This is a genomic window from Nitrosomonas marina (assembly GCF_900110145.1).
GTDB lineage: Bacteria > Pseudomonadota > Gammaproteobacteria > Burkholderiales > Nitrosomonadaceae > Nitrosomonas > Nitrosomonas marina.
On record NZ_FOCP01000003.1, the window covers coordinates 57,672 to 173,014 of the forward strand.

Annotated in this window: 108 protein-coding genes, 3 tRNA genes and 1 riboswitch (2 of these 112 cut by a window edge); of the genes, 40 read left to right on the forward strand and 71 right to left on the reverse strand. The window is 45.9% G+C overall.

The features are described 5' to 3' along the window. From gmk to BMX44_RS02895, 3 genes are all read left to right on the forward strand, one after another. On the forward strand, window positions 1-328 hold the 3' portion of the coding sequence (gene gmk, locus BMX44_RS02885; RefSeq protein ID WP_090627788.1) for a guanylate kinase. Its footprint begins 296 nt before the window's first position; the window shows 328 of its 624 coding nt (coding positions 297-624); its start codon lies beyond the left edge, outside the window; its stop codon occupies window positions 326-328. 53 nt (window positions 329-381) lie between these two features. Continuing rightward, window positions 382-588 carry a DNA-directed RNA polymerase subunit omega gene (gene rpoZ, locus BMX44_RS02890; RefSeq protein WP_090627790.1) on the forward strand — a complete coding sequence of 69 codons (207 nt, stop codon included), beginning with the start codon at window positions 382-384 and terminating at the stop codon, window positions 586-588. A 98-nt stretch (window positions 589-686) separates the two neighbouring features. Next, on the forward strand, window positions 687-2,789 hold the full coding sequence (locus BMX44_RS02895; protein WP_090627793.1) for a RelA/SpoT family protein: 2,103 nt from the start codon (window positions 687-689) through the stop codon (window positions 2,787-2,789). A 34-nt stretch (window positions 2,790-2,823) separates the two neighbouring features. On the opposite strand, the gene BMX44_RS02900 is transcribed toward BMX44_RS02895, so the two are convergent. Further along, window positions 2,824-3,594: a M90 family metallopeptidase gene (locus BMX44_RS02900; protein ID WP_090627795.1), complete on the reverse strand. Its 771-nt coding sequence runs from the start codon at window positions 3,592-3,594 to the stop codon at window positions 2,824-2,826. A gap of 312 nt (window positions 3,595-3,906) precedes the next feature. Between BMX44_RS02900 and epsC the strand changes: the two genes are divergently transcribed. Then, window positions 3,907-4,854 (forward strand): serine O-acetyltransferase EpsC, encoded by a 948-nt coding sequence (gene epsC, locus BMX44_RS02905; protein ID WP_090627797.1) that lies wholly within the window; start codon window positions 3,907-3,909, stop codon window positions 4,852-4,854. A 70-nt stretch (window positions 4,855-4,924) separates the two neighbouring features. Here epsC and BMX44_RS02910 read toward each other — a convergent pair whose 3' ends face one another. Together BMX44_RS02910 and BMX44_RS02915 are read right to left on the reverse strand one after the other, a co-directional pair. Further along, window positions 4,925-5,977, reverse strand: coding sequence for an ABC transporter ATP-binding protein (locus BMX44_RS02910; protein WP_090627800.1), 1,053 nt, complete (start codon window positions 5,975-5,977; stop codon window positions 4,925-4,927). Between the two features lie 90 nt (window positions 5,978-6,067). Beyond that, window positions 6,068-7,534 carry a catalase gene (locus BMX44_RS02915; protein ID WP_090627803.1) on the reverse strand — a complete coding sequence of 489 codons (1,467 nt, stop codon included), beginning with the start codon at window positions 7,532-7,534 and terminating at the stop codon, window positions 6,068-6,070. A gap of 326 nt (window positions 7,535-7,860) precedes the next feature. Between BMX44_RS02915 and BMX44_RS02920 the strand changes: the two genes are divergently transcribed. From BMX44_RS02920 to BMX44_RS02930, 3 genes are all read left to right on the forward strand, one after another. Further along, window positions 7,861-8,532, forward strand: a complete 672-nt coding sequence (locus BMX44_RS02920; RefSeq protein WP_090627805.1) for a spondin domain-containing protein — start codon at window positions 7,861-7,863, stop codon at window positions 8,530-8,532. A gap of 318 nt (window positions 8,533-8,850) precedes the next feature. Beyond that, window positions 8,851-9,138, forward strand: a complete 288-nt coding sequence (locus tag BMX44_RS02925; protein WP_090627807.1) for a sll1863 family stress response protein — start codon at window positions 8,851-8,853, stop codon at window positions 9,136-9,138. A 308-nt stretch (window positions 9,139-9,446) separates the two neighbouring features. Next, window positions 9,447-9,614, forward strand: a complete 168-nt coding sequence (locus tag BMX44_RS02930; protein ID WP_090627810.1) for a DUF1328 domain-containing protein — start codon at window positions 9,447-9,449, stop codon at window positions 9,612-9,614. Between the two features lie 50 nt (window positions 9,615-9,664). Here BMX44_RS02930 and BMX44_RS02935 read toward each other — a convergent pair whose 3' ends face one another. Continuing rightward, entirely contained in the window at window positions 9,665-9,913 is a 249-nt protein-coding gene (locus BMX44_RS02935; RefSeq protein ID WP_090627813.1) for a hypothetical protein, read from the reverse strand. Between BMX44_RS02935 and BMX44_RS17380 the strand changes: the two genes are divergently transcribed. After that, window positions 9,908-10,042 (forward strand): hypothetical protein, encoded by a 135-nt coding sequence (locus tag BMX44_RS17380; RefSeq protein ID WP_281246233.1) that lies wholly within the window; start codon window positions 9,908-9,910, stop codon window positions 10,040-10,042. The genes BMX44_RS02935 and BMX44_RS17380 overlap by 6 nt on opposite strands. Before the next feature lie 127 nt (window positions 10,043-10,169). Here BMX44_RS17380 and BMX44_RS02940 read toward each other — a convergent pair whose 3' ends face one another. From BMX44_RS02940 to gcvT, 10 genes are all read right to left on the reverse strand, one after another. Further along, a complete protein-coding gene (locus tag BMX44_RS02940; protein WP_090627814.1) occupies window positions 10,170-10,493 on the reverse strand; it encodes a mechanosensitive ion channel domain-containing protein in 324 nt (107 codons plus the stop codon). After that, a complete protein-coding gene (locus tag BMX44_RS02945; RefSeq protein WP_090627816.1) occupies window positions 10,490-11,869 on the reverse strand; it encodes a DUF2254 domain-containing protein in 1,380 nt (459 codons plus the stop codon). Before BMX44_RS02945 ends, BMX44_RS02940 begins: the two co-directional genes overlap by 4 nt. Window positions 11,870-11,981: 112 nt before the next feature. Then, on the reverse strand, window positions 11,982-12,386 hold the full coding sequence (locus BMX44_RS02950) for a hypothetical protein (protein ID WP_090627819.1): 405 nt from the start codon (window positions 12,384-12,386) through the stop codon (window positions 11,982-11,984). A gap of 271 nt (window positions 12,387-12,657) precedes the next feature. Beyond that, window positions 12,658-13,506, reverse strand: coding sequence for an endonuclease/exonuclease/phosphatase family protein (locus BMX44_RS02955; RefSeq protein WP_090627821.1), 849 nt, complete (start codon window positions 13,504-13,506; stop codon window positions 12,658-12,660). 107 nt (window positions 13,507-13,613) lie between these two features. Continuing rightward, on the reverse strand, window positions 13,614-14,549 hold the full coding sequence (locus BMX44_RS02960) for a carbohydrate kinase family protein (RefSeq protein ID WP_090627824.1): 936 nt from the start codon (window positions 14,547-14,549) through the stop codon (window positions 13,614-13,616). A 205-nt stretch (window positions 14,550-14,754) separates the two neighbouring features. Next, window positions 14,755-16,206, reverse strand: coding sequence for an aminomethyl-transferring glycine dehydrogenase subunit GcvPB (gene gcvPB / locus BMX44_RS02965; protein ID WP_090627826.1), 1,452 nt, complete (start codon window positions 16,204-16,206; stop codon window positions 14,755-14,757). Window positions 16,207-16,227: 21 nt separating this feature from the next. Beyond that, window positions 16,228-16,722, reverse strand: coding sequence for a thiol peroxidase (gene tpx / locus BMX44_RS02970; RefSeq protein ID WP_218143911.1), 495 nt, complete (start codon window positions 16,720-16,722; stop codon window positions 16,228-16,230). A gap of 85 nt (window positions 16,723-16,807) precedes the next feature. Then, window positions 16,808-18,160, reverse strand: coding sequence for an aminomethyl-transferring glycine dehydrogenase subunit GcvPA (gcvPA, locus tag BMX44_RS02975; RefSeq protein WP_090627829.1), 1,353 nt, complete (start codon window positions 18,158-18,160; stop codon window positions 16,808-16,810). A 75-nt stretch (window positions 18,161-18,235) separates the two neighbouring features. Further along, window positions 18,236-18,625, reverse strand: a complete 390-nt coding sequence (gcvH, locus tag BMX44_RS02980) for a glycine cleavage system protein GcvH (RefSeq protein ID WP_090627832.1) — start codon at window positions 18,623-18,625, stop codon at window positions 18,236-18,238. A gap of 39 nt (window positions 18,626-18,664) precedes the next feature. After that, window positions 18,665-19,756 carry a glycine cleavage system aminomethyltransferase GcvT gene (gcvT, locus tag BMX44_RS02985; RefSeq protein WP_090627834.1) on the reverse strand — a complete coding sequence of 364 codons (1,092 nt, stop codon included), beginning with the start codon at window positions 19,754-19,756 and terminating at the stop codon, window positions 18,665-18,667. Between the two features lie 54 nt (window positions 19,757-19,810). Next, a riboswitch (glycine riboswitch) is annotated at window positions 19,811-19,912 on the reverse strand. Between the two features lie 408 nt (window positions 19,913-20,320). On the opposite strand from gcvT, the gene BMX44_RS02990 reads away from it, so the two are divergent. Both BMX44_RS02990 and BMX44_RS02995 read left to right on the forward strand, forming a co-directional pair. Continuing rightward, entirely contained in the window at window positions 20,321-21,019 is a 699-nt protein-coding gene (locus BMX44_RS02990) for an SDR family oxidoreductase (protein WP_090627836.1), read from the forward strand. 67 nt (window positions 21,020-21,086) lie between these two features. After that, window positions 21,087-21,878, forward strand: a complete 792-nt coding sequence (locus BMX44_RS02995; RefSeq protein ID WP_090627838.1) for an aldolase — start codon at window positions 21,087-21,089, stop codon at window positions 21,876-21,878. 192 nt (window positions 21,879-22,070) lie between these two features. Here the strand turns inward: BMX44_RS02995 and BMX44_RS03000 are convergent, their stop codons facing one another. From BMX44_RS03000 to BMX44_RS03030, 7 genes are all read right to left on the reverse strand, one after another. Then, window positions 22,071-23,447 (reverse strand): phenylacetate--CoA ligase family protein, encoded by a 1,377-nt coding sequence (locus BMX44_RS03000; protein WP_090628157.1) that lies wholly within the window; start codon window positions 23,445-23,447, stop codon window positions 22,071-22,073. A gap of 10 nt (window positions 23,448-23,457) precedes the next feature. Then, window positions 23,458-24,558 carry a glycosyltransferase family 4 protein gene (locus BMX44_RS03005; RefSeq protein WP_245738805.1) on the reverse strand — a complete coding sequence of 367 codons (1,101 nt, stop codon included), beginning with the start codon at window positions 24,556-24,558 and terminating at the stop codon, window positions 23,458-23,460. A 232-nt stretch (window positions 24,559-24,790) separates the two neighbouring features. Next, window positions 24,791-25,645: a DUF3025 domain-containing protein gene (locus tag BMX44_RS03010; protein ID WP_245738806.1), complete on the reverse strand. Its 855-nt coding sequence runs from the start codon at window positions 25,643-25,645 to the stop codon at window positions 24,791-24,793. After that, window positions 25,642-26,955, reverse strand: coding sequence for an MFS transporter (locus tag BMX44_RS03015; RefSeq protein WP_090627842.1), 1,314 nt, complete (start codon window positions 26,953-26,955; stop codon window positions 25,642-25,644). The genes BMX44_RS03010 and BMX44_RS03015 overlap by 4 nt, the downstream gene beginning before the upstream one ends. A gap of 653 nt (window positions 26,956-27,608) precedes the next feature. Beyond that, complete coding sequence (locus BMX44_RS03020) at window positions 27,609-28,067, reverse strand: zinc ribbon domain-containing protein (RefSeq protein WP_090627844.1); 459 nt, start codon at window positions 28,065-28,067, stop codon at window positions 27,609-27,611. A 161-nt stretch (window positions 28,068-28,228) separates the two neighbouring features. Further along, window positions 28,229-29,635 (reverse strand): hypothetical protein, encoded by a 1,407-nt coding sequence (locus BMX44_RS03025; RefSeq protein WP_090627846.1) that lies wholly within the window; start codon window positions 29,633-29,635, stop codon window positions 28,229-28,231. Next, window positions 29,632-30,255: a hypothetical protein gene (locus BMX44_RS03030; RefSeq protein ID WP_143056874.1), complete on the reverse strand. Its 624-nt coding sequence runs from the start codon at window positions 30,253-30,255 to the stop codon at window positions 29,632-29,634. Before BMX44_RS03030 ends, BMX44_RS03025 begins: the two co-directional genes overlap by 4 nt. Before the next feature lie 256 nt (window positions 30,256-30,511). Between BMX44_RS03030 and BMX44_RS03035 the strand changes: the two genes are divergently transcribed. After that, on the forward strand, window positions 30,512-31,078 hold the full coding sequence (locus BMX44_RS03035; RefSeq protein WP_090627850.1) for a hemerythrin domain-containing protein: 567 nt from the start codon (window positions 30,512-30,514) through the stop codon (window positions 31,076-31,078). A gap of 265 nt (window positions 31,079-31,343) precedes the next feature. Here the strand turns inward: BMX44_RS03035 and BMX44_RS03040 are convergent, their stop codons facing one another. The 3 genes from BMX44_RS03040 to BMX44_RS03050 all read right to left on the reverse strand — a co-directional run bounded on the left by BMX44_RS03040 (window position 31,344) and on the right by BMX44_RS03050 (window position 33,308). Further along, window positions 31,344-31,736: a hypothetical protein gene (locus BMX44_RS03040; RefSeq protein WP_090627852.1), complete on the reverse strand. Its 393-nt coding sequence runs from the start codon at window positions 31,734-31,736 to the stop codon at window positions 31,344-31,346. Between the two features lie 471 nt (window positions 31,737-32,207). Further along, the gene (locus BMX44_RS03045) at window positions 32,208-33,011 is read right to left on the reverse strand and encodes a carbonic anhydrase (RefSeq protein ID WP_245738807.1); all 804 of its coding nucleotides are present in this window, start codon (window positions 33,009-33,011) and stop codon (window positions 32,208-32,210) included. A gap of 36 nt (window positions 33,012-33,047) precedes the next feature. Next, window positions 33,048-33,308, reverse strand: coding sequence for a hypothetical protein (locus BMX44_RS03050; protein WP_090627854.1), 261 nt, complete (start codon window positions 33,306-33,308; stop codon window positions 33,048-33,050). A gap of 335 nt (window positions 33,309-33,643) precedes the next feature. Here BMX44_RS03050 and BMX44_RS03055 point away from each other — a divergent pair, with 335 nt between their 5' ends. Beyond that, window positions 33,644-34,396: an EI24 domain-containing protein gene (locus BMX44_RS03055; RefSeq protein ID WP_090627856.1), complete on the forward strand. Its 753-nt coding sequence runs from the start codon at window positions 33,644-33,646 to the stop codon at window positions 34,394-34,396. On the opposite strand, the gene BMX44_RS03060 is transcribed toward BMX44_RS03055, so the two are convergent. After that, window positions 34,397-34,915, reverse strand: a complete 519-nt coding sequence (locus BMX44_RS03060) for a GlcG/HbpS family heme-binding protein (protein ID WP_245738808.1) — start codon at window positions 34,913-34,915, stop codon at window positions 34,397-34,399. A gap of 174 nt (window positions 34,916-35,089) precedes the next feature. Between BMX44_RS03060 and zapD the strand changes: the two genes are divergently transcribed. Continuing rightward, window positions 35,090-35,845, forward strand: a complete 756-nt coding sequence (gene zapD, locus BMX44_RS03065; protein WP_090627858.1) for a cell division protein ZapD — start codon at window positions 35,090-35,092, stop codon at window positions 35,843-35,845. An 804-nt stretch (window positions 35,846-36,649) separates the two neighbouring features. On the opposite strand, the gene BMX44_RS03075 is transcribed toward zapD, so the two are convergent. The 9 genes from BMX44_RS03075 to BMX44_RS03115 all read right to left on the reverse strand — a co-directional run bounded on the left by BMX44_RS03075 (window position 36,650) and on the right by BMX44_RS03115 (window position 45,157). After that, a complete protein-coding gene (locus tag BMX44_RS03075; RefSeq protein ID WP_090627863.1) occupies window positions 36,650-38,212 on the reverse strand; it encodes a GTPase family protein in 1,563 nt (520 codons plus the stop codon). Continuing rightward, on the reverse strand, window positions 38,213-39,439 hold the full coding sequence (locus BMX44_RS03080) for a YcjF family protein (RefSeq protein WP_090627866.1): 1,227 nt from the start codon (window positions 39,437-39,439) through the stop codon (window positions 38,213-38,215). 9 nt (window positions 39,440-39,448) lie between these two features. Then, on the reverse strand, window positions 39,449-39,991 hold the full coding sequence (locus BMX44_RS03085) for a DNA-deoxyinosine glycosylase (protein ID WP_090627868.1): 543 nt from the start codon (window positions 39,989-39,991) through the stop codon (window positions 39,449-39,451). A 33-nt stretch (window positions 39,992-40,024) separates the two neighbouring features. Next, window positions 40,025-40,762: a 2,3-bisphosphoglycerate-dependent phosphoglycerate mutase gene (locus tag BMX44_RS03090; protein WP_090627871.1), complete on the reverse strand. Its 738-nt coding sequence runs from the start codon at window positions 40,760-40,762 to the stop codon at window positions 40,025-40,027. Then, window positions 40,759-41,892: a fatty acid desaturase family protein gene (locus tag BMX44_RS03095; protein WP_090627874.1), complete on the reverse strand. Its 1,134-nt coding sequence runs from the start codon at window positions 41,890-41,892 to the stop codon at window positions 40,759-40,761. The genes BMX44_RS03090 and BMX44_RS03095 overlap by 4 nt, the downstream gene beginning before the upstream one ends. After that, on the reverse strand, window positions 41,889-42,326 hold the full coding sequence (locus BMX44_RS03100; RefSeq protein ID WP_342708015.1) for an HIT family protein: 438 nt from the start codon (window positions 42,324-42,326) through the stop codon (window positions 41,889-41,891). Before BMX44_RS03100 ends, BMX44_RS03095 begins: the two co-directional genes overlap by 4 nt. Before the next feature lie 21 nt (window positions 42,327-42,347). Then, on the reverse strand, window positions 42,348-43,082 hold the full coding sequence (locus BMX44_RS03105) for a phosphocholine cytidylyltransferase family protein (protein WP_218143912.1): 735 nt from the start codon (window positions 43,080-43,082) through the stop codon (window positions 42,348-42,350). A gap of 107 nt (window positions 43,083-43,189) precedes the next feature. Beyond that, the gene (locus BMX44_RS03110) at window positions 43,190-44,347 is read right to left on the reverse strand and encodes a cysteine desulfurase family protein (RefSeq protein WP_090627879.1); all 1,158 of its coding nucleotides are present in this window, start codon (window positions 44,345-44,347) and stop codon (window positions 43,190-43,192) included. A 195-nt stretch (window positions 44,348-44,542) separates the two neighbouring features. Continuing rightward, window positions 44,543-45,157 (reverse strand): DNA-3-methyladenine glycosylase family protein, encoded by a 615-nt coding sequence (locus BMX44_RS03115; protein WP_245738809.1) that lies wholly within the window; start codon window positions 45,155-45,157, stop codon window positions 44,543-44,545. Window positions 45,158-45,524: 367 nt separating this feature from the next. Here BMX44_RS03115 and trxA point away from each other — a divergent pair, with 367 nt between their 5' ends. From trxA to BMX44_RS03145, 6 genes are all read left to right on the forward strand, one after another. After that, on the forward strand, window positions 45,525-45,851 hold the full coding sequence (gene trxA, locus BMX44_RS03120; protein WP_090627887.1) for a thioredoxin TrxA: 327 nt from the start codon (window positions 45,525-45,527) through the stop codon (window positions 45,849-45,851). Window positions 45,852-46,019: 168 nt separating this feature from the next. After that, entirely contained in the window at window positions 46,020-47,279 is a 1,260-nt protein-coding gene (rho, locus tag BMX44_RS03125; protein ID WP_090627889.1) for a transcription termination factor Rho, read from the forward strand. A gap of 88 nt (window positions 47,280-47,367) precedes the next feature. After that, window positions 47,368-47,444: transfer RNA gene (locus BMX44_RS03130), tRNA-Pro, on the forward strand. A 38-nt stretch (window positions 47,445-47,482) separates the two neighbouring features. Continuing rightward, window positions 47,483-47,559: transfer RNA gene (locus BMX44_RS03135), tRNA-Arg, on the forward strand. Window positions 47,560-47,646: 87 nt separating this feature from the next. Then, a tRNA-His gene (locus tag BMX44_RS03140) sits at window positions 47,647-47,722 on the forward strand. Window positions 47,723-48,148: 426 nt separating this feature from the next. Then, on the forward strand, window positions 48,149-51,004 hold the full coding sequence (locus tag BMX44_RS03145; RefSeq protein ID WP_090627891.1) for an aconitate hydratase: 2,856 nt from the start codon (window positions 48,149-48,151) through the stop codon (window positions 51,002-51,004). Between the two features lie 156 nt (window positions 51,005-51,160). Here the strand turns inward: BMX44_RS03145 and BMX44_RS03150 are convergent, their stop codons facing one another. Beyond that, window positions 51,161-51,922 (reverse strand): DUF4114 domain-containing protein, encoded by a 762-nt coding sequence (locus tag BMX44_RS03150; protein WP_090628167.1) that lies wholly within the window; start codon window positions 51,920-51,922, stop codon window positions 51,161-51,163. Window positions 51,923-52,316: 394 nt separating this feature from the next. Between BMX44_RS03150 and BMX44_RS03155 the strand changes: the two genes are divergently transcribed. The 4 genes from BMX44_RS03155 (at window position 52,317) to crcB (ending at window position 53,895) form a co-directional block, all read left to right on the forward strand. After that, window positions 52,317-52,802, forward strand: a complete 486-nt coding sequence (locus BMX44_RS03155) for a CDP-archaeol synthase (RefSeq protein ID WP_090627893.1) — start codon at window positions 52,317-52,319, stop codon at window positions 52,800-52,802. 251 nt (window positions 52,803-53,053) lie between these two features. Beyond that, window positions 53,054-53,251 (forward strand): winged helix-turn-helix transcriptional regulator, encoded by a 198-nt coding sequence (locus tag BMX44_RS03160; RefSeq protein ID WP_281246236.1) that lies wholly within the window; start codon window positions 53,054-53,056, stop codon window positions 53,249-53,251. Beyond that, the gene (locus tag BMX44_RS17385; protein ID WP_281246237.1) at window positions 53,196-53,312 is read left to right on the forward strand and encodes a winged helix-turn-helix transcriptional regulator; all 117 of its coding nucleotides are present in this window, start codon (window positions 53,196-53,198) and stop codon (window positions 53,310-53,312) included. Before BMX44_RS03160 ends, BMX44_RS17385 begins: the two co-directional genes overlap by 56 nt. A 202-nt stretch (window positions 53,313-53,514) precedes the next feature. Next, the gene (crcB, locus tag BMX44_RS03165) at window positions 53,515-53,895 is read left to right on the forward strand and encodes a fluoride efflux transporter CrcB (RefSeq protein WP_090627896.1); all 381 of its coding nucleotides are present in this window, start codon (window positions 53,515-53,517) and stop codon (window positions 53,893-53,895) included. 65 nt (window positions 53,896-53,960) lie between these two features. Here crcB and BMX44_RS03170 read toward each other — a convergent pair whose 3' ends face one another. From BMX44_RS03170 to BMX44_RS03205, 8 genes are all read right to left on the reverse strand, one after another. Further along, window positions 53,961-56,087, reverse strand: a complete 2,127-nt coding sequence (locus BMX44_RS03170) for a M3 family metallopeptidase (protein WP_090627899.1) — start codon at window positions 56,085-56,087, stop codon at window positions 53,961-53,963. Window positions 56,088-56,126: 39 nt separating this feature from the next. Further along, on the reverse strand, window positions 56,127-57,401 hold the full coding sequence (locus BMX44_RS03175; protein WP_090627901.1) for a dihydroorotase: 1,275 nt from the start codon (window positions 57,399-57,401) through the stop codon (window positions 56,127-56,129). 32 nt (window positions 57,402-57,433) lie between these two features. Continuing rightward, window positions 57,434-58,393 carry an aspartate carbamoyltransferase catalytic subunit gene (locus tag BMX44_RS03180; protein ID WP_090627904.1) on the reverse strand — a complete coding sequence of 320 codons (960 nt, stop codon included), beginning with the start codon at window positions 58,391-58,393 and terminating at the stop codon, window positions 57,434-57,436. Next, window positions 58,390-58,947: a bifunctional pyr operon transcriptional regulator/uracil phosphoribosyltransferase PyrR gene (gene pyrR, locus BMX44_RS03185; protein ID WP_245738810.1), complete on the reverse strand. Its 558-nt coding sequence runs from the start codon at window positions 58,945-58,947 to the stop codon at window positions 58,390-58,392. The genes BMX44_RS03180 and pyrR overlap by 4 nt, the downstream gene beginning before the upstream one ends. Next, window positions 58,916-59,419, reverse strand: coding sequence for a Holliday junction resolvase RuvX (gene ruvX / locus BMX44_RS03190; RefSeq protein ID WP_090627910.1), 504 nt, complete (start codon window positions 59,417-59,419; stop codon window positions 58,916-58,918). The genes pyrR and ruvX overlap by 32 nt, the downstream gene beginning before the upstream one ends. 34 nt (window positions 59,420-59,453) lie before the next feature. Further along, complete coding sequence (locus tag BMX44_RS03195; protein WP_090627913.1) at window positions 59,454-60,014, reverse strand: YqgE/AlgH family protein; 561 nt, start codon at window positions 60,012-60,014, stop codon at window positions 59,454-59,456. Window positions 60,015-60,080: 66 nt separating this feature from the next. Beyond that, complete coding sequence (gene coq7, locus BMX44_RS03200) at window positions 60,081-60,707, reverse strand: 2-polyprenyl-3-methyl-6-methoxy-1,4-benzoquinone monooxygenase (protein WP_090627916.1); 627 nt, start codon at window positions 60,705-60,707, stop codon at window positions 60,081-60,083. A gap of 60 nt (window positions 60,708-60,767) precedes the next feature. Then, on the reverse strand, window positions 60,768-62,162 hold the full coding sequence (locus BMX44_RS03205) for a (Fe-S)-binding protein (RefSeq protein ID WP_090627919.1): 1,395 nt from the start codon (window positions 62,160-62,162) through the stop codon (window positions 60,768-60,770). 271 nt (window positions 62,163-62,433) lie between these two features. Here BMX44_RS03205 and BMX44_RS03210 point away from each other — a divergent pair, with 271 nt between their 5' ends. Continuing rightward, window positions 62,434-62,904, forward strand: a complete 471-nt coding sequence (locus BMX44_RS03210; protein WP_090627922.1) for a potassium channel family protein — start codon at window positions 62,434-62,436, stop codon at window positions 62,902-62,904. Between the two features lie 39 nt (window positions 62,905-62,943). Here the strand turns inward: BMX44_RS03210 and BMX44_RS03215 are convergent, their stop codons facing one another. From BMX44_RS03215 to mraZ, 18 genes are all read right to left on the reverse strand, one after another. Continuing rightward, a complete protein-coding gene (locus BMX44_RS03215) occupies window positions 62,944-63,288 on the reverse strand; it encodes a hypothetical protein (protein ID WP_143056875.1) in 345 nt (114 codons plus the stop codon). 61 nt (window positions 63,289-63,349) lie between these two features. Then, complete coding sequence (locus BMX44_RS03220; protein WP_090627928.1) at window positions 63,350-66,292, reverse strand: beta strand repeat-containing protein; 2,943 nt, start codon at window positions 66,290-66,292, stop codon at window positions 63,350-63,352. A 643-nt stretch (window positions 66,293-66,935) separates the two neighbouring features. Next, window positions 66,936-68,084, reverse strand: coding sequence for a cell division protein FtsZ (gene ftsZ, locus BMX44_RS03225; protein ID WP_090627930.1), 1,149 nt, complete (start codon window positions 68,082-68,084; stop codon window positions 66,936-66,938). A 67-nt stretch (window positions 68,085-68,151) separates the two neighbouring features. Next, on the reverse strand, window positions 68,152-69,390 hold the full coding sequence (gene ftsA, locus BMX44_RS03230; protein ID WP_090627933.1) for a cell division protein FtsA: 1,239 nt from the start codon (window positions 69,388-69,390) through the stop codon (window positions 68,152-68,154). 20 nt (window positions 69,391-69,410) lie between these two features. Next, the gene (locus tag BMX44_RS03235; protein ID WP_090627936.1) at window positions 69,411-70,178 is read right to left on the reverse strand and encodes a cell division protein FtsQ/DivIB; all 768 of its coding nucleotides are present in this window, start codon (window positions 70,176-70,178) and stop codon (window positions 69,411-69,413) included. Then, window positions 70,168-71,085: a D-alanine--D-alanine ligase gene (locus BMX44_RS03240; protein ID WP_090627937.1), complete on the reverse strand. Its 918-nt coding sequence runs from the start codon at window positions 71,083-71,085 to the stop codon at window positions 70,168-70,170. Before BMX44_RS03240 ends, BMX44_RS03235 begins: the two co-directional genes overlap by 11 nt. Next, entirely contained in the window at window positions 71,085-72,068 is a 984-nt protein-coding gene (gene murB / locus BMX44_RS03245) for a UDP-N-acetylmuramate dehydrogenase (protein ID WP_281246234.1), read from the reverse strand. Before murB ends, BMX44_RS03240 begins: the two co-directional genes overlap by 1 nt. A gap of 34 nt (window positions 72,069-72,102) precedes the next feature. Then, window positions 72,103-73,521: a UDP-N-acetylmuramate--L-alanine ligase gene (gene murC / locus BMX44_RS03250; protein WP_090627938.1), complete on the reverse strand. Its 1,419-nt coding sequence runs from the start codon at window positions 73,519-73,521 to the stop codon at window positions 72,103-72,105. Continuing rightward, complete coding sequence (gene murG / locus BMX44_RS03255) at window positions 73,518-74,600, reverse strand: undecaprenyldiphospho-muramoylpentapeptide beta-N-acetylglucosaminyltransferase (RefSeq protein WP_218143913.1); 1,083 nt, start codon at window positions 74,598-74,600, stop codon at window positions 73,518-73,520. Before murG ends, murC begins: the two co-directional genes overlap by 4 nt. Window positions 74,601-74,615: 15 nt before the next feature. Next, entirely contained in the window at window positions 74,616-75,797 is a 1,182-nt protein-coding gene (ftsW, locus tag BMX44_RS03260; RefSeq protein WP_090627944.1) for a putative lipid II flippase FtsW, read from the reverse strand. Window positions 75,798-75,799: 2 nt separating this feature from the next. Beyond that, the gene (murD, locus tag BMX44_RS03265; RefSeq protein ID WP_090627946.1) at window positions 75,800-77,215 is read right to left on the reverse strand and encodes a UDP-N-acetylmuramoyl-L-alanine--D-glutamate ligase; all 1,416 of its coding nucleotides are present in this window, start codon (window positions 77,213-77,215) and stop codon (window positions 75,800-75,802) included. Beyond that, window positions 77,212-78,297, reverse strand: a complete 1,086-nt coding sequence (gene mraY, locus BMX44_RS03270) for a phospho-N-acetylmuramoyl-pentapeptide-transferase (protein ID WP_090627948.1) — start codon at window positions 78,295-78,297, stop codon at window positions 77,212-77,214. The genes murD and mraY overlap by 4 nt, the downstream gene beginning before the upstream one ends. A gap of 101 nt (window positions 78,298-78,398) precedes the next feature. Beyond that, on the reverse strand, window positions 78,399-79,811 hold the full coding sequence (locus tag BMX44_RS03275; protein ID WP_090627950.1) for a UDP-N-acetylmuramoyl-tripeptide--D-alanyl-D-alanine ligase: 1,413 nt from the start codon (window positions 79,809-79,811) through the stop codon (window positions 78,399-78,401). Then, on the reverse strand, window positions 79,808-81,337 hold the full coding sequence (locus BMX44_RS03280) for a UDP-N-acetylmuramoyl-L-alanyl-D-glutamate--2,6-diaminopimelate ligase (RefSeq protein WP_245738812.1): 1,530 nt from the start codon (window positions 81,335-81,337) through the stop codon (window positions 79,808-79,810). The genes BMX44_RS03275 and BMX44_RS03280 overlap by 4 nt, the downstream gene beginning before the upstream one ends. Before the next feature lie 20 nt (window positions 81,338-81,357). Further along, entirely contained in the window at window positions 81,358-83,097 is a 1,740-nt protein-coding gene (locus BMX44_RS03285; RefSeq protein ID WP_425433706.1) for a peptidoglycan D,D-transpeptidase FtsI family protein, read from the reverse strand. Beyond that, window positions 83,078-83,389, reverse strand: coding sequence for a cell division protein FtsL (gene ftsL, locus BMX44_RS03290; RefSeq protein WP_090627955.1), 312 nt, complete (start codon window positions 83,387-83,389; stop codon window positions 83,078-83,080). Before ftsL ends, BMX44_RS03285 begins: the two co-directional genes overlap by 20 nt. A gap of 3 nt (window positions 83,390-83,392) precedes the next feature. Further along, window positions 83,393-84,367: a 16S rRNA (cytosine(1402)-N(4))-methyltransferase RsmH gene (gene rsmH, locus BMX44_RS03295; RefSeq protein ID WP_090627958.1), complete on the reverse strand. Its 975-nt coding sequence runs from the start codon at window positions 84,365-84,367 to the stop codon at window positions 83,393-83,395. Between the two features lie 15 nt (window positions 84,368-84,382). Beyond that, complete coding sequence (mraZ, locus tag BMX44_RS03300; protein ID WP_090627961.1) at window positions 84,383-84,829, reverse strand: division/cell wall cluster transcriptional repressor MraZ; 447 nt, start codon at window positions 84,827-84,829, stop codon at window positions 84,383-84,385. Window positions 84,830-85,756: 927 nt separating this feature from the next. Here mraZ and BMX44_RS03305 point away from each other — a divergent pair. From BMX44_RS03305 to BMX44_RS03335, 7 genes are all read left to right on the forward strand, one after another. After that, window positions 85,757-87,121 (forward strand): TolC family protein, encoded by a 1,365-nt coding sequence (locus BMX44_RS03305; RefSeq protein ID WP_090627964.1) that lies wholly within the window; start codon window positions 85,757-85,759, stop codon window positions 87,119-87,121. Window positions 87,122-87,158: 37 nt separating this feature from the next. Next, the gene (locus BMX44_RS03310; protein ID WP_090627966.1) at window positions 87,159-88,664 is read left to right on the forward strand and encodes an efflux RND transporter periplasmic adaptor subunit; all 1,506 of its coding nucleotides are present in this window, start codon (window positions 87,159-87,161) and stop codon (window positions 88,662-88,664) included. A gap of 67 nt (window positions 88,665-88,731) precedes the next feature. Beyond that, the gene (locus BMX44_RS03315) at window positions 88,732-91,914 is read left to right on the forward strand and encodes an efflux RND transporter permease subunit (protein ID WP_090627969.1); all 3,183 of its coding nucleotides are present in this window, start codon (window positions 88,732-88,734) and stop codon (window positions 91,912-91,914) included. A gap of 186 nt (window positions 91,915-92,100) precedes the next feature. Further along, window positions 92,101-92,580, forward strand: coding sequence for a hypothetical protein (locus BMX44_RS03320; protein WP_090627972.1), 480 nt, complete (start codon window positions 92,101-92,103; stop codon window positions 92,578-92,580). Between the two features lie 298 nt (window positions 92,581-92,878). After that, complete coding sequence (locus BMX44_RS03325) at window positions 92,879-93,160, forward strand: HPr-rel-A system PqqD family peptide chaperone (RefSeq protein ID WP_177167650.1); 282 nt, start codon at window positions 92,879-92,881, stop codon at window positions 93,158-93,160. Beyond that, a complete protein-coding gene (locus tag BMX44_RS03330) occupies window positions 93,135-94,043 on the forward strand; it encodes an HprK-related kinase A (protein ID WP_090627977.1) in 909 nt (302 codons plus the stop codon). The genes BMX44_RS03325 and BMX44_RS03330 overlap by 26 nt, the downstream gene beginning before the upstream one ends. Further along, window positions 94,033-95,139 carry a nucleotidyltransferase domain-containing protein gene (locus BMX44_RS03335; RefSeq protein ID WP_090627979.1) on the forward strand — a complete coding sequence of 369 codons (1,107 nt, stop codon included), beginning with the start codon at window positions 94,033-94,035 and terminating at the stop codon, window positions 95,137-95,139. The genes BMX44_RS03330 and BMX44_RS03335 overlap by 11 nt, the downstream gene beginning before the upstream one ends. A gap of 123 nt (window positions 95,140-95,262) precedes the next feature. On the opposite strand, the gene BMX44_RS03340 is transcribed toward BMX44_RS03335, so the two are convergent. The 10 genes from BMX44_RS03340 to BMX44_RS03385 all read right to left on the reverse strand — a co-directional run bounded on the left by BMX44_RS03340 (window position 95,263) and on the right by BMX44_RS03385 (window position 105,147). After that, window positions 95,263-97,863 (reverse strand): glycosyltransferase family 39 protein, encoded by a 2,601-nt coding sequence (locus tag BMX44_RS03340; protein WP_090627981.1) that lies wholly within the window; start codon window positions 97,861-97,863, stop codon window positions 95,263-95,265. 43 nt (window positions 97,864-97,906) lie between these two features. Continuing rightward, a complete protein-coding gene (gene mltG, locus BMX44_RS03345) occupies window positions 97,907-98,914 on the reverse strand; it encodes an endolytic transglycosylase MltG (RefSeq protein ID WP_090627984.1) in 1,008 nt (335 codons plus the stop codon). A gap of 17 nt (window positions 98,915-98,931) precedes the next feature. After that, window positions 98,932-100,173 carry a beta-ketoacyl-ACP synthase II gene (gene fabF / locus BMX44_RS03350; RefSeq protein ID WP_090627987.1) on the reverse strand — a complete coding sequence of 414 codons (1,242 nt, stop codon included), beginning with the start codon at window positions 100,171-100,173 and terminating at the stop codon, window positions 98,932-98,934. A gap of 28 nt (window positions 100,174-100,201) precedes the next feature. Next, window positions 100,202-100,441: an acyl carrier protein gene (gene acpP / locus BMX44_RS03355; RefSeq protein WP_090627989.1), complete on the reverse strand. Its 240-nt coding sequence runs from the start codon at window positions 100,439-100,441 to the stop codon at window positions 100,202-100,204. Between the two features lie 160 nt (window positions 100,442-100,601). Further along, the gene (gene fabG / locus BMX44_RS03360; protein ID WP_177167651.1) at window positions 100,602-101,339 is read right to left on the reverse strand and encodes a 3-oxoacyl-ACP reductase FabG; all 738 of its coding nucleotides are present in this window, start codon (window positions 101,337-101,339) and stop codon (window positions 100,602-100,604) included. A gap of 60 nt (window positions 101,340-101,399) precedes the next feature. After that, window positions 101,400-102,338, reverse strand: a complete 939-nt coding sequence (fabD, locus tag BMX44_RS03365) for an ACP S-malonyltransferase (RefSeq protein WP_090627991.1) — start codon at window positions 102,336-102,338, stop codon at window positions 101,400-101,402. A 5-nt stretch (window positions 102,339-102,343) separates the two neighbouring features. After that, window positions 102,344-103,300: a beta-ketoacyl-ACP synthase III gene (locus tag BMX44_RS03370; RefSeq protein ID WP_090627994.1), complete on the reverse strand. Its 957-nt coding sequence runs from the start codon at window positions 103,298-103,300 to the stop codon at window positions 102,344-102,346. 40 nt (window positions 103,301-103,340) lie between these two features. Next, window positions 103,341-104,351, reverse strand: a complete 1,011-nt coding sequence (gene plsX / locus BMX44_RS03375) for a phosphate acyltransferase PlsX (RefSeq protein ID WP_090627996.1) — start codon at window positions 104,349-104,351, stop codon at window positions 103,341-103,343. A 69-nt stretch (window positions 104,352-104,420) separates the two neighbouring features. Then, window positions 104,421-104,603: a 50S ribosomal protein L32 gene (gene rpmF, locus BMX44_RS03380; RefSeq protein ID WP_090627999.1), complete on the reverse strand. Its 183-nt coding sequence runs from the start codon at window positions 104,601-104,603 to the stop codon at window positions 104,421-104,423. A gap of 34 nt (window positions 104,604-104,637) precedes the next feature. Continuing rightward, on the reverse strand, window positions 104,638-105,147 hold the full coding sequence (locus tag BMX44_RS03385; protein WP_090628001.1) for a YceD family protein: 510 nt from the start codon (window positions 105,145-105,147) through the stop codon (window positions 104,638-104,640). A 47-nt stretch (window positions 105,148-105,194) separates the two neighbouring features. Here BMX44_RS03385 and BMX44_RS03390 point away from each other — a divergent pair, with 47 nt between their 5' ends. From BMX44_RS03390 to BMX44_RS03430, 9 genes are all read left to right on the forward strand, one after another. Then, a complete protein-coding gene (locus tag BMX44_RS03390) occupies window positions 105,195-105,803 on the forward strand; it encodes a Maf family nucleotide pyrophosphatase (protein WP_090628003.1) in 609 nt (202 codons plus the stop codon). A 511-nt stretch (window positions 105,804-106,314) separates the two neighbouring features. Beyond that, complete coding sequence (locus BMX44_RS03395; RefSeq protein ID WP_090628006.1) at window positions 106,315-107,601, forward strand: putative O-glycosylation ligase, exosortase A system-associated; 1,287 nt, start codon at window positions 106,315-106,317, stop codon at window positions 107,599-107,601. A 149-nt stretch (window positions 107,602-107,750) separates the two neighbouring features. Then, on the forward strand, window positions 107,751-109,682 hold the full coding sequence (gene asnB / locus BMX44_RS03400) for an asparagine synthase (glutamine-hydrolyzing) (RefSeq protein ID WP_090628009.1): 1,932 nt from the start codon (window positions 107,751-107,753) through the stop codon (window positions 109,680-109,682). Further along, window positions 109,679-110,869: a TIGR03087 family PEP-CTERM/XrtA system glycosyltransferase gene (locus BMX44_RS03405; protein ID WP_090628012.1), complete on the forward strand. Its 1,191-nt coding sequence runs from the start codon at window positions 109,679-109,681 to the stop codon at window positions 110,867-110,869. The genes asnB and BMX44_RS03405 overlap by 4 nt, the downstream gene beginning before the upstream one ends. A 91-nt stretch (window positions 110,870-110,960) precedes the next feature. Then, window positions 110,961-112,280: a nucleotide sugar dehydrogenase gene (locus BMX44_RS03410; RefSeq protein WP_090628015.1), complete on the forward strand. Its 1,320-nt coding sequence runs from the start codon at window positions 110,961-110,963 to the stop codon at window positions 112,278-112,280. Then, window positions 112,277-113,269 (forward strand): transglutaminase domain-containing protein, encoded by a 993-nt coding sequence (locus BMX44_RS03415; protein WP_143056876.1) that lies wholly within the window; start codon window positions 112,277-112,279, stop codon window positions 113,267-113,269. The genes BMX44_RS03410 and BMX44_RS03415 overlap by 4 nt, the downstream gene beginning before the upstream one ends. After that, window positions 113,262-114,482 carry a TIGR04063 family PEP-CTERM/XrtA system glycosyltransferase gene (locus BMX44_RS03420; RefSeq protein WP_245738813.1) on the forward strand — a complete coding sequence of 407 codons (1,221 nt, stop codon included), beginning with the start codon at window positions 113,262-113,264 and terminating at the stop codon, window positions 114,480-114,482. Before BMX44_RS03415 ends, BMX44_RS03420 begins: the two co-directional genes overlap by 8 nt. A gap of 27 nt (window positions 114,483-114,509) precedes the next feature. Further along, window positions 114,510-115,271, forward strand: coding sequence for a class I SAM-dependent methyltransferase (locus tag BMX44_RS03425; RefSeq protein WP_177167652.1), 762 nt, complete (start codon window positions 114,510-114,512; stop codon window positions 115,269-115,271). Then, a protein-coding gene (locus tag BMX44_RS03430) for a polysaccharide deacetylase family protein (protein WP_245738814.1) crosses the window boundary here: on the forward strand, window positions 115,264-115,343 show its 5' end (the start). 913 nt of this gene lie beyond the right edge of the window; only the first 80 of its 993 coding nucleotides appear in the window; its start codon is at window positions 115,264-115,266; the stop codon falls past the right edge of the window. The genes BMX44_RS03425 and BMX44_RS03430 overlap by 8 nt, the downstream gene beginning before the upstream one ends.

Consider the following 115,343-nt stretch of genomic DNA (forward strand, 5'->3'; position numbering starts at 1 on the left):
GGATATTGTACTTGAAATCGATTGCCAGGGAGCTGCACAGGTTCGTCGTTTTTTTTCAAATGCCATTGGTATTTTTATTTTACCGCCTTCTTGCACTACGCTTGAAAAGCGATTGGTTTCGCGTGATCAGGATGAAGCAGATGTGATAAAAAAACGGCTTGAAGCTGTCCGTGAAGAAGTCAGTCACGTGAATGAATTCGACTATGTTATTATTAACGACGAATTGGAAAAAGCAGCGAATAATCTGGTTTGTATCGTCAATGCAGAGCGTCTGAGAAGGGAACGTCAGATTAAAAAGCACCAGACACTGATTACACAATTAACATAAAAATTTATTTTTAACGATAACACTATTCTTATCAATTCTTTGAAATTAATATTATGGCACGCATAACCGTAGATGATTGTTTGACAAAAATACCGAATCGTTTTGACATGACACTGGCTGCAACGGCCCGCGCAAGACAACTGGCAATTGGCGCTTCGCCCATGATTGAATCAGCTCGCGACAAACCTACTGTGATAGCGTTGCGCGAACTTGCCCAGGGTAAATTCGATATGGATATATTAAATCCGAAAAATCTATAGCGTTACAAGCGAATAGCCCACCTTCACATTGCTATTCGTTTTTTTCGAACTGTCGACCGTTTCACAACTTCACTCATTTAATCAAGTCGTTCACACCAATGCTTGAAGCCGAGTTATTGTTTTCCGAAGCTGCTCTGTATCTGAGACCGGAAGATGTTTCTCAGCTGAAAAACGCGTATACCTTTGGCCATGGAGCACACTCTGGTCAATACAGAAAATCGGGCGAGCCCTATATCTCTCATCCACTAGCAGTTGCCCGAATTTTAGGCGAGCTGCATATGGACGCACCTACACTAACTGCGGCACTGCTCCATGATGTCGTGGAAGACACGGATATTTCCAAAGAAGAAATCAGCGAACGATTTGGCGAGTCCGTTGCGGAACTGGTTGATGGCGTTTCCAAACTGGATAAAATCCAATTCCAGACTCAAGCCGAAGCGCAGGCTGAGAATTTTCGCAAAATGTTTCTGGCCATGGCGCAAGATGTGCGGGTCATTTTGATTAAGCTGGCCGACAGATTGCATAACATGCAGACACTGGATGTTATGCGAACTGAGAAACAACGAAGCATTGCCCGTGAAACACTGGAAATTTATGCGCCTATCGCCCATCGCCTGGGATTAAACAAGATTTACCAGGAATTACAGGAACTGGGGTTTCGTTATTCACATCCATTACGCTATCGCGTGCTGGTCAAAGCAACCCGAGCGGCTCGCGGTAATCGCCGGGAGGTAGTCGGAAAAATTCAGAATGCCATTATAAACAAGTTAAAAGATGCTGGGCTTGAGGCACATGTTCACGGGCGTGAAAAACACATTTACAGCATTTACAAAAAAATGGCGGAAAAGCAGCTGTCATTTTCTGAGGTGCTTGATATTTACGGATTCCGCGTGATTGTCAAGGATGCTCCCTCCTGCTATGTCGCACTGGGCGCATTACATGGTTTATACAGACCGATTCCTGGAAAATTCAAGGATTATATCGCAATCCCAAAAGCGAACGGATATCAATCGCTGCACAGTACCCTGCTCGGCCCTTTTGGCATTCCAATTGAAATACAAATCCGTACGTCGGAAATGCACCGAATCTCAGAAAACGGTGTCGCGTCCCACTGGCTATACAAGAGTACCGATACAAATCTCAACGATTTGCATATGAAAACGCATCAATGGCTGCAAAGCCTGCTGGAAATTTTAAGCGACTCGGCCGATTCGATGGAGTTCATGGAACATCTGAAAATAGATTTATTCCCGGGCGACGTCTATGTCTTCACGCCACAGGGCAAGATTCTGACACTACCGAGACGTTCGACAGCTGTGGATTTTGCATACGCGATTCACTCCGATATCGGTAATTGCTGTGTTGCCGCAAAAATCAACGGCGAGAACGCTCCGCTGCGCAGTGAACTGAAAAACGGTGATCGTGTAGAAATCATAACTGCACCTTACGCAAAACCCAACCCATCATGGCTGAGCTATGTTGTTACAGGTAGAGCACGCTCTCAGATCAGACATTTTCTTAAAACCATACAGTTCGACGAGTCTGTTGAATTGGGTGAGCGCATGTTAAACCAAGCGTTGCTTGCTTTAAATGTAGAGCCCGACCTGATCAGTGAAGCACAATGGGAAAAACTGGTTCGCGACAGCGGCTTCAAATCAAAAAAAGCGCTGTTGGCTGATCTGGCGCTGGGTAAGCAATTACCTGTGGTAATCGCCAAACGACTGATTTCTCCGCTTGAATCGGTTAAAAATGAGCAGTTACCCAGCGATCCGATTACAATCCTTGGTACAGAGGGTCTGACAGTTCAGTTTGCCAAGTGCTGTCATCCGATACCCGGCGACGTTATTGTCGGATTGATTAAAAAAGATCACGGACTTGTCATTCATGCCCATCATTGCTCGATTATCGCACATGCGCAGAAAAATCCGGAAAATTATCTGGATGTCACTTGGGGTAAACAGATCACCCGAACATTCGAAGTCAAGATCAAGATTGTTGCTGCAAACAAACACGGCGTTCTGGCTCGAATTGCAGCGGCGATTGCAAAAACCGAAACCAATATAGATGATATTGCCATGGAGAGCGAAAAAGACTACACCGCCATGGGATTTATCCTGCAGGTAAAAAGTCGGTATCATTTGGCTCAGGTAATGCGTAGTTTGCGTCGTATCAAGGAAGTCGCAAAAATCATACGCACATGAGCATACCCTGCTGCCGTAACCGTATGACCGTGAATCACTCGACCAACATACGCCTTGCCGGGTCCTGGCGATAAAACAATGCCAACTGCTCGTAGACGGCAGCAAAGTACTGCTTGAGAATCAAAGGCGACTCAAAAAAAACTTCGCTCATTACAGCAAAAAACTCTGCAGGACTCTCGGCCGCATAAGCATCAATAACCGTATCACAGTCTCGTTCAACCTGGCTGCAGAACGCTGCATAAGCCTGACTGAATACATCATGCCAGGTTTGCATGCTCATATCAGCATGTAATGGCGGACAACCGTTTGCGCCTTCATGCCGCATATCCAGTTTATGCGCAAACTCGTGAATAATGACATTATGAGCGGACCCGGTATGCATGCTTGTATTCTCCGGCCAGGTTAAAATAACCGGGCCCGACAGCCAGGCCTCACCTGAAGCAATATTCCTCGCATGATGCACAACCCCGATCTCATCAACGTATTCATAATCAAGAATAAACTCTCCCGGATAAACAATTATTTCAATCCAGTCGTCGTAATAACCCAGATCCAGATTCAGAATCGGAATACATGCCTGCAGTGCAATTGCGACGCGCATTTCATCTGTAATCTCAAGATCATGCGCACCATTGATCACTTTCGCGTGCAAAAAAAACAAGACCAGCGCTTGCAGTCGACGCAGATCATCCACATTCATCCCTCTCAGGCAACGCAGATGAGTTACTTTTTGCCAAATATGACGCGGAATTTCTTCTCGTTCAAGAATTCGATTACGCCACCATTGATTCAAATGCCAAACCATGATATTTCATCAAAAAGCTTTTGGAATGATAATCTCTATTTACATTATAATAGCGAATTGGGTGACCGGTAATAGTCGTTGAAATGTTGATAAACAGTGAAACAACGGTTTTTTCTATTTTAACGACACCATCATTACTCGATAAATTCAGTATTCACATACCGTTGGAGAATGTTTCCTTGGCAGGCATCACGAAACGGACGAAAAACAAATGGTTAAAATAAGTCAAAAACAGACGCTTTATAACAGCCCCTGTTATAAAGCCTGCCAGATCACTTCATGAATATGACGTATTGGAAGGGATGACGTAACGTGAACAGTACCAAAAAAACGCGAGATATCCAGGTCAGAAGTACCAATTTAAATATTGACGATATTGTTACAGAGTTAAGAGAAATACGTATCGCGTCACTGGAAAGCCGTAAAAGGCATGACAGACCACCGAAACTGCCATCGCGAAAAATTCTGGCAAGTGTAGCAGAAGGGCTGGGGGCTGCTTTATTCCCCAATCGCCTGGGTTCATCAGAATTGTCGAACGAAGGCATCGATCATTATGTGGGACATACCCTCAATGTTACTTTGCGCGATTTGATGGTGCAGATACAGCACGAACTGCATTACAACTCCGGCTTGGAAGCGCTCAGTCCCGAAGACAGGGAAAAATCCATTGTGATTACGCAGGCATTTACCAAACGTTTGCCTCAAATACGCATACTGCTTGACAGCGATATTATTGCCGCATACGAAGGTGACCCAGCCGCACGCAACGTAGACGAGGTTCTGGTTTGCTATCCGGGTATCATGGCAATAACGCATTATCGGCTTGCACACGAACTTCACAACCTCGGCGTACCGTTGATTGCGCGAATGATTTCAGAAATCGCCCACTCTACAACGGGAATAGAAATTCATCCCGGCGCACGGATCGGCGGCAGTTTTTTTATTGACCATGGAACAGGCGTTGTTATAGGTGAAACAGCCATCATAGGCCAGAATGTACGCTTGTATCAAGCTGTAACCCTGGGTGCAAAACGCTTCCCAGTCGATGAAAATGGGACGCTGGTCAAAGGTAATCTACGTCATCCGATCGTGGAGGATGATGTGGTGATCTATGCTGGCGCAACTATTCTGGGACGGATTACGATCGGACGCGGATCGACCATTGGTGGTAATGTATGGCTGACGCATAGTGTACCGGCGGGCAGTAATATATCGCAACCGCAGACCAAACAAAGATCAGACATAAAGTCGCGTGACTAACGCTTTAAAAACTTGAACCCTGGCAATACAGCCTACCACAACAGTACTCGATGCCTGGACAAAACATTATTTAATCCACAGGTTCAAATGCAACGATATGTTCTGTTGCAAGTCTGACACCGATTTTCTCGCCAACAATATGATTATGGTGACTCGGAACCAGCGACAGCACCCTACTGCCGCTTGCAAGCTGAAGTGTATATAATATTTCGGCACCCCGAAAGGCCTTATTAATCACAACAGCACGTTGTTGACTGTCTTCCAGGTACACAATATCATCAGGCCTTATCAAAACATCGACCCTGCTGCCCGGCAGACAGTTCTGAGGAACATCTCCTTTGAGCAAACCCAGCTCAATTTCAATCTGCTGCTTATCAACCACATTACCCGGGAGAAACACGCCCTGCCCGATAAAATCGGCAACCAGCCTGTTGACCGGACGGTGATACAAATTATATGCGTTATCCCACTGTTGAATATCCCCGCCAAACATCACTCCGATTTTATCCGCAATCGCGAAGGCCTCAGACTGGTCATGTGTTACCAAAATCGCGGTAATATTCTGGTTTTTCAAAATATCCCGCACCTCCAGGCTCAAATGTTCGCGCAAGGTAACGTCCAGATTTGAAAAAGGTTCATCGAGCAGCAGCAGTTCAGGACCTGGAGCAAGCGCCCTGGCCAGGGCGACACGCTGCTGCTGCCCGCCCGAAAGCTCATGAGGATACTTACTTGCTGCATTTTCAAGCTGCACGATCTGCAACCAGTGTTCAACCTGCTGCCTGCGTTCTGTACGGGACAACCGGTGCAGACCGAAACCGATATTTGCTGATACGTCTAAATGCGGGAACAACGCATAATCCTGAAACACCATGCCAATCTGCCTTTTTTCCGGTGGTACGCATGTGTGTACACTACTGACGCATTCGCCGTTGATGAGAATCTCTCCGTCAGTAACAGGCTCAAACCCGGCTATGCAACGCAGTGCGGTAGTCTTTCCGCACCCACTGGGACCCAAAAGACAACCGATTTCTCCTTTATACAAACGGAGTGACAAACGGTCGAGCACTTGATGGCCCGCATAATGCTGCTGGATATGATTAAGTTGCAGTAATGCGGTGTTCATGCTTTGAACCCGATAAAATTTCTAAATTCACGACAAAAAAATATTTAATTATTTACAGATTACAGTTCTTGCTACTTTACGAATGCTCATTCATTCGAAATCGCTGTCACTGACAGACATATTCAGGGCCTTTGCAACTCCTTTTCCATAAGCCGGATCAGCCTTCATACAATGACGGATATGACGCATTCGAACGACATCGTCAACATTCGCTAATTCAGCTGCGGTATTTTCAAACAGAATCTGCTGTTTCTCCGGTGTCAACAAACGGAACAGCATACCCGGCTGCGTATAGTAATCTTCGTCGTCCTGTCGATGGTTCCAGTGACCTGCATCTCCAGAAAGCGATAATAGCGGCTCTTTAATATCGGGTGATTCGCTCCATACACCCTGACTGTTCGGTTCATATCCTTTCATACTGCCGAAGTTGCCATCGACACGCATCAATCCGTCGCGATGGTAACTGGCAGCAGGACAGCGAGGTCGATTGACCGGAATCTGAGCGTGATTCACACCCAGACGATAGCGTTGCGCGTCGCCATAGGAAAACAGTCGCCCTTGCAGCATTTTATCAGGCGAGAAGCCGATACCGGGAACAATATTTGCCGGATTAAACGCAGCCTGTTCAACATCGGAAAAATAGTTTTCCGGGTTGCGATTAAGTTCCAGCACACCTACGTCAATCAATGGATAGTCTGACTGCAGCCATACTTTTGTAAGATCGAAAGGATGAAACCTGTAGTTTGCTGCATCTTCTTCCGGCATAATCTGGACCTTTAAATCCCAGCGCGGAAAATCGCCGCGCCTGATAGCTTCATATAAGTCACGCTGATGACTTTCCCGGTCCTTTCCGATGAGCGCAGCAGCGTCTGCGTTGCTTAAATTATCAATACCCTGCTGACTTTTAAGATGGAATTTTACCCAGAACCGTTCGTTTTCAGCGTTCAGGAAGCTAAATGTATGACTGCCAAAACCATGCATGTGCCTATAAGTACGCGGGATGCCTCGATCACTCATAACGATAGTGATTTGGTGCAAAGCCTCGGGAAGCAACGTCCAGAAATCCCAGTTACTTTGCGCACTGCGCAGATTCGTTCGCGGATCGCGTTTTACGGCATGATTGAGATCAGGAAACTTGAGCGGATCACGCATAAAGAAAACGGGTGTATTATTTCCCACTAAATCCCAATTACCTTCTTCCGTGTAAAACTTGACCGCAAACCCTCGTATGTCACGTTCAGCATCAGCCGCACCACGTTCGCCGGCTACTGTCGAAAAGCGAATAAAGACCTCTGTTTTCTTGCCGATCTCAGAAAAAATGCTTGCCTTTGAAAAACGGGTTATATCGTGCGTAACAGTAAATGTTCCATACGCACCTGAACCTTTTGCGTGCATACGTCGTTCAGGTATGACTTCCCGATCGAAATGCGCAAGCTTTTCCAAAAACCAAACATCCTGCAATAAAATGGGACCGCGCGGACCTGCTGTTTGCACGTTCTGATTATCTGCAACGGGGCAACCACTGACGGTAGTCAGTCTGTTTTTTTCATCTTTCATGAGAATCTCTCCCTAATGAGTTTCGTGACGTTCTGGACTCGCTGCGAATCGAATCGAAACACCATGCCTGTCTGTTTTATTAGAAACTCTTAACAATTCAAAATTAAAATTCAGACGAAACAGGCAAACTAACGATACGTTAACCGGCAAAACAAAAATGCGTACTTTAGCTACAGTGTAATACTTCCGCCAGTAAACGTCATTACGCTCACTCAAATACCGTACAAACGGATGAAATATTCAAACAGGTGCACGATTAAACGGATATATCATTGCTCGCGCAAATTGTTCACGCCTTCTCTTAAGCACACAACTGAAGGCAAACGGTGGCGTCTTTTCAAAAAATCATTGTTTTTTTGTCATTTGCAGCATCGTATCAACTTGCCGTAGCAGCAGATTATCGAGTCGAAATCACAAGCCTGACATATAAAACCACTTTCAAACCACGGATTGTTATTGCTCATGTACCGGTGTCTCTTTGTGAACCGTGTGACAATCTCAACGATACAGCGACTGGCTTGCTGAATGGACAGATGAATCATGCACTGTCAGAAATTACAGAAGCAGACAGTCTTGGTCCCATAATGGCCATTCTCGATCAGGAATCCGTACGGAAATTCGTTTCATATGTTGCTGGCAGCGGCTTGTTGGTAGGGTGCAAAAACCAGACTGTCGAATTTTTTGACGTCGATGATGCACAGAATCGTTTATCATTGTTTGCAATGCTGCTGCCAACAAACGATGGTTTCATCGCGTTGAACAACATGGCTCTGCCACAGACCGGTAGCGTGCAATCCACTTTCAATGCCTATGATGCCGGCACCGAGACAAATACAGAATCCTGTGAAGATATACCCGGTCCGTTATGCGGTGGAACAGCGCAGTCTCCTGACGATACAGGCGAAGGTTTCGTTCACATTCACAGAGGAATAGGGGGTCTGGATCCCGATGAAATTGATCCGGCAGAATATGACTGGAAAATCCGGTTGCTGCCGTAACGATTACCAGAATGCAGTGATGCAGATCCAGTGCACATTTTTCGTATGACAGCCTCTCATGCAACCTGTTTTTTCGCGAATGAATTTGTGTCGAGTTTGCCGCGCAGGGATTAATTCGAACGACTTCTTTTAAAATTAAATATTAATTCATTCAGCTGCTGACCCAAGGCTCATCACCGGCACATAGCAGTAATCAAAGGCAACAGCCAGAATTTTTGAAAACTTTATCAATTATTCATGCTCAAACTACCACAATAACAAGATAATGTTCTTATTTGATTGGTAGTGAAAATTTTTCAATTCATCAAGGAGAGAGCAATGAACGACAAGGAAGCTTATTTGCAGAAACTGCAGGCTAAACTCGACGAATGGGAAGCGGATATTGCTGCACTGAAGGCAAAAGCATCTGAAGCCGATGCCGATGCGCAAATCGAACTGAATCAACAAATCCGCGAACTGGAATCTGAAAAAAGCGATATGAAGCAAAAATATGAAGAATTGAAAGCGGCCAGCGATGATGCGTGGAAAGACATACGCAGGGGCATGGAATCCGCTTGGGATCACGTATCGGCTTCTTTTAAAAATGCAGCAGACCGATTTAAGTGAACTTTAGTCTGAATGATTGAACCAGAGGTACCGGCTCAGATTAAAATCTGTTACCAGCTGGTTCAAGTTCCATTTTTAATTCAATTTATGAAGTTGAAATTCGAAATTTGTTGTTCGTCTTGTTACGAGCCTGCTTCACCCTCATAGTTGACAAATATGATGAAATAAAAACACCATGGATAACGGTTGATTTTTAAACTGAAATCCTATGTGCTCGGTTATTCAAAGCAAGTGAGACTGCACGTGGATTCTGCTTCATATTCTGAACAGAAGCGAGGGTGAAGCACGCATTCTTAAAGGAGTTTTACATGTTAAATCTTGCAGTGACATTCCTGATTATAGCCATTATTGCCGGTGTTTTGGGTTTCGGTGGAATTGCCGGTGCTGCCGTGGAAATGGCAAAAATTGCGTTTTTTGTTGGATTAGTACTTGCTCTTGTGTTCTGGCTATTAGGCAGAAGGGGCCCCCGGCCTTAAACATGATTCCGAGAACCGGAGAGCTGAGAGCTATTCGCCCGCAGTTAGGGTTAAACAACGATTGTTTTATCGCATGGTTCTCCGGTTGCGGCACTGCTGACATTCTGATTCAGCGCTTTTATTTTCGCCCATGCTTCGCCATTGCAATCTACACGCAGACCGCCTTCTTGTTCGTCGGTTCGATCATGTTCCCAAACGAGTTCGATAAATCGTGCAAAATAGTCCGGCCCGAAGCTGCGCGGCCTATCCAGCCGCTTAATTGTAAAAAGCCGGAATGACTGTAAATATCTGAAATGCATGCAGCATCAATTAAGAACTGCCGGATTATCCCTGAGCAGCGTTTTATCGAGCAAGTTATCGGTATCGCCGCCTTCATTCTCGTCCTCCACTATTTTCTCGATGGTGTCGTCATTACTGATATCGATTGAGACATCCGCAATTACCCCAGGTTGACGACTGGTCGTGTATGCTGTTTGCTGTTCACCGGTTTCTTTCTGAGCAACATCAGCATAAGCTTCAATCCGACCATTTTGATTTGATAAATCGGCTCCGGCATCACAATGTTTTCCTGATCAAATCCTGCTTTATCTGCCGAATGGCTTCGCTGCGCACATTCGGAAAACTGTATATTTCCTGATTGGTCCAGCCATATATTCGCAAAACAATGCTGGAATCACCCAGTTTTTCAATGGTCACCATCGGCTGGGGATCGTTCAGTACGCCTTCGATGGAGTGCAATGTCTTCAAGATTACCCTTTGGCTGGCAGCATCCTGTTCCGATTCGGCTTTATCCGCGATTATGTCGGCTAACTGATCGGCATATAATGGGCTTGCGACACACATCAGGCTAAGAATCGATGCCGCGAATGTTGTATTCATACTTTGAATCTGGCCGATGATTCAAATACTGGTTTCCTGTCAGCCTGTAATTTGGCCCTGGCATGCTCATAGATGATTTGGCATTTCTCAAATCGTTTGATAATCTCCTGCGTGTCCGAGGGACTGCAAAAGCTTTCTTTCGATGATTCCATAATCAATTTGGCATGGTTGTATAGTGCTTCTGAATACTGAGGTTTTCTGGAAACCTGCAGGATTCTCGAGATCGTTTCAAGTAGATGAATCATGACCATTTCATTGTTTGTGACATTCTGCCTCAATGGATGAAACATGGTATCAACCGCATCGGCAAAACGTAATTCGCGTTTCTTGATGCGCACCACACCGTTGGAATCTTCAAGATATTCCAGTGGAAATTCCCTGTTTGCCATTCGACCCAGTGATGAACTGAGCCAGTCTATACAGGCAATCGCTGTCAAGGAATCGTTGACACCTGGTGACAAGGCGCGCAACGCAATTTGCAGTAGTTGCATTATTGCAAACTCTATATCACTAAATGGCGTTCTTTTCCTGCCAAGGGATATACACAACCTTAACCTGTCATAACAGTCTTCGTTGATTCCGCCTTCTTGAAATACTCGCAGGATTGGCAGATTTTCGATAACAAAATCGCCAGGCCGCAGAAACAATTCAATATGCTGATTCTCATTTTCAGCGATTTTCTTGAGCTGTTCGATATCAACAAATTCCACGTAACCACTCACTGACGCCGCCATCGTAACCGACGGCATTGCATGCACGGTGATATCCCACCGTTGCTTAACAGAATCTGTAGTGGCCTGCTCATCCAAATCGAGTAACGATTCATCAATTGCCTGACTCAGTTCCTCGCCTATTAATGAGATAATTTGATCTGCCTGAATCGTGGTTGAAATGTAGTGAATGAAATATATCAGGCCGATGATTGACAGCACTGTCAACAGCAGATTAATGGCAACAGAAATAATAGGCATCTGCTGGGAGGTTGTTTCATGCGTATCAATAAATGACAGCAGCGCTAGGCCGTATAGAAAACTTCCAATAAGTAATCCCAGCACCATTTTCGCTTTGTTATCACGCAAAAAGTTATGCAGGATTTTTGATCCAAACTGGTTTGCAGCCAGCGTCAATGCAACTACGGAAATTGAAAAAACAACACCCGTCAACGAAATGATTGCACTAGTCGTAACCGCAAGCACCTGCCGAACACCCGTGGTGCCAATTTGTAGCGTATTTACCCAGGGCCAGTTACGAATATCAACATGCTGGTCTATATTCAGAAACCCGATAGATGACATAACAAGACCTGTAGCTATGACAGTAGGCACAAACCAGATCGTTGTAAGCAGTTTTTCCCAAAATAATTTAAGCATCATCATTAGTATCTACCTGATTCTGGTGATGCATATCCTGTCGACAAAATCGGGTCGACAGCCACATAAACTCAGCAAATGTGTCTAGTCATGCTGAAAACCTGTCGATAATGCAGTACTAAAATATTTTGGTTAGGTTTAGAGCTGTACCTGCAGGAATATCACAATTTTCGCTGTCATTTGACGAATCGTCATCGTCATCACTGCAAGCTATGATAACCGCCGTTCCTGTTGCGTTATCCCCGTTGAAGGTTACGTCGATCACTAGATTGACTGTGCCAAAAATGGAATTCAATCGGACAATGTTACCATTACGCGTTCCGATAATTGCCTCCCAGGTTGAATCAGACGGTGAGGGCTCCAGGACAACCGCAATAATCACACCATTATTTTCATGAATGGACGCATAACCGGCTAAAAAACCACTGAAATTCAGCGCATAGATCCCGTCATACGGCCCCGCTGCGTTGACCGTATTCGTTGTACAAAGTATTAAAGCGAATGCTGTCAATATCCTTCTCATTTTAACCCCTCCCTATTCAACAAATGCTTTACCAGTATCCTAGCGTACTTAATCAATCACAAAACCGCATCGACAAATCTGCACGATACCACAGAACACTATTTTTTTACGGATTATCGATAGGTTCAGGATACAATATTACAGAAATAAAATTTACAGCTAGAAGCAATAAATATTTGCGTAGCCTGGCAGTGTTCGTATAAAGAGGGAATGTCTTTCAGTAGTCTGCTTCTTCATCTTATCGTTTATTCAAGTAACGACAGAAGCAACCTTAGCTCAACTCGATCCAGACAGGTTGATGGTCTGACGCCTGAGTTTCAGAGTCAGTTTGATAGGATTTTAAATGACTTCTCAACCCTTCGGTTATAAAAATATAATCAAAACATTCTGGTTGATCAACAAAATCAACAGGATGTATGCCAACAGTCGGTGTATGTGGCACATCAGGGTATAATAAACTGCGGGTATCGTAAAAAGCCGGCACATCGTTTTCAAATGGTGCCAGTAATTGCAAACGCTCGTCTGACGATGCAGGGAAATTCATATCTCCACATAAAATCGCTTCAGGAGGCCTTTGATGGGCTTTAAAGGGTCCATCCTTTTCGGCAGAATCGAATACACGGCCGGCCATGCTATTCGCCTCAACATGCAGGCGGCGAATTGTCTCAATCTGAATTTCACGCTGACGTCTTGAGTAGTATTCAAGATGTGTAGTAAGGACACGAACCGGACCCGAAGCTGTAAAAATAACAACTTCTATCAGGGTCCGTTGCATACTGGGGGTTTTCGGTTCAGCATTCCAGGGAAGCAAATGTCGCCAGATTTGACCTACCGGCAGACGGGAGAGAATCATATTACCAAACAGACTTCGGTTACCAACCCCGTCGGGAATATCCGTTGCCGGACTATAAATTGCCGTGTAATCCTGCAAAAGCGATGACAATATCTCGAGCTGATTTTCTCCCTGACTGCCTGGCAAATCCGGAAAGTTGACAGCTATTTCCTGAAGACAAATGATATCAAAGTGGTCCAGTCGACCAATGGTTTCCACGATACGCTGCAGGTCAACTCTGCCATCAAGACCGCGCCCCCACTGAATATTCCAGCTCAATAGCTTCATATCCGTCTTTTTAATGCGATATGTTCATGTTGCAAACAACACTTTGCCATTTGTTCGATTCAGTATACCGAATCGGCAAAAATCACACGCCATCGCAATCGCGACTTCTAAAAAAGTCGGCTCGAAAAATTTTCATAATAATATTGATCAATTTCGTCACGCGTGAATTGATGATTCTGCCCGCCACGCTGCGCAATTTTAAGCGCTCCCATCAGTGATCCTAGCTGGCCTGCCGTTTGCCAATCCATATTGTTGATAATACCGTATAACAATCCTGCACGGTATGCGTCACCACAACCGGTCGGATCGACAATTTCAACAGGCTTGACGCATGGTATTCGAATTTGCCTGCCATCAGCATAAATGATCGAACCTTCGGCCCCAAGTGTCACGATCAACGCTTTGACTCTTTCCGCCATTTCCGTCAATGTGATTCCGGTTCGCTCCTGCAATAGCTGGCCTTCGTAGTCATTGACAGCAATATAATCGGCTTTATTAATAAAATCTGTCAATTCATCGCCATTATACATAGGCAATCCTTGACCCGGATCAAAGATAAACGGAATACCCGCTGTATGAAGCTCCTGTGCATGCAGCAGCATGCCGTCGCGACCATCGGGCGCAATAATGCCGAGTTTGATCTGTGATGCATCATTGACTGAGTTTAAATGAGAATAATTCATTGCGCCGGGATGAAATGCAGTAATCTGGTTATCATCCAGATCAGTAGTTATGAATGCTTGTGCAGTAAAGGTATCTTTGACATGCAGAATACACGACTGATCAAGTCCCAGTGTTTCAAACCGCTCCATATAAGGTTGTATATCGTCGCCCACTGTCGCCATCATGATAGGTTCCCCGCCGAGCATTTTCAGATTATAGGCAATATTGCCAGCACATCCACCGAACTCTCGGCGCATTTCCGGAACCAAAAAGGCAACGTTCAAAACATGTATTTTTTCAGGCAGGATATGGTTTTTGAAGTGATCGGGGAAAACCATAATATTATCGTAAGCGATAGAACCGCATATCAGTATTCGCATAACTTTGAATTAAAAGGATTATTTAAAGGATACCTGATTGTACGCCAAGGCAAATCAGTCTAACAGTTATCGGTTTTGTTGTGATGGTTGATGATACTCTATTGCTGTTTTAATTAACAAAAGAGGATCATCAACTAGCTGCTTGTTTATTTTTAAAAAATAGAAATATCAATCAATCCAAAAAAATTGGATAGATGATACCGACCTAAGCGTCCGGTTTCCAGCATAGATCAAGCTCACGCGCTGCTTTGACATCGTCGAGTTTGCGGAGCGGCATGGTATGCGGCGCATTCTTGACCAGATCCGGTTGCTCTTTTATTTCGGCAAGAATCTCTTTCATAGCGGTAACAAACGCATCCAGCGTCTGTTTGGATTCGGTTTCTGCTGGTTCGATCAGCAGGCACTCTGGAACCAGAATCGGAAAATACGTTGTTGGCGCATGAAATCCTTTATCTAATAAACGTTTGGCGAGATTCATCGCCGTAACGCCCGTATTGTCCTTGATATCTTTTAGAGTAACAATAAACTCATGGCTGGCACGTCGCGTCGGAAACGCAATCTCGAATCCGGCTTTTTTAAGCTCCGCCATCAAATAATTCGCATTCAGTGTGGCAAATTCGGCCACACGATTCATGCCATCTCTACCCAGCAGACGCACATAGATGTACGCCCGCAGCAAAACGCCTGCATTCCCCATATGTGCGGAAAGGCGACCGATGGACTGCGGTCTTTCTTTCTCGGTAACCCAGCTGTATGTTCCGTTCTCGGATGACACAAAAGGTACCGGAAGAAAAGGCAGCAATCGTTTGGCCACACCGACAGGCGCCGATCCAGGTCCGCCACCGCCATGTGGCGTTGAAAAAGTCTTATGCAGGTTTATATGAATAACATCAAACCCCATATCGCCAGGCTTGACCTTGCCCAGTACAGCATTCAGGTTGGCGCCGTCATAATACAACAGTCCACCGGCTTCATGCACGATGCGACTCATTTCGGTGACATTTTCTTCAAAAACACCCAGCGTTGAAGGATTTGTCAGCATCAAACCCGCCGTTTTCGGACCAACTGCCGCTTTCAAGGCATTGAGATCGACATTACCCTCTTTGTCAGTCGCAATTTCAACAACTTTAAATCCACACATGACGGCTGTTGCAGGATTGGTACCGTGCGCCGCGTCGGGTACGATTATTTCCGTTCGTTCATAATCGTCACGCGACTCATGATAGGCACGAATCATCATGACGCCAATTAATTCACCCTGCGCACCAGCCATCGGTGCCAGGCTGATACCGGCCATACCGGTTACGTCTTTTAAAATTTCCTGCAAATCATACATACAGGCAAGAAATCCCTGACCAGTATCTTCCGGTGCAAGCGGATGCCTGCTTAAGAATTGCGGCAGCATGGCCAGTGCATTGCACGCGCGCGGATTGTATTTCATGGTGCACGAACCGAGTGGATAGAACTCGGTATCAATTGAAAAGTTTTTTTGTGACAACCGCGTATAATGACGAACTGTATCCATTTCGGATACTTCTGGTAACAACGGCTGTTTCTTGCGAAGAAATTGGTCCGGAATACCTTCTGTACTTGCGGTTGTTGTTGGCGCTTGTGAATAATTTCGACGCCCTGGGCGTGCATGTTCAAATATCAGCATCTTGGTAACAGCGTATAAAAGTTATTTCAATGCAGCTAACGCAGCATCATAATTGGGTTCATCTGCAATCTCCGGAACAAGTTCGGCATGAACGACTGTATTTGTTTCGTCCAGAACGATAACAGCTCTAGCAGTAATTCCTGCAAACGGTCCTTCTGCGATAGCCACGCCATAGTCTTTCATGAAGTTGGCGCCACGCATGGTTGATAGCGTAATCACTTTGTCCAGGTGCTCGGTATCGCAAAAACGGCTCATAGCAAAAGGTAAATCTGCGGCAATAATAAGCACAACCGTATTGTCCATATTACTGGCTTTTTCATTGAATTTGCGCGTAGAAAGCGCACAAACTGGCGTATCCAGACTTGGAACAATATTCAGTACTTTCTTCTTGCCAACGAAACGATCAAGCGTAACGTCTTCCAGATCCCGATTAACCAGGGAAAAATCCGGCGCTTTCTGACCGACTGCCGGGAAAGTGCCTTCAATACGAATTGGATTACCTAAGTGTGTGACCATAATCATTCCTTCTTTATTAAGGTTTCAATGGATTTGTGTGTGTCAGGTGCCGGGAAAACGCGCAATATGCACGGTCGCCCATTGATTATTTAAGCGCCTGTTCAAATTGTGTAACGTAATTCTGGATATCCGCAGCAGTTTTTGTTTCAGTTGCGCACACCAGTAATGTATCGCTCATCTCTGGATAAAACGTCTGAAGATCAAAGCCGGCCAGTATACCTTTCTCTTTCATCCTGGCCAGAACAACATCGACCGGTTTCGGCAATTTCAGAGCTGTTTCGTGAAAAAATGGGCTATTGAAAACTTTTTTTACACCGGATATTTTCTCCAGCTGCTGCACCAGATCCATAGTATTGGCATGTGAGTGTTCTGCCACGCGACGCAGGCCATCCGGACCGAGCAAGGACATATAAATTGTCGCGGCAGTAACCATTAAACCCTGATTGGTACAAATATTTGAAGTTGCTTTGGATCTTCGAATATGCTGCTCACGGGCTTGGAGCGTCAGGACAAAACCCTGTTTGCCATCAAGATCGTTAGTGCGGCCGATAATCCTGCCGGGAATCTGACGAATCAGATTATTCTTGCATGCCATAAAACCAAAATACGGGCCGCCGCTGGAAAGCGGTATGCCTAAAGGCTGCCCTTCGCCAACCGCAATATCAGCACCGTCACTTCCCCATTCTCCGGGTGGGGTTAACAAGGCCAGAGAAACTGGATTAACAACGCCGATCGCCAACGTTTTTTTACTGTGCGCCCAGTCAGTAAGCTCGTTAACCTGCTCCAGCACGCCAAAAAAATTCGGCTGAGGTATAACAATTGCGGCAAATTCCTCATCGTCAAATTTTTCCAGCGATTCCGGCAAAATCCGCCCGGATTCTTCACAGAAAGGTGCCTCAACAATATCAATCTTCTGATTGCCAACAATGGCTCGCACAACTTTCTTGTATACCGGGTGTACAGTTTGCGGCATCAGAATGCGACGGGAGGATCTATGTGATCGAACTGCCATCAACACAGCTTCAGCCAACGCAGTTGCTCCATCATACAGACTTGCATTGGAAGCATCCATACCCGTCAGCGAAGCCATCATCGTCTGATACTCATACAGTAACTGCAGGGTCCCCTGACTGGCCTCAGCCTGGTAAGGCGTATACGAGGAATAAAATTCACCGCGGGTTGTGATTTGCCAGACAGCGGCGGGTATATGATGATCATAAGCGCCAGCACCGATAAAGTTCTGGTAAAAACCATCCCGAGTGGCGCGTTCCATCATTAACCGGGAGATCTCCATTTCGCTCAGCCCGGGCGGAACAATGTTTAACCGACCGCTTCTCAAATCATCGGGAATTTCATCAAAAAGCGTTTCAATAGAGTCTGAACCAATGCTTGCCAGCATTTCAGCAATATCATCTTGTGTGTGTGGAATAAACGGCATGGTGGATTATGAAAAACCTCTTAATAGAATGTGATGGTGTAAATGGATGATTAGCTGGGTATTATCAATTCCCTGCTAGTGCTCTTCACTGTCCAGCAATGCCTGATACCCGTCTGCGTCAAGTAATTCATCAATTTCTGATGGATTGCCGGGCTTTAATTTGAAAAGCCAGGAACCAAAGGCGTCTTGATTAATATTCTCGGGGTTGTCGACCAGTGCTGAATTAACCTCGATTACTTCACCTGAAACCGGTGAATAGACATCCGCCGCTGCCTTAACGGACTCTGCTACAGCACATTCCTGTTTTTGTGCAAATGTATCACCGACCTGCGGCAACTCAACAAAAACCATGTCTCCCAGCAACTCCTGGGCATGATCTGTAATGCCGACGCTGACATTCCCGTCTGCTTCAGGCTTCACCCATTCATGTGACTTGGTATATTTCAGATCTGTTGGAATACTCATATATTTACTCCGGATTTGATATTGATTGATGATCCCAAATTAAACCAGAACTTTTCCGTTCCGTACAAATGGGTATTTTACCACTTTGGCGCGCAATTTCTTATCTCTGACCAACACATTCACTTCTTCATCCGGAGCAACTTCAACAGCAATACGAGCCAGAGCGATAGACTGATTGATGGTCGGTGAAAACCCGCCGCTGGTGATTTCTCCTTCGTATTCGTTGTCGTCACGTTGCGCAACCACTTTCTGATGACTTCTGAGCACACCGCGATCAAGCAATACCAGCCCCACCAGATGTTGAGTAACTTCTGAATCGAGCAGCGCCTGTTTACCGATAAAATCACGATCACTCTTTAGATCGACCGTCCAGCCGAGCCCTGACTCCATTGGAGATATTGTTTCATCCATATCCTGTCCATAGAGATTCATACCGGCCTCAAGACGCAGTGTATCGCGTGCGCCAAGCCCGGCAGGCGCCACTCCAACACCATGCAGTGCTTTCCAGAATGCCGGCGACTCCTCTCCGGGCAGCATAATTTCAAAACCGTCTTCACCGGTATAGCCGGTGCGTGCGATGAAGAAATGATTCAGCGTAACGGATTGAAACAGTTTCAATTCTTCCGTTGCAGCTTTTGCTTCCGGAAGCACCTGCCATACTTTTGCGCGTGCATTGGGTCCCTGCACCGCGATCATGGCCAGATCACGTCGCGGTAAAACTTCAAGATCGGGAGCAATTATATTCCGCTGCTTAAGTATCCAGTCTACATCCTTGTCGGCAGTGCCAGCGTTGACAACAATACGAAACCAGGTTTCAGATAAAAAGTAGATAATAAGGTCATCAATGACCCCACCTTGCGGTGTCAGCATGCAGGTGTATAACGCTTTTCCGGGAATGGTCAGTTTGTCAACATTATTGGCAACCAGTTTCCGCAGAAAATCTCGTGTATTCTCGCCTTTAATGTCAACCGGCAGCATATGAGAGACATCAAACATGCCTGCATCCTGACGAACTTTGTGATGTTCGTCCAATTGAGATCCGTAGTGTAACGGCATGTCCCAGCCGCCAAAATCAACCATTTTGGCGTTCATTTCACGATGCGTCTGATTCAGGGGTGTTTTTTTCAGCACGGATTATTCTCCCGGTATAAAAATTAAGTCATCATACACACATGATGTCCTCTAACACACCCCTCTGTCCTTTTACCTGAGAGATTTACGGGTATTAAACCGCGTGCCCCTTCGGTGGCCAGGCTCGATTGCCTGGCACTCTCCAGATTGCCTGTTTCAAGCGGTTCCCAGGGAGAAACAATGTCTAACCATGCCTGAGCGATTCCGGGGAGTTACGCCTTCGGCGGCGCTCTGAATATTTGGTTCCTGAGCGCGCTCTCCTGCTTGAACATATGTTTGGCTGAGCCCGAACTATACCCTAGCAACGACAGGTTAGACAAGACTTGAAAAAATTTTTACATACGCACAGGTTTTTATCTGATGATATGTTTTATGTTTAATCCATTGATTGATAAAATTAAATTTTCAAAAACCTGTAGTGAGCGCATATTTTTGATATGCTTTACTATAAACTGGCTTGGCTGGTGAGGCATCTTTTGAATTCAATAACCAAAAAAAAAGAAAACTAAAATTAAATATCTACTACGAGTTATTTCAAAATTATAGATAGGAACCACAAATCGCATGAAAACAGTTTTGATTACCGGAACAAACCGGGGTATCGGTCTGGAATTTGTACGCCAGTATGCGCATGACGGCTGGCTCGTTCACGCCTGTACACGGAATCCTTCGACTTCAGATGAGTTGAACCGGCTGGCATCACAGAATCCGGATGCAATTAAGATACACGCACTCGACGCAGATAATCATACACAAATTGAACAGCTGTCCCAAACACTGTCGACAGAAGTGATTGATATCCTTATCAATAATGCGGGCGTCTATACGGTAGCCCGCGATACCAGTTTTCATCAGCTTGACTACGAGGCTTGGGCTTATGCATTCCGAATTAATACAATGGCACCATTAAAAATGGCGGACGCATTCTACCCGCAGATCGCAAGAAGCGAACTAAAAAAGATTGTAACGATAACCAGCAAAATGGGTAGCGTTTCCGACAATCGTGGCGGCGGCAGCTATGTGTATCGCTCAAGCAAATCGGCTGTTAACATCGTTATGAAAAGCCTGGCGATTGATCTGGAATCCAAAGGAATAATTGTGGGGTTATTACATCCCGGCTGGGTAAGAACAGATATGGGTGGTCCGAATGCATTAATATCGACCGAAAAGAGCGTATCGGGAATGCGCCGTGTCATTGATGAATTGACACACACCGATTCCGGCAGGTTTTTCGCCTACGATGGTCAGACCATACCATGGTGAGGTTATTAGCGATTCAATACCGATCGATCCATACACTGACTGGCTTAAATAAAACAATCTAAAGCATATGAGCACTGACACCTTCAATTTTGATAAAAAAGAATTAATCAAGCAATCCTTCGACCAGATGGACATTCACCTGCAAGGCACGCAATACAACCTGGCTCAAAAGCTTGCGTTAACATGCCGCATCCTCTTCGATAACGGACACGACTCCGGTCTCGCCGGTCAAATAACTGCGCGTGCTGAAAAACCCGGAACTTATCTGACTCAACGATTAGGCATGGGTTTTGATGAAATTTGCGCTGGCAATCTATTGCTCGTAAACGAAGATCTGGAGGTATTGCAGGGCGATGGCATGGCAAATCCAGCAAATCGTTTTCATTCCTGGTTGTACCGTGCTCGCCCGGACGTACAGTGCATCATTCACACCCATGCTGTCCATACTGCTGCGCTGAGCATGCTCGAAATCCCGCTGGAAATCTCGCATATGGACAATTGCGTACTCTACGATGACGTGGCATTTTTGCCGGAGTGGCCAGGCGTCCCCGTCGGCAACGAAGAAGGTGAGCTGATCGCTCAGGCAATCGGCAAAAAGCGCGCAATTCTACTGGCACATCATGGCCTGCTAGTTGCCTGTTCCAGCATAGAGGAATCATGTCTTTTGGCAATAGCTTTCGAGCGAGCCGCAAAAATGCAATTGCTCGCCCGTGCCGCCGGCGCAATCAAGCCTATCGATCCGGTGCTGGGTCGAGAAGCGCATGACTGGATACTTCGCGCACAACGAAATGCCGTTGGTTTCGCATATTACGCCAGGCGTACGCTAAGAAAGAAAAATCACCAATATTGTCTTGAATAACGCCAGATCAGAATACCCGTCATCACTTCAATGAAAAGCTACGGGGCCTGTCAACTTGACAGCTACCCGCACATCTTTCAGCCCAGTTTAGACCACAGTCAAAGTCAATAGGTTGTGCGGGCGCTACGAGTGCAGGAAGGCCTTGCCCGATTTATTTTTCTCCTGCTGTCAATGACATCACTTCATCACAATTTATCTGCTGACAACTTTGCTGACCACATAACGAAACTTACCCGATTTTTCAGCGGGAATATGCGTGACTTGTTCAATTAGCACATTCACTGCCTGTCCCAGTCGCGTTTTGAAAGAACGTTCGATATGCTGCTGCAGCTGTTTATCCAAATCTGTTCTGCACACAAGATAAACATGCATGCAATCGAGACTTTCCTGCACGATTTTAAACCCCTCTATCTGAGGCAGATCACGCAAGATATAAATCAATGCAAGGCCGTGCATAACAGTACCATCCTGCGCAACGATAAAATCGGTACTGCGCCCCTGCACTTCCCGTATCAGCGGCAAGCCACGTCCGCAGGCGCAGGATTTGTCATCCAGAATCGCCATATCACCTGTACGGTAGCGGACAAATGGAAAATCATGCGTTGCCATATGCGTGACCACGACTTCTCCCGACTTACCCGGCGGCAATGGATTACCCTGTGCATCGATAATTTCGACAACAATATCCTCAGCACTGATATGCATACCGCCATCAGGACATTCATGCGCAATAAAACCCGCATCCCGTCCACCATACCCATTGGCAACCGGGCAACCAAACGTATCACTGATCTGCTGGCGCTGATCATCATACAGTCGTTCAGAAGTCACAAAAGCGACCTGTATTCCCAGATCATCCATGCGAACACCACGCATTCCGGCATGACGCGCGATATGTGATAATGCGGAGGGATAACCGAACAGCATCCTGGGCCGCATCCTGCGTATTTCTGAAAGAAATTCATCAACTTTATGATCGGACATTTCAAAGGCTGGTAGCAGTTTGGTGCGCAATATCCGATCGCGCAGATTGCGCATTCGGTCCTGTGCTCCAAGCTCTATTGGCGAGCCCCAGATCACGATTTCGGGATCCCCAATATCCACACCCCACCAACGCGTCGCCCGCCATTTCGCGGCTATATCATGGCTGGTGCGCGTTTTACCAATAAAAAACACAAGCGGTTCGCCGCTGGAACCGCCGGTATTGTAACGCGCAAGATTACGGGCAATACCGGATTTTATTGACTCGGTATTTTTTTTGATAATAGCTTTGGTCAAAAATGGAAGACGCGTTAAATCGGCCAAGGAATTCAATTCGGCAGGATTGAATCCAGACTCTGCAAATACTTGTTGATAGTAAGGCACATGAAATTGCACCTGGGTCAGAAATTCTCTCAACTTCTTCAATTGCGCGGCCTGAAGACGATCGATGCTCCACCACTGTGATTCTTCCAGTTGCCTGTGCAAAGCAACGCTCGTATGCTTTTTCAGCTTTTCATGCAACGGAAAAAAACAACCGGAAACCCAAGTTGTATAAAGGCCGCTGGTAACGGCTGGCGCTGTTTTCATAGGTGCTCCATCAGTGTCGTTCATGCTTTAACACTTGCTGATACATGTCAAACAAACGTAGCTTGACTGAATTCCAGGTATAGCGTTCCAGTAGATCCAGACCACTGTTTCTTAAACTATCAGCCAGCTCAGGGTTTTTCAAAATTTGTAGCATTGCATCGGCCATAGCGTCAGGATCTTTCATTGGCACCAGCATCGCAGTTTTATGATGCTCAACGAGATATGGAATACCACCGGCGTCGGTACTAACGACCGGTACGCCGCTGGCAAGGGCTTCCAGTATCGAGATCGGCATATTATCAACAAGACTAGCATTGATCATCAAATCTGCATCCTGGTACAGCGCTGCAATTGCATCGTTGCTGATCCGACCGGTAAATTTTACCGAATCCTGCAAGCACAAATCGGCTACCAGCGTCTTTAGCATCGCTTTCTCCGGGCCTTCTCCGGCGACAGTCAGTCGTGCCGCTGGCATTGACTGCTTAATGATATAAAACGCCCGAATGGCAGTGGCATTATCATAAATCGCTTCCAGATTGCGTGTCACTACTATATGCGGTGAATCGCCACGATCTGCCTTATGTACCGACGATCTTGTTTGGAAACGACTCAGATCAATAATATTGGGGACGATTCCGGCAGTATATCCATATCGGCTGAATACCGCTTCGAGAAAACCTGACGGTACAATGATAGCATCTGTTCTGTTGAGGCTGGGTCTGATCCAGTGGAATGATTTTTTAAAAAAAACCTCCGCTTCACCGCCTCGGTAATTCACTATCACGGGTGTACTCCTGAACCGTGCAATCCAAATAGCAGGTACTGCAAAGAGATGCCATGCCCAGCCGGAATTGGCCATGATATGAAACAATTGAACCTGTCCGGCAACTCGCCAAAGCCGGAGCAAGTATGGTATTAACCTGAAAAGCGCTCTAATACCACGTATCTTACTCACCCAGGCAAAATGGTAGGGCGCGTTTACCTGAACCAGCACCACTTGAACACCTTCTTGCTGTAGAAGGTTTGTCAATTGACGTGTCTGATTCGCCATACCGCCGTATGGCGGCGGCAGTGGGCCAACCAACCCGACACGCCGTACTGGCTTGTTCAAAATTTTACCCCCGGAATAACAATACAGCAGCCTGACTTTATGAAACTCACTATCACTCTCAAATCGCTGAGAAAAATTTCAGCAATCGTTACGATATAAGAAAAAAAGTCAAAAATTCTCATATAACGCATCATTAAATTTTTTGCATTTTTCATCTGTCAGACAATCTCGACAATTTTCAATAACCGACCCTACCATACAATTCACATTAAGTTAAATCAATTATATGCAATCATTCACGATCGACATGAAGACTGTTTACCGGTCTTCCTCGTTGCTTCAATGGACGAAAATACTGCCGGTTTTCATAGTAGTCTTCTGTCATATTCTCTCTTGACCAACCCGGGTAACCCAGTATCGGAATAGGCGATAAATCGGCACTGGAGAACGACCGACACAACAAAAAATCAGCCAGCCACGAGTCAACCGCCCGCAATTGCGCTGACAGTGATTGACGTAAAAACATGTCCTCAACTTGAATAAAGAGGCCTTTACCGGTCATGCCGACATACGGTTTCAATGCTTTTTCATATAGAGCATGCCCGAAAACAATAAATCGCAACGATGATAATACAGCTGCTCTTCGTTGCCAGAATACCTTCTTCCATTCATGCTGCTTTAGTAATTCGATTAACACAGGCCGGCTGCATAAAACTACAACACCCGATTCATCAAAGAGCGTAGCCGCATCTCGCAAAGGACCACGCGTCTCAACTCTTGTCTGCTGCGCATGTATCAGTTCTTGATAATGAATTCGGTTGAGTGCTGCTTTTGCACTTGGAAACGTTATCCATACCAGTGCATTAAAAAAATCATGCCAGTTTTCCTGCCGTGTTGAAACTTTACCAGTCAGAAAAATTCTGGATTCATAATGTTGTTTGCGATCTTTAGTATTTACAGGTTGTTGCGGGACGAATTGTATCGGCAGACCGGAGCCCGCTTTGACGCAAATTCCGGTTTCTCTCAATAAAAACCCAAGCTGCTGGTGCGATGGCCAGTCACAGCAGGCTTGAAAATTTTTTGCCAGCGGCGTTAGGGATTCAAAAATCGGAGAAGCGTTATAAAAATTTGGATTCCATGTCGTCATTGCAATTTAGCGTCGATTTCTTCAACCGATCTTAACTTCGTTACCAGCAAAATACCAATCACAGTAATGAATGCGGCAAGGGTGCCCACGGTATCGTAATGCAGAATTTTTCCATGCGCGGTCATCACCATCATGGATCCCGCCAGCAACGAACCCAGCCCCGCTGACAATTGTTGTATCGACATATGGAAAGTCATAAAACTACCTCGCAAATGCGGCCTGACAGCAGTAGTAACCAGCGCCATTAGTGGAATAACCCTGCCCGTCACCAGTATCATGAACAGTGTTGACGCCGTCAGCGCCATAAATAAAGGCGCTTCTGAAATGTGCGTAATCCATAACACGGGCACAAGCGACAGCATAGCCAGTACGCCAAACATCACCCGCCTGCCATAACGATCTGTAAACCGTCCAAACAGATTCGCCGTAAAAAAGCTGAATAAACCACCAAAAAAATACAGATACGGCAGATCGCTTACCTGCATACCGACATTAGTCACCATGTATGTGCTGATAAAAGGGATAACCAGATATGCCGAAAACATCAGCATGCCAATCAGCAGAAAAGCAAAAATATGGTTCCGGTTCATAAAAATATTTTTTAACTGCCCGGCAGGATCATATCTATGGGCCTGATGAATATGTGTTTTTACCGACGGCAGCAACCGGTTTGCGGTAAAAATAATGATGAAACTTAAAATGGCCAACACAATAAAAGGTACGCGCCAACTCAGCAGACCAACGAGAAACAAACCGGCCGGCATACCGGCAACTGCCACAAATGAAAAAGATGACATAACGGTACCGGTCGCCTTGCCACGACGCCATTCCGGAATCAGATCGGCAATAATAGAAAATACAGTTGCGCTCATCAATCCCCCAAACACACCGGCAATTGCCCGGCTGTACAGCAACATCTGATAATTGACAGACGCAGCGCACAGCAGCATGGCCAGCATAAAGCCCGAGCAGAGAACAATCAATGCATGTTTTCGATCAAAACGGTCAATAATAAACGCGACCAGGAAACTGCTCGCAGCTGCACTGAAAGTATAGACCGTGACCAGCAAGCCAAATTGTTTTGGCGTTATCTCAAACAATCTGAAAAAAGCCGGACCGAGTGGCATAATCATCATAAAATCAAGAATATGCACAAACTGCACAGCGGACAGAACCAGTAAAACCGGCCACTCATTAATTGTCTCTGTATCGGGTACTGCACCACAATCAACGATTTCAGAACCACCCCCGTGTTCAAGAGTTGTCGCTGATGGGTTCGGTATTAGAGGTGTTTTACTTGTTTCAGACATCTGAATTTTGACTGGCGCGTCGCAACAGGGCTAGATGAAAATGATCTGTATATCTTTACGCTCTGATAATGCAGTGCATTTTTACTTGCGTTAAATAGTTATTTTTTCTTGACTCAGGCATTCACATTTCAAATAACTCTAATGTCATTTCAACTTCCAGACACATACAGATCCTATTTAACAGGAAGCAGGCCAAGACCTGATCAAAGTCGCCGGGTGGGTTCTTGTCAGGACACATGCGTTGCCTTTCTATTATAGCCATACTTCATATATATCAGCTGAAGACGGCGACACGATGAATTTTCCTGGCAGACTTTCCCGATACCGCTGCCAGCAGGCCTTCTCGTGTGCCGCCGTCCGATGGCCATGGCCAGAATGACCGGCAACTACACCAGAATTATTTAACTGTACCAACAGTTCCGCCAAAAGCTTCTCGAACTTACCTTGGTTTGAATAGTTCAATTTTCAGGCAATACAAAAATACTGGAAGACGACAAACTGAACAGAATAAAAGATCCGGACGCAAGCAACCCTGTAAAATTGAGAATTATCAATGACACAAGCGCTATAACGCAAGGAATGCCAACGTTTTGATCGCCAAACGGGTAGAATGAATCAAATGCTGGTCACATTGACATTGGATCTTGAGCCAGTCAAAAATAAATCACAGCAATATTGATTAACATCATAACAAGACCAAAGATCAGCCAGTTCTTACCTGCCCGCTTTGCATCCGGATGCGCTTTTCTCATGTACGTAAAACCCATTGCGATTCCTATAATTGGAAGTATCAGCGTGCCGATAAAAATACCGATATTCAACCCTGGAGAAACAACGGGTTTATCACTTGCCGCTTTATCGGACTGAAAATCCAGGTTGGTAATGCGTGGCTTCAGCCGCTCACGCTTACCATCTTCTCTTGACGAATGATCCTGTGATCTCTCTTTTGAGGCAGCTGTATCGTCATGATCTGCAATCTGAGATGTTGCTATTGTTGCATCATCGTCCTGCACCTGGACTGAATGTACGACTTCAGTTCTCAATGGCGCGGCGCATTGCGTGCAATAATCGGCCTGTTCACTGTTTTGTGCTCCACAATTTGGACAAAGCATATCAATATCCTCAAAAAATTGTTATTCGTTATTCCTTTTTTAATGAAACACTTCGGTTCAACATACATAAAATCAATGCGGCGTACTTCACTCTATATTCATGGTAAGTCATTAATAATAACATGCAATTTCTTTATCCCTGCAAACAATCCGTCTTAATATTACCTGGGCAATATTGTAAAGGAAACAGAGTGCTGATATGTTTCGTCGAAAATCTGGTCACGATTATCATCGACGGCAAAAATAATCGTGTATGAACCTGCAGGCAAGTTACCGGTCACACCATCGAAAATTTTGAGATCGGAAAACGCAATCATCGTCCCACCATGCGCACGCACAGGCGTATCAGAACGAACGAACTGTAATCGACTATCCAGCCAATAGTCGCCCAGCGGTGTCATTGCAAGCACCCAGTAATCGGTCTGGTTCCCACTTCTTGTTCCGGGATTCAGGCCAATGGTTAGTAACAAACGGTCGCCGTTTTGCAGCGTAGCGGATTCGGCCTGTCCGTTGACTCGAACGGATAATACCGGTTGTTCCGGCATTGTCGGATCAGACACCGAATTAAAAAACCACTGATAGCCCGTATTGAACGAAATCTGTCCTTTCTGAATTGCCACGTGCTTATCGTTAATAAAAACCCCGGTAATGCTGCACGCTGCAAATACAGTCTTGTTGTCAAAATTCAAAACAATATCAGCGTCATCAGTCATCCCCGCATATTGCAGGGTTAGCGTGTAATCGTCTGATGTTCCAGCCAGTCTGTCCAATCCACTCATCCCAAGGCGAAGCGTTGCAACATCATCGGCAACCAGGGACCGACGTGCTTCTCCCGACAGGATACCTTGCTGCATTACGCTCTCGGTATTGCCGTACCCTAGCAGAAGTGACACAAAACGATCGCCATTCGCAACGAAACGATGCCCTGGTGGCAGATCTTCCAACACCACACTATAAGTCGTTTTATCAACCACCTCGGCCAGCAAAAAAGGGTTATTGTTTTCCTTGTTGAACCAGTGAAGATTGATATCATCCCCGCGAAGATCGTCCTCCGAACCGATAATACCATCCATGCCACGATCCAAATCGAACCTGTCGTTGTCACCACTGACGGCTTTAGTATAGTCTTTTTCTTCACCGGTAAGTCCCGACTCAGTGCCAAGATTGGGATGCCCCAGACCAATACAGTGCCCCAGTTCATGGAGCGCAACCGATTCGAAGTCAAACATTCGGCGTGGCACTGTATTGCCATCTATCTTGATATTTCCGGTTGTCGGCACAAGTTGATTCCATGTTTGGATTGCATTCTTTACCGGTATGACCATCTCGTCCGCATGTGGCGACAATGGCGCGATCCCGACTGTCACAATCAACTCACCGCCGATACCGGTATACCCTGTCGGATGCGTAATAATATCGACTTCATCGTCATCACTGACAAACTCAAATACCCCGGCTTCAGCGATAGAAATCCATGGTAGCAGGATTAGAAACACTAAAATCAATGCCCATCTGTGAAAACAGCTAACCGCCTCACTATTCAGTATGACATCGTAAACTTTTATCAAAAAAGTGTGTTTTCCTGAATGTAGGAGGGATGTACGGACTGCAGATCATCCCGATCAAGAATCGACAATAACGCGCGCTGTATTTCTGACAGCATTTGAATGATTTCAATGTGCGCATATTGTTCAGCATCCCACCTGAGATCGGTCCATGCAATACGCCGCATAACATCATTACTTTCACCTGCTAGCACGGTCTGCTTGCAGCGGTTTGGATAAAATTCAATCAGAATTTCCGCCTTATCAGAGACACTGGTCACAACTGCACGCGATTCCTTTAATGATCGTCGCTCACTGGTTAGCATTTCCCTTAGATGCTGCGCATCAAATGTCAGGATTGATTCTTCAGTCATCAATTTCCATAACCTTTCCATCTTTTCCCGGTCCAGTATCGTTCGATAGTAACCACCGCCCCTCATCGCCTCAGGCAAAGCTATCAGGATATGACCGTCTCGAAAAACATTAATACTCATATGATGATCAGAAGACAGTGCAAGCTTGCTTCTTTCTGTATAACTGATCAGTAAATCTTCAGCATTTAGCGCCTCGTGTCCTTGAATAGCATGTGCCGACTGGCAGAAAAACAGCAACAATAATGTACCAAATAAGATTTGATCGTTCACAAAAACTTTCACTAGCAATATTTTGTCAAAACAGGTTTGATTTATAAGAAGTGTATCTGGAAAACGCATTCACATATTATTATACGTATGTGAAAATGTCAGCGGATGAACTGAAAAGGGTGATAGAAATTAACGATAGGAATTAACATTGCAACAATCCCGGCCGTAATCACTGTTCGTACACGTCAGCAGACGAAAATATTTAAAAGCGTCCCAGTTTCCAATCGCACAACAGCAACTTATTGGAGAAATTGTTATGCATAGAATTCAACGCCAGCTGCATACTGATCATTCTCATTTGCTGAGATTGCTTGAATGTTTCAGTCATGAAATTGACTGTTATGATTTTGACAGTCAGCGCAGTGCTGACTTGGACATCATTCTCAGTGCATTAGATTATATTCAAACTTACCCTGACAAATGGCATCATCCTGCCGAAGACATCATATTCAACAGGCTGTTGAAAAAAAATGTTAAAGAAAGCTCGCTCATTGAACAACTTCAGGATGAACATCAGGAGATCATTTCGGCAACCGAGAAAGTACAGGAACTGTTCAACAACGTTGCTGAAGACTGCATTGTCTCTGCTGACGAACTGCTGACCCAATCAAGAAACTATGTCAAATTACAAAAAAGACATCTTGAAAAGGAAATAGAACATGTCTATCCACTGATGAACAGCATGTTTTCTGAAAATGAATGGCGCGAGATCGAAAAAGAAATCCGAATGCAGAATGATCCGTTGTTCACCACTCCGTCCAAAAAAGAATACGATCAACTCTACAGATACATTGTGGCATTGGAAAAAAGCAAACAGAATTAAATAAGATATCGTTGCTCAGGCTGAGCAGACCAGTCGCCACATGGTTTATCGTAAAGCTCTGCACAGGACTCACCATGGTCATGATATTACAGCTATAAAAGCGCTGGCAGCTGTTTTATCAGTTGTAGATTATTTCCATGGTTGCAAACCGAAACCGGTAAAAACAGGCTCGAAGAATCATTGATGATGTATCAATTCTGCTCTGGCATCTGTTTTTACCTTGGATTGATCATTCCCAGAATGTCATTCATCCGTCAATCTGCGATTATTCAAATAACGCATACAACTTACCAAACAGCGCATCAACTATGGGTTGCAGCGGTCCCAGAAAATTTTCCAGCTGCAGCATGCCTACAATCAAAATCAAAACTCCACCAGCCACAATGCCGTATCGCACACCTGATGTAAAATTGGCCGACGCAGGCGCGCGTGTGTAGGTATCGTTTGAGAAGGACAGAAATATCCGCAATATACCCAGCACAATACCTGCGCCAATGCAACTCAGAAACAAATGCAATGAGCACATTACCCGGGTGCCCAAATCTTCTTCGGCCAGTTCCAGACTTGAAAAACGCAAACAAATTATGATGATTAACAATATCACCAGTGAATTCCAGAACCCCCCGAATTTCGCCTTAAATTCACTTTCCATACTCATACAAAACTCTCCCTTTAGAACAACGGTTTATTTTATAGTCAACGGTTTTTTAACGTGAAATAACATTCACCCCGTGTTAGATTGCCATTTTATAGTCTTGCTTCAGGTTGCAGAAAGCTATTATCGACAAGGCCAAACGACACGTTCCACTTTCAATATACTTAAACGACGGCTTGTTTTAGTGAAATGGTGTTCGAAAAGATTTCGGACACTGTGTTCTGCCTGCCGCAAAACTTGAGCCATATTACACTTGAAAATCTTTCTGCCACACCCGCAAGAGGCGACCGCCTTATTATAGAACGTACTATGTACTATGTGCATTATATACTCTAAACTTGCCCCGGTAGCGCACGATTCAAGTGTGCGCTACCGGGGAAATCAGCACATTGACATTAACATCCCGGCATAATCTTTCCGTACGGACGCTCGCTGATTTTTCCATCTGAACAAATTGAGACACGGACAGAAAACTTACTGCGTAGTCAGCAGCGTCCGTCCGTTAAGATCCTGAGGGAATCTTGCATTGTTGGTATAAAACCCTCTCAGTTGTTCAAGTTGCGCTGCTGAAATTGTAATTGCCCGTGCAAGCAAGTACCACTGCACACCTTCGCTACAAGGAGGCGTTGTTAAAGAACCTGCAAAGGTATAAAAATCAGGCTTATGAAAGTTGGGCGGCAACAATGTTTCCGGATTGATGGCAATTCCCGTACCCTCACGCATTTCTCCCGCTGTTTGAGGAATATTATCCAGAATAGTCTGAAAAGTCTCGTTAGGCTCACCCTCTTCAATGGCAACTGCCATTACAACCAGCCTGCCATCTTCCCTGACATGCACGTAGTGTAATTCAGCTGGAAATTGTTTGTCGCCGACAACGTGTTCGCTGGGCTCATGAAAATGGAATTGAATCAGCGGATAGGTCTCATTTCCCACTTCCAGATAGCCTGTGTAGTCTAAAGAAGTATTAACCTGTATACCGTGACCACTGTTATAAAAGACAGGCATGTCTGTATCATACCAAATTCTTAACCGGTTTAACTCTGTTGTTTGCTCGATTTCGGCCTCGGCAAGGTCGATCGGAGACTGCCGATTGCCAATGGCACATTCCGCAAACGGATATATATGTGGCACTTCAGTATGGGATGTGTCTTCTATCGATCCCCACATCGCTTGTTCCTCATGCGACCAGTGAAGTTCTTCGGCGCTGCTGCTCGAATTAATAACAAAAATAAACGCTGCACTTGCAAACATACCAGAAAAATTACGATTGTTTATCATGCACACTCTCCTTCGTACTGTATCTATTGATTGGATTTAACAAGGATTTTTTCGGCAAAAATCAACCATGGATGGCTTTTTACCATCTTCGGATGGATTGCTTGAAGCGGCATCTTGGCTTTTCTCTTTGGGGTTTTGCTGGAGGTTCTTGGTTGAATGCCTATCTTCCTGAGGCACACTGAAACCGCTCTGTTTTCCATCCCCGTTCGGTGCAGATGACCCGTTCGTATCAGCCATGGCTGAACCATAAAAAACCAGACTCAGAACTACACAACAAACTGTTCTTTTGATCAGCATAACGACTCCTTTTTAAAAAAAACCGATGAATAGATAAACACTACAGAATTCCGGGTATATAAATTAGCATAAAAATTTTTTTTGAGTGTTAAAAAACTCGACACTGCAACACTGCTTGATAATCTGTGCCATCTATACCAGACGACGATCAGAGCATTTTCAAGGTAACAGCGTCTTTAACAGAATCAGAAAAAACGTCATGTTTGTGCATGACAAAAACGTGTTTCAGGTATTTTGAATATCGCTGCCGCAGTGCAGATAGTTTTTCAACAGCCTGTTAAAATACCGCTGAACTCAACCGACCTATGGTTAACCATCATTACTTCAAGGTGATTATGTCACAAATTTTAAGTGCTATCGCAAACGCAACGCGCGATTTATTGCGGTTGAAAATTATCTGGATCATGGTCTGGCCGATTTTAATAGCCAGTATGATCTGGATATTAATTGGCTGGATATTCTGGGATTTTTTTGCGGAATTTATTTATCTGGGTTTTGACGAACTGGGTATAAGAAACTGGATAGACAGCCAGGCGCCGGGATGGCTGGCCTACAGCATACAATGGTTGATAAATATCATTTTCTTCATCCCGCTGGTGATAATCACCACATTGATCATTACTGCCATTTTTTCAATGCCGGCGCTGATTAATCATGTTGCAAAAAGACGCTACTCACGTCTCAAACGAGAAAGCGGCGGCACCATCGTAGGCAGTCTGATCAATGCGCTTTATGCAACGTTTCTGTATATTTTGATCTGGGTCCTTACACTGCCATTTTGGGCGTTTGGTGCAGGTATCATCGTTCCGTTCATTGCTGCGGCATTCCTGAATCAGCAATTATTTCGCTACGATGCCTTATCTGAACATGCAACGCCTACCGAAATCAAGAAACTGCTCGCATCCCACCGACTCCCATTATGGATACTCGGCTTGTTCACTGGTTTTCTGCAATACATACCTATTGTCAATTTTTTTTCGCCAGTGTTGACAGCACTCGCGTTTATCCACTACGAGCTGGCGCGTCTGGAAAAAGTCCGCTCGATGGAAAGCAGCGAAAGCGCAGGCAGCAGTGCATCATGCAACTAACTATTCAAACAGTTCGTCTGCCTGCAAAACTTTCAAAGCTTCCCGCGCACAGACTTCGTCAAATTTTATTCCAGGCGCACCGCCAACACCGACACCGCCGACTATTTCACCGCCCATTCTGATCGGAAAACCGCCACCAAGCAGAAGGATATGTTCATTCATATGCGCAAGACTATGCAAATCGGGACTATTAACAACCAGTTCGGCATATCGTTGCGTCGGACCACGCATACTGTTTGCGGTATATGCTTTACGCCGGCTGCTGTCCAGTGTATGGGGACCGGCACCATCGGCTTTTAACTGAACTTTCAACAGTCCGGCATGATCGACAATTGCAACGCTCACCTTGAAACCATCACTTTCGCACTGACTGATTGCAGCAAGTGCTGCCTTAACGGATAACTCCATGGTCAAAGCAGGCTTCACGGTCTGTTCCTTGGAAAAGGAAGAACCGGAGAAAACACAGATTAACAGCGTTGTAGCAATTAACACCGCCTGTCGGATTTTTTTGTTCATCATGGCAATTTATTCCTTTTGAATTTCAGGTGACTGAAACGCTATTGTAAAGACTCATGAAACGAATACAACCCTAAAATCAACACCAGCCTGAATTGCAGATTATAAATATTAATTTGTATATTTCTACTGTATGAGGCAAGATTAAGTTTTCTTTTGGATTAGCCACGACTTATCGTGATCTGTTACGAACACCCGCTTAACGAACGCATCCGCACCCTGCTTAAACTCGAAGATCTGTTCAAGAAAATTGACTTTTTTTCCGCCAAGGATTCACCGATGCAACACCACGCATCGTTAATGACGTTGTTCGAGATTCTGGAAGTTACCAGTCGTGCGGATATAAAAACCGATTTACTGCAGGAACTTGAGCGACAAAAGCAACTGCTTGAAACACTGCGTAAAAATCCGCACATTTCTGAATCGGCATTGGATAACGTGCTGGACAATATCCAGACCACCTTCCGGTCGATGCTGGAAATATCCGGCAAAGTCGGCGAACATTTGCGCGATAATGAATGGCTGATGACGATCAAGCAGCGCACGAATATACCTGGTGGTATTTGCGAATTTGAATTACCCTCTTACCATTATTGGCTGAATCTGGACCCTTCCTTGCGCCGCAAGGACTTTAACGAATGGCTTGCGCCAATGCTACCGATACGCAATGCGTTTGGCATTGTCCTCTACCTGCTCAGAAGCAGCGGCAAAACGACGCAAAACATTGCGTATCAGGGCGTTTTCCAACAACCCGGTTCGGATTATTTTGCGCATATGCTGCGCGTCAGTGTCAGTGAAGACTTTCCGTGCGTACCTGAAATCAGTGCCAACAAATATGCGCTGAATATCCGTTTCATTCCTTCACAATCCGGACAACGCGTCAAAGTGTATGAAAAAGACGTCACGTTTGAACTGACATTCTGCAATTTGTAACGAGAAATTATTCCTGATTTCTTACCAGATAAACCTTCCGTTAACAATTCCCGCCACGATCATTTGACTGATGACGCGTTATGGTCGTCACATTAAAGCAGCTTGCGGTCACGATTTGTGCAAACCGGGACATCATTTTATCACCCGTTGATCGCATGTGTTACGGATGCGCAAATGCTAGTCAGTCTCTGGTTAAAGCCTGCCAATTAGCTTGTTATCTATTGTTCCTTGTCAAATTTGCATGTCAAGTGATGATTCTCACATCATTGTGACACAATACATTGCTATGCTTAGCCATGAGAAAAATTTTATTTTAAAAGGGAGAATAAAAAGACAGGCATAGACAGCCTTGTTGAAAAAGGAGTAATCAACATGTTTAAAAGCAGACATAAACTTTATTATGCAACAGATAATACGCATAAAAACCGCAGGTGCAATAGCGTGGCTTTTTCGAATAACCAACAATATCCAGATCGCCGCATCGGCGAAAATTATGCCTACAGAAATCTGTCACGTCTTCATCAAATACATTCAAATTCACAATCCCTGCGGTTGCATCGAGCTCATGCGTTTCATATGAATGAACTGCTTCAAATGATTGATTGAACACGATAAGCCGGAACGGCTTCAATACCGGTGGCCGGTCGGGTAAAGCGATGTTGCAGACGAATCGATTGCGGTGTTCGAGCGCAACTGAGGCGAGGTTGATCTACCGGTTTAGTTTTTTACCCGGCTGCTTCTGTCTGAAACCACCTTTACTTCAAACAGATGGTTAATATTTAGCACTCTTGCACTTGTTAGCATTCAGTCATGCATACGCTTTTTCAACGTTTCCGGTATTTTTTTTATAAGACGTCCGGCATTAATCATTTGACGCCGCAGCAGAACCCAGTTTTCCGTTTTTTTCTTTTCATCCAGACAACGCAGAAAGCGTGTTCGTAAAGCCTCTTCCTGGTGATTTAGAATTGCCGCCCACAACGTATCGTCTACGTTATAGACATGATTTTCCATTAGACAGACAGGAATAACATGATCAATCGGTACGGCAAGATCGCTGGCAATCGCCTTTACTGCCGCACTTATGTTGGCGGCTTTGGTATTTTGTGGATGCGCCAGATCATAAGGCGGGTTCCAGTTACCCGCCGGTCGCAGTCGATCCACTTGACTGGCAACAACAAGCAACGGTGGAGGTCGACGGGTTGTCTGTGTTGAAAAAAACACCCGGAGTGAATCCAGGCAACCGCGCTCAATCTGTCTATCGGGCCGGTTGGCAGGACTGACCCATAAAATCAGATCGGCGTCCCTGGCTGCATCGTGCAGCTTTTTACTGTCGAAGTATTCGCTGTCGCACCCCGGGCTGTCAAAGACCAGACCCTGCGTTAAACCTGCGCGCGCCAGTGTGAATGGTTTGAGCATCTCGGTGCTGTCAGGCAGGACATCGGCAGCCGTTGTTAGTTTGCCAAAAAGCGCATTAATCAGACTTGATTTTCCGGCATTGGAACGACCCAGCACCAGAATACGCAATGGCTCTTCCTCGCCCTTCTCCGTATCTGCCGTTTCGTCCATACGGTGCATATCGGCGGTAGAACGCGCGGTTCGCGATGTCATCGGTTCATCATCGGTCAGCACCAGGCGGCCACTGTACAGGTCGATCGCGTAATACCCGACTTTTCTGATATAGGTACGCAAAAACCAGCGGTGTAACTCGTCGCGTGCCTGACTATAACTGCGTTCTCGCAAATGACGCCATGCCTCTCCAAGTAACGCATCGACAGGATTAACAATCATCCGCCCTGCCCGGTAAACATCGAAAACCTGTTCAGCGCTGTCTTTCCAGCGTTGCATGCGAAACAGGGTACCGATTCTCAACTGGTTACTGAACGGTATGTTTTCCATGACGTCATGCCGCAAATCGCGACTGGCGCGCTCAATCACCAGCAATGTATGCGGCATGGTTAACTCGAGTAAAGGCCTGTCGACTTGTGGATGGTAACAGCGCGCAACCGTTTCCAGCGCACATCGGCCCAATGCCAGAATCCAGTCACCTTTTTCCAATGGCCAGTCTGCCGGTTCGCAGTCGTGCGCCAGGGACTGAACACGATCCCATGCTTCATCTGCACTAAGGGGCCATTCCGGGTTCGGCTCTGTCATTGCTTCAGCAAGCAGCTTGTGGTCGCGCCGTACCAGCAATTGCTGCAGCCCGTAGCCAAGACCGGTGCATACCAGCATAACCACCCCCCAGAACAGCAGATAGCCCTGCTGCCACAACCAAACCATGCCTAATCCCAACAAAGCAAGAAACGGCAGGACAAACAAAAGAAAACCCAGCAATCTGAACGGGTCTATGCCATGGAATAATGTCTTCATTCAGGACTTGCCCCGTAACCGGCCTTTCAGAACAGCAGCGCCACGTTCTAGTTCCTCGGCATAAATACGACGTATCGCTTTCGCATCGACGTGCAGATGGTTCCGGTGTCTGACGAAAAAATAAACCGCAGCCTTTCCCAGTGCATAAGTAGTGGCACCACTGGCACTGGCACCCCATAACGCACCGACTGTTTGCCCCAAAAACGGGATGATTTTGGCTATTGCGCGCCCGGCCCAGCGCGCCAGATAACCGGTCGCCACACCTGCGCCCATTAAACCGAGAAATTCAGTAATCGTCCGTTTGTCCCAGGGCTGACCATATAAAGCCGCGAGGCTGTGCAACAGCTTTGCCTGCACCGCTGAAACAGCAACCAGATCAACCACCGGTAAAGCACCAAGCCCAGCCGCCGTAGTTGAATAACCGACAATATGCTGATGCGCAGTTTGTTCAAACAAATCAATCACTTGTTTGTCGCTGCGTAACAGATTCTCGAGTCCGAGCGACGACAGCGCCTCAATCGCCTGCCACAGGGCTTCGAGACCATAATCTGACGGATCATAACCGTCATCCGGCTGCGTCAGATCGACGGCAACCCAGCGAATAGCCGCATGACCGGGTAATTCTGCAACTGCTTCGCGTTGCGCCAGTAAAGCACGTTTCAGATCGGAAGGTACCGTATCCGGCAACGGATCCTGATCATACGGCCATGGCTGAACATGTTGCCCGCCAAAGGGATAACATTCATGCAATCCCGTCTGCACCATCAACAACGGCCACTCGGGGTGACGCACCCGTATGGCATGCAGGACATCAAACACCGCCTGCTGCCTGATGTCCGCAACTTTCATTACAGCGACCAGCAAATGCGCCTTGGATTCGCAATACCGGATATCTTCCGTCGGGTCGTATGCCACCTCGCCGAGACCGCGCGTATCAAGAAACCGCACCACAGGCATCTCTGCAGGAAAATCGTAAAGACGCGATTGCCGTGTACACGGTTGAAAACCGTTGCCGATTTCAGCCGTCTCGCTGCCGGTCATCGCCCGAATAATCGACGTCTTGCCTGCCTGCGTCTTGCCAATCAGCCACAGCACCGGCACCGGCATTTTCTCCCGGGCTTCCTGCAACGATTTTTCCAGCAACACCTCATCGACTTTGGGGTCAAGCAATGCCGCACGCAGCTGCTCCCAATAGGCCGGCCAGTTTTTTAAATTATCTTTCTTCATCGAATTGCATTAATAGCTCACAGGATATGTATCTGACAATTCTGCGCGAAATATTTGCTCCCACCGATTACGTTTTTCAGCAATTGACAGCGCAGCATGCGCCGGACTTGTCGATGGCAGGCGGATAAACTGTATCCGCTGCTGCAGCTCTGGCATGTGTTTTATTAGCACATATCTCCTGAAGCAGTCTTCCGCCTTGGCACCATTAAAAAAAACGGCGCGAATCTGTTTGTAAGTTGTAAAGAAAGCAGGAAAATCATTGACCGTCTGGGAGTTGATTTCAATGCTGGAATCCAGACTGCCTTTCCGTCTGCATGATTGCAATACGTCCCAGAGCGCTATGCGCGCGGATTTCAGGGCGCTTGTTTTTTCAGAATAAGCGGTATGTTTGGGATCGAAATTGAGCAATTCACCCATGATTCGCCAGAAAGCGTTGTGTGGATGCGCGTAATACTGATTTGCATCAAGTGACGCCCGTCCCGGTATGCTGCCCAGTATTAGAATCTCGGCATCCGATTGCACAATCGGTGCAAAACTGTAGATAGTGTTCATACATTGATATACAGTAAGTGATACCGCAGATAATCACGATATTTCATCCATATAAAAATATCTGACGGGTTTTAATGTCTGATCCAGTTCATAAACCAGCGGCCTGCCGGTCGGCAGTTTCAGCTTCATCACCTGCCCCGGTGTCAACTGATCGAGTTGTCCCATTAACGTGCGCAGCAGGTTTTTGTGCGATACGATCAGTACGTTTCTGCCGCGTTCCAGCTCCGGTTTAATTATGCGCTGCCAGCAGGGCTGCAGACGTTGCGCTGCCAGTCTCAGGCTTTCACCTAGCGGTAACTCTTTTACGTCTATTCCGGCGTATCCGGACTGATTGCCCGGGAAACGCGCATCATTCATATCAAGCCTGGGCGGTTCGCCATCAAAACGTATTTGCGTGCGTAGTACCGGCCACAGTCCAAATTGTCGAACAGCGGCTAAACGCCCAAGACCTTCAAGTGCACCATAATGCCGTTCATTCAGACGCCAGCATTTTTGTACAGGCAATTCGAGTGCCATTGCTGACAATACAATTCTTGCCGTTTCGGACGCCCGCTGCAGCGTCGATGAAAAACAGCAATCCAGGGCGAAACCAGCCTGTTGTAACAAAAGACCAGCCCGCTTCGCTTCCCGCTTGCCTTCTGGACTTAAGGCAACATCGCTCCAGCCGGTAAACATCTTATCCCGATTCCAAATACTCTGACCGTGGCGCAATAGCACCAGCCGTGTTTTATCTGCTCCCGTATTTGCTTCAGAACCAAATTTCGCCATCATTCAATGTGATGCATTTTTCGAGAGGCATTTGTTGCTCGCGCAGATTCCTGCCAGATACGCGTCAAGGCATCCCACAGGCTATCACGCATGGTCGTCAGAAAAAGTGAATTATCACTGAGCCCATTGACCAGACGTCGCTGGGCCTTGCCCAGATTATGGTATGGCATATTCATAAAAAGATGATGCGTAGCATGAAAACGCAGCCCGACAGGAGCCCATAGCGGTGTTATTAACGGATTTCCGGGCACATTTACGGAATCCAGAAACTGCTCTGCATGACTCATCGGCTGCTCGCCCGGATTACGGTACGCATGCGCCGCCAATGTACGCAGTGAATTCAGTATAAAAACCATCACCGCAACCAGATACCAGAGCACGAGCACCGAAAACGGAATCACCTCCAGCATTATCAGTGAGACGATAGCGAAAGAAAACAGAAAAGTCGCCAGTTCCTGCTGCCGCCAGTTGTGATCGTTACGAATGGCATTCACCGAACGCTTGTAATTTGGATCAATGGTCAGCGACGAAGCGCGCTCCCAAACAATTTTACGCAACGGTGGAATCAGATAGGATAATGGCGTCAATAACAGAAAACGCGCCAGCAGCAGCAATGGCAGGATGAAAGACAAGAGCACGTAACCGACCATCTCCCTGGGCTTACGTGTTGCAAACGGCAAATATTCGCCATCACCCAAGGTGCCGTAAACATCCCGCCTGTGATGGTCGTTATGCACACCATCATACGTAAACGATGGAATCATAAAGGGAATACCACACAGGCAATTCCACACCACACGGAATGTCTGAAACGTTCCTTTCTTCAAGTGCGCCAGTTCGTGTACAAAAATGGCTGCACGATACAAAGCCAGCACGGCAATCATATAAGCGCCGATCTGCCACAGCGAAAATAGTGGTGACATCAGCGCAGTAAAAAACGCTGTCCATCCAACAACGATATTAAACAAAAAATCCGTCCAGTAAATCCATGGATTCGGCGTCATTAGATCGCTTACCAGATTGTGCGCCTCACGCAGTGAAAATACCTCGCCGTTTTTTTCCGGCTGTGCCGTTCGTTCAGCCTGGTATGCTAGCGCAGTTTTCCCGGCCTTATCCGCTTCAGTTTCGTTCATAACCAGCAGGTTTTAATTCGCTCGATAATCAATTGGTTTGTCCGTTCACCGGTTTCATTCACTTTACCCAGATTCGGCGCCGCTGGCCAGCCTGAATCAATGAACTCCATATCAGCAAACTGGCTGGGTTGCGCATAGCGAGGAATAACATGAAAATGCACATCCGGGTCAACCATCATCAGCATCAGATAATTAATTTTGTCATACTGGAATGCCCTGGTCAGCGCACCTTCGATTTGATTAACAGTTTCATGCAGTTCAGCAAAACTGGCAGGGCTGAGTTCTGAAAACGCCCTTGCAGGCTCATGCGCAGCCAGCACCAACGCGCCAAGCGTGACTTGAGCAGGACGAAGCATAACGCTCCAGTATCGGAACGAATGGATGACCGTTTGTGGTGCACCGAATTTGCGCATTGTGTCATTGAAAGCAGGCATATTCATCTTCGCTCCTTGCAATTACTTCGTAAAAAGCATACCAGCCCGGGCCAAGTCCTCTATGAAGTCGATTTCGCACCAGCGAAATCCCTTTACAGAACACGAATTGACAAGACGCTGACGAGCGAGGCTGTCAATGATGGACAGGTACCAGGATTTCAATTCGGCTGGATGACGCAGCGCTTCCTCAACCGCCTGATTGAAATAAACCGGCCCCTGTTCACGGAAGTAAACGAGGCCAATCGACTCGGCGTCAATGTCACTCGGCGGCACAATCTTGCTGACCTGTTTGACCCAGCCATTCGCATCGAGTTGCACTTTCATATCATCAGCGTCGTAGCTTTCTTTGAAATCCACGCTCAGTGTAATCGGGGCAGACGGCGAATTCAATACTTGCAACAGCAACGCCGGTTCGATCACTGTATCGCCGTTTAGCAACAAAAAATCATCATCCATGACGTTGCGTGCCAACCAGCAACTGGCCAGATTATCCGCTACTTCATAAAATGGATTAAACACGACCCTGATCCTGTCAGAATCTGCGTAGTTAGTGCGCAACAATGCTTCTATCTGACCTACCTGAAAACCCGCCACAATGGATATATCACGCACACCAGCCGCGCGCAGCGCATCGATCTGCCAGGCCAGCACAGGTTTGTCAGCAACGGATAACAGACATTTCGGGGAGTTTTCGGTCAGCGGCAGCAAACGCCGGCCCTGACCGGCGCTCAGAATTATCGCTTTGACAGCGTTCACGTATTTGAATTCGGATCATTAATCATAAAGTACGAGATTTTAACCCGAATAGCGTGCAGGTTGCTGAAAATTGAAGTATCAAAATACAACAAACGCAAAACGATCAACTATAAGGATAGGCTACTCATACTTCTAAGTGCTTCTACAATTTTCCGCGTCGCTTCCAGAAACCCCTCGATCTGCGCCTGCGTATTGCTGCGTCCGAGACTGACTCGTACTGCACAGCGCGCAAGCAACGGGTCTACCTGCATTGCATCAAGCACATGACTTTGCCCCGGATTGACACTGGAACAGGCCGCGCCGCTGGCAACTGCAAAACCCATCTTGTCCAGTTTTACAACCAGTGTATCCCCTTCTACGTCCGGTAAAGCAAAATAGGTGGTATTCGGAATACGTTCAGCGTCCGCACCAAAAATTTCCGCCCCCATGCCAATCAGGCCCTGCTCCAGCATATCACGCAGTCGCGCAACATGCTGGGCGGTATCCAGCATGCGCGCTTTGGCAAGTTCGCATGCGACACCAAAACCGACGATTGCCGGAACATTCTCTGTACCTGAACGCAACCCGTTCTCATGGCCGCCACCATATATCAATGGCTTCAATAACAGCCGCTTGTCGACAATCAAAGCGGCCGCCCCTTTGGGCCCATATATTTTATGAGACGACAGCGTCATGGCATTTACATTGAGCGCTGCGAAATCGACCGGAATTTTACCCAAACCCTGTACCGCATCGGTATGCACATAGGCATCCTGCGAACGTGCGAAGTCTGCAATCGCAGCAACATCCTGAATCACACCGGTTTCGTTGTTCGCCAGCATTACAGAAACCAGTGCGGCTTTTTGCGTCGATAACGCCTCCCGCGCTGCTGCCGGATCAATCTGTCCGCGCTGATTGACTGCCAGTCGCTGCAAGGTCCAGCGTCCCACAGTACGGTGCGCCAGAGCCTGGGCTGGTTTCAAAACGCAGGGATGCTCAATCGCACTGATTGCCATATGGGCGGGTTGCAGACTGTCCGCTGCTCCGCGGATAAACAGATTGTTTGCTTCCGATCCACCGCTGGTGAAAATTACCTGTACCGGCTGAACCCCGACTGCCGCCGCCACCTGTTCACGCGCTTTGTCGATAGCACGCCTCGCAGCCGTTCCGAGGGCATGACGACTGGACGCGTTACCGTACTCATGCTGAAAGTAAGGCAGCATCGCCTCCATCACAACATCATCTACGCGGGTAGTTGCGTTATGGTCAAAATAATTAAGTTTCATTGAAAAATAAGATATGTCATTGTTGGTTTCAAAAAATTTACCGATAACTCTGTACCGCTGATTATAATTCTACGGACAAAGCAAGAACGCATGCAATCCAGGCTGCTGTCAGCACACGGCGCTCAGAAATACACTGACGGATCAATCTGAAGACTCTGAAATGCGTGATTTAACCAATATCTTAATACCCATACATCAATATTCTACCGGTAACGGATCCAGACTGCGCCATAAATACCATGTCGCAACCGAGCGCCATGGCTGCCAGCGTTCGGCCAGTTTTCGCATGACTTGTTTATCGACAGATTGATTATCAAAATAATGCCTGCAAATAGCACGTTGCAGACCGATATCATCAAGCGGTAACACATCAGGGCGCAACATATGAAAGATCAGAAACATCTCGGCAGTCCAACGGCCTATTCCCTTAATCCGGACCAGTTGTGCAATGAGCGTTTCATCGTCTGCAGCGTCCCATGCCGAAACATCAAACGTACCCTCCCTGAAATGGTGTGACAAATCCTTAAGATAGCTGATTTTCCGGAGCGACAGACCACAAGCGCGAAGCACACCGTCATCAGCGGCATGAATTGCATGCGGTGTAATATCCGGCATGGCCTTTTGAAATTTTTGCCACACACTTTCCGCGGCTTTTACAGAAATCTGCTGTCCAACAATCGAGCGCGCAAGCGTGCAGAAAGCATCGCCGCGTGATTTAAGCGCGACATCATCAAAGCACTGGATAAGATCCCGCATAACCGCATCCCTGGCAGCCAATTCTTGCGTTGCTTGTAACCAGTAGTCAGGCATCATGTAAAACCATAATCATCAATAATGTTTTTCTGTTTCTTTTTCCACGCAGATTGAATTCAGTTTGCGGCACCGATATTGATCATGCACATGGCTGATACATACAGCTTTCAATCGCAAAGCCGACAAAAAATATAAATAAATTTTTTTACAAATAACCATAAATAATGAACCAAAATTTGTGCATAAGCCAATTGATTACGATTGACACTTCCCTTTTACCGGATTTTTATATAGGATTGCAAATTAATCGGGTTTTCGATTCTGCTCAATGAGAATTGCCTTATGCAAGGCTTCCTGAGAGCATTGACCCATCGAGTATCATCATTTCATACAAAAACCGGAATTAATTTCTAACGAGGATCTTATGAGTCAGCACATACACTACGTTACTGATGCCAATTTCGAAACTGAGGTTTTACAGTCTTCTTTGCCTGTCCTGGTTGATTATTGGGCTGAATGGTGCGGCCCCTGCAAGATGATTGCACCAATTCTGGATGAAATTGCCGGTGAATACGACGGTCGCCTCAAAATCGCCAAGCTGAATATCGATGAAAATCAAGTCACCCCGCCAAAATATGGTATTCGGGGCATACCAACATTGATGCTGTTCAAAGACGGCAACGTTGAAGCGACCAAAGTAGGTGCATTATCAAAATCCCAGCTTACCGCGTTTGTTGACAGCCATCTTTAAAGCCGTTATGCTCGCATAATAAATCAATAGAGAGCTGGCGACCAACCGCCTTGCTCTTTTTTTCTAACTCTATATTTTATCCCATCAGCAGCATTCCTTCCGACGTTCATCGTTTACGTTAAATTTCTTTTTTCTACGTATTAACTATCAATATCAAAGAGCTTCTTCATGCGCTTATCAGATCTCAAACATCTTCACGTTACCGAATTGATCAAAATGGCTACCGAAAATGAACTTGACGGTGCCAACAGAATGCGAAAACAGGATCTGATTTTTGCTTTGTTGAAAAATCAGGCAAAAAAAGGGGAAAGCATATATGGTCAGGGCACGCTTGAAGTTTTGCAGGACGGCTTTGGTTTTCTACGTTCACCGGATACTTCTTACCTTGCAGGGCCTGATGATATTTATATCTCACCCAGTCAGATAAGACGCTTTAATCTGCATACAGGTGACTCGATTGACGGAGAAATTCGCCCCCCCAAGGATGGCGAACGTTATTTTGCACTGGTCAAGGTCGACAAAGTCAACAATGAACCTCCCGAAAACTCGAAGAATAAAATACTCTTTGAAAATCTGACGCCGTTATTCCCAACCGAGCCATTGAAGCTTGAACGTGACATCAAAGCCGAGGAAAATATTACCGGTCGTATTATCGATTTGATTGCACCGATCGGAAAAGGCCAGCGAGGACTGCTTGTAGCAAGCCCAAAATCGGGTAAAACAGTAATGCTTCAGCATATTGCGCACTCTATCGCCGCGAACTATCCGGATGTCATTTTGATGGTACTGCTGATAGACGAACGCCCTGAAGAGGTCACTGAAATGATCCGCTCCGTCAGGGGGGAAGTTGTTTCATCCACGTTTGACGAAGCAGCCATGCGCCATGTGCAAGTGGCGGATATGGTCATCGAGAAAGCCAAGCGTCTGGTCGAGCATAAAAAAGATGTCGTTATTCTGCTCGATTCGATTACACGACTGGCACGCGCCTATAACACTGTCGCACCGGCTTCAGGCAAGGTTCTGACGGGGGGTGTCGATGCCAATGCACTTCAGCGACCAAAACGTTTTTTTGGGGCAGCCCGTAATATCGAAGAAGGCGGATCGTTGACGATTATAGCAACCGCACTGATTGATACCGGATCACGTATGGATGATGTGATATACGAAGAATTCAAAGGTACAGGCAATCTGGAAATCCATCTTGAACGCCGCATGGCCGAGAAACGTATTTATCCTGCTATTAATGTCAACCGTTCAGGAACCCGCCGGGAAGAACTGCTGATCGAACCAGATGTTCTGCAGAAAATCTGGGTTTTACGCAAATTGCTGCACCCGATGGACGACATGGATGCCATGGCATTCCTGCTGGATAAAATTAAAGCGACCAAAAACAATGCTGATTTCTTCGATTCCATGAAGAGAGTCTGATTAACCGGCCGGCAATTATTTACCTGAGAATAAATCATCTCGCTTTAAATTGACCTTTTTGCGTTGAAAGAGTATAGTTCACCCTTTTCGGGGTGTAGCGTAGCCTGGTAGCGCGCCTGGTTTGGGACCAGGATGTCGGGAGTTCGAATCTCTCCACCCCGACCAATTACTGCCTTAGATATACATTAGGCTTGTCCGGTAAGGTGCCCGTAGCTCAATTGGATAGAGCACCAGCCTTCTAAGCTGGGGGTTACAGGTTCGATCCCTGTCGGGCACGCCATACTGTTTCTATCTGATAATTGGTTTCTGATTAAAGTCAAACCTCACCAGTTTGTTTACACGATGCGACAGAACGTCGCTTTCAACGGTGGCTGTAGCTCAGTTGGTAGAGTCCCGGATTGTGATTCCGGTTGTCGTGGGTTCGAGTCCCATCAGCCACCCCATCTACGGTTACCTGTTTCAATGTTCAAAACTGCTGTATGCATTTGCAGCACACCGTTCTCTTCATATTCTTTATATTCGGGCATCCGCACGATACAATACCTTCAAACACTGGTACTCTATCAGTATGATATTGCCGGGTTCAGTGCGCTTGTCAGTGTTCATGGCAAGGCGTGTCTTGCAGGAAATAGTCTCGTTCTATTACCAAAAGACACAACGCAGCCCATGGATGCTGACAAGCTCACCCATAGGGCGTTACCGTGGTGTCCTGCAGCCGTGTTACAGTACTTGAAAAGGGAACAACCCTTTCCCGCGTACTGTGCCTTGCTCCATAACACCACGGTAACGCTGTACCTGGCAATATCATATTGATAGAGTACTAGGCATTACCTCACCGACAAACCATTTGCTTTATCGAGGAACAGACCATGACTCAAAATTTATTTAACAGCATCCAGGAACTGACGATTTCTGAGGGGAAGACGACACGGTACTATTCCCTTCCAGCGCTGGAAAAACAAGGACTCGGCAATATTTCACGGTTACCGGTATGCATACGAATCATTCTGGAATCGGTACTGCGAAATTGTGACGGAAAAAAAATTACCGAAACACACGTCAGGCAACTGGCCAAATGGGAACCGGACGCCGCAAGAACACACGAAATTCCATTTGTTGTCTCACGCATCGTTTTGCAGGACTTTACCGGGGTGCCATTGCTAGTAGACCTGGCAGCCATGCGCAGCGCCGCTGAAAGACTGGGAAAGAATCCTGAACGTATCGAGCCACTTGTTCCAGTTGACCTCGTTGTTGATCACTCTATTCAGGTTGATCACTATGGCACCAAGGATGCGCTCAAACTCAATATGGAAATTGAATTTGAGCGTAATCACGAACGCTACCAGTTTATCAAATGGGGCATGCAGGCATTTGACACTTTCAAGGTCGTACCACCCGGAATCGGGATTGTTCATCAGGTAAATCTGGAGCATCTTGCGCATGGTGTTCACCAGAACAGCGGCACGATTTACCCGGATACACTGGTAGGAACCGACTCACATACCACCATGATTAACGGCATTGGCGTCGTAGGCTGGGGAGTTGGCGGCATAGAGGCCGAAGCGGGCATGCTTGGACAACCGGTGTACTTCCTGACACCCGATGTAGTCGGCGTCAATCTGACCGGCAAATTACGCGAAGGTGTAACCGCCACCGATCTGGTGCTCACGGTTACGGAAATGCTGCGCAACGCTAACGTAGTCGGCAAATTTGTAGAGTTTTTTGGCGAAGGCACCGCGTCCTTGACTGTTCCGGACCGCGCCACCATTGCCAACATGGCGCCGGAATATGGCGCGACAATGGGGTTTTTCCCCGTAGACGACGCCACCATTGATTATTTCAAAGGAACAGGGCGCAGCGATGACGATATTGCCGCTTTCCAACAGTATTTCAAAGCACAGGAAATGTATGGCATACCCCGCCAGGGTGAGATAGATTACAGTGAGGTATTGACGCTTGACCTGGGCACGGTTTCACCATCCCTTGCCGGCCCCAAAAGGCCGCAGGACCGTATCGATATGGCGGAAATGAAACATCGTTTCACCGAGCTCTTCAGCAAACCAGTTGCAGAAAATGGATACGGAAAACAGCACGATGAATTAAAGGAGCGTTATCAAACACGTCAACTGAACGCAGAAGAAGCAGAACTTTGCACGCGTCTTGAAACAAATGTTCCTGACGAGAGTTGCCTGTCCGATAACAGCGACCGCAATGTAACCGAAATGGTCAGCAATCATCCTACACCCAGCACTGAAACACCGGACCCGCCGCTAAATAACGGCACTATTGAGCTCGGCCACGGCGATATTCTGATTGCAGCCATTACTTCCTGCACCAATACATCCAACCCCAGCGTTCTGATTGCAGCAGGATTGCTGGCAAAAAAGGCCGCGGAAAAGGGACTATTCGTCAAGCGCCATATTAAAACATCCCTGGCGCCGGGCTCCAGGGTTGTGTCGGACTACCTTACACATACTGGTTTACTAGATGCGCTTGAAAAACTGGGCTTTACCCTGGCAGGTTATGGTTGTACTACCTGTATCGGCAACGCCGGACCGCTGGCCGAACCGATTGAGGAAGCGGTCGTCAAGAACGATCTGGTCTGTGCCGCCGTACTCTCGGGCAATCGAAATTTCGAGGCCCGGATCCATCCGAACATCCGCGCGAATTTTCTGGCTTCACCACCGCTGGTGGTTGCCTACGCGATTGCCGGCACAGTATTGAAGGATCTTACCAGCGAGCCGCTGGGAACAGACTCTGAAAACAATCCGGTATGGCTTAAAGACATCTGGCCAAGCAGCGAAGAAATACAGGCACTGATGAAGTTTGCTACAAATGCCGACACCTTTCGCAAGCTCTACAGCGACCTGACCAAAGATCATCCGCTTTGGAACGACATTTCCTCGACCGCCGGTGAAACATATAACTGGCCTTCGTCCACCTATATCGCCGAACCACCTTTCTTTGAAAATTTTTCACTACAACTCGACGAAAATGACATTGTCGGCGATATCAAAGATGCGTATGCACTGGGTATTTTCGGTGATTCCGTCACGACCGACCACATCAGTCCGGCCGGCGCAATCAAGGCGGCCTCACCTGCCGGCAGGTATTTGCTGGACAATGATGTAGCGCAGAATGACTTCAACAGCTACGGCTCCCGGCGTGGCAACCATGAAGTCATGATGCGCGGCACCTTTGCCAATGTGCGCATTCGCAATCTCATGGTACCGGGCAGCGAAGGCGGTGTTACGCTTTATCAGTCTGGAAATCGGGAAACGAAAGAAATGAGTATTTATGATGCCGCAATGAAATATCGGTCAGAGGGTGTTCCAACCGTTGTTTTTGGCGGCAAGGAGTACGGCACCGGCTCCAGCCGGGATTGGGCGGCGAAAGGAACGCAGCTACTCGGCGTCAAAGCGGTAATTGCATCCAGTTATGAACGCATCCACCGCAGCAACCTGATCGGCATGGGTGTACTGCCGCTGCAATTCAAAAACAGTGACTCGGTAAAATCGCTGGATATCACTGGCAATGAGAAATTCGACATACTCGGACTTGGCGATCTGGAACCACAACAGGACGTGACACTGATCATTCACAAAGATGACGGCTCACAAAAAGAAGTCAAGCTGTTATGCCGTATCGACACGGCGATTGAGAAGGAATATTATCAGCATGGCGGTATATTGCCTTATGTGCTGAGAGAACTGTTAAATGAATAACTGAGATTCTGTCCTGCCAGCTTCCGCAACAAATGCTCAAAAAAAACCTCATGGAGGAAGAATCCATGAGGTTTTCAATTGATAAGTTAAGCTCTATGCGTATTATTATTTACACTTAACTCTCGATTAAAACCTGAAAATTCAGGTTTTAAATCATCATGCCTTGTTCAAACGGCGGCTGCCTACAAAACCCAGCATACCCAGTCCAAGCAACGCCAGGATAGAAGGCTCTGGTACAGGTATCACAGATTCGACGATCAACACCATGTCGGTGTAGTCTCTGTCTGAAACAGGTGCAGCCAGATCTTCCCATGCCATAACGAACTCGTTGTTTGTCCACAGACCTGGCGCCAAGGTAGGTACCTGAATTGTATCAGTGTTAGTACCTTGATAAACAGCCAAGTGATCCAGGTTATCGAAATTCAGGTTGGTGTCAGAATAGAATTTATTACCGGTGTTGGTTACATTCAGAAAATAACCAAAGAAATTACCGTTAAAATCAACTCCACTGTCAACATTGTTGACAAACACAGACCCGTCTACTTTGATGCTCAGAAAAGCCTGGCTACCGGCAACTGCAGCACCAGTGAAAACCGTGACTTGGCTACCCGGATTTGTTGGGTCATAAACACCCAGTTCATTGCCGTTTGCAAAAGCTGCCAGTTCAACAATGATTGATGCAACCGAACCACCGGCACCGGTGATTGACCACCAGCTGTCGATACCGTCTGCCAGGTGATCCGTTGCCACGTTAACGCTGCTGCTACCAGGTGTAGGTGCTACAGTAATTCCATCCAAAACACCTTGTAATGCAGCACCACCATCACCAAATGGAACTGCCTGCGCTGAACCGGCCATAGACAATCCGAAAACTGCCGCTACTGCCGTTTTTAAAACTACATTAGATTCTTTTTTCATCTTAATTACTCCTTCACAAATTTAGCGTTTCGCTAATTTAGATAATTAACTAAACTCAACCCCAACCTCTAATCTAATTGACTCAAAGCAACAAATCAAAAAGCGAAATACCAAGGCTTTTTTTTACTACTCACTTTATTATAAGCAATTTGCGTGCCAACATTTACAACTCATTGATTAATAAACATTAATATATATATTTGTTAGCAAAGATTTCAACCAGGGTATCGATATGTAAAGAATTCCGACACAGTTAACAGGGGGTTTCCTCAAAGTGCCGAATGCCGTCAACTTACGTATCGTATCATACCACCACATACAACCGCCATTACGGACACTGGCGGCTTGTCAAAGGATAACACTGAAAATTTTTAATTCACGAATTCAGAGAAAAATGGATACGCCTTTTGCACACCTGCTCATACTGATTATAACGGCCAATGGCGCGCCCATTATGGTGCGCTACCTGGTCCAGAACAGATGGAAACAACCGGTCGATTGCGGTTACTGCCTGACTGGCAATAATCGGTTGTTCGGCAACACTAAAACCTGGCGCGGCTTGATCAGTTCACTGGTAATCACCAGTCTGTTCGGATGGTGGATGGGTTATGAAATCAAAACTGGGGCTCTGATCGCGGCAGGTGCCATGAGCGGCGATCTGTTTTCGAGCTTCATCAAACGGCGACTCAAATTGTCACCAAGCTCAATGGCACCGCTGCTGGACCAGGTCCCCGAATCTCTGGTCCCTGCAATTCTCGTCATACAGACGTTTCGTTTAACTACTCTGGATATTGTTTACCTGGTTGCTGTTTTTTTTGTACTAGAATATGTGCTGTCATTTATGCTTTACAGGTTGGGAATACGTAAAAAACCCTATTGATCAGCATGAAGCTAGACCTCAAAGCGGCCCGCAACCAGAGCAGCCTTTTTCAACAATCAAATTTCAGCATCGCATTCATGCCACCACCAAATCAAATCACCGTTACTCTACAGCCACACTTCAAATTCCAGGGATCTATTTCGAATTATAAAAAAGAATCATGATATGCCCATAAAAATGCACACCATGCGATCGCCATGCCCGATAACAATACGCTTGAAATCATCGGCGATCAGTAAACGCTGTTAATTATTCGGGATGCACTTGCCGGCAAACAGACTTACAGTGAATTTCAGGCCACCCCTGAGAAAATACCCACAAATATTCTTGCCGACCGGTTGAAACGCCTGGTCGAATTTGACATCCTGAATAAGAAGCCATCAGCAGCACCCAATTCGTTTTTCCTATCAATTGACCGAAAAAGGTCGTTCATTGCTCCCTGTGCTTAAAGCCGCCAGTCACTGGGGACTCACATACATTGCCGACATGGAAGCAAAAATCAAAATATAGCAGTAAAGCCATTGTTACTTCGAATAATCATTCTCGCGCCAATTAACAATTGTCAAATTTTTCGACAACCATAATTGCTTATGGTCAACACAGCGCAATCTACTCAAAAACTGGCGTTATCGGTATAATTTGACGGGCACACGCAGCTTTTTTTTACAATTGTAATTTTTCAACCACAAAATCAGCCATTACTGAATTCAAAATGCTTGTAACAATCGCAGCCATCGGCGTGGGTAGTGCTTTGGGGGCCATTTCACGTTACGGTGTCAGTCTGACTGCAGCACATTTATTCGGCTATCATTTTCCATGGGGAACATTGAGCGTAAACATTACCGGTTCATTCATCATGGGGCTATTGATTGTTTTGTTTGCGCATTTATGGCAGCCACCGGAGGTGCTTCGCCTGTTCTTCGTAACAGGGTTTCTTGGCGGGTTTACGACATTCTCCACATTCTCGCTCGATATTGTGACACTGTATGAACGTGGGGATCTGGTATCTGCGTTTATGTATGGCTCTGCTTCCGTTGTATTGTCAATCGGCGCATTATTCGCCGGCATGGCGCTGGTGCGGGAGCTAACCTGAACCTGGTGTCTGCGTCTTAATGCAGTCCTCTGTCCAAGCGTATGCATTCATATCGGATATCGGAATCATACCGTCATTCCGTTATGACGCAAAAGCGCATCCATCTGCGGCTCACGACCTCGAAAAGCAACGAATGATTCGAGCGCTGGCCGGCTGCCACCCATGGCCAGAATCTCATCTCTAAAGCGTGAGCCGGTTTTCGCGTCCATCACTCCGATCGAATTGTTCGATGCGTTTTCTTCAAACAGACCGTAAGCGTCCGCTGACAGCACCTCTGCCCATTTATAGCTGTAATAGCCTGCCGCATAGCCACCGCCAAAGATATGCGCAAAGCTGTTAGGAAATCTGTTATATGCAGGAGGCGTAATAACGGCCACTTCCCGGCGCACCTCGTCAAGTAGCTGCAATACGGATTTATCACCGTGAGGATCGAAATCATAATGTAAATGCATATCAAACAGGGCAAACTCTATCTGGCGCACCATCTGCATACCGCTCTGGAAATTCTTGGCAGCCAGCATTTTATCAAACAGCGTCCGCGGCAACGGTTCCCCGGTTTCGACATGCCGCGTCATCTCCTTTAGTACATCCCATTCCCAGCAAAAATTTTCCATAAACTGGCTGGGCAGTTCCACTGCATCCCACTCAACACCGTTAATACCGGAAACACTCAGATCGTCCACCTGGGTTAGCAAGTGATGCAGGCCATGACCAAACTCGTGAAACAGCACAATTACCTCATTATGCGTAAACAGCGCCGGTCTTTGCTGACCATTAATCGATACTGGTCCAGAAAAATTGCAGGTCAGATAGGCGACGGGTATCTGCACCACATGACCGCCGCGCTCGCAATCAATACGTCGACGTGCAATCGCACCATCCATCCAGGCCCCGCCGCGTTTGGTATCACGCGCATACAAATCAATATAAAACCGTCCTATCAGGTCACCACTGGCATCAAAAATGTCGAACAATTTGACATCGGGATGCCAGTATTGCACCGTTTGACCGATTTCTATGGAATCAGCAGGTACAATCGAGATACGATACAACGCTTCAACAAGCTTGAACATGCCCGGCAGAACCTTGTCTTCAGGAAAATACTGTTTGACCTCCTGATCTGAAAAAGCGTATCGCGCCTGGCGCAGTTTTTCACTGACATACGGAATATCCCAAGCCTCCAGCTTCGGCAAGCCCAGCGTTTCTGTTGCAAACTGCTGCAGTTCCTGCAGGTCTTTCTCGGCATAAGGCTTGGCCTTGCCAGCCAGTTCCCGGAGAAAACCCAGTACCTGCTCTGGCGATGTAGCCATTTTGGGGGCCAGCGATACTTCAGCAAAATTTTTGTACCCTAACAGCCTTGCTTCTTCTTCTCGTAATTCAAGTATTTTTTTTATTATTGGCATATTGTCCCAGCTTGTATCTGACGACTCGCTGCTTGGCTTGCTAAACTCGCTGGCACGGGTATAAAACGCATGATACATTTTTTCACGCAAGGCTCGATTATCCGCATACTGCTGTATGGGCAGATACGATGGCATATGCAGCGTGAATTTCCAGCCTTTTTTGGAATCTTTTTCAGCCAGTTGCTTTGCGGTATGCAGCACATCTTCCGGTATACCGGAAATTTCTTCCTGATTATCTATCACTAACGAGAAAGCATTGGTAGCATCAAGTAGATTATCGTTGAATTTTGACGATAACTCCGACAAAGTCTCCTGAATCTTGAGAAAACGCTGTTTCTTTTCCGGCGGCAGTTCCGCTCCTCCCAGACGAAAATCCCTGAGTTCATTTTCAATAATTTTCTTGCGCGCCGGACTGAGCATGTCGAACTCGGCGCTTGCCCGCAATTGCTTGAATTTATCGAATAAACGCTGATCCTGAGAAAGCTCGGCGTAAAACTGGGTGATCAGTGGCAGATTCTTATTGTAAACTTCACGCAACTCGGGCGTATTCATGACCGCATTCAAATGCGAAACCTGCCCCCAGGCGCGCGATAAACGTTCACTGGCATCCACCATGGGTTGCACAAATGTCTGCCAAGTGGGTGCATTGGAATCATTTCGAATGCTGTCGATAGTTGATCTGTTTTCAGTTAACAAGGTTTCAATTGCAGGCGTTACATGTGCTGTATTGATTTCATCAAAACGGGGCAATCCCGAAAAATCGAGTAATGGATTAGATGGCGTATTCATATGCTGGAGTTAAATTTCGTTAACAATTTAGGGTTAAAGCTATGATTGGTAGACAATGTTACCATTGATTAAGGTATACCTGACTTTTCCTGGCACTTCCATGCCCATAAACGGTGTATTCTTTCCCTGGCTCAATAATGCGCCTGCCGTCACTTTCCAATAAGTCTCCGGATCGAAAATGCATAGATCCGCTGACGCGCCCGGTGTCAAATGTCCTGCATCTATACCCAATACTGCAGCAGGCTTGTTCGTAATTACAGCCAGTACTTCAACAAGCGGACGCTTCATTTCCATGCCATATTTTAAAGTAAGCGGCAGCAATAATTCCACACCTGTCGCGCCAGTCTCCGCCTGACCAAACGGCAGCAGTTTGGCGTCTTCGTCAACCGGTGCATGATCTGAGCAGATTGCATCTATTGTTCCATCCCACAAGGCATTGCGCAATGCATTACGGTCACTGATATTTCGCAAAGGTGGAATAATGTGACAATTAGCATCGAAATAATCGATATCCATATCCGACAAATGAAGATGGTTGATTGATACATCACAGGTAATCGACAAACCTTGTTGCTTGGCAGCGCGCACCATTGCCAGACCTTCGGCACTTGAAATTCTGCAGAGATGAATATGCACGTCCACTACTTTTGCCAGCAGAATGATATTCGAAATTGCGATTGTTTCCGCGCATACCGGTATAACCGGCAAGCCCAAGCGGGTAGCAACTTCGCCATCGTGCGCAACGCCTTCGTGTGCAAGATTCATATCCTGCGGGCTCAGCCACACACTGAAACCAAATGTCGATGCATACTGCATTGCCTGCATTAATATCCTCAGGTTGGCTATCATGCCATCGGGCTGCCCAAATACAACGCACCCCGCATCGCGTAATTCCGCCATTTCGGTTAAATGTTCACCCAGGAGTCCCTGTGTTAACGCACCTACAGGATAAACATGCGCCTGATTCAGGTTTTTGGCGCGGTGCTTGAGCATTTCCACCAAACCGGGTTCATCCAGCGGCGGATCGGTATCCGGCGGACAGGCAAAACTTGTCACACCACCAGCCACAGCGGCATTCATTTCAGATTCCAGAGTCGCCATATATTCCAGACCTGGTTCGCGCAGACGCACCGACATATCAACCAGACCCGGACACACTACCAAGCCATCAGCCTCTATAATATTATCCGGCTGAAATGCAGCAGGTGGTTCGCCAACAGCAAGAATTTTACCTGAAACGACAAAGACATCCAGAATTGCGTCCATACCGGTTCCAGGGTCAATCAAACGGCCATTTCTGATGTGAATTTTCATCTGAACACTGTTTTTTTTAAAGTTTTAGATTGCTAAACTTGCTGGCCTGCCAGAATTGACATCACCGCCATACGAATCGCAATACCGAATGTCACTTGCGGCAAAATGACTGACTGACCGCCATCAGCAACTGATGAGTCAATTTCCACGCCACGGTTCATCGGTCCTGGATGCATAACGATCGCATCGGGTCTGGCCATTGACAATTTTTCCGGCGTTAGCCCGTAGTTCTTGAAATATTCTTCAGGACTCGGTAAATATGCGCCTTGCATTCGTTCCTTTTGCAATCGCAACATCATCAAAACATCGACATCTTTAAGCCCGCTTCTCATATCATGAAACACATGCACACCAAGACGCTCCACCTTACTGGGCAACAGGGTTTTCGGGGCGATCACGCGCACTTCCGGAACGCCAAGAGTGGTCAATGCATGAATTTGGGAACGCGCTACTCTTGAATGCAGAATATCGCCTACAATGGCAACGCGCAGATTGTGAAACTCGCGCTTAAAGCGACGAATAGTAAACATATCAAGCAACGCCTGCGTCGGATGAGCATGACGGCCATCGCCGGCGTTAATGACATGAATACCAGGCCGTGCATGTTTCGCTATCAAATGCGCAGCCCCGCTTTGTGAATGCCGGACTACAAACATATCGGCGTCCATGGCCGCCAGATTATTCACCGTATCAAGCAAGGTCTCGCCCTTGGATTGAGCTGAGACGGCTATGTTCAAATTAAACACATCGGCGGACAATCGCTTGGCAGCGATTTCAAAAGTTGTCCGTGTGCGTGTACTTGGTTCGAAGAAAAGATTGAAAATAGATTTTCCGCGTAGCAATGGTACTTTCTTGACATCCCGCTCGGTCACTCCCACAAATGTCTCAGCTGTATCCAGTATCTGCAAAAGAATCTCTACCGGAAGCCCTTCGGTTGTCAGCAGATGCTGTAGTTTGCGGTGCTTATTCAATTGCGGATTTCGATTGATCATGCCTGCAAATTTTCCCCACCGTTTACCACACCTTTTTTGTTTTCCAGACTGAGACTAAATCGTCCTTGCAAATCCCGGTTAAACACTAAAATCTTTTCTTCAGGCAGGTGCAGTTCAGTTCCAGTATACTGCGCGCAAATGGGTAATTCACGATCCCCACGATCAACCAGGGTTGCCAGTTTTATGGATGCCGGCCTGCCGTAATCGAACAGTTCATTGATGGCAGCACGTATAGTACGTCCTGTTTGTAAAACATCATCAACCAGCAAAATATGCGCGCCATTGACATTAAACGGGATTTCAGAAGGTTTGACCTGCGCATGCAGGCCAATTTTATCAAAGTCATCCCGATAGAACGATACGCTGAGCAGTCCCAGCGGTTCCAGGGATTGCGTTGCCGAAAGCTCATGATGCAGGCGTTCCGCCAGCCAGGCTCCACCGGTATGTATTCCGATTAAAGCAGAACAGTTGTCGCTGTCGGTGCGAATTTGATCAATCAGTCGATCAAACAGACTCTCCGCGTCAGGCAGTGGTATGTTGCACATAGTTTTCATCAAAAAAAGACTGAAGTATATGCTGTGCAGCAACCTGATCCAAGTATTGTCTCTGCTTTCTGGTTGATACCCCCGCTTGTTGCAAAGCGGCACACGCTGATTTGGAAGTATAGCGCTCATCCACCAAAAGCACTCGAATGTTAAAGCGCCCGGCCAAACGACGTGCAAAACGCTGGCTCAATCGTGTCATCTCATGTGCGGAACCATCCATGTAACTGGGCAGCCCGACCACCAATAGTACCGGTTGCCAGTTCTCAATTAACGAGCCAATCATAGCAAATCGCTGTTCGTTTTTCTCGCTGTCAATGGTTGTCAGCGGATGCGCCAACCCTAGAGCAGTATCTCCGACAGCGACACCTATACGTTTTTGTCCGAAATCAAATGCGAGCACCGTTCCTTGTGCCAACAAATCTACAGGCAATTGGCCTGCATTAAATACTAAGCCGGATGAACTTGCTGATTTGTCGGTCATTTCTCCGTATTTTCAAGGCGCATGTAACAGTTTGTCATGCATGACCGACATCATTGGAAAGTCGGGTGTAGTCGATGCCAATTAACTTCATCGCCGCTGTTAGCCTTTCTTCCGAGGGCAAATCAAAAATGACATTCAGCGAAGCCGGTACCGACAGCCATGCATTCTGCGCCATTTCATGTTCAAGCTGACCAGCAGCCCAGCCCGCATAACCCATTGCAACGAGCATCTGATCCGGTCCTTCAGCGCTTGCTATCGCTTTTAAAATATCCAGCGACGTTGTGAGTCCTAATTTTTCATTTATCGACAAGGTAGACTGCCACTCACCAAGCGGCTGGTGCAAAACAAAACCACAGTCAATCTGCACAGGCCCTCCAAAGTGCACGATTGATTCATATTGGAAAGGATCTTTGATCTCAATACTCAATTGTTTGAACAGATTGGTCAGAGACAAATCCATCGGTCGGTTGATGACAAGTCCCAGAGCCCCACGCTCATTGTGTTCACATATATAAGTTACTGTTTTGGAAAAAAAGGAATTCTCCATGGCCGGCATAGCTATCAGGAAATGATGTGTTAAATTGATATTTTCCATGACGAACTCGTTTTTCATTTTAATAACCCTTATGAGCCGAGCCACTTCAGCAGGCTGAAGAAATTTTCAAACCCAATATGCTGTTTGAGTCATCACGCCGGAACTAAGTTTCATTGCAAATTTAATGGGCAAAGGCAATTCCGCACCGCCATTTGATAATGCCATTGTTGCATGACTGGCTTCATCAATCTGCATCTGTGCCACAATGGCACGACTTTTGATATCATGCTGCGGCAAACGCTGCAGATGTCCTGATAAATGTTCGCCCACTTGCTTTTCAGTCTCGGCCAGAAATCCCAGATTCCACTTGTCACCCATGACACCAGCCAGCATTCCAATCGTAAACGAACCACCATACCATAACGGATTCAGGAAACTTTTTCGTCCTCCAAGTTCTTCGATTCGTCGCTCTGTCCAAGCCAGATGTTCAGTTTCCTCGCGCGCTGCTTTCATCAAGGTCTGCTGCACTGCTTCATTGCGTGCAGTAAGACTTTGTCCCTGATATAGTGCCTGTGCACAGACTTCTCCGACATGATTAATACGCATCAACGCAGCTGACAAATCCTTCTCGGGAACGGTCAAATCAGGTTCCTGCAAATCACTTCCGGGTACTGGCCTGGCGGTATGAGCCGGAGTGAACAGTGTCCGCAACGCGCTATCAAACCCTATGATTAATTTATCAATATTCATCATCGCCTTCTTCCTGCTTTGTGTTCTGTAGAATAAAAAAACAATCTTGATAAACAGTCTTGATTATTGATTATCCAGTTGTTGGATTTGACGTGCCAACAATGTAACAGGATGTATTACCTCAATCTCAGAACCGCTTTCACGCAACCGCGTTGCTATATGCATGGCACAACCCACATTAGAAGTAACCAGTATCTCAGCACCGCATTGCTTTACCGCGTTTATTTTACCATCCAGCAACCTGCCGGCCAGTTCAGGTTGTCTGATAAAGTACGTACCCGCGGCCCCGCAACACTGATCATTATCCGTCAAAAAAACCAACTGTGCACCCGGAATTTTTTGTATGATTTGATATGGATAATCATGGTCTCCAAGTACATGGCGTAAGCTGCATGGATCGTGAACAGCCACTTTTTTTGTCAACGGCGCAATCGCAAGTTGATCCCATCCTTGAGTAGCTGCCAGAAATTTACTGATATCGCATATCTCCGAAAATTGAACACGTCCATCACCTTTCTTCCCCTCACTGTTTGTTAGCGTGTCTGTATACTCACTGAGCTGCGCACCGCAACCTGAGACCACGCTGATGATTGCTATTGCATCAGACGACCCAAGGGCCTGCATATTTTTAGCCCTAAGTTGTGCCGCTTTGTCAGCATCACCAGCATGCTGATGCAATGCGCCACAACAGGTTTGTGTTGATGGCACACGCACACTGTAACCGAATCGGTTCAGTACATAAATGCTGGCATTTAATGTCGCAGCATCTGTTAAACGCGCGACACATCCCAGAAACAACTCCACTGTACCCCTTGATTCACCGATTGCGGGATAAAAATCTCGCCATGTGCTTGAAACACTGACACTGGATTTATTCCCTGTAAAAGGAAAAACCACTGGCGGGAGTTGCGTCAATACAGTCTGCATGCCGAACCGGTTTCGAGAAACATGCTGCAACACCCAGTGTATTGCAGACAATACGCCACATTTTTTAAATAAATAAAGCAACCAGCGCAAACGGTCAAACCATTCCGGCCGCATAGCCAGAATACTCAACAAACGTAACAGCTGCAACTGGCCGGTCTTTGCAGAATTTTCCTCACCATGACTAGTTTCTGATTTTCGGATTATTCTACGTGCCTCATCTATTATTTGACCATAAGCCACGTGATTGGGACAGACTGCCTCGCACGTCCGGCAAGCCAGACATCTGTCGAGATGCAATTTGAATTTTTCATTCATCGGAATACGGCCCTTTACAGCACCATTGATAATCGCAATACGCCCGCGTGGAGAATCGGCTTCGGATTCCAGTAAACGATAAGTCGGACAATGCGGTAAACACAGACCGCATGAGACGCAACGACTGGTCTGTTCAACCAGATTATTAATTATATTTTCTGAGGATGAAAGGTTAGCTTCGTCATGCAAACAATCATCTGTATTACATTCGGTCATAAATAATAAATACGAAACTATAAAATGATATAACAGCCTTGCTAAAGATGTGGCCAGCTGTCCAGGCTGCAAGCAATAGACAATACATACTATTACAGGCTACATGTCATAGATTATTGACAACGAATCGTCTCCATTTGACAATCACAACGATTACTGGATTTCATTACCTGATCCGCACATTTACATCTGCAATTTTATCAACAGTTTTTGCAGTCACTTTATATCAGGACATCCGCTATAACCATAAGTTTTTTTCATCGATATCGTTATGTATGAATATACCGATCATTTAAGTGCTTTATTCATTTCAAGTGCCATCGTCATCTGTTGTGTAGTGTTGCATTACGAAGCCCTGCGGCTTTTAGGCCATGCTGTTGGCTTTCATGTTCATAAACGGATTGGTATGCTCATTGTCATGCTGGGTCTGCTCGCAGCACATGTCATTGAGATCATTCTGTTTGCCGTTGGCTATATGATCATGCACGTGCTTCTGGATTTAGGACATATAACTAATCTGGACAGTGGCAACTTACTGGATTACATCTATTATTCATCAGTCGTCTATACCACAGTAGGCTTTGGTGATTTATTGCCGGTCGGTGCCGTGCGTATGTTGAGTGCCGCAGAAGGACTGGTTGGACTTGCTATGATTACCTGGTCTGCTTCATTTACTTTTCTTGCCATGAAACATTTCTGGCCCCACCCAATGGAAGAATCCCAAAAACCAACTAAGGACTAGCTTTTGAATTTCTCTCACATCAAATATAAGCTTCGCGAATTAAATTCCACCCATATCAGCAAGAGTACTTGGCGCGGTTGAAGTACCAACCAAGGCGACAACAGTATCTCGGGTATCAATGTACTGATTACCACTACCACCTCCTGCTTGCTGCTGAACAACATAGGTTATGTCATTACCCGCAACAGATGCTCCTAACAGTTTAAATACAATAGTATCCCCCGTTTGCTTCCAGAAATTAGAATTCACGCCCCTTTGTGCTGAAATGGCCGTTGCAATATCAGTCTCTAAACTGCTAGATGTGGTGCCAGTTGAGTTAACATCGTTAGCTGTACTAAAATCACTTCCATTCGTTGCTACCAATGACGTTGGTATAATTTCCATGTCCAATATGTCTGTGCCCGCTGTATAGTCTGATATCGTATCCAAAGATGTATTACTTGAATCAGCAGCTCCTATCATAAACGTATCGGCACCACCCCCCTCCGCTCATGATGTCTGCACCAACACCACCTGTAATCGTATCGACTCCGCTGCCGCCAACAATTGTGTCAGTTCCGCTTCCACCTGTTATGGAATGACCTGAATCAGATAACGTTATATTATTTGTAAAATTACCTAAAATATAGGTTTCAACTGAAGGAATAGCAGTGATTGATGCAACATCAGTCACTGTTAGCGTGTTTGAGCCTGTCGCCGTAGTTTTGCCAGCAATTGCATCATGCTGTGTATCGTTTATTGACGTGCTACCAGTTGCCGTAATAGTTGTAGCCGCAGCAACAGCTGAATCATTAGTCGCCATAGTTATATTGGCGAAAGTATCACTTACAGCATATGAGTTAACGCCACTATTTCCAGCATCATCAATAGTTTTAGCTTGTGCTGCTGTTACGCTATCAGCAATGGTGATGTTCACCGATTCGTTCAGGCCCGCGCCCGCAGCTATGTTCGCGGCCACGTCGCTGACGCTGTAAACCACGCCGGTCGCAAATCCTGCTATCGTGGCTGCCTGCGCTATCGTCGCTGCCGTGCTCGCCGTGACCGCGCCTGCCGCGTTGGCAAGAACCGCATCACTCGATGCAGCAATCGCTGCTGCTGTATCGGTTATCGTCGCAACCGACTTGCTGCCGGAGTTGCCGGCGTTCTCGATCGTCGTCGCCTGCGCGATGGTGGCGTCATCGGTGATGGTGATGTTGACCGCTTCGTTCAGGCCCGCACCCGCGGCTATGTTCGCGGCCACGTCGCTGACGCTGTAAACCACGCCGGTCGCAAATCCTGCTATCGTGGTTGCCTGCGCTATCGTCGCTGCGGTACTCGCTGTGACCGTTCCTGCCAACTTTAATTGTGCATTTGATGACGCTACTAAATTCTCCGCTGTATCAGTGATATCATAAACGTTGACGCCACTGTTTGTTGCTGCTTCGATAGTGGCTGCCTGTGATATTGTTATAGCATCAACAGCAGTAATATCTGTTGCTGAGTCAAGCACAGCTATTGGCGCACCTACAATTGCCAAAATTGAATCTTTAATACTATATATAACGTAACCGAGTAAAGCACTATAATCAATGACAGCTAGTTCTGAAACAGTTGAATCGCCGGTTAAAATAAGATTTCCAACGCCATCAATTACCAATCCAGAAAAATTAGAAGCAGGGCCTCCTAATGTTTGTCCAGACGCCAAGACAATTTTTTTTGCTGATTCTAAAAAATCAACTGTTGCTCCAGCTTTAACGCCTCCCCGAGTGAACGAGGCAACCGAATTACCAGCAACACCACTCCAGGAAATTGTAATATTTCCGCTAGCCGTCCCACCGAATGTTACAATTCCATTAGCCTCACTGACTAAAAATGTTCCGCTGGGAGTAGAATTACCTGAATTACCTGAATTACCGGAATTACCGGAATTAGGATTTTTGACTGCATCAAATGTGCCGTTTCCATCTACATCCTTTACTACAGTTCTGGCTGTATCTACTGCACGTGTTAAATTCACACCAACTGTTTTGGCCAGGACACTCATGAGATCACCTGTTGATGCATTTGCTTCAATAGCTGTCTCTATATTTTCAGCGACTATTTGTAGTGCTGCTAAATTATTAAGAGTCAAGCCAGCATCAGTTTTGTTTGATAACACGTCCGCAATCGCTTTGTTTAAATTTGCGATAGCTTGAGAGACATCTGCTAATAACAGCTCTCCTTGTAGCCGTTGTGTATCATCAGCATTTTTTTCTAAAATTGAGCCTTGTATAATTTGCGCTATATCATTGTTGGCAGTTAAATCAAACCAGCCATCTATTTTTGTATCTACTAAAGATGTAGCAAATACCTTATAAACTAAATTAATGGCATCATCTTCATTAGTTGTAATTCCAACACCTTTCAGCAGAGCAGCAGATAAACCAACCAGGGTATTAATTTGACCTGCAGTTACTTGAACAAGTATTGCAATTTCTTGAGTGGCAGCATCGGTGTCGGAACGTATACTTTCCTTAATTGAGTCAAAATTCACTAAGTCAATATTTTCATTTAGTGACAGCGTTCTTAGCGCAATTGCGGAAGCCTGATTTACAGAAAGTGCATTATTATGGACAATTTCATATATCAGTGTTGTCAACGGTGAAACCACTGACGATCCCGCAGGCGCGGACAGACCTCCTTCAAAAGATTTACCGGTTGAAATATCGATCCCTCCGGCAGCAATCAGATTACCAAATGCTTCAATTCCAGCTAAAGAAAAATTACCAAAATTGTCTGTTATTGTGCTGATCTCATTTTCATTCAGCACACCATCGCCATTTAAATCTGCAAATATAGTTGCGCTTTTAATATACCCGTCAATTACCTTGCCAGAAACCTCAGAATCTAAAATACGCTTTATATCATCTACCGTATCGATTACGTTTGTAACACTAGCTGTGATTCCTTGAAGAACACTTAAGTCGGTAGCCGGTCCATTTTTCTCAATAGAATAATAACGCGCCGCTTCCACTTTATTATTAAATTGTAGCGCTGCAGCACCCCAATCCGTATCCGACGATTCTTTCGAAGCAAGAAACATTGCGGCGTCATGGATTACATCCCCTCGACTGTAACCTTTTGTCAGCATTGTTTCTATTTCAGATACTGCCCATGCCTTATTTTCAGCACTTGCAAGAGATCCGACGATATTTTCTACAAACTGTGTTGCAAATTCATTATTCGTTAATGTGTCGGAATACCTAGATTGCTTAAATGCATCAGTTTTAACTAATGCATTTACTAAATGCTTGGTGGAACCATTCGACTTTTCTATATAGTTCACAAAACTATTTAAATATTGAGCACCCGGGGCTGCATCAAACGTAGCCTGGATGACTCTCAATATTTCTGATTTTAAAGTTTTCATGGCATTTCTCTTGCAAAGACATACAGCTGTGTAATCGTTCTATGCCTTAATAGAATCTTTCTTACACAATAATATTTTCATTTTTAGCATTCTAAAGAAAAATTCAAACCACAGATTTCTTGAATTAAATTCAAATAATTGTTCTGTTTAACTTATACGTCGTGGAATTACTGGATATCTGCAGTAGAAAAGAGCAATACATATCCTATCGCTTGGAAAAGAAATTAACCTTTATTGAAAAAATAATCTTAATTTTGAGATACTATTATTCTTCAAATAAGAGGCTAAACATCCTTTTATACAGAATAAATAAACTGGAAAACAGTTTGATGAAAGACAGCAATAGCTATACAGCCGACTTTACAATTTTTTCGGATCATTGACGCTTCCGCCAAATAAAAAAGCCAGCAAATGAATTGCCGGCTTTTCAATGGAGAGCATATTAGAAATCCTGTGTCGTTTGATTGCGAGATTTATGATTTCGTAATACGACACCAAAACTCTTCAAGTGTCAATAAGAAAAAATTTGTATCTGTATACATGCGTCTCAATATTATCGTTTCTGGAACAGTTAAATCGCGACTATATACTAAATATTGTGATGTTCCAGAAACGCATAAGTTTTTTATGTTACAAGGTATGTTTAATCTGCCTGCCTTCTCAAGAAGGCCGGTATATCCATTGGATCAACACCTGATTGACGCATAGCGGCTACAGTTGCATCATTCCTTCTTCCAGTTCTTATCACAGCGGGATCATCCGAAGTCATGAACCCTTCCCGATCATCGGTACCCGTGCGGGAGTGAACGACTGACAATGGCTTTTTGCTCTGATTATGAACATTACCCAAACCAGTCGCAACCATGGTAACACGCAGATCTTCATTCATGTTTTCATCAATGACAGTACCGATAATAATCGTTGCGTCTTCGGCTGTCAGTTCTTTAATAGTACCCATCACCTCGTGAACTTCTCGCATTTTTAATGATGAGTTCGCGGTAATGTTGACCAGCACACCGCGTGCCCCGGCGAGCGAAATGTCCTCAAGCAGCGGACTTGCTACCGCCTGTTCAGCCGCGATGCGCGCGCGATCAACACCCGTTGAAAAAGCCGAGCCCATCATGGCCATACCCATTTCAGACATAACCGTTTTAACATCTGCAAAATCAACGTTTACCAGGCCGGGGCAGTTGATTACTTCAGCGATGCCTGCAACAGCGCCATATAAAACATCGTTAGCGGCTTTGAATGCATCCAGCATGCTGATATCGTTACCAAGAACCGCCATCAGCTTGTCATTCGGTATCACGATCAATGAATCGACATGCTGTGACAATTCTTCCATACCCAACTGTGCCGCTTTCAAGCGTTTGCCTTCAAATGCAAACGGCTTGCTGACCACAGCAACTGTAAGAATACCCATTTCCTTGGCTACTTGCGCTACAACCGGCGCGGCACCAGTACCCGTACCACCGCCCATTCCCGCAGTCACAAACAACATGTCGGAACCCTGAATCATCTCAGCGATGCGGTCTCGATCCTCCAATGCTGCCTCGCGTCCGATATCAGGATTGGCACCAGCGCCAAGGCCCCGGGTTATCCCTGATCCTAGCTGAAGAATAATATCTGCTTTAGTATTCTTCAATGCCTGCGCGTCAGTATTCATGCTAATGAATTCCACGCCTTTCATTTCGTTCTGGATCATATGATCGACTGCATTACATCCACAGCCGCCTACCCCAATTACCTTGATTATTGCTTCCTGTGTTTCGTTGTTCATAATTTCAAACATAGCACCCCTCCTTTAGATCAGTATGACAAAAACCAATGAAAAAACATTAATATATAAAATTATTCAGCTAAAAATTTCTTTGAAACCAGCTTTTCATCCTGGAAAAAATCTGTTTTGCCGAACCACCTTGTAACCGCAAATGCTGATGTAATCTGATGTGTTCAATACCCGTCATAATGAGCCCCACACCGGTCGAATACCTCGGCGTATGCACGACATCCTGCAAGTTCCCTTTATAATTAGGCACCCCCAAACGCACAGGCATATGAAAGATTTCCTCGCCCAACTCCACCATGCCGCGCAAAGAAGCGCTTCCACCTGTGATCACAATACCGGATGACAATAATTCCTCGAAGCCACTGCGCCGCAACTCGGCCTGCACCATGGTGTAGAGTTCTTCAGCACGCGGTTCTATCACTTCCGCCAACGTTTGTACGGAAAGCTGGCGCGAGCCTCTATTGCCGACGTCTGGCACTTCAATCATTTCTCGCGTATCTGCCAAACTTCTCAGTGCATAGCCGTAACGACATTTCAAATCTTCAGCGTTCTTGGTCGGTGTACGTAGCGCCATCGCGATATCGTTTGTAATCTGATCACCAGCTATTGGGATCACGGCAGTATGGCGAATAGCACCGTTAGTAAATACTGCTATATCAGTCGTGCCACCACCAATATCAACCAAACAGACACCCAGGTCTTTCTCGTCTTCAGTAAGTACGGCCATCGCCGAAGCCAGTGGTTGCAAAATCAAATCACGCACTTCAAGTCCGCAGCGGTGTACACATTTAACAATATTTTGGGCTGCCGACACGGCCCCTGTAACAATGTGCACTTTCACCTCAAGACGAATACCACTCATACCCACAGGCTCACGTACATCTTCCTGACCATCAATAATGAATTCTTGATTCAGGATGTGCAGAATTTGCTGGTCGGCTGGTATATTCACGGCTTTGGCGGCTTCCATTACGCGCTCGACGTCCGCTTCGGTGACTTCCTTATCCTTGATTGGCACCATACCATCAGAATTGATCCCTTTAATATGGCTGCCGGCAATTCCGGTAAAGACTTCATTGATTTTGCAATCCGCCATTAATTCAACCTCTTCCAGCGCACGCTGAATGGCATTGACAGTCGTTTCAATATTTGCGACCACACCTTTCTTCAAACCACGGGATGGATGACTGCCCAAACCAATAATTTCAACCCCTCCTTCCGGCAGTATTTCCGCAACAATCGCTACAATTTTAGAGGTGCCAATATCTAGCCCGGCGATCAGATTTCTACTTTCCCTAGCTCTACCCATCTAGTCACATCTCCCTGATTTCAAGTTTCTTTCTTTAATGTATTCTTACCTTTCAATGGTTTTTCTGCTTCGGGCATATATACTGCAAATCCATTGGTATAGCGTAAATCCACATATGCGAGCGGCTTATCCTGACTTAAGTGCGCTATGCTGTGGTTGTAGACTGAAACGTACCGCATCAACCGTTTATCAACTTCATACCTGCCTAATTCAAGAACTGTCCCCGTATTCAATTGCAATCGCCATGCATGCCGAGAAGATAAATTGATTTCTGCGATTGATTGATGTAATGGTGCCAACACCTTATTGAAGTGTCGGTAGCGCCGTGTGATTTCCTGTGAGTTTGCTTCCATAGGCGCTGTAAAAACTGGCATCTTTACATTTGATACAACACGGAATACTTCGCCGTACGTATTTACCAGAGCATGACTACCCCAATGAGCCAGCGCCTGATGTTCTTCTAGCCTGATATTCAACGCTAGCGGCCAGCTCCGTTCCACCCTGGCATCCCGCACCCACGGCAAACCAATGAAAGCATCGCGGACTGCAACCAAATCTACAGACAAAAAATTTCCCTGCACATGATGCTGCACAATTTTTTTGATCTGCTCACGGTTAATATGTTTGAATTCAACACGGTCAGCCTCCATTCCCTGGATATATACGGTTTTCAATGGCAAAAAACGCGGCAAACCATAGTGCTGCACTAGAAAAAAAACTACAGCTACCGCCGTCATCAGAAACAGCATATTTGACACAAAATTCAGAAATCGGTGACTATCCCACATGCGACAAACTCAATATCTTCAGAACCAGCTCTTCAAAATCGATACCTGCAGCTCTAGCCGCCATGGGCACCAGGCTATGACTTGTCATACCAGGAGAGGTATTCGCTTCAAGAAAATAGAATCGGCCATCTTCACTTAAAATCAGATCAACACGTCCCCACCCTTCGCAGCCGATTGTCTGATAGGCAAGCAATGCTTGGGCCTGTATCAATCCTGCTTGATCTTCCGGCAAACCACTGGGGCAGAAATAACGGGTCTTGTCAGAAATATATTTGGCTTCATAATCATACAATTCTCCTGCAACTTCTATTCTGACCAGTGGCAGCGGCATTTCGCCAAGTATTGCCGCTGTTAGTTCGGTGCCAGCGATATATTCTTCCGCGAGCACCAGTGCGTCATGCTCTGCTGCCAGGCGATATGCTGTTTCAATATCTTTGATATGGTCGATCTTGCTCAAGCCTATGGTAGATCCTTCGCGCACCGGTTTGACAATCAATGGCAATCCAAGCGCTTGTGCAACTTTTTCAAAATTACTATGCGCTGTAAGCAACATACTGCGCGGAGACTCAACACCTACCGCCTGCCACATCAATTTTGTACGCCATTTGTCCATAGCCAGTGCACTGGCCATTACGCCACTGCCTGTATAGGGGATACGCATCAATTCAAGCGCACCCTGAACTGTGCCATCTTCACCAAAGCGTCCGTGCAAAGCAATATAAGCCCTATCAAACTGTTCATCTTCTAACGCCGCCAATGACTTTCTTCCCGGATCGAACGGATGCGCATCCACACCACTATGACGCAGCGCTTCAAGTACAGCATGTCCACTTTGCAGTGAAACATCACGCTCAGCCGAACATCCCCCAAACAACACCGCCACTTTGCCAAAATCCTGTTCAGTCATTATGTTCCTCTCCCAGCTGCACCGATAATCCGTACTTCCTGTATTAAAGCCACTCCTGTTTCCTGCTCGACCTTATCCTTGACCATCAAGATCAACCCTTCAATATCATTAGCTGATGCGTGCCCTGTATTCAGGATAAAATTCGCATGCTTGATAGAAACAATTGCGCCACCAATTTGTAAGCCCTTGAGCCCACATGACTCTATCAAACGTGCAGCATAATCACCTGGAGGATTTCTAAATACTGAACCCGCGTTGGGCTTATTCAATGGCTGACTGCTAACCCTCAACGCCAACAGGCGCCTGATCTTTTCCCTCGACTCTGATTCATCACCTGATTTCAACCTGATATAAGCCCCGGCAAACCATTCTGATTGATTATCGGAATCAGTTTTCAATGTCACGCTGCGGTAGTCGATTGTGTATGCATCAGGCATCCGTAATCCAATCTCTCCACTGCGTTTAACCACTCTGACCTGCTCAACCAGCCGCCAGGTTTCTGTGCCATAACATCCTGCATTCATTGCCAATGCACCACCGATCGTTCCAGGGATACCGGCCAGAAATTCTGCGCCGGCAAGCTGATTCCTGGCTGCAAAACGCGCCACCTTTGCACAAGCTACCCCTGCGCCTGCGTAAACCAGTCCGCCGGTTTGATCACGATCCAGTATTCGCAAATCATTTAGCCGGGCATGTGCTGCAATCACGGTTCCAGACAAACCACCATCCCTCACAAGCAGATTACTGCCCAGCCCAACCATATAAACCGGTTCATCGATTGGGAGCTTTTGCAAAAATACGCTCAAATCTTCCAGATCAACCGGTAAATAATATCTGCGCGCATTGCCTCCTGTACGCCAGGAGGTATGGCGGCTCATCGGTTCATTGATCCGAATTTCACCAGATACACCGTATAAACTCGCCTCACTGGTTTCTGACGGGCGGCAAGTTTTTTGTCTGTACATTTGAAATACTGCGCGCATCAGCTACGCTTCCTCTAGTTTGTCTAGACACCAGTCATTCATTGATAATCATCAACTTCTGCTGCTTTTTTACAATTTCGGGCGCGACCTTAGCAATTGACCCAGCCCCCATCACAAGCACCAAATCACCATCTTCGGCCACATCTAAAATAGCCGCCGTCAACTCCTCTACGTTTGCGTTATATATCGGTTCAACTTTCCTCTTGACACGTACCGACCTCGTCAGAGACTTACTATCCGCTGCAACAATCGGTTCTTCGCCGGCCGAATACACTTCCGCGAGCAATAACACATCCGCCCGAGAAAGCACCTTGACGAAATCTTCAAACAAATTGCGGGTTCGTGTGTAGCGATGGGGTTGGAATGCCAATACAAGACGTCGACCGGGAAAAGCGCCTCGTGCCGCATCCAGGGTCGCTGTAATTTCAGCTGGATGATGACCATAGTCATCAATCAGTGCAAAGCTTCGCTGTCTGGACAAGCGAATCTCGCCATAATACTGGAAACGCCGCTCAACACCCTTAAAAGACGATAGTGCTCTAGTGATTGCTGCATCGGGTACTCCAATTTCATTCGCCACAGCTATAGCTGCCAGCGCATTCTGTACATTATGCAGACCTGGCAAATTCAAATGAATCGGTAGCCTGCGTGCTGACCCGTTTACACCAATCAAAGCTGTAAAATGCATCTGACCGTTATGATGTTCAGTATCAAGGGCTCGAATCTGGGCATCTTCAGAAAACCCATATGTAGTAACCGGTTTGGTAATATCATGCATGAGGGCACGCACATTGGCGTCATCGATACACAAGATCGCCATACCGTAAAAAGGAAGATGGTGCATGAACTCGACAAAAGTTTGTTTCAGACGGTTAAAATCATGACCGTAAGTTTCCATATGATCCGCATCTACGTTGGTCACAACCGCCAGAACGGGCTGCAAATACAGGAATGAGGCATCAGATTCATCCGCCTCAACTACTATAAACTCGCCACTGCCAAGTCTCGCATGGCAACCGGCAGCTTTTAATCTACCCCCAATAACAAATGTCGGATCCATGTCTGCTTCTGCCAATATACTGGCCACCAGACTGGTCGTCGTAGTTTTGCCATGCGTTCCTGCTATCGCAATACCACGCCTTAACCGTAACAATTCAGCCAACATCAACGCACGTGGCACGACCGGTATATTTCTTTCATGTGCTGCAATCACTTCCGGATTATCCGGTTTGACTGCCGTCGAGGTCACCACTACATCGGCACCAGCGATCTGCTCAGCAGCATGACCAATATAAACTTTTATACCAAGGCCTTTGAGCCGCTGTGCCACCCAATTATCTGATAGGTCTGAACCGCTGATCTGGTATTTCAGATTCAGCATCACTTCAGCAATTCCGCTCATTCCGGCACCGCAGATGCCTACAAAATGAATATGTCTAACTTTATGTCTCATGACGACACCTCGTTTGGCTGAATACAGATCTGCCCAACCTGCCTGGTTGCGCCCGGCATTGACTGTTTGCGTGCCGCGTCTGCCATCGCCAGCAGCTTTTCGCGCGTAAACCCTTTCAATACATTCCTCAGATTCTCCGGACTCAAATCGATTTGCGGCATTAAAACGGCTGCCTGATGTTTACTCAAAAATCGAGCGTTAGCCGTCTGATGGTCATCTACAGCATAGGGATAGGGTACCAGTATGCTCGCAACTCCAGCCGCAGCCAATTCTGAAACCGTCAGTGCACCCGCTCTGCACAGTACCAAATCGCAAGCAGCATATTGCGCCGCCATATCATCAATGAATTCCGTTAGCTGGGCTTTCACTCCAAGAGTCACATATTTTTCACGCAGCGCTTCCAGATTGCCTTCTCCGGCCTGATGAACGACAGTCGGCCGTTGATTCTCAGGCAACATACATAATGCTTGAGGCACGACTTTATTCAACACATGCGCTCCTCGGCTGCCACCAACCACCAATAGCCTGAGTACACCACTACGACCACTAAATCGCTGCTCCGGCGGCTCCATCCCGGCAATTTCCTCACGTACCGGATTTCCTACAACAATTACCTTTGCCGGATCCCCTTTGATTGCTTCCGGAAAACCCAGGAGCACCTTGTCGGCCAGTTTTGCCAGTATTCTATTGGTCAAACCCGGTACGGAATTTTGCTCATGGATAATGAGAGGTATATTCAGCAAAGAAGCCATCATTCCGCCAGGAAACGCAGGATAGCCACCCATACCCAGCACCACATCAGGTCGTACCCTGCGCAGTATCCGCATACTTTGCATCATTGCCCGCAGCAGTCGAAACGGCAGAGTCATCCAGGTCATCGCATGCTTTCCCCGTAGGCCTGCAAAATCAATAGTTTCGATTTCATAGTTTTGTTTTGCTACCAATCTGTTTTCCATACCCGCTTTAGTACCCAGCCAAACAACCCGCCAACCAGACAACTTGAGATAATCCGCAACAGCCAGACCAGGAAAAACATGTCCCCCTGTACCACCTGCCATTATCAAAATGGTTTGTGCCATCATATATGTCCGAATTCACGCTGAATGCCATGCATCGTCCCTTTGCACTCCACGTAATCGTTGCCGGTTTTCCCAATCAATCCGCATTAATATAGCCAGGGCAAAACATACCGCCGTAATGCTGCTGCCTCCAAAACTCATCAGTGGCAGCGTTAATCCCTTGGTTGGCAATACACCCATATTTACACCCATATTAATAATGGCCTGCATACCGATCCACAAACCAATACCCTGGGCCACTAGTGCAGCAAAGTGACATTCCAGTCTGGCAGACTGACGCCCTATCGCAAAAGCACGCGCTACCAGAATCGCGAACAACGCAATTACAACAGCCACACCCACAAAACCAAGTTCTTCAGCCAATACAGCCAGCAGGAAGTCGGTATGCGCCTCGGGCAGATAGAATAATTTTTCCACGCTGCCACCTAATCCAACCCCAAACCATTCACCTCGCCCAAATGCAATCAAAGCATGACTGAGCTGATAGCCCTTACCGAGCGGATCAGCCCAAGGATCCATAAAACCGATTATTCTTTCCAAGCGATAGTTGGCCACATAGATCAGCACAAACATGGCGACTGCTGACAAACTCAAAAGTCCAGCAAATATTTTTATGCTGACGCCACCCAGAAACAAAATGCCGATTGTTAACACTGTAATCACTGCAGCAGCACCAAAATCCGGTTGCTGCAACAACAAAAACCCCATAACGACAATCAACGCGAACAGCGGTAAGAAACCCTTATAAAAGCAATTCAGTTCGGCCGCTTTGCGTACTACATAATCAGACGCGTAGATAATCATAAACAACTTCATCATTTCTGAAGGCTGAAGATTCACCACATACAGCGAAATCCATCGTTGACTGCCATTGACTTCTCGCCCGACACCTGGCAACAGCACCAATATCAGCAGCAACATGCCAGCCAGTAGCAAAAAAATGGCATATTTCTGCCAGATATGAACAGGGACTTGAAAAGCCGCAGCACCAAACACTATACCTAGCAACAAATAGATCACATGACGTACTAAATAATGCGCTGATTGATCGCTACCAAACTGTGCTTCAGCTATGGCAGCAGACGCAGAGTAGACCATCACCAATCCGATACCCAGCAAAAACAGAACAGACCATATCAAAGCCTGATCAAACTCGGGCAGACTGTAAGACGGGGTATGATTCATCCGATAAATCATCTCTAATGTCTCTTCTCTCCGAAATCACACATTCTTGTTTCAAGATCCCTGACTGCTGCAACAAATACTTCCGCGCGGTGCACATAATTCCTAAACATGTCAAAACTTGCGCATGCAGGTGACAGAAGCACTACATCATTTTTTTGTGCCAGTAAAAAACCCTTCTGGACGGCCTCTTGCATGGTAGCCGCACGCAAAACCGGCGCCTTGCAGCCATCAATAGCTTCCGCGATCCTGTCCGCGTCGCGTCCTAACAAGATAACAGCACGTGCCTGCGCAGCAACTGCAGCATGCAATGTGGAAAAATCCTGACCCTTGCCATCACCACCGGCGATTAACACCACTTTTTGAGGCAGGCCATTAAGCGCGGCAATCGTTGCACCAACATTGGTACTTTTGGAATCATCAATAAACGTCACACCATTTAAAGATGCCACTTTTTCCATGCGATGCGGCAAGCCTCTGAATTCCCGCAGCGAGTTTACCAAAGGATCAACAGGCACATTGAGTGCACGGCACAGTGCCAGAGCAGCCAAAGCATTAGCAGCATTGTGGGAACCATTCACACCGAGCTCAGAAACTCTCATTAACAACACATCACCTTCTGCTATCCAGTCATCACCATGATTGTGAACGATACCGAAATCCATCGGTGTCTCCGGTTCGCTTAACCCAAATGTCAATTGCCTTTTCTCCATTGACGCCATGGCCATTGAACCGGCATCATCCCGGTTCAGTACCTGTATACCTGCGCCATGCTGTTCATGTTTGAATATTCTGGCTTTTGCATTGGCATAATCTTGCATGTGCGCATAACGATCCAGATGATCTTCGCTCAGATTTAGCACAGTCGCCGCATCCGCATTAAGGTGTACCGTCAATTCCAATTGAAAGCTGGACACCTCGAGAACCCACAGATCTGGCAGCTTTCCATTGTCAAGTCGCCTCATTAATGTATCCAGTACCGCAGGCCCTATATTTCCTGCTACTTCGACATCATACCCAGCCTGTATCAGCATGGCTCCCGCCATTGCGGTTACCGTTGTTTTTCCATTTGTTCCGGTTATTGCGATGATTCTTGAATTTACGATTCCAGATTGATTCAACGCCCATTGAAATAATGTCATGTCACCCACAACCGGCACACCACGCGCTATAGCCTGTTGGACGAGCCGATCAGCCATCGGCACACCCGGACTCATGGCGATCAACTCAATGCCGTCAAAAATCTTTTCATCAAAAGCACCTCTGAATATTTCAACTACAGGTTTCATATTTTCAAGAACAGCTATGTTCGGGGGGCTGCAACGGCTATCCGCCACACGCACCTTTGCGTTCTGGCGAATCATCCATTTTGTTATTGACAACCCTGTTTCACCCATACCCAGTACCAGCACATGCCTTCCCTTCAGATTCATCTTAGCTTTAATGTCGACAAACCCACCAACACAAGAATAATGGTAATAATCCAGAACCTTACAACGACTTGATTCTCCTTCCATCCCTTTAATTCGAAATGATGATGCAGCGGCGCCATTCGAAATACACGCCGCCCGGTCAGTTTAAACGAAGCCACCTGCAACATAACTGACAGCGCTTCCATCACAAATACGCCGCCCATAATAACTAACACAATCTCCTGTCGGACAATTACAGTAATCACACCAAGTGCCGCGCCCAGAGACAAGGCGCCGACATCCCCCATAAACACTTCTGCCGGATATGTGTTAAACCAAAGAAATGCCAGTCCGGCACCCGCCAAGGCACCGCAAAAAACCGACAATTCTCCGGCATTCGGTATATACGGAATACCAAGATAGTTTGCAAAAACAACATGGCCTGCCACATAAGCAAATATTGCCAAGGCACCGCCAATCATTACTGTCGGCATAATAGCCAGACCATCCAGTCCGTCTGTCAGATTGACTGCATTACTGGTACCGACTATAACCAGATACGTCAAAACGACGAAGCCGGCCATGCCCAGCGGAATTGCGATTTCCTTGAAAAAAGGCACAATCATTGCTGTCTGTTCGGGCAATTCGGCTGTTAACGCAAGATACAATGCCACAATCAATGCAATAACTGATTGCCAGAAAAATTTGTTACGAGCTGACAACCCCTTTGGATTCCGGTAAACGACCTTACGATAATCATCAATCCAGCCGATAATGCCAAATCCCAGCGTAGTCAAAAGCACAACCCAGATATACTGATTGCCCAAGTCTGCCCATAGCAAAGTTGTCAACACAATTGCAACGAGAATTAAAGCTCCGCCCATTGTCGGCGTGCCTGCTTTAATCAAATGTGTTTGTGGACCGTCGTCACGAACCGATTGGCCGATTTTATAGGCTGTGAGCTTACGGATCATGATCGGTCCAATCAAGAATGAGATTGCGAGAGCGGTCAATGCCGCCAGCATAGTACGCAAGGTAATATAGCTGAAAACATTGAATGCGCGTATATCCTGAGCCAACCATTGCGAAAACTCTAGCAACATAACGGTTTCTCCAGTCGCACTATTTCAGGTCGTATCATCTTTGTCTGTCCGGATTGTTTCTGAATTCTTCTATTGTTTTATGAGCTCAATCACTCAATACGTTATTTACCTTCAGCACTGGGAAATTCCAGCCGTTTCATGATCTGCTCCATACGCATAAAACGCGACCCTTTGATCAGCATTGTCACATCCGCATCCAACAATTGTTCAGCACAATCGAGCAGCGAATTCATGTCAGTAAAATGCTGAGCATGATGTCCGAATGCCTCACTCGTATATTTGCTCAACTCGCCTATTGTTAACAGCTTATCTAATTTGGCCAATCTCGCCTCTTTGCCGATTACGCGATGCAGATCAATCGACGGCTCACCCAACTCACCCATATCGCCAAGCACCAAAATCTTCTTCCCCTTGGCAGCAGACAATACCGCCAGGGCAGCACGAACTGATTCAGGGTTTGCGTTATAACTGTCATCAATCAGCACAGAATCGTGACGACCACGCTTTTTCTGCAGCCGCCCCTGCACACCTTTAAAAGCATGCAATCCCGCTGCAATTGATTTTTTATCTACACCAACAGCTACTGCTGCAGCGGCAGCAGCCAACGCATTACGGATATTGTGTACGCCCGGCACTTGCAAATCGATTTCAATTTCGCCGTCTGGCAAATGGAGTAAAAAATTGCTGCCACCAATATCTGACCGATATTCCGCAAAAATCTGCGGTTTAACCTTCCTATTAAGTCCAAAATCAATAACTTTTCGATCATTGGCAAGCGTGCGCCATAAAGGTGCATGTTGATCATCTGCATTAATCACAGCGGTTCCCTGAGCGTTCAAGCCCGAAAAAATCTCGCCTTTGGCCCGGGCAACCGCTTCTACTGACCCCAACCCCTGTATATGCGCCAGACCGGCGTTGGTTATGACTGCCACATCAGGCTTAGCCAATTGTGTCAGATAGGCAATCTCACCCATATGATTCATACCCATTTCAATCACAACGAATCGATGAAAGTCGCGAATCCGTAACAGCATGAGGGGCATTCCGATATCATTATTCAGATTTCCTGCTGTAGCCAAAACGACTCGTTTAACCGGTGAATTATTGAACGCATCAATCAGATTGGAAGTGGATTGATCCAAGATCAAGGCCAACATGTCCTTCACCGTTGTTTTACCGTTACTACCGGTGACCGCTATAAGCGGCACGGAAAACTGTGCACGCCAGTAAGCTGCCAATTGCCCCAAACCTATACGCGCATCGTCGACATAAATAAACGGCATCTCTGTAGATACTGAGTCTGCTTCCGTTCTCAGACTTACCATAGCAGCAACCGCACCATTATTTTGCGCATCTTCCACAAACCGGCCCCCATCAAACCGCTTGCCGGATAAAGCAACAAAAAGATCACCTTTTTGCAAGGTCCTGCTATCTGTACTCACCCCTGTGAACCGGACATTTTCTCCTTGCCAGCGCGCATGTAATATTTGGGCGGCTTTTTGCAATTGCATCATGCCCGCCCTCTTTTTCTGACCGACAAATCATGCAACACTTGTTGTACAACGGCTGCATCACTTAGCGGGAATCTCTGGCCTTTGATTTCCTGAAATGCTTCATGTCCCTTGCCGGCAACCAAGACGACATCGTTGTCTGAAGCACTACTGATTGACTGGTAAATTGCCAGTTCGCGATTGACCTCCATCTGGTAGTTTGGTTTGACCGCACCTGCAATAATATCGTCGATGATTGCTTCAGGGTCTTCGTTACGTGGATTATCACTTGTGAAAATGACTTCATCTGCTATGCGTGTAACCACCTCGCCAATCAGTCGACGTTTGCCTTTGTCTCTGTCTCCGCCACACCCCAGCACGCAATGCAAACGACCTGTTTTACGACTTGCTTTTCTCAATGACTTGTGCCGCAGTATATCTTGCAAAGCCATCAATACCTTTTCCAAGGCATCCGGTGTATGCGCGTAGTCTACGATGACGACCGGCCGACCATTACCGCCGAATTTTTCCATCCGCCCTGCAATTGGCTTTACGGCCTGCAGCGCACGCACTGCTTCTGGAAAGGAAGCGCCACTTGCAAGCAGCGCTGCCGCCACTGCCAGTAAATTGGCCGCATTAAACCTGCCCACTAGTCCAACTTCCAATCTATCAAAATTATCCTGATATTCAATATCAAACGAAAGGCCTCGCAGATCGGATTTTAGATTCGAGCCGTATAACATTTTGCATTGCTGAGTAGCAGAATTGACAATATCTTTTTGAAAACTGTATCCGATAATTTGGATGGGCTTTTGCTCAAGCTGTTGCAGCAATTCGATTCCAAGCACATCGTCAAGATTGAGCACCGCATATTTCAAGTCCGGCCAGAAAAACATCCGTGCTTTGGTTGCAGCATAAGCATCCATATCTCTATGATAATCCAGATGATCACGTGACAAATTAGTCAATACCGCAACAGCCAGCGTTGTACCGTTAAGTCTTCCCTGCTCAATCCCGTGCGAAGAAACCTCTACTGCAACATTTTCTGCACCACGCAGCAAAAATTGCCGCAAGCATTTTTGCAAAAACACCGGATCGGGAGTGGTATTCACTGTTGCCTCCAGTTCATCCACAAAACCGTTACCCAACGTTCCGATCACTGCTGTTTTTTTTTGCAAAACACTCATTGCCTGTGCATACCAGTGACTGCACGATGTCTTGCCATTTGTACCGGTAAAACCAACTACGTACAATTTGCGTGATGGATGACCATATACCATGTCGGCGATCAGTCCGATTTTTTCTTTCAAGCCTGGAACAGCTAGTGAGGGCACTTTCCACAATGGATCCCAGGCAAACCCTTGAGCTTCCCACACTACTGCACTGGCACCAGCTGATATTGCCTGCGCTATCATTTTACGTGAGTCGACTCTCCGCCCCGGATAAGCGAGGAATATATCTCCTGGCTGAACGCACCGGCTGTCAGTTGCAAGGTTTGCAATGGGCACACCCAGTTTTTTCAGTTGATGAACATCAAATGATCTATTCATACGTTCAAAGCCTACTGACATCATCCCTCTTGTTCTTCCGGCGAAACAGACAGATATCTCACTATATTATTTACAGCAGCATCATGCGGCACATTCAAAATACGCAACGCTCCTGACATCACCTGACTGAATACCGGCGCCGCTACTGCACCACCAAAATACTTTCCTGCGGAAGGTTCATCCAACATTACAGCAATAATAAGACGTGGGTTTGAAGCAGGCGCATATCCGACAAAAGAGGAAATATACTGTTTTTTTGCATACTTACCATCGATTAGTTTATGAGCCGTCCCAGTTTTACCGGCTACGCGATAACCATTTACCTGCGCAAGCGGGGCTGTACCTGCAGGTAGTGTAGCCATTTCAAGCATTTGACTGACAGCCATTGCTGTTTCCTTGGATATAACTCGCTGCCCCATCACTGGAAACTTTTGTTTTTCCAGAGTAACCGGCTTAAGTTCACCACCAGTTGTAAAAATTGTGTAAGCACGAGCCAACTGCATCAATGAAACTGAAATACCATGACCAAATGACATGGTTGCCTGCTCGACAGGCCGCCAACGGTTATAGGGACGCAACAAGCCGTTTGCTTCTCCCGGGTAACCTGTTCCAGCAGGCATACCAAAACCAACATTGTCATATATCTCCCACAATGTCTTTGATGGAAGTGACAAAGCTATCTTGACCATACCGACATTACTTGAAACCTGAATGATCTCTGCAACCGACAGCATACCTTTGTCGCTTACATCCCGAATTACGGACCTGCCAACTTTAAATGTCCCAGGAGATGTCTGAAGCTGAGTGCCCGGATTGACATGGCCGGTTTCAATCGCCACTGCAACAGGAAAAGGTTTAAGCGTCGAACCAGGCTCAAACGTATCAGTTAGGGCTCGATTACGAATTCTTTCGCTAGTGATACTCGATCGTGAATTTGGGTTGTAAACTGGAAAATTCGTCAAGGCAAGCACTTCGCCAGTTTGCGCGTCTAACACCACGATACTGCCTGCCTTGGCTTTATGGATTGCAACAGCTTTTTTTAATTCGCGATGCGCAATATGCTGAATTCGTCTATCGAGTGATAATGCAACATCCCGTCCCGGTTTTGGTGCACGGATATTTTCCACATCTTCTATTATTCGCCCTTTATTGTCCTTAATTACACGACGACTACCTATTTCACCCGCAAGCACCGCATTCCATCCACGCTCCACACCTTCCTGCCCCTGATCGTTGATATCGGTAAACCCGACAACATGCGCCGTTCCTTCCCCCTCGGGGTAATATCGCTTGAACTCTGTTTCAAACGCGATACCGGGAATTTTTAATGCATGGATTCGTTCGGCCACCTCTGGCACAATCTGTCGCTTAAGATACACAAAGCGACTTTGCTCGCGATTAATCCGTCGCCCAACCTCGGCTTCATCCATCGCGAGTAAACTTGACAATTCTCTTAATTGCGTAGCATTAATTGCAATTAATTGCGGATCAGCATACACAGAGGCAACCGGTGAGCTGATAGCCAGTATTTCTCCATTACGATCAGTAATCATGCCCCGATCCGCACTCATTTCAACAACTCGACTAAAGCGCGCCTCACCTTCCTGTTGCAAGAAATCATTTTGCATGCCCTGCAAATAAGCTGCGCGCACTAACAAACCCGCCATACCGAAAATCAACAGGCCCAATAGCACTCTCGCACGCCCTGCGGGCATACTGACTTGCGCGACTACTGTTCGATTAATATGTCTTAGCATCATCAAGCACTACCCAACGCGACTCATCCACCTTTCTGGTTGAAATAATTTGAACATAATCTGCAGAAGGAACCTCCATATTCAATTGCATTCTGGCAGCATTTTCAATTTGTCTGCGCGCGATAAGTGTACTTTGCTCTAGTTGCAGCTTTCCCCATTCAATCTCCAGTTTGCGCGCAACCTTTCTTTCATTTTCCCAGGCCATGTTCCATTTGCGCGCTTCATGCTGCGCGGCAACCACGCCTAAAGCGCATATCACCAATAACGCAACCAGAACCAAATTAATTTTGAACATACATCACGCATCGAATTCGCGCGACACGCGCTCGGCCACACGCATTACTGCACTTCGGGACCGGCTATTTGCCACAATTTCCTGCTGCCTTGGGCGCACTGCTTTTCCAATTACTTTAAATTGCCGATGACTGAATCGCTGCAGTTCCATTTCCCGCAAAGGTATGTTACGCGGCACCCTGTTTATTCCTGCAGACTCTCGCATAAAACGTTTAACCATTCTGTCTTCCAAAGAATGAAAGCTAATCACAACCAAACGACCGCCAACATTCAGCAGGCCCGCACTTTGCTGCAATGCTAACGACAACTCCTCAAGTTCCTGATTGATAGCGATCCGTATCGCCTGAAAAGTACGCGTCGCCGGACTCTGCTGGCCCTCCCGCTTACGCTCACGTGAGCGCACGACCGCTGTAACAATCTTGGCAAGTTGCAATGTGGTAACAATAGGCTGCCGCGCTCTTGCCACAACAATCGCTCTTGCAATCGACCGAGCATACCGTTCTTCGCCATATTCTCTAATCACCTTTTCTAATTCAGTTTCAGAAATTGTTTCAATCCACTGCGCGGCCGTCATTCCCTTACTGACATCCATTCGCATATCCAGCGGACCATCCGCCCGTAAACTAAAACCCCTTTCAGCATTCAATTGTGGCGAGGACATACCCAGATCCAACAAAATCCCGTCCACTTTCTGCACACCCATTTCATGCAACACCTGTCGCATTTGAGAGAAAGCAGCATGCCGGATTTCAAATCTCGGCACGTTACATGCTGAATGCTCCTGCACCATCTGCTTTCCCGCCGCAACAGCCGCCTGATCTCTGTCTATGGCAATCAGTTGTCCATGTTGACTCAAACGCGACAAAATCAGACGGCTATGACCACCTCTTCCATAGGTTCCATCCACATAGACACCCCCCGATTTAATTGCCAACGCATCAACGGCCTCATGCAATAAAACTGTAATATGGTCTGACAAATCATCACCGCCACTTCACAAGGAAAACCCTTCCAATTCTGGCGGCATATCATCCTCGCTGAAAGAAACTGCCTCCTCAATTTGCAGATCCCATTGCTGCTCATCCCAAAGTTCAAATTTTTCCCCCTGCCCAACCAGAACCACGTCTTTGGATAATCCCGCATAGCGACGCAAAGGTTGCGAAATCAGTATGCGCCCGGCCCCGTCCATATCCACATCACAGGCACTACCGATCAGCAATCGCTGCATGCTTCGCACTCTCGAATTAAAACCGGAAAGCTCGCTCAATTTTTGCTCAATAGGTTCCCACACTGGTTGAGGGTAAACCAGGAGGCATTTAGACGGATCAGCGGTCACGATCAAATGTCCGGAACATTTGGAAACCAGCTCATTGCGATACCTTGCGGGTATCGCAATTCTGCCTTTTGCATCCAAACTGAGCTGCGTGACACCTCGAAACATGTCGCCCTCTGATTGTTACAGGATAAGTTAACTTGAACTACTTCTACCCACTATTAACCACAATTCCACAGTTATTTCCACTTTAATCAAAAAAAAACCACACGTCAAGAAAAAATAAAGATATTTCTATATATATGACAAAGACTTAATCAAAGTTCATTTTGAACATAGCGTTACATAAAAAACGTTAGCCAAAACCCGACCAACCACTACGCCGCACGCGAATGCTCATACTAGTCCGCGCAAAAGTAGTGATGCATCAGGCAACGAGCCATACAAAAAAAAGAATTAAAAAATAGGAGGGCCTGTTATGGCATTTGGAAAAAAATCAGCGTATGAAAATCGACATGTCAGTACTCATCAGGCGCAGCAAATCGAAAAAAAACATGGTCATGTGATAAGATTAACGGAGGGCAAAAGGGGTGTAGAAAAAAACACGGCTTAAAAATCCGTTTTACTTTTTATGAGAAATTATTCTGTTAATACGGTTAATACTGTATTGATCGCCATACTGAAAATATCCTTGGCATACCGATCAATGGAACAGTCTTCACCGATGAATTACGCATATTCTTCGTGCATTTTTAAACTGCCTTGCCGGGCGACGCACTGACACGTACAGATATATCATGTATCCGCTGATAAAACGAAGTTCAATACATCAGCATATCTTTACCAGAATACACCCGATCCCGATCAACTATTATACCGTTACATCAATACCTTCGCTGACCAAAATTGAGAAAAGAGTCAACGCTTCTAAATACTGCATTGCACCCAAGTCTAAAACTAAATTATCACTTCGACACATCCAAGCCGCAATCTTTTACCACCCGATTTTTAACAATTGTCAGTATCTCGTTTGCAACTTGTTGTCGGTACATTTTGCTTCAGTACAACGAAATGGCGATCTCCCAAGAGTTCAACATGCGTATTAACAAATTAGCGATAGAGTCATTGCCACGCCACTTGATATACCGGTTGTTGCTTTTACTAATGCTCAACTTCTTTATTGCTGCAATTTCTGTCGCGAAAAGCAATGCGCCAGGAGCTTCTGCCCGCCATCAAACCGAGACATCGAACAACCAGCACACACCAGCAGAGGAAAATGAACTCACATTAAGTCATGCAATCGAACTGGCACTGCTGCATAATCCCGAATTGGCCGCTTTTGCAAAAGAGACGCTGGCATTACATGGCCTCGTTATACAGGCAGGGCTATTACCTAACCCGGTCATACAATTAGACACCGAAGATGTCACCTCCCGCACGCATGGACCCGCAGCAAGGTTCGATTCTATTCGCATCAGCCAGTTATTTGAAATTGGCGGAAAACGATCTGCACGCAGACTTGCCGCCCAATTGACACAGGAAAGTGCCGAGCAGGACTACGCAGCAAAACAACTGGATCTTATAGCAAGAGTTGCCAATATTTTCCTGGAAGTGCTGGCCGGACAGGAACGAATGCAGCTTGCCTTGGCCGGACAGGAGTTGGCCAAAAAAGTAGTAACCGCCGCCTCCAAGCGCGTAAAATCTGGTAAAGCGCCACCATTGGAGAAAACACGAGCACAAGTAGCGCTTGCCACAGCAGAAATCGAGGTAGAACAGGCGCAGCGTAACCTGGTTTCATTTCGCAAACAGCTGGCATTACTCTGGGGAAATCCAGAACCGCGCTTTGAGCGGGCACTTGGCAATCTTGAATCATTTGTAGCCGTACCCGATTTTCAGCTACTTGAAGTCCGGGTACGGCAAAATCCGCTAGCGCTTCGCAGCCTTAAGAATCTGGAACAACGCGAGGCATTGTTCGTACTGGAAAAAGCGCGCCGCATCCCGGATGTCACCATTACTGCTGGTATCCGGCGGTACGGCCATGACATACCCAACGATACGACCGCATTGGTGGGCCTGTCGATTCCGCTCCCCTTATTTGATCGTAATCAAGGCAATCTCCTGGCAGCTCAACAGCGTGTAAACAGGGCAGCGGATGAGCAGGCAGCTGTCGATTTGCAATTAAAGGCTCTACTTGCCCAGACATACGAATCGTTAATTGCAGCAGATACACAAATCAATAAATTGCGAAACGAAATACTGCCGGGCGCCAGAGAAACTTTCAGAATGGCAAGCAGAGGTTACGAGCTGGGAAGATTTAATTTTCTTGAATTACTGGATGCTCAACGCACCCTGTTCCAGAATCAGACGCTGTATTTACAGGCTTTGGCTGATTACCAGCGATTGATTAATGAGATTGAACGGTTAATTGCCGAACCCATAGAAAATTTCAACAAACCCTGAAAACAAACTATCGCTGCATGAATTTAAGGAGCAAGCTGTGAGCGAAACCAATATAAAGCCGATCGTTCTCGTCATTGTCATTGGTACGATTCTGGGCACCCTAATTCTAAATCTGGAAAAATCAGATTTAGCAGAAATCGACGACCATCATGCTTTTTCCAACTCCGCTAGTGAAGATTTCGCCCATAAAGAACAAATTGGCCCCAGAGGCGGCAAGATTTTCACTACTGACAATTTCAGCGTGGAAGTAACTATTTTCGAGAAAGGTGTAGATCCGCAATTTCGTCTATATCTTTACGAAAACGATCAGCCAATTCCGCCTGACCAGGCAAATGTTGGAATTACCTTATCCAGACTGGGCCGATCTGCTCAACTTTTTTCGTTTAGGCCTGTTGGCGATTATTTACTGGGCGATCAGGTTGTCGACGAACCACACTCATTTGATATTGCGATAACTGCCGAGCGGCATGGCAAAGAATTTAATTGGGGATACAGTCAAGCGGAAGCACGTATCGAAATGACTACGGACACATTATCCAGTACAGGCATCCGTATTGAAACCGCCGGACCCGCAACTATCCGTCCAAATCTACAGCTACCTGGCATCATCGCATTTAATCATCACAACATCGTACGTGTCGTTCCCCGAGCGCCGGGAATAGTGCTGGAAGTACCGCGCCATCTCGGCGAACAAATCGGCGAGGGAACTGTTCTTGCGGTTGTTGAGAGTCAATTACTCGCCGATTTGCGCAGTCAGTATCTGGCCGCACAAAAAAGAATTACTTTAGCCAACATCAATTTCGAGCGTGAAAAACAGTTATGGGAAGAAAAAATAACAGCAAAACAGGAGTATCTGACAACACAGCAATTAAAAGCAGAAGCTGAAATCGCCCTGGAACTCGCCGAGGCAAAACTACATGCCATCGGCGACAGGCCCGAAGCAGTCAGCACCTTGAAAAAACTGACACGATACGAAATTCGATCACCTATATCAGGTTTGATCACGACCAAATCCGTCGCGCGCGGTCAGGTTATCAAAGAAGATACTGAAATTTTTACAGTGGTCGACACCTCCACAATGTACGCGGATTTGACAGTATACCCCAAAGATCTGGGCGCTATTCGACTCGGACAAAAAGCGGTTATCAAGTCAACAGCCACAAACATAACAGGAACCGGTGAAATTACGTACATCAGCGCGATGCTGAATACTCAAACACGTACTGCAATGGCACGCATCATTCTTGACAATACTGCAGGCCTCTGGCGCGATGGCATGTTTGTTAACGGAAACATCAGTACCGAAGAAATCGAGGTGCCAGTTGCCGTCTATATGGATGGTTTACAGACACTATTCGACTGGACTGTCGTTTTTGGTCGCTATGGTGACTATTTTGAAGCGCGTCCACTCGAACTCGGCATAAACGATGGTGAAAAAGTTGAGGTACTAAGTGGACTCCATGCTGGAGAACAGTATGCCGCAGGCAATAGTTTTGCTGTCAAGGCGGAGCTAGGCAAATCAGGTGCAGAGCATGATCATTGATTCGGGCATCATCACATTTTAGCTGGCAGCATTCGCGATCTATCATTACCAAGCAAAGGATCACATCTTGTTCGAACGGATATTACAGATATCAATAAATTATCGCGGCCTAGTCATGGTAGCGGTTTTTGCCTTGATCTTACTGGGAGTTTACAGCTATCAAAAAGTACCTATTGATGCCGTACCGGACATTACCAATGTCCAAGTACAGATCAATACGGAAGCACCCGGTTATTCACCTTTGGAAGCCGAGCAAAGGATCACTTTTCCAATCGAGACTATCATGATGGGGCTTCCCGATCTCGACTATACGCGTTCAATTTCCCGTTATGGGCTCTCGCAAGTCACGGTAGTTTTCAAAGACGGAACCGATATTTATTTTGCACGCCAGCTGGTCAGCCAGCGTATACAGGAAGTCAGGAACAGGCTGCCGGTTGGAATCGAGCCTCGCATGGGACCGATCTCAACCGGCCTGGGTGAGATATTCATGTGGACTGTTGATGCACAAAAAGGTGCAAAAAAACCAGATGGCACCGACTACACTGCAACTGATCTTCGGGAAATCCAGGACTGGATAATTCGACCTCAGCTACTTACCGTCAAAGGTGTCACGGAAGTTAATTCTGTCGGCGGATACGTCAAGCAGTTTCACGTAACCCCCTACCCGGAGAAGCTTATTTCCAGGGGCCTGACTCTTAAGGATGTTGTGTCCGCTCTGGCAAAAAACAATTTGAATATCGGCGCCGGTTACATTGAGAAAAGCGGCGAACAATATTTGGTCAGGGTACCCGGACAAGTCACCAACCTTGCCGAGATCGGCGAAATTATTCTCGATAACCGGCAGGGCATTCCAATCCGTATCAAGGATGTGGCAGATGTCATTCTCGGCAAAGAGCTGCGTAACGGCGCCGCCACCCAGAACGGCAAAGAGGTTGTGCTCGGGACTGTCCATATGTTAATCGGCGAAAACAGCCAGATAGTGTCTGAAGCGGCTGCACAGAAATTGCTGGAAATCAACCGCAACCTGCCAGAAGGTATTGTGGCGACACCTGTATACAATCGCACCACACTGGTTGACAAAACCATTCAGACTGTCGCATCCAATCTAACAGAAGGCGCTATTCTCGTTATTGTTGTACTGTTTTTATTTCTCGGCAACCTGCGCGCTGCACTGATAGCCGCGCTGGTGATTCCGTTATCCATGCTCTTCACATTAACCGGCATGGCTGCAAATAACGTCAGCGCCAACCTGATGAGCCTTGGCGCGCTGGACTTTGGCATCATAGTCGACGGCGCTATCGTTATTATTGAAAACTGCATCAGGCATCTGGCGCAAGAACAGGCGAGACTAAAACGACTTCTGACACTTCCCGAGCGCCTGGCAATTGTTTTTTCGGCCAGCAAAGAAACACGGCGCGCACTGCTGTTCGGTCAAACCATTATCCTGATCGTCTATATTCCTATCTTTGCCTTGTCAGGGGTAGAAGGAAAAATGTTTCACCCAATGGCCTACACTGTCGTAGCCGCCCTGCTCGGCGCAATCATTCTATCCATTACCTTTGTACCCGCAGCAGTTGCCCTGTTTCTGACTGGCGACATACAAGATACGGAAAACAAGACCGTAAAAGGTTTTAAACAGATTTATCTACCAATGCTGCTGTGGGCATTGCGCAACAAAGCGCTGACCATAACACTTGCAGTAACGGTTATGATTCTTTCCGCATTACTCGCTACCCGGCTTGGCAGCGAGTTCGTGCCCAGCCTGAATGAAGGTGATATTGCATTGCACGCTATCCGCATTCCTGGAACCAGTCTGTCAACCGCGATCGAAATGCAGAATGAACTGGAGAAGAAAATCAAATCGTTCGCCGAAGTTGAAAGGGTTTTTTCAAAAATTGGCACACCAGAAATCGCAACCGATCCTATGCCACCCAGCGTGGCTGACATTTTCATTATTCTGAAAGACCAGAGCCAGTGGGAAGGCCCATACAAAACCAAAGACGCGCTTATTGCCGCCATGGAAAAAGCAGTATTCGATGTGCCCGGTAACAATTATGAATTCACGCAACCGATACAAATGCGGTTTAATGAACTGATTTCAGGCGTTCGCGCCGACGTCGCAGTAAAGATATTTGGTGACGACATGGATATCTTGCATGACGTTGGCGATAAAATTCTGGCGACCATAGAAACCATTCCGGGGGCTGCTGATGCAAAAATAGAACAGCTAACCGGTCTGCCCATGCTCTCTATTCATATGGATCGCGCAAAAATGGCACGTTATGGACTAAATGTATCGGATGTTCAGAATATTGTCACTATCGCCATTGGCGGCATGCCTACCGGCCTTATTTACGAGGGCGACAGGCGTTTCAATCTCCTGGTACGTTTGCCCGAAGAGTTACGCGAGGATATAGAAGCGCTCAAACGGTTACCCATCGAACTGCCCAGTGCAACATTAAACCTGCAACCAGATGCGTTGCCCTCACCAGCCTATCTGACACTTGATGACGTTGTAGATTTCGAAATCATAGCAGGTCCGAACCAGATCAGCCGTGAAAATGGCAAGCGCAGGGTGGTTGTCAGCGCAAATGTCCGCGGCACCGATCTCGGCACTTTTGTACACGCGGCACAGGCACGAATCACAGAAGAAATAAAAATTCCACCTGGATACTGGGTTGTCTGGGGCGGTCAATACGAACAACTGGTTTCAGCAACGGAACGTTTAATCATCATTGTACCCATTGCACTCGGCCTTATTTTTATTCTACTTTATTTGATGTTTGGAAACCTGCGTGACGGGCTGCTGGTCTTCACTGGCGTACCGTTTGCATTTACAGGCGGCATCTTGGCGCTATGGCTGCGCGACATTCCATTCTCGATATCTGCGGCTGTTGGTTTTATTGCTTTATCAGGTATCGCTGTATTGAATGGGTTGGTACTGTTAACATTTATTCGCAACTTAAGAGAAAAAGGTTATACACTGGACGATGCAATTAAAACGGGCGCATTGACACGCCTGCGGCCGGTATTGATGACAGACCTGACCGATGCTATCGGATTTCTACCGATGGCACTGGCCATCAGTATTGGCGCAGAAGTACAGCGACCGTTAGCTACTGTCGTCATTGGCGGAACGTTTACATCAACAACGCTAACCATGCTGGTACTACCAGTATTGTACTATATAGTTTACAATAAAAGCTCGCAACCAACAGAAAATATCGGCAAAAAAGTGAACATGGGTTGATAAAGAATGTCGAAAAATTTGACACCTTTTTATCAACCGCTCAAGCAGAGATAACGATCAATCAGCAACTTGTTGTATTTTTGAATTAATTTATTTATCAATTAAACTGGCCCGATACTTGCTTATTTATTGATAAGACTATATTGTATCCATTGTTGATGAATATACCTATGAGATTTATCAAGCATGACTGAAGAACGATCACACTTACAAACTGACACTGCGCAGCAGCCACTTAAAGCGTCCATGAATGACACGCACAAGCGTAATAGAAGGAAATTATTAAAAGGGACAGTGGCGGTTCCGGTTGTTATGACGCTATATAGCGGCGCGGCTTTAGCCCGTACCAGTAATATTACGGGAGAAGCGGATTCTATCGAAAATGCCGTTTTCAAAGACACAATCAATGGCCCTCAATTACTGTGTGTTTTTCCCGACCCAATGCAAACACAAATTCCTGGCGGCCCTTATGATCTCGGTCAGTTTCCTCAGGCGACACTTATTCAAGAGCCTAAGATTGATCTCACCGCAAGCGCTGAAACAGTTTTAACCAGCAAAATGCAGCAATTGGAGGAATGCCATGCCCGCGGAGGAATCATGATTTCAGCTGTTGCATATACTTCGATCATGAGTAAAACGGGTATCAACATCAATCCGACCTGGTAGCAGGCAAAACCTGTTTACACATTCTGCCAATTTGGACTTACTTGAATATACGGCGATATAGTCGACTATAAGGTAGGCAAGTCTTCAGAAAACGCATCATGACCGTATCTTACAGGATTGTAGATACGGTCATTTAATTGATTAATTATTTTTGTCTGCAACATTCTGCTTCCACAAGCACCTAAGCCGTTTTAACAATTGACGGTATATTGTTCCTTTGATTCAGTCTAATGATAAACTCCAGTTTTTAGATTGATTCTGCACAAGCATGCACTGGCGAACAAATCATTTCGAAACATTGCTGATCGAAAACTGGAACGAAGAGTATACTGTTTTCCAGCCAGATTCCGGAAAAACTCACTTTTTAAATCAAATGAGTATGGAAATGCTCATTTACCTTGATCAAAAACCGGCCACACTGGAAGAAATCAGCGCTTATATGGCAGCGCAGTTTCAGCAACAACCAGATCATAGCTTTCAGCGAAATATAGAAAAGGTGCTTTATCATTTTGACACATTGGGACTAGTCAAAAAATCATTTGTGAGTTCTTGGCATGGTAGTCAACCAGATTCCATTTGAAGAATTCCGCATGCTAATACGCAGACAAGGACTGAGAGTTGCAATTGGCCCTTTTAATGTATGCATCCATACGTCATACAAGCCACTGATTGAACAGCTTTATCTACTCTACAGTCATTACCGGATAGTTCAAGATGAAATCGCCGAATTTCATGTACGCATCGTGACAGAACGTTCCCTCAGGAATCCATTCAAACGCAATGTTCGTTTTCTGCTGGATGGCCAGTCTCCTTTTGAAAGTTTCCCTCAGGAACAAGCACTTGCAGCACTGGAATGGGGCATTAATCTGGCCATAGCAGTCCGGGTCAATCACTTGCTGCTACTACATTCTGCTGTAGTTGAAAAAAACGGTCACGTAATTTTATTTCCTGCCTGGCCTGGAAGCGGCAAAACAACTTTATGTACAGTTCTGTCTTATCACGGATTTCGTCTGTTCTCTGACGAATTTGGACTCATGGACACTCAGCGGCAACTTTTTCTTCCGATTCCACGTTTAATGCCGCTTAAAAACGAATCTATAGCCGTCATCCGCAATTACCTGCCCGATATAGTTATGGGCCGGCCCATACCCAACACGCAAAAAGGAACCGTTGCGCATGTCCGACCACCAGAAAAAAGTATTTTACTGTCGAAACATACCTGTAAAGCCAGGTGGATAATTTTTCCCAAATGGATAGCTGATACATCGGTTAAAATTGAAGCAATTTCCGATGCCGAAGCGTTTATGATGCTGGCAAGCAATGCGTTCAATTATGAAGCACTAGGTGCGGCTGGGTTTGGCGCAGTTGCCAATCTGATTCGCAGTTGCGATTGTTTTAAACTGGTATATTCTGATTTTGACAGCGTCATGGAAGTTTTGCATCAACTGACCAATGAAACTTGATCTTCCCCTGCATTGTCAGATTTTACTCAACGGGTTAACCGACCCGGCCTGTCTCAGACGCTATTGTGACTCGGATTGGGAACTGCTGGTTCGGATGGCAAGGCGTGTAAAGCTACTCGGACGATTGGGATTACTTGTAAAGGAATATGGTATCTGGGATCAGGTTCCACCAAGAATAACTACTCAAATGGCATCGGCACTTGTTCAGGTTGAAAAACTTCAACAGCTTAACCGATGGGAATTAAACAGAGTTCTTTGGGCTTTAAATGACTTAGACACTTCGATTATCGCGCTAAAGGGTGTCGCATACACTTTAGCAGAAATACCATACGCATCGGGACGTTTATCCATCGATCTCGATTTACTGGTCCCCCAATCGGATCTGGCTGACATTGAGTCATTACTTATGGTCAAAGGCTGGAAGCACCGCCCGCTTTCAGCCTACGATGAGCACTATTACCGCGTTTGGAGCCATGAGATTCCGCCGCTGGTACATGCCGAACGAGAAACTGAGGTCGATATTCACCATACACTGATACCCCTGACCAGTCGGCTAAAAATCAACCCAGAATTGCTGTTCGACACTGCCATTCCAGTTAATAACTCAACAATCAGACTGTTGAATCCGGTTGACATGGTCATTCATTGCGCAATAAATCTGTTTCAGAATAATGAATTAGCTAATGATCTCAGGGATTTGCTAGACTTGCATGATTTAATGGTTTTTTTCAGTGCACGGACGATTGATTTCTGGACACAGCTAATTGATCGCTCCAACCAGCTAAAATTAAGCAGGGCTGTGTTTTATAGTCTGCATTTCAGTCAACTGATATTCAAAACACCTGTACCAAAAAAAGTCCCTGTTCGTCTTCATGCGAGACCCGGAAGGCTGAAACTGTGGATAATGAACCGGCTGGTGCCATTAGCATTATTTCCGCAACACCCGGACAAACCGATGCTGTCCGCATCACTTGCACGACTGCTAATGTACCTGCGCAGCCATTTGATTCGTATGCCGCTGTATATTTTAGTGCCACATCTGGCCTACAAATCAGTTCGCATGATACGATTTAAAAGCAGAAAAAGTCGTTCTTAGCCCAGATAATCCGAGACTTTGTCGTACATCAAATAGTGAGCATAACTCTAGGTTGATGCAAATTAGTTTGACGAAATATTATGAGGATGCTGTTCAGCAAGCAGAAAAAAGATGAAGTATCTCTCAAGCAGGCACTCCTTTAAATCCTCTGGCTACACGAAAATAGACACGTCTTAGAACAACTCCATTACTATGGATCGTACGATACTGAATTGCACCGGGTTGAATTAGCATTTGTTTCAAATTATCACCTTCACGGATTTGATCCAGATGAGTCGGCTTCATGCCAACCTGAATAATGGGCCTACTTGTAGGTAGCTGAGATGGAAACCAGTAACTGTACATTGCGCCACTGTCGCCAAACAAATTTCTCGAACGAATATCAAGATCACCGCGCGCATGATTGTAGAAGTACAGGCTGCTTGCAATTGACCATTTACTCATACCGACAACTATTGGCTCCATACCGGATTGCTTTCTGACTTCTTCCGCAATCTGCTCAACCGCATAGGTTGTTTCACGCCAAAAATAATGTTCTGTAAACAAATGATAAGGGATTCCAGGTACTCCCAGAACAAGATAATGCAAAGTAAATGCATACGCCAGCAGACAAATCGCGATTGTATGTTGCCATGTACGCTGCACCCAGGCAGCAAATCTGTTCACATTTTCCGTTTTGACAAGCATCCAGGCGATAGACGGCAATACCGCAAGCCAGACAGGTCCTGTCCAATGAAATTTTGGATGGTCGAATGTACTGAAAACCAGAAACACCAAAAGCGGCACACCGGTCATGACCTTTATAAACAGTTGTTTTCTGGCTACTGATTTGTATGGAAATGTATTCTGTTTTTCGCTATCAGGGTTTTGAGTAAGCGCCAGAACTGCTGCAAGAAACCCAACAGGTGTTAACAAAATGATTATGTAAATAATCAAAAAATGAACTGAAAACTGACTGCTGTTTGCCACATGTCGCGTTGATTGAAATACAAAAGACGCCCAATCATGCTGAAAATTCCAGATTAACACTGGTGAAAAAATAAGTAGTGCAAGAATAATCGCCAGATAAAGGTGCGGCCGCGCCATTGAACGGCGTGCCACAGGATCAATTAGCACAAAAACCAACGCGGCCAGCCCTAGTAAAATTAATGTATATTTGGATAGCATTCCGACGCCGAATGCCGCCCCTACACCCAGCCACGCCGATGGTTGATCCGCGACAAGCGCCCGCTCCATAAAAAAGAGCGCAGCCATCCAGGCGGCTGCCAGCGGAGCATCCGGTGTCATCAAAAAGCCTGATGCAAAACCCATTGGCAACACTGAAAACAGCAACATTGCCCGAAATGCAGTTGATTTATCGTATAGATTCTGCGCGTAAGCATATAGAAACCCCAATACCAACAGACTACACACAAATGCTCCTGCACGCACTCCAACTTCATTATCACCAAAAATGGCGGTACTCAACCAGATCAACCAAGCAACCATGGGTGGATGATCATAAAAACTCAAATCCATATGTTGAGCATATTGCCAGTAATACGCCTCATCCGGGATTAGTTGCGCAAGGCCAAGATAAATTAGGCGTAACAGTATACAGAATCCCACGACACCGATTGCAGCAACACGCCAGCGCATATGCTGCGACGGAGAATGTTGCCCGTTTGGAAAAACGTAAAAAGCGGTACCCAGATAGTTAATCAGGGCAGTTGCAGCAATGGCGGGAAAAATTGCCAATGACGGTGACATATTCAGCATATGCACACACAACGCCAGCACTCCGCCACGCAGCAATAACGAAAGCGCACCAATCGTAAGAAAACGTATAAACGGAGCCCATTGTAAACAGTATCTATCGTTGGCACGAAAAGACCAGGTTGCGTTCATTGCATAATTTATGCAAATCGCTACCAGAAAACTGACAATATGCGCCAGAGCGAGCCCGGTTTCGCGACCGATCATCCACTGGAACATCAGAACATCGGCCACCATACCCAACAATCCAACTACTGTAAAACGACCCGCAGTACCTGCAGAAACCGAACCGCCTGCCAGTGTCATCAAGCGCTGTAAATAAGTCAGCTGATGAGAAAATGAAAGCTTAGAAGTGCCATGTGCCCGATCACGAAAACAGATTGGTATCTCTTTGATACGCAGATTATCGTCGTTGGCCATCAGAATCTCGAGTAGAATCTTGTAACCGTGGGCTTGTTTTGAAACGGTCGCGGCGAACTCGCGCCGAAATGCGAAAAAGCCTGAGGTCGCATCACTGACATCGCAAAAAGGGCGAGCCAGCAATCCTCCAATACGCGACAGCATATGCCTGTAAAAAGGCCATCCATGAACACCACCGCCATCAATATACCGACTGCCAATAACCACATCATATTGATCATGCAGCAAAGGTTCTACCAAAGCTTTCAACTGCTCGTGCGGATGACTTAGATCAGCGTCCATGACAACAATGATATCGCTTTGTGCCGCGTCCGTTCCGGCCAGGATCGAAGCCGTCAAATCCGGTTTACCGGATCTCTCGATCAGATGTATATTGGTATGTTTCTGCCAGTTGCGTATTTTCTCGGGGGTGCCGTCGTTTGAACTGTCGTCGACAAAAATAACTTCAAATGTACTGGATGGAATGTTTAATGCAAAAAGACGTGCTAACAGCAAATCGATATTTTCTGACTCATTCAGTGTCGGAACAACAATCGAAAATTGAGTCATGCAAACTCACAGACTTCAGATATAAATTTTTGACTTAACATTTTTATTTTTTTCGCTGCCGCTGATACTTAACGACAGCCCGGTTGTGGTCTGCAAGGTTTGTAGAAAAAATCGATTCTCCATTACCTTTTGCAACAAAATAGAGTGAATCGGTTGTTGCCGGATTAACTGCTGCATAAATAGATGCAAGACCCGGCATTGCTATCGGAGTTGGCGGCAAACCGGAGCGTGTATAAGTATTGTAATCATGATCCGTCTGCAGATCTATTTTACGCAAATTACCATCAAACTGGTTTCCAAGACCGTAAATCACAGTCGGGTCAGTTTGCAAACGCATACCGATACGCAACCGATTGATGAAAACGCCAGCAATCTCTGCACGATCACTGTCCAATCCGGTTTCCTTCTCGATTATAGATGCCAGAATTAGCGCTTCATATGGAGATTCCAGTGGCAATGAATCCCCCCGCATCGACCAGGCTTCCTGTAAATGTTTCTGCATAGCCCGATAGGCGCGCTGCAAAACATCTACATCCTTACTGTTTTTAATAACGTAATAGGTATCAGGAAAGAAAAGACCCTCTGCGGCATTTTCGCTGGCACCAATTAACCGCAGAATTTCTTCTTCACTCAGTCCAAGGGTTGTATTTTGTATGTTTGGGTGCTCATACAGCGCTTCCATGAACTGAGAAAATGTCCATCCTTCAATAAATCTGACTTCATTTTGCCGTATATCACCCTTAATCAGGTATTCCAGCAAGGCTATTTGAGAAATTTCCCGTGTCAGCCGATAATCACCAGCCTTAATGGCCGACTCTTTTCCAAGCAAACGTGATAACAAAATAAAGGACCAGTTGTTCGGAAGTATACCTTCATGAGCCAATTGGTTACTTATCTGCTTTAAATTGCTGCCTGGCTCAATTGAAAACTCATAAGGTACAACCGGCAAAGGTAAATTACGATGATAATGATAATAAAGCCACCCCAGGGTCAGGATGGCAATAAAAACAAATCCGAAGAGAAATATAAACAGGCGTTTTAGCGAAAGCATGCGCCAACGAATCTAATTTACACTTTACGGAATACTAGCGTGCCATTGGTACCACCAAAACCGAAAGAATTGGACAATGCAGCCTCAATTTTCATTTCCCGCGCTTCATTGGCGACATAATCAAGATCGCATTGCGGATCCTGATTATCGAGGTTGATTGTCGGCGGTGATATCTGATGATAAACAGCTAATGTAGAAAATATAGCTTCAATTCCCCCCGCAGCACCCAGTAAGTGTCCGGTCATTGATTTTGTCGAATTCACCGCCAGCTTCGTAGCATGTTCACCAAAACAACGTTTGACTGCGATTGTCTCTGCAATATCGCCTAAAGGCGTTGACGTTCCATGCGCATTAACATAATCAATCTCTGATGGACTCAGACGGGCATTCTTTAGTGCATTTTCCATACATCGTGATGCACCTTCTCCGTCTTCACTGGGTGCAGTCATATGATAGGCGTCCGCACTCATACCAAATCCTGCTAGTTCTGCGTAAATAGTCGCTCCCCTGCTTTTGGCATGTTCCATTTCTTCCAGCACCAATACCCCTGCGCCTTCTCCTAACACGAAACCATCCCGTGACAGATCCCAAGGTCGACTCGCGGATTGTGGATTATCATTACTCACTGACAACGCCTTGGCAGCCGCGAATCCGCCTATTGCCAGCGGAGTAACGCAGGATTCTGCTCCTCCGCAAATCATGATATCGACATCATCATATTCAATCATGCGTGCAGAATTTCCAATACTGTGCGTTGCTGTTGTACATGCAGTTACAATCGCAAGATTGGGTCCTTTGTAACCATATTTTATGGACAAATTACCCGAAATCATGTTTATGATTGTACTGGGAATAAAAAAAGGAGAGATTTTACGTGGTCCACCTTTATGATAGGCTTCATCAGTATTCTCGATCATAGGCAAACCACCTATTCCAGAACCAATATTTACACCGATACGTTCAGCCTGCAGACCGGATATGTCTTCTATACCTGCATTTTTTATGGATTGTATTGCAGCTGCCATACCGTAATGAATGAAAACATCCATACGGCGCGCCTCTTTGACTGGTAAATATTCACTGACATCGAAACCTTCTACTTCTCCTGCAATTTGTGAGGTAAAAGCTGATGCATCAAACCGGGTAATACGGCGGATACCCGACTTACCAGCGGTTATATTTCCCCATGCTTCTGAAATTGTATTGCCAACGGGTGAGATAATACCCATCCCGGTTACAACCACCCTGCGTTTGGACAAAATAACTCCGTTCTATTACAAATAAGTATTAATTACCTGCGTTCTCAGTGACATAATCAATTGCTTCTTGAACAGTATTGATTTTTTCAGCCTGTTCATCTGGAATTTCGCATTCAAATTCTTCTTCAAGCGCCATTACCAATTCCACTGTATCCAGTGAATCTGCTCCCAAATCGTTTACAAATGATGACTCATTCTTGACTTCCTCTTCTTTTACACCAAGTTGTTCAGCTACGATTTTTTTAATGCGCTGTTCTACGTTTTCCATTTAAATGCTTCCTTCAAAATAAGAAAAAGATTTTGATATATTAACAAATTTTAAAATTCTGCAAAACAAATATCTGGCGTGTGCCCGCGCAAGCGATCAACAACAACTTGAATATTTTTTTGCATAAAAACAGATAGTTGAGTAACATCCGAACACGTTGTTAATCCATATACATACCGCCATTGACGTGCAGCGTTGAACCGGTAATGTAACCAGCCTCAGAAGAGGCCAGAAAAGCAACTGCCGATGCAACCTCCTCAGTGCCTCCCAGCCTTCCTAACGGGACGTGCTGGATCAGGCTTTGTTGTTGTTCTTCACTGAGCGCCCTGGTCATATCGGTCTCGATAAAACCGGGTGCCACGCAATTGACCGTAATATTACGACTGCCAACCTCTCGCGCGAGAGATTTACTAAAACCAAACATACCCGCCTTGGCGGCTGCATAGTTTGTCTGCCCTATATTTCCAATTGCACCTACTACAGAAGAAATATTTATAATTCGCCCATAACGCGCTTTCATCATGGAACGCAACACAGTCCTGCACAATCGATAAACAGATTTGAGATTTGTTTCCATAATTTCATCCCATTCTTCGTCTTTCATGCGCACCAGAAGATTATCACGCGTAATCCCTGCATTGTTGACAAGAATTTCAACTTCACCAAATTTCTCACGAATAGCTTCGAACGTGGATTTAACCTGATCAGCATCACCTACATCCAGAACGCTTCCAGCTCCCTGAATTCCCGCATTACTCAGATACTGGTCAATCGAATCCGCACCTGCCTGCGTTGTAGCCGTGCCGATTACAATGGCGCCATGCGATCCAAGCTTCTGTGCGATTGCCTGCCCTATACCGCGGCTCGCACCTGTTACTAATGCAATCCTATTTTGCAAATTCTGACTCCATAAAATCCATGCTGGCACGTATTATGCCCGAATAATGCCAGTGTGTTATCACGAAAGAACATCACGCCCCTGCTTGACCGCATCACTGCTTGAAAACGACAGATGCTGTATACTACGGTCGATACGCTTGTTAAGTCCGGTTAAAACATTCCCCGGGCCGCATTCAGCAATATGTGTAACACCTTCAGCAGCAAGTGTTTTTATCGTATCAACCCATCGTACCGGACTATAAAGTTGGCTCGTTAAAACCCCCTTGATCGTATCCACATTTTCATGTGCGCGCACATCGACATTATGAATAATTGGTATATCGGGGGAACGCATGGCTGTATGAGTTAGCTGCTGCTGCATTTTGTCCGCGGCCGGTTTCATCAGCCGGCAGTGCGACGGAATACTCATTGGCAGCATTACAGCCCGCTTTGCACCTTTTGCCTTGGCCATCTCAACACCTTTCAGCACCGCGCTCTTGTGGCCGGCGATAACCACCTGACCTGGCGAATTATAATTGGCCGCTTCAATGGATTCCTGATTGGCTTGTTCTGTAATATCCTGGCAGATTGCTTCAATCACCGCATCTTCCAAACCCAGTATCGCGGCCATTCCACCAACGCCTTCTGGAACCGATTGTTGCATCTCACGAGCACGAAAACGCACTAACTCAAGCGCATCTGAAAAGTTAAGCGCCCCCCCTGCAACCAGTGCAGTATATTCACCTAAACTGTGGCCAGCCAGGAACGCAGGCCGGGCACCCTCCAGTACCTGCCAACATCGATATACCGCTACGCCTGCCGTTAGCATCAGCGGTTGCGTATTGACAGTCAGATTCAGTAATTCTGCCGGACCATCGCTCACCAACGACCAGAAATCCTGACTTAATAAATCGGACGCCTCGTCAAATGTTTCACGTATAACCGGTATATCTGCATAATTATTCATCATGCCGACTGACTGCGAGCCCTGACCGGGAAAAACAAATGCAAATTTCATAAATATCACCAGCGAAGTAGCACCGCTCCCCAGGTAAAACCGCCGCCGACGCCCTCTAGCAGCACTAGCTGATCTTTATGGATACGTCCATCTTTAACCGCAATATCCAATGCCAATGGTATGGACGCGGCAGATGTATTACCATGCTTATCAACTGTCACAACGACTTTATCCAACGGTATGCCCAGCTTCTGCGCAGTTGAACGTATAATACGTATATTGGCCTGATGCGGTATCAGCCAGTCGATATCTGAAGGGCTCAACTTGTTCTCCTCAACAGCTTCTCGCACCACATCTTCCAGTACTTTGACTGCAAATTTAAAAACCGTGCCACCTTCCATGTTAATGTAAGGATTACCCTGAACAGCCCCACCTTCTATGTTGCCAGGCACCGACAATACGTCCTTATAACTGCCACTTGCATGCAAGTGGCTCGATAAAATGCCGGGGTGCTCGCTTTGAGACAACACAACTGCACCAGCGCCATCCCCAAACAAAACACAGGTGCTGCGATCATTCCAGTCTAGTATTTTGGAATAAATCTCGGTACCAACCACCAGCGCATTTCTACATTTTCCCGAACTAATAAACTGATCAGCAGTAGCCAGTGCATATACAAAACCACTGCACACGGCCTGCACATCAAAGGCAGGGCAGTTATCCGCACCCAGCTTATGCTGTAAAATGCAGGCTGTACTTGGAAAGACCATATCCGGCGTCGTTGTCGCCACTATTATCAGATCAATGTCACTGCTGGCAATGTTCGCAGCTTTCATGGCCTCCCGACTGGCATACAAAGCAAGATCGCTTGCCTTCTGGTTTTTTTCCGCAATATGCCGTTGCGTAATTCCCGTGCGTGTTCGTATCCATTCATCACTTGTCTCCACCATTTTTTCCAAGTCATGATTGGTCAAAACCTTTTCGGGCAGATAGCTACCGGTTCCTGTGATTCGCGAATACATTATTTATAAATTTTACGTAACAATAAAATATCATTCAGGGTTATTGGGAAAGTTCGGCTACACGTTCGCTGATGCGACGTAACATTCCTCCGCGCACCTCATCCGAAGCTCGTTTAATCGCAGCAGTAAAAGCAATGATATCCGCAGAACCATGACTTTTAATAACGATGCCTTTCAGGCCAAGAAAACTTGCTCCGTTATACTGTCGATGATCTACTCGGCGCTTGAATGCATTGATAGCCGGCACCGCAAAAACACCAGCCAGTTTTGTCAACAGATTACGTTTAAACTCCTCGCGCAAATAGGTTGCGAGCATCTGTGCCAGCCCCTCTGACGTTTTAAGCGTGACATTACCGACAAAACCATCACAAACGACAACATCCGTAGTTCCTTTATAAATATCATCGCCCTCTACATTACCATAAAAATTAAGCCCGCTACTACGAAGCAGATCTGCCGCCCGTTTAACGATTTCATTACCCTTGATTTCCTCCTCGCCAATATTCAATAATCCGACACTGGGCGCAGCTTTATTTTCAACGGAAGATACTAATGAAGCGCCCATGACGCCGAACTGCAATAAATGTTCGGCTGTGCAATTAACATTGGCACCCATATCCAGCACATATGTGTGGCCGGTTACAGTTGGCAAAATCACCGCCAATGCGGGACGATCAATTCCTGGAATCGTTTTCAAAACGAAACGCGATGTAGCAAGTAACGCACCAGTATTGCCGGCACTGATACAAGCTTGGGCCTCACCTGTTTTAACCAGATTGATTGCAACACGCATTGATGAATCTTTTTTGCTGCGCAGCGCCAGCGCAGGCGATTCGTCCATACCGACAATTTCGCTGGCCGGATGAATTTGTATGCCGCGATGATCGGAATTAATCTTTTGTACCCGCAGCTCCGATTCGATCGCTTCCGGAATACCTACCAGAATAATATTGGCTTCAGGATCGCGACGAAGGAAATTAATTGCCGAAGGTACAGTCACATGGGGGCCATGATCCCCCCCCATACAATCGATCGCTACTGTTATATTCAATTTCGAAGCCTTTCTGGCCAGCTGTATATCAACACTTGAAACGGAGAAAACAGAAGATGAAGAGAAAGGTCAATCGTCCGACTTGGTGTTTACAACTTTTTTTCCGCGATAATAACCGTTTGGACTAATATGATGACGCAGATGCACCTCGCCAGTGCTCGGCTCTATAGCCAGGGGAGGATTCTTCAACGCATCATGCGATCGATGCATGCCGCGCTTGGATGGTGACTTTTTATTTTGTTGAACAGCCATATACAATAACTCCTTTACAAATACTCTATCGTTTTCAGCGTATCTTTTTCAGTGACTCCAATGCCGAAAACGGACTCTCAGAATCTGAATTTTCTGTCGCTTTATACCGCTTTGAATCATAGACATCGCACTCGCCCTCTTTGTGGCGCGAGGAAATCGCAAGACTCAGAATAATCTCTTCTTCAATTAAATCTTGTACATCCATGTCTGCAATCGCCAATAATGCATCAACAGTTTCATCCTCATCCGCCTGGATCAATTCTGCTTCAGTTTCGACCAACAACAGCGAAGTCTGTATCTCAAGCTGGTGAACCAGGCTGCCCAGACAGCGCTGACAACAAAGATGCATCTCTCCATTTATCTGCAATTGCAGATATGGTTTATTGTCCCGCCCGACAATCCCATTGATCCTGTATTCGACGTCACCGCTATTCTCATGAAGAAAATCCTGAATACGCTCTAAATCGGCGAGCTGTATTTTACCATGACGTTCTCCTGCTTTGCGTACAAAATCAAGAGCATTGATTACAAATCGCACAGACATAAGGCGCGCATGTTATATTCTTTATCTTTAAGTGTCAAAAAATGAAAATGGATGCTTCAAACAAAAAAAAAAATTCACGTACCATTATTCTTGGATCGAGTTCTGTTTACCGCCGGGAATTACTGGAGCGATTGCAAATACCTTTTGAATCGGTCAGTCCTCAAATTGAAGAATCAATCCTGCCGGATGAGGCGCCAGAACAAACTGCCCGGCGTCTGGCTGAAGCCAAAGCTCATGCAGTAGCCAGACAATATAGACAGCAGGTTCTGGTTATCGGTTCTGATCAGGTGGCTGTATTTAATGGAACACATCTAGGCAAACCGCTGACCTATGCAAACGCATTCAAACAATTACAGTTGATACGCGGCAATGAAGTCACCTTTTATACAGCCTTGTGCTTGCTCAACAGTCATACGAATCAACTGCAGGCCCGCGTAATTCCCTATCATGTAAAATTCCGGTATCTGAGCGATCAGCAGATTAAAAATTACCTGAGTAAAGAGCAGCCCTATCACTGTTCTGGCAGTGCCAAATCAGAGGGCCTTGGCATTGCATTAATGGAATACATGCGCGGTGACGACCCCAATGCATTGATCGGCTTGCCATTGATTGCTTTGATTGAAATGCTCAGCAATGAAGGAATAAATATTATCTGATCCGGTTTATCTACAGCACTTAACGTCACACAGTAACAATATAAATTATGCCGGCCAGCAAACATAGACAAAATCCCGACTTATCTATCACGATTTGTCTGCGTAGAAAATTAACTGACAGTTATCTTTCGGCACAGCAACACCAGTTTAAAGCACGAGAAGCGGCAGACAATGCGCATAAATCAAACCTTTAACATAAACAACCCTGCATTACAATTAACAACAATTCCACTACGGATTTCTGAGTCTTGTCAGCAATATTATTCAGAGGTATAGACTCACGCCGTACTCGCTCACAATCTAACCAGCACATTTAGCACATTTAGCACATTTAGCACATTTAGCACATTTGTATATATTGCCTGATTATAATTTAGACCGAATGCTTGACAAAATTTACGACCCTGCCTGCAACAATTAAAAATACAAGTTTACCAAGCATGCACCAACCAAATGTAATAATTCATTTAGCACAGGCGTCTGATGGCTGGGCTGCCAGAGGAGGCGGTAATTGAGAGATTTATTGATTTTCCTGATCGTTTTTGGATTGCTGCCCTATGTATTGAAAAGGCCGCACTGGGGAATCTATCTTTGGTCATGGATCGGATATATGAACCCTCACCGATTAGGATGGAGCTTTGCATTCTATTTCCCATTTGCACAGATTATCGGGTTGGTAACCCTGATTTCTTTTTTTGTATCATCAAAGAAACTGAAATTTTTCTGGTCGCCAACAATGGGATGGCTGATATTTTTCAATATTTGGATGCTGATATCGACTCTATTTGCCATGTACCCGGATGTTGCATGGTCTCAATGGGAAAAAATAATAAAAATACAGTTAGTTATATTCTTGACTCTGTTTGCATTGGTCGACAGGGAAAAAATTCACATTTTTGTCTGGATCATCGTTATATCTATCGGTTTCTATGGCTTTAAAGGCGGTATTTTTACTTTGACAACAGGCGGCGGTTCGCATGTACTGGGCCCGCGGGGTGGCTTTATAGCTGGCAATACTGAGATCGGCCTGGCTCTCGTCATGATCCTGCCGCTGGTCTGGTATTTATTTTTACATTCTCAAAACAAATGGATACGTTATGGATTAGTGCTATCTATGTTCCTTATTGCAATCGGAATACTCGGAACACAGTCCCGCGGTGCATTTCTGGCGATTTCTGCCGTTTCAGCTTTCTTGTGGCTTAAAAGCTCACGCAAGATGGTAATCTTTATTGCATTGCTGATGCTGTCCCCGTTTTTTTACATGGTTATGCCTCAATCCTGGCACGATCGTATGGCAACCATACAAAATTATGAAGAGGATGGATCAGCCATGTCACGTTTGAAAGCGTGGGAGTTCGGATATGCCATGGCACTTGACCGACCTTTCACCGGTGGCGGCTATGAAAGTCATACAGTTGAAAATTATGAGCGCTATGTTCCGCATCAGATAGAGCAGGGCATTGCCACATTTCACGATTATCATAGTATATATTTCGAGATTCTGGCAGAACATGGTTTTGTTGGTTTGTTTATTTTTTTGATGTTGTTTGTTCAATATTGGCGGACTGCGAACAAAATCATTAGAACCTGCAAGGATACCGGTCAAAACAAATGGGCACTTGATCTGGCCGCAATGCTGCAGGTTTCATTTATTGGATATGCTGTCGGAGGCGCTTTTTTGGGACTGGCTTATTTCGATCTTTTTTACCACTACCTGGCCATTTTGGTTATGACGTTAAAAATCCTGGAAGATGAAAAAAACGACCCGGCACCTACAACAGTACCCGCAACGAAATAACATGAAGCACCCGTCTAGCCAAATTTATTGCCTCTGGCGTAAAAGCCTGCATTAAGCTGTGTACAGACTTATCCAGGTGTTATAGATACAATATAAACAAACATTCAACTTTTTTCTTCTTACGATAATACAACTCTGAGTCCATATCTATGTGTGGAATTTACGGCGGCATTGCGTTACGTACCAACACTCAACTTGATGTCTCATTACTGAATCGTATGGGGCGTGTTACAGCCCATCGCGGACCTGACGATGAGGGTGTCTTTGTCACCGACCACGTTGCTATTGGCATGCGCCGCCTGTCAATTATCGACTTGTCCGGCGGACACCAACCCTTATTTAACGAAAACAAGCGTATTGCAGCTGTATGTAACGGTGAAATTTATAATTTCCAAACGCTTAGAGAACAACTAATCAATCAAGGGCATCGCTTCTCCACGCATTCCGACTCGGAAGTTGTAATTCATCTCTACGAACAATACGGGGAAGCGTTTCTGCACCATTTAAACGGCATGTATGCACTCGCGCTGTGGGATGCAGATAAAAAAGTTATGATAATTGCCCGTGACAGACTTGGCATAAAACCCGTGTATTATTACCTGGACGACAATGTCCTTTTGTTCTCAACGGAAGCAAAAGCGCTGTTTCAGTTTCGGGGGTTGACACCAAAGCTGGACACTATTGCTACCGGGTTATATCTTCAACTAGGTTATGTCCCGGCACCACATTCTATTTTTGAAGGGATAAAAAAACTACCGGTCGCTTCATATATCAAGGCGACTCAGGGCAGTTTCACAATAAATGAATACTGGCGGCCAGATTACAACCAGCGCACCTACTCTGTCAGTCAATGGAAAAGCGCGATTCGCGAACAATTGGAAGCGTCTGTCGCGTCGCAAATGGTCAGTGACGTACCGATAGGCGCGTTTCTCTCCGGTGGTATCGATTCCAGTCTGGTTGTCGGTTTGATGGCAAAGCATACTTCACAGCCGGTGAAAACCTATGCCATTGGTTTTGACATGAATGGACCGGCACAAATTTACAACGAACTTCCCTATGCCAGACAGGTTTCCGATTTATTCGGCACAGAACACCACGAAATCATCGTTAAGCCCGACATCGTTCATTTATTGCCCAAGCTGTTATGGCACATGGATGAACCGGTTGCAGACACCGCGTTTATCACTACCTTCCTGGTTTCCGAATTCGCCAGAAAAGATGTGACGGTTATTCTTAGTGGCGTAGGGGGCGATGAATTATTTGGCGGTTATCGGCGATACCAGGGAGAATATTATAATCAGTATTACCAAAAAATACCGTCATGGGCACGAAAAAATGTAATTCAGCCACTGGCGCGCTTGCTGCCAAGTGATCGCCACTCAAAATGGCTAAACTACAGCCGTCTTGCAAAGAGTTTTTTGCTGACAGCCGAGTTGCCTTTTGAGAAACGGTATCAGTCCTATATTGAAATCGCAGACGAGCAGTTACGCAACCAGTTACTGGCTGACATGATTGACTGGGATGCAAACAACATCGTTTCAGATGCCTTTCATAACTGCGCTGATATTCCTGCGTTGCACAAACTCTTTGAAGTCGACCGGGTAACGCAGTTGCCTGACGATCTATTGATGCTGACAGACAAAATGACTATGGCAACCTCACTGGAGTGCAGAGTACCATTGCTGGATCATGAACTGGTCGAACTAGCGTGCAGCATGCCACCCGAACTCAAAATAAAAGGCGGAGAGCTTAAATATGTTTTAAAAGCATGTTTATCCGACTTGCTTCCCAGAGATATTCTATATCGTAAAAAGCGCGGTTTTGGAGCACCGATGGGTGCCTGGATAAAAAAGGAATTGCTACCGTTATTGCAGACACTGTTAAGTCCCGACGTCATCAACGCACGTGGAATTTTTAACGCGGCAGTGGTGCAGTCATTGATAAAAGAACATCTCGACCAAAGGCATGATCACACAGACATTCTGATCGGTTTGTTGAATTTTGAAGTCTGGTCAAGATTGATGCTTGACCAAACCCGACCAGAAGCTTTAGAAAACGAATTAAAGCAATTGATCCAATGAAGATTTTATACATTTGCCATCGCTTTCCATATCCACCCAAGCGGGGCGGCAAGATCCGCCCATTCAATATGATCAAATACCTGTCTCAGCAGGGACACCAGGTATGGGTCGCATCGCTGGCAAGATCTCAACAGGAATTCGATGAGTGCTCTGGCATAAAGGACTACTGCCATCAATACACAATTGGCCTGGTTAATGACACGGTACAGTGGAGCCGAATGATTATAAATCTTCCAACTCCAACACCCTCTTCACTGGCCTATTTTTTTAGTCGAAAGCTAAAAAAACAAATCAATACATGGTTATCTGAAGAAAGTTTCGATTTGATCTTTGTACACTGCTCGTCCGTCGCCCAATACGTTGAACATGTCCGACAAATTCCAAAAATACTCGATTATGGTGATATGGACTCCCAAAAATGGCTGACTTACAGGAGTTTCAAACCTTTTCCTTTCAACCTGGGTTATTGGTGGGAAGGTACAAAAATGAAATTTTCCGAAAAAAACCTTGCACGAAAGTTTGACTTGACAACCTGCACAACAAAAGCTGAACTGGATACGCTTAACAGCTATGGTACCGCTTTAAAAACCGACTGGTTTCCCAACGGAGTGGATGCCGATTTTTTTCAGCCTGACGGTTCCATATACGACCCGCACAGCATTTCGTTCATTGGCCGAATGGATTATTTCCCCAACCAACAATGCATGCTTGAGTTCTGTCACCAGACCTTGCCGCTAATCCAGGAAAAAATACCGGACACAAAGCTCTATATTGTAGGTGCTGAACCTCCCAAAAAAATAAAATTTTTAGAAAAAATAAACGGTGTAGTCGTAACCGGCAGCGTTAAGGATGTGCGTCCTTATATCTTGAAAACCGCAGCAATGGTTGCACCCCTGAATATCGCCCGAGGAACACAAAATAAAATCTTGGAGGCAATGGCAATGGGTGTCCCTGTTGTATCAAGCAAGCTGGCGGCAGGCGGTATTGACGCAATACCAGATGAACATTTTTTAACTGCAGACACGCCTGCAGAGTATGCCCAAAAACTGATCAATCTTATGGAATCAGCGCCGTTAAGAGAAAAGTATGCCAAGGCTGGCCGGGAACGAATGCTGACCAATCATGCCTGGCAAAAAAGTATGAAAAAAATGGAATCGCTTATTTTGAATTGCGTAAACAGTAAATAGCGATCCATATAATAAATTTACAGTAAAACAAACTGGCAACAATCTAGTTGCAAAGCTTCCGGAATTTGAATTCAAAAAATTAGGAGTTGGAATGGATATCAGCGTATTTGGTTTGGGTTATGTTGGTGCAGTATCTCTAGCCTGTCTTGCTAAAGAAGGTCACAATGTCACAGGGGTGGATATAGACAAAACCAAGCTGGAGCTGATCCAATCGGGAAAATCCCCAGTCATTGAAACCGGCATGCCGGAGCTCGTTCAGGAGGTCGTGGCCTCAGGTCGGGTAAAGCTTTCCGAATCGACTCAGGATGCTGTATCGCAGACCCAGTTGTCTTTTGTATGTGTTGGGACACCGTCTCAATCAAATGGCAACCAGGATCAAACAGCAGTATTGCGATTAACCGAACAATTAGGTGAAGCGCTAAAATCAAAAACCGATCATCATATCATCGTTTTTCGCTCGACCCTTCTTCCAGGCACAGTCATCAACATATTAATACCACTACTGGAAAAGTTTTCAGGCAAATCAAACGGCATTGATTTTGACGTATGCTTTCAACCCGAGTTTTTGCGTGAGGGATCATCCATCAAGGACTACTATAAGCCGCCATTTACGGTAGTCGGTCTCTCTTCTGACAAACCGAAAGCAGTTTTTGACAAATTATTCTCAGGACTGCCGGCCGAGATCATTTACACAGACATAGCCACAGCAGAAACGATGAAATATTTCTGCAATATCTTTCATGCACTCAAAATCACCTTTGCCAATGAAGTTGCTCGTCTGTGCGAATCGATACAGGTCGACCCGCACGCGGTTATGAACCTGATCTGCAAAGATAAACAGTTGAACATCTCCAGCGCCTACATGAAACCCGGTTTCTCGTTTGGCGGCAGTTGTCTTCCCAAAGATCTAAGAGCAATTAATTACATTGCCAAACAGAACGATGTCGACATCCCCATGCTCAGAGGTGTATTGCCTTCCAATCGAGCACATCTGGATTGTGCTTTACAGAAAATCACACAAACCGGATTAAAAAAAATCGGTTTTGTAGGGCTCAGCTTTAAATCCGGAACAGATGATCTGCGCGAAAGTCCGCTTGTGGATTTAGCCGAAAAACTGATTGGAAAGGGTTTTTCGCTGAAAATTTATGATCCTGAGGTCAATATTTCGAAATTAATTGGTGCAAATAAATATTTTATCGAGACCAGCATTCCGCATATCGGATCATTGATGACAACAGACTATGAAAACCTGCTTTCCACAAGTGAAATCATAGTGGTCGGCATTTCGGATCCACATCTGACAACAACACTAATTGAATCTTCCCGTAAAGAACAAATTATCTTAGACTTAGTCAATATGAAGGAAAGGGATAAACTTCGTGCAACCTATATAGGAATGTGCTGGAAATGATCAAAAGACGGTATTTTCTGCAGTTGGGTTTGTTGATTCTGGGCATAGCAACCAGTTGCGTCTATTTATTCACTATAGCAACCCCCTCGGAAGAAGCAGCACGAATACGTAATTCCCTCGTGCACCAACCTGGTCAACTCGAAGATTTTAACTGGGGGCCGTCGGCTTTTCCGGCAGATTTCAAGAATGAAACTCATACTCCGCCGCCATATTTTCAAGAATTTGTTGACTCTCTGTCCACAAGCCGAACCATGTCCGAAATGGATAAGTTCCTGCTTGCTGCACAAAAAATCCTTGAGCGTGAGCGCTACGGTGGGCCGATCCAGTCCAATACAGAGGATGCTTTAAAGAAATTGCAGGATGAAGGTACTGGGTGGTGTTCGGACTACACCCAGGTTTTTAATGGTATCGCGCATACACTCGGTATTCCTGTCAGGGAATGGGGAATGTCCTTCGATCGTTATAACGGAAACGGACATGCCTTTAATGAGATTTATGACCAGAAACTTGACAAGTGGGTCTTTATTGACACCTATAACGCTTTTTATGTCACCAATCGTCATGGAGAACCGCTTTCTGTTTTAGAGTTTCGGCAGCTACTCAACACTGACCGACCCCAGTTGATCATCCAGAAAATTAATCAAATACAATTCGGCTTTCAGAATGATTCGGTTGCACTGGATTATTATCAGCGCGGCATGCCCCAGTTATTCCTGATATGGGCAAATGATGTGTTCAGTTATGATTCCAATCCACTTATTCAGATAACGGGATCCTTTTCCAGAATGGCCGAACAGATAACAGGTATAATATTGGGCATTAATCAGGAGATCCGGTTATATCCTGACCCCAACAGCGCTCAACAGCAAAAAGAGTTGTTATCACTTAAACACACCGTCATCTTTATTATTTTCTTCAACGTTATATCAGGCATTCTTTTCTTAATTATTCTAGTCCGAATGCTCAATAATCGCACAAGCCATGGATAAAGAAATCAAAGTACTGCACGTGCTTGATCATTCTTTGCCCCTGCACAGCGGTTATACCTTTCGCACCCGTGCAATTTTGTCAATTCAGCACCAGATGGGTATACAAACGGCGTTAGTCACCGGCAGCAAACATTCTGAAAACAGTCGATGTATTGATGCGATCGAAACTGTCGACGGATTGTCATTTTATCGGACTTATCCTTCATTTCTAAACAGGCTGCCGTTGCTCAATCAGCTTGATGTTGTACTGACATTAATAAAACGGATTGAGTTGGTCTTACCTATTGAGCAACCCGATGTCATCCATGCTCACTCTCCTTGCCTTAATGGCCTGGCTGCTTTACACATCGGAAAGAAATATAATATTCCCGTACTATACGAAATGCGCGCATCATGGGAAGATGCCGCAGTCAGTCATGGCACATGCCAGGAAAATGATTTGCGCTATAAATTATCCAGAACACTTGAAACTTATGTACTCAAACGTGCAAACCATATCACTACTATCTGTCAAGGCCTCAAAAAAGACATTCAGGTACGCGGCGTCTCCCCTGAAAAGATTACGGTCATACCCAACGCCGTCAATACAGAGAAATTTTATCCTATTCAGGAAAAAGATTCGCTTCTGTGCCGTCAGTTAAACCTGGGCAACAAAAAAGTACTTGGGTTTATCGGTTCATTCTATGAATACGAAGGACTGGAGTTACTGATACAAGCAGTTGCTGTCTTAAAAGATGAATGTCCGGATTTCCACGTTCTACTGGTAGGCGGTGGCCAGGCTGAGTCCGCATTAAAAACAATGGTTTCCCGGCTTGACATTTCTGACCGCGTTTCTTTTACAGGCAGAGTCAATCATGATGAGGTTATGAAATATTACAGCATAATCGATTTACTCATTTATCCCAGACTGCCCATGCGGTTGACTGATCTGGTTACACCATTGAAACCATTGGAAGCCATGGCAATGGGAAAACCATGCATTGCTTCTGATGTTGGCGGTCATCAGGAATTGATTATTGACCATGAAGATGGTTTATTATTCAAGGCCGGCGATTTGGACAATCTGATTACACTGTTAAGAACCGCTTATTTTCAATCAGACTTTGCCACATTGATCAAGAACGGGATCGAAAAAGTGCGACACCAACGCAATTGGGCAATCTGTGTCGCACCTTACCAGGCTATTTATCAATCACTGGCTGGACAACATTAAACATCAATCTCACTAAACAAATTAGATGTGAACAAACCACGCTCATTTGAAAAGCTATGGCGAAAAAGATTTGAAAATTTTGCCGAGCAGGCAGAGGATGATGCAGGTATTGCCGGATGGTCACCTACAGGTCTGGATGCACGTCTGCGCAAATTCAAGGAAATATGGCACAGTAACAGTCATTTTACGAATAAAAAAAAATGGCTTGATGCCGGCTGTGGAGCCGGTACTTATTCCAGATTTATCGTACAACAGGGCGGAGAAGTTGTTGGTTTGGATTATTCCTTACCATCTTTACAGAAAGCCAGACTAAAAGGAGAATCGTCAATTGTATGGTGCGTAGCGGATATCAATAAAATACCGCTAAAACCGGGTTATTTCGATGGTGCGATTTGTTTTGGTGTAATACAGGCTCTGAATGATTCAAACCATGCAGTTAGCAGTCTGTCCCATGCGGTCAAACCCGGCGGATACATCTGTATAGATGCTCTCAATAGCCGGTGTCTTCCCCATATTTGGGAACAAATTAGCCGCCGGATTCAAAATAAACCGATGCATTTACGCTATGAATCAGTGGAAAATCTGCGTCATTTAATGAAAAAAAACAGTTTAGTTAATGTCCAATTACATTGGTTACCCATATTACCGGCCCGCTGGTACCGTTATCAGTGGATCATTGAAACGCGTGTTGCCAGATGGTTTTTTAACTATTTCCCTTTCTTGGGACAATTACTCAGCCATTCGTTTATCATAAGCGGACAGCGCCAGCAGGATATACACAGTGCCTAGTTTTTTAGCCCAAATGGAAACGACCTTTGTCAATACGTTCGCCTCGTTGCTTTCTCCAGCAGGAAGTCGTGC

What these genes read in the sequence shown, in the direction of transcription:
- BMX44_RS03330 (WP_090627977.1), top strand. Translation starts at nt 93,135, where the DNA reads ATGGTAGTCAACCAGATTCCATTTGAAGAATTCCGCATGCTAATACGC.
- mltG (WP_090627984.1), bottom strand. Translation starts at nt 98,914, where the DNA reads ATGCTTTCGCTAAAACGCCTGTTTATATTTCTCTTCGGATTTGTTTTT.
- tpx (WP_218143911.1), bottom strand. Translation starts at nt 16,722, where the DNA reads ATGGTCACACACTTAGGTAATCCAATTCGTATTGAAGGCACTTTCCCG.
- BMX44_RS03240 (WP_090627937.1), bottom strand. Translation starts at nt 71,085, where the DNA reads ATGACTGAACAGGATTTTGGCAAAGTGGCGGTGTTGTTTGGGGGATGT.
- BMX44_RS03420 (WP_245738813.1), top strand. Translation starts at nt 113,262, where the DNA reads ATGGATAAAGAAATCAAAGTACTGCACGTGCTTGATCATTCTTTGCCC.
- BMX44_RS02935 (WP_090627813.1), bottom strand. Translation starts at nt 9,913, where the DNA reads ATGCATTTCAGATATTTACAGTCATTCCGGCTTTTTACAATTAAGCGG.
- BMX44_RS03145 (WP_090627891.1), top strand. Translation starts at nt 48,149, where the DNA reads ATGACTCAAAATTTATTTAACAGCATCCAGGAACTGACGATTTCTGAG.
- BMX44_RS02950 (WP_090627819.1), bottom strand. Translation starts at nt 12,386, where the DNA reads ATGAGAAGGATATTGACAGCATTCGCTTTAATACTTTGTACAACGAAT.
- BMX44_RS03305 (WP_090627964.1), top strand. Translation starts at nt 85,757, where the DNA reads ATGCGTATTAACAAATTAGCGATAGAGTCATTGCCACGCCACTTGATA.
- BMX44_RS02955 (WP_090627821.1), bottom strand. Translation starts at nt 13,506, where the DNA reads ATGAAGCTATTGAGCTGGAATATTCAGTGGGGGCGCGGTCTTGATGGC.
- BMX44_RS03170 (WP_090627899.1), bottom strand. Translation starts at nt 56,087, where the DNA reads ATGAATACGCCATCTAATCCATTACTCGATTTTTCGGGATTGCCCCGT.
- murG (WP_218143913.1), bottom strand. Translation starts at nt 74,600, where the DNA reads ATGGCACAAACCATTTTGATAATGGCAGGTGGTACAGGGGGACATGTT.
- BMX44_RS02900 (WP_090627795.1), bottom strand. Translation starts at nt 3,594, where the DNA reads ATGGTTTGGCATTTGAATCAATGGTGGCGTAATCGAATTCTTGAACGA.
- BMX44_RS03410 (WP_090628015.1), top strand. Translation starts at nt 110,961, where the DNA reads ATGGATATCAGCGTATTTGGTTTGGGTTATGTTGGTGCAGTATCTCTA.
- ftsA (WP_090627933.1), bottom strand. Translation starts at nt 69,390, where the DNA reads ATGGGTAGAGCTAGGGAAAGTAGAAATCTGATCGCCGGGCTAGATATT.
- BMX44_RS03090 (WP_090627871.1), bottom strand. Translation starts at nt 40,762, where the DNA reads ATGATGGCGAAATTTGGTTCTGAAGCAAATACGGGAGCAGATAAAACA.
- mraY (WP_090627948.1), bottom strand. Translation starts at nt 78,297, where the DNA reads ATGTTGCTAGAGTTTTCGCAATGGTTGGCTCAGGATATACGCGCATTC.
- mraZ (WP_090627961.1), bottom strand. Translation starts at nt 84,829, where the DNA reads ATGTTTCGAGGTGTCACGCAGCTCAGTTTGGATGCAAAAGGCAGAATT.
- BMX44_RS02910 (WP_090627800.1), bottom strand. Translation starts at nt 5,977, where the DNA reads ATGAACACCGCATTACTGCAACTTAATCATATCCAGCAGCATTATGCG.
- BMX44_RS03405 (WP_090628012.1), top strand. Translation starts at nt 109,679, where the DNA reads ATGAAGATTTTATACATTTGCCATCGCTTTCCATATCCACCCAAGCGG.
- rho (WP_090627889.1), top strand. Translation starts at nt 46,020, where the DNA reads ATGCGCTTATCAGATCTCAAACATCTTCACGTTACCGAATTGATCAAA.
- ruvX (WP_090627910.1), bottom strand. Translation starts at nt 59,419, where the DNA reads ATGACCGACAAATCAGCAAGTTCATCCGGCTTAGTATTTAATGCAGGC.
- BMX44_RS03215 (WP_143056875.1), bottom strand. Translation starts at nt 63,288, where the DNA reads ATGGAAATTATACCAACGTCATTGGTAGCAACGAATGGAAGTGATTTT.
- BMX44_RS02895 (WP_090627793.1), top strand. Translation starts at nt 687, where the DNA reads ATGCTTGAAGCCGAGTTATTGTTTTCCGAAGCTGCTCTGTATCTGAGA.
- BMX44_RS03115 (WP_245738809.1), bottom strand. Translation starts at nt 45,157, where the DNA reads ATGCCTGACTACTGGTTACAAGCAACGCAAGAATTGGCTGCCAGGGAT.
- BMX44_RS03015 (WP_090627842.1), bottom strand. Translation starts at nt 26,955, where the DNA reads ATGTCTGAAACAAGTAAAACACCTCTAATACCGAACCCATCAGCGACA.
- BMX44_RS03080 (WP_090627866.1), bottom strand. Translation starts at nt 39,439, where the DNA reads ATGAAGAAAGATAATTTAAAAAACTGGCCGGCCTATTGGGAGCAGCTG.
- BMX44_RS02945 (WP_090627816.1), bottom strand. Translation starts at nt 11,869, where the DNA reads ATGATGATGCTTAAATTATTTTGGGAAAAACTGCTTACAACGATCTGG.
- BMX44_RS02940 (WP_090627814.1), bottom strand. Translation starts at nt 10,493, where the DNA reads ATGAATACAACATTCGCGGCATCGATTCTTAGCCTGATGTGTGTCGCA.
- BMX44_RS02990 (WP_090627836.1), top strand. Translation starts at nt 20,321, where the DNA reads ATGAAAACAGTTTTGATTACCGGAACAAACCGGGGTATCGGTCTGGAA.
- murB (WP_281246234.1), bottom strand. Translation starts at nt 72,068, where the DNA reads ATGCGCGCAGTATTTCAAATGTACAGACAAAAAACTTGCCGCCCGTCA.
- BMX44_RS03320 (WP_090627972.1), top strand. Translation starts at nt 92,101, where the DNA reads ATGACTGAAGAACGATCACACTTACAAACTGACACTGCGCAGCAGCCA.
- asnB (WP_090628009.1), top strand. Translation starts at nt 107,751, where the DNA reads ATGTGTGGAATTTACGGCGGCATTGCGTTACGTACCAACACTCAACTT.
- BMX44_RS03220 (WP_090627928.1), bottom strand. Translation starts at nt 66,292, where the DNA reads ATGAAAACTTTAAAATCAGAAATATTGAGAGTCATCCAGGCTACGTTT.
- BMX44_RS03050 (WP_090627854.1), bottom strand. Translation starts at nt 33,308, where the DNA reads ATGCTGATCAAAAGAACAGTTTGTTGTGTAGTTCTGAGTCTGGTTTTT.
- BMX44_RS03280 (WP_245738812.1), bottom strand. Translation starts at nt 81,337, where the DNA reads ATGAATAGATCATTTGATGTTCATCAACTGAAAAAACTGGGTGTGCCC.
- BMX44_RS03055 (WP_090627856.1), top strand. Translation starts at nt 33,644, where the DNA reads ATGTCACAAATTTTAAGTGCTATCGCAAACGCAACGCGCGATTTATTG.
- BMX44_RS03210 (WP_090627922.1), top strand. Translation starts at nt 62,434, where the DNA reads ATGTATGAATATACCGATCATTTAAGTGCTTTATTCATTTCAAGTGCC.
- BMX44_RS03370 (WP_090627994.1), bottom strand. Translation starts at nt 103,300, where the DNA reads ATGTATTCGCGAATCACAGGAACCGGTAGCTATCTGCCCGAAAAGGTT.
- BMX44_RS03100 (WP_342708015.1), bottom strand. Translation starts at nt 42,326, where the DNA reads ATGCCTGCTTTCAATGACACAATGCGCAAATTCGGTGCACCACAAACG.
- murD (WP_090627946.1), bottom strand. Translation starts at nt 77,215, where the DNA reads ATGAATCTGAAGGGAAGGCATGTGCTGGTACTGGGTATGGGTGAAACA.
- BMX44_RS03075 (WP_090627863.1), bottom strand. Translation starts at nt 38,212, where the DNA reads ATGAAGACATTATTCCATGGCATAGACCCGTTCAGATTGCTGGGTTTT.
- BMX44_RS03175 (WP_090627901.1), bottom strand. Translation starts at nt 57,401, where the DNA reads ATGAAAATTCACATCAGAAATGGCCGTTTGATTGACCCTGGAACCGGT.
- BMX44_RS03110 (WP_090627879.1), bottom strand. Translation starts at nt 44,347, where the DNA reads ATGAAACTTAATTATTTTGACCATAACGCAACTACCCGCGTAGATGAT.
- BMX44_RS03180 (WP_090627904.1), bottom strand. Translation starts at nt 58,393, where the DNA reads ATGATCAATCGAAATCCGCAATTGAATAAGCACCGCAAACTACAGCAT.
- gcvPB (WP_090627826.1), bottom strand. Translation starts at nt 16,206, where the DNA reads ATGCTGATATTTGAACATGCACGCCCAGGGCGTCGAAATTATTCACAA.
- BMX44_RS03150 (WP_090628167.1), bottom strand. Translation starts at nt 51,922, where the DNA reads ATGAAAAAAGAATCTAATGTAGTTTTAAAAACGGCAGTAGCGGCAGTT.
- BMX44_RS03085 (WP_090627868.1), bottom strand. Translation starts at nt 39,991, where the DNA reads ATGAACACTATCTACAGTTTTGCACCGATTGTGCAATCGGATGCCGAG.
- BMX44_RS03335 (WP_090627979.1), top strand. Translation starts at nt 94,033, where the DNA reads ATGAAACTTGATCTTCCCCTGCATTGTCAGATTTTACTCAACGGGTTA.
- ftsL (WP_090627955.1), bottom strand. Translation starts at nt 83,389, where the DNA reads ATGTTCAAAATTAATTTGGTTCTGGTTGCGTTATTGGTGATATGCGCT.
- BMX44_RS03045 (WP_245738807.1), bottom strand. Translation starts at nt 33,011, where the DNA reads ATGATAAACAATCGTAATTTTTCTGGTATGTTTGCAAGTGCAGCGTTT.
- BMX44_RS03040 (WP_090627852.1), bottom strand. Translation starts at nt 31,736, where the DNA reads ATGAGTATGGAAAGTGAATTTAAGGCGAAATTCGGGGGGTTCTGGAAT.
- gcvPA (WP_090627829.1), bottom strand. Translation starts at nt 18,160, where the DNA reads ATGCCGTTTATTCCACACACACAAGATGATATTGCTGAAATGCTGGCA.
- pyrR (WP_245738810.1), bottom strand. Translation starts at nt 58,947, where the DNA reads ATGAAAACTATGTGCAACATACCACTGCCTGACGCGGAGAGTCTGTTT.
- BMX44_RS03020 (WP_090627844.1), bottom strand. Translation starts at nt 28,067, where the DNA reads ATGCTTTGTCCAAATTGTGGAGCACAAAACAGTGAACAGGCCGATTAT.
- BMX44_RS03285 (WP_425433706.1), bottom strand. Translation starts at nt 83,097, where the DNA reads ATGATGCTAAGACATATTAATCGAACAGTAGTCGCGCAAGTCAGTATG.
- BMX44_RS03000 (WP_090628157.1), bottom strand. Translation starts at nt 23,447, where the DNA reads ATGAAAACAGCGCCAGCCGTTACCAGCGGCCTTTATACAACTTGGGTT.
- BMX44_RS02925 (WP_090627807.1), top strand. Translation starts at nt 8,851, where the DNA reads ATGAACGACAAGGAAGCTTATTTGCAGAAACTGCAGGCTAAACTCGAC.
- BMX44_RS03235 (WP_090627936.1), bottom strand. Translation starts at nt 70,178, where the DNA reads ATGTGGGATAGTCACCGATTTCTGAATTTTGTGTCAAATATGCTGTTT.
- fabD (WP_090627991.1), bottom strand. Translation starts at nt 102,338, where the DNA reads ATGAAATTTGCATTTGTTTTTCCCGGTCAGGGCTCGCAGTCAGTCGGC.
- BMX44_RS03415 (WP_143056876.1), top strand. Translation starts at nt 112,277, where the DNA reads ATGATCAAAAGACGGTATTTTCTGCAGTTGGGTTTGTTGATTCTGGGC.
- BMX44_RS03390 (WP_090628003.1), top strand. Translation starts at nt 105,195, where the DNA reads ATGGATGCTTCAAACAAAAAAAAAAATTCACGTACCATTATTCTTGGA.
- BMX44_RS03010 (WP_245738806.1), bottom strand. Translation starts at nt 25,645, where the DNA reads ATGACGACATGGAATCCAAATTTTTATAACGCTTCTCCGATTTTTGAA.
- murC (WP_090627938.1), bottom strand. Translation starts at nt 73,521, where the DNA reads ATGAGACATAAAGTTAGACATATTCATTTTGTAGGCATCTGCGGTGCC.
- BMX44_RS02915 (WP_090627803.1), bottom strand. Translation starts at nt 7,534, where the DNA reads ATGAAAGATGAAAAAAACAGACTGACTACCGTCAGTGGTTGCCCCGTT.
- rpoZ (WP_090627790.1), top strand. Translation starts at nt 382, where the DNA reads ATGGCACGCATAACCGTAGATGATTGTTTGACAAAAATACCGAATCGT.
- BMX44_RS03340 (WP_090627981.1), bottom strand. Translation starts at nt 97,863, where the DNA reads ATGACTCAATTTTCGATTGTTGTTCCGACACTGAATGAGTCAGAAAAT.
- BMX44_RS17380 (WP_281246233.1), top strand. Translation starts at nt 9,908, where the DNA reads ATGCATGCAGCATCAATTAAGAACTGCCGGATTATCCCTGAGCAGCGT.
- BMX44_RS02995 (WP_090627838.1), top strand. Translation starts at nt 21,087, where the DNA reads ATGAGCACTGACACCTTCAATTTTGATAAAAAAGAATTAATCAAGCAA.
- ftsW (WP_090627944.1), bottom strand. Translation starts at nt 75,797, where the DNA reads ATGATTTATCGGATGAATCATACCCCGTCTTACAGTCTGCCCGAGTTT.
- acpP (WP_090627989.1), bottom strand. Translation starts at nt 100,441, where the DNA reads ATGGAAAACGTAGAACAGCGCATTAAAAAAATCGTAGCTGAACAACTT.
- coq7 (WP_090627916.1), bottom strand. Translation starts at nt 60,707, where the DNA reads ATGATGAATATTGATAAATTAATCATAGGGTTTGATAGCGCGTTGCGG.
- BMX44_RS02960 (WP_090627824.1), bottom strand. Translation starts at nt 14,549, where the DNA reads ATGCGAATACTGATATGCGGTTCTATCGCTTACGATAATATTATGGTT.
- ftsZ (WP_090627930.1), bottom strand. Translation starts at nt 68,084, where the DNA reads ATGTTTGAAATTATGAACAACGAAACACAGGAAGCAATAATCAAGGTA.
- BMX44_RS03195 (WP_090627913.1), bottom strand. Translation starts at nt 60,014, where the DNA reads ATGGAAAATATCAATTTAACACATCATTTCCTGATAGCTATGCCGGCC.
- trxA (WP_090627887.1), top strand. Translation starts at nt 45,525, where the DNA reads ATGAGTCAGCACATACACTACGTTACTGATGCCAATTTCGAAACTGAG.
- gcvH (WP_090627832.1), bottom strand. Translation starts at nt 18,625, where the DNA reads ATGAGTATTCCAACAGATCTGAAATATACCAAGTCACATGAATGGGTG.
- BMX44_RS03385 (WP_090628001.1), bottom strand. Translation starts at nt 105,147, where the DNA reads ATGTCTGTGCGATTTGTAATCAATGCTCTTGATTTTGTACGCAAAGCA.
- BMX44_RS02930 (WP_090627810.1), top strand. Translation starts at nt 9,447, where the DNA reads ATGTTAAATCTTGCAGTGACATTCCTGATTATAGCCATTATTGCCGGT.
- BMX44_RS03035 (WP_090627850.1), top strand. Translation starts at nt 30,512, where the DNA reads ATGCATAGAATTCAACGCCAGCTGCATACTGATCATTCTCATTTGCTG.
- crcB (WP_090627896.1), top strand. Translation starts at nt 53,515, where the DNA reads ATGCTTGTAACAATCGCAGCCATCGGCGTGGGTAGTGCTTTGGGGGCC.
- BMX44_RS03095 (WP_090627874.1), bottom strand. Translation starts at nt 41,892, where the DNA reads ATGAACGAAACTGAAGCGGATAAGGCCGGGAAAACTGCGCTAGCATAC.
- BMX44_RS03155 (WP_090627893.1), top strand. Translation starts at nt 52,317, where the DNA reads ATGGATACGCCTTTTGCACACCTGCTCATACTGATTATAACGGCCAAT.
- BMX44_RS03205 (WP_090627919.1), bottom strand. Translation starts at nt 62,162, where the DNA reads ATGACCGAATGTAATACAGATGATTGTTTGCATGACGAAGCTAACCTT.
- BMX44_RS03275 (WP_090627950.1), bottom strand. Translation starts at nt 79,811, where the DNA reads ATGATGCAATTGCAAAAAGCCGCCCAAATATTACATGCGCGCTGGCAA.
- BMX44_RS03060 (WP_245738808.1), bottom strand. Translation starts at nt 34,915, where the DNA reads ATGATGAACAAAAAAATCCGACAGGCGGTGTTAATTGCTACAACGCTG.
- rpmF (WP_090627999.1), bottom strand. Translation starts at nt 104,603, where the DNA reads ATGGCTGTTCAACAAAATAAAAAGTCACCATCCAAGCGCGGCATGCAT.